The sequence below is a fragment of the Nocardioides sp. zg-1308 genome, assembly GCF_013155375.1.
Lineage (GTDB): Bacteria > Actinomycetota > Actinomycetes > Propionibacteriales > Nocardioidaceae > Nocardioides > Nocardioides renjunii.
The window spans coordinates 1,970,965-2,084,258 of sequence record NZ_JABJQY010000002.1 but is presented as its reverse complement, the minus strand read 5'-3'; the positions used below and the strand labels follow the sequence as shown (position 1 = coordinate 2,084,258).

The 113,294-nt window shown below is 73.2% G+C and carries 104 protein-coding genes (2 of these 104 only partly in view); 44 read left to right on the top strand and 60 right to left on the bottom strand.

The features are described from left to right. The 5 genes from HN031_RS11800 to HN031_RS11780 all read right to left on the bottom strand — a co-directional run. A protein-coding gene (locus HN031_RS11800) for a sugar ABC transporter permease (protein ID WP_172270095.1) crosses the window boundary here: on the bottom strand, positions 1-693 show its 5' portion. It extends 618 nt beyond the left edge of the window; the window shows 693 of its 1,311 coding nt (coding positions 1-693); it begins with the start codon at positions 691-693; its stop codon lies beyond the left edge, outside the window. Between the two features lie 20 nt (positions 694-713). Then, positions 714-1,490, bottom strand: a complete 777-nt coding sequence (locus tag HN031_RS11795; protein WP_172270093.1) for an ATP-binding cassette domain-containing protein — start codon at positions 1,488-1,490, stop codon at positions 714-716. A gap of 96 nt (positions 1,491-1,586) precedes the next feature. Beyond that, complete coding sequence (locus tag HN031_RS11790; protein ID WP_172270091.1) at positions 1,587-2,687, bottom strand: sugar ABC transporter substrate-binding protein; 1,101 nt, start codon at positions 2,685-2,687, stop codon at positions 1,587-1,589. A gap of 185 nt (positions 2,688-2,872) precedes the next feature. Continuing rightward, entirely contained in the window at positions 2,873-3,193 is a 321-nt protein-coding gene (locus tag HN031_RS11785) for a hypothetical protein (RefSeq protein WP_172270089.1), read from the bottom strand. Positions 3,194-3,206: 13 nt separating this feature from the next. Beyond that, the gene (locus HN031_RS11780) at positions 3,207-4,919 is read right to left on the bottom strand and encodes a sodium:solute symporter family protein (RefSeq protein ID WP_172270087.1); all 1,713 of its coding nucleotides are present in this window, start codon (positions 4,917-4,919) and stop codon (positions 3,207-3,209) included. A 110-nt stretch (positions 4,920-5,029) separates the two neighbouring features. On the opposite strand from HN031_RS11780, the gene HN031_RS11775 reads away from it, so the two are divergent. Beyond that, entirely contained in the window at positions 5,030-5,653 is a 624-nt protein-coding gene (locus tag HN031_RS11775) for a GrpB family protein (RefSeq protein ID WP_172270085.1), read from the top strand. Positions 5,654-5,660: 7 nt separating this feature from the next. Here HN031_RS11775 and guaA read toward each other — a convergent pair whose 3' ends face one another. The 4 genes from guaA to HN031_RS11755 form a co-directional block, all read right to left on the bottom strand. Beyond that, positions 5,661-7,238 carry a glutamine-hydrolyzing GMP synthase gene (gene guaA, locus HN031_RS11770; protein WP_172270083.1) on the bottom strand — a complete coding sequence of 526 codons (1,578 nt, stop codon included), beginning with the start codon at positions 7,236-7,238 and terminating at the stop codon, positions 5,661-5,663. Positions 7,239-7,449: 211 nt separating this feature from the next. Continuing rightward, positions 7,450-9,072: a succinic semialdehyde dehydrogenase gene (locus HN031_RS11765; RefSeq protein ID WP_172270081.1), complete on the bottom strand. Its 1,623-nt coding sequence runs from the start codon at positions 9,070-9,072 to the stop codon at positions 7,450-7,452. Between the two features lie 14 nt (positions 9,073-9,086). Then, positions 9,087-10,799, bottom strand: a complete 1,713-nt coding sequence (locus HN031_RS11760) for a glycerol-3-phosphate dehydrogenase/oxidase (RefSeq protein WP_172270079.1) — start codon at positions 10,797-10,799, stop codon at positions 9,087-9,089. A 32-nt stretch (positions 10,800-10,831) separates the two neighbouring features. Then, on the bottom strand, positions 10,832-11,941 hold the full coding sequence (locus HN031_RS11755) for a GuaB3 family IMP dehydrogenase-related protein (protein WP_172270077.1): 1,110 nt from the start codon (positions 11,939-11,941) through the stop codon (positions 10,832-10,834). A gap of 182 nt (positions 11,942-12,123) precedes the next feature. Between HN031_RS11755 and HN031_RS11750 the strand changes: the two genes are divergently transcribed. After that, the gene (locus HN031_RS11750) at positions 12,124-13,809 is read left to right on the top strand and encodes a CHAP domain-containing protein (RefSeq protein ID WP_172270075.1); all 1,686 of its coding nucleotides are present in this window, start codon (positions 12,124-12,126) and stop codon (positions 13,807-13,809) included. Between the two features lie 87 nt (positions 13,810-13,896). On the opposite strand, the gene HN031_RS11745 is transcribed toward HN031_RS11750, so the two are convergent. Together HN031_RS11745 and guaB are read right to left on the bottom strand one after the other, a co-directional pair. After that, positions 13,897-15,891, bottom strand: a complete 1,995-nt coding sequence (locus tag HN031_RS11745; RefSeq protein ID WP_172270073.1) for a pre-peptidase C-terminal domain-containing protein — start codon at positions 15,889-15,891, stop codon at positions 13,897-13,899. Between the two features lie 163 nt (positions 15,892-16,054). Next, on the bottom strand, positions 16,055-17,557 hold the full coding sequence (gene guaB, locus HN031_RS11740) for an IMP dehydrogenase (protein ID WP_172270071.1): 1,503 nt from the start codon (positions 17,555-17,557) through the stop codon (positions 16,055-16,057). Between the two features lie 47 nt (positions 17,558-17,604). On the opposite strand from guaB, the gene HN031_RS11735 reads away from it, so the two are divergent. Further along, the gene (locus HN031_RS11735; RefSeq protein ID WP_172270069.1) at positions 17,605-19,176 is read left to right on the top strand and encodes a hypothetical protein; all 1,572 of its coding nucleotides are present in this window, start codon (positions 17,605-17,607) and stop codon (positions 19,174-19,176) included. A 27-nt stretch (positions 19,177-19,203) separates the two neighbouring features. Here the strand turns inward: HN031_RS11735 and HN031_RS11730 are convergent, their stop codons facing one another. The 3 genes from HN031_RS11730 to groES form a co-directional block, all read right to left on the bottom strand. Then, positions 19,204-20,082: a GNAT family N-acetyltransferase gene (locus HN031_RS11730; RefSeq protein WP_253943059.1), complete on the bottom strand. Its 879-nt coding sequence runs from the start codon at positions 20,080-20,082 to the stop codon at positions 19,204-19,206. Between the two features lie 140 nt (positions 20,083-20,222). Continuing rightward, positions 20,223-21,842: a chaperonin GroEL gene (gene groL, locus HN031_RS11725; RefSeq protein WP_172270065.1), complete on the bottom strand. Its 1,620-nt coding sequence runs from the start codon at positions 21,840-21,842 to the stop codon at positions 20,223-20,225. Positions 21,843-21,916: 74 nt separating this feature from the next. Next, a complete protein-coding gene (groES, locus tag HN031_RS11720) occupies positions 21,917-22,210 on the bottom strand; it encodes a co-chaperone GroES (protein ID WP_172270063.1) in 294 nt (97 codons plus the stop codon). Between the two features lie 204 nt (positions 22,211-22,414). Here groES and HN031_RS11715 point away from each other — a divergent pair, with 204 nt between their 5' ends. After that, positions 22,415-23,590 carry an SAM-dependent methyltransferase gene (locus HN031_RS11715; protein ID WP_172270061.1) on the top strand — a complete coding sequence of 392 codons (1,176 nt, stop codon included), beginning with the start codon at positions 22,415-22,417 and terminating at the stop codon, positions 23,588-23,590. A 24-nt stretch (positions 23,591-23,614) separates the two neighbouring features. On the opposite strand, the gene HN031_RS11710 is transcribed toward HN031_RS11715, so the two are convergent. Together HN031_RS11710 and HN031_RS11705 are read right to left on the bottom strand one after the other, a co-directional pair. Then, entirely contained in the window at positions 23,615-25,420 is a 1,806-nt protein-coding gene (locus tag HN031_RS11710) for a glycoside hydrolase family 3 protein (protein ID WP_172270059.1), read from the bottom strand. An 87-nt stretch (positions 25,421-25,507) separates the two neighbouring features. Beyond that, positions 25,508-25,966, bottom strand: coding sequence for a GNAT family N-acetyltransferase (locus tag HN031_RS11705; RefSeq protein WP_172270057.1), 459 nt, complete (start codon positions 25,964-25,966; stop codon positions 25,508-25,510). 347 nt (positions 25,967-26,313) lie between these two features. Between HN031_RS11705 and HN031_RS11700 the strand changes: the two genes are divergently transcribed. Next, positions 26,314-26,937 carry a helix-turn-helix domain-containing protein gene (locus tag HN031_RS11700; protein ID WP_172270055.1) on the top strand — a complete coding sequence of 208 codons (624 nt, stop codon included), beginning with the start codon at positions 26,314-26,316 and terminating at the stop codon, positions 26,935-26,937. Positions 26,938-26,980: 43 nt separating this feature from the next. Here the strand turns inward: HN031_RS11700 and HN031_RS11695 are convergent, their stop codons facing one another. Next, positions 26,981-27,613, bottom strand: coding sequence for an MBL fold metallo-hydrolase (locus HN031_RS11695; protein WP_172270053.1), 633 nt, complete (start codon positions 27,611-27,613; stop codon positions 26,981-26,983). Next, complete coding sequence (locus HN031_RS11690) at positions 27,613-28,731, bottom strand: S-(hydroxymethyl)mycothiol dehydrogenase (protein WP_172270051.1); 1,119 nt, start codon at positions 28,729-28,731, stop codon at positions 27,613-27,615. The genes HN031_RS11695 and HN031_RS11690 overlap by 1 nt, the downstream gene beginning before the upstream one ends. A gap of 146 nt (positions 28,732-28,877) precedes the next feature. On the opposite strand from HN031_RS11690, the gene HN031_RS11685 reads away from it, so the two are divergent. Together HN031_RS11685 and HN031_RS11680 are read left to right on the top strand one after the other, a co-directional pair. Beyond that, positions 28,878-29,435: a SigE family RNA polymerase sigma factor gene (locus HN031_RS11685; protein ID WP_367650738.1), complete on the top strand. Its 558-nt coding sequence runs from the start codon at positions 28,878-28,880 to the stop codon at positions 29,433-29,435. Continuing rightward, positions 29,432-30,670, top strand: a complete 1,239-nt coding sequence (locus HN031_RS11680) for a hypothetical protein (RefSeq protein ID WP_172270049.1) — start codon at positions 29,432-29,434, stop codon at positions 30,668-30,670. Before HN031_RS11685 ends, HN031_RS11680 begins: the two co-directional genes overlap by 4 nt. On the opposite strand, the gene HN031_RS11675 is transcribed toward HN031_RS11680, so the two are convergent. Beyond that, a complete protein-coding gene (locus HN031_RS11675) occupies positions 30,667-31,281 on the bottom strand; it encodes a hypothetical protein (protein WP_172270047.1) in 615 nt (204 codons plus the stop codon). The genes HN031_RS11680 and HN031_RS11675 overlap by 4 nt on opposite strands. A 93-nt stretch (positions 31,282-31,374) precedes the next feature. Here HN031_RS11675 and HN031_RS11670 point away from each other — a divergent pair, with 93 nt between their 5' ends. Both HN031_RS11670 and HN031_RS11665 read left to right on the top strand, forming a co-directional pair. Beyond that, entirely contained in the window at positions 31,375-31,782 is a 408-nt protein-coding gene (locus tag HN031_RS11670; RefSeq protein ID WP_172270045.1) for a hypothetical protein, read from the top strand. 3 nt (positions 31,783-31,785) lie between these two features. Then, a complete protein-coding gene (locus tag HN031_RS11665; protein ID WP_172270043.1) occupies positions 31,786-33,327 on the top strand; it encodes a hypothetical protein in 1,542 nt (513 codons plus the stop codon). Positions 33,328-33,412: 85 nt separating this feature from the next. On the opposite strand, the gene tsaD is transcribed toward HN031_RS11665, so the two are convergent. The 9 genes from tsaD to glmS are packed head-to-tail and all read right to left on the bottom strand — an operon-like array spanning position 33,413 to position 42,301. Then, entirely contained in the window at positions 33,413-34,459 is a 1,047-nt protein-coding gene (gene tsaD / locus HN031_RS11660) for a tRNA (adenosine(37)-N6)-threonylcarbamoyltransferase complex transferase subunit TsaD (protein WP_172270041.1), read from the bottom strand. Beyond that, positions 34,452-34,907 carry a GNAT family N-acetyltransferase gene (locus tag HN031_RS11655; protein ID WP_172270039.1) on the bottom strand — a complete coding sequence of 152 codons (456 nt, stop codon included), beginning with the start codon at positions 34,905-34,907 and terminating at the stop codon, positions 34,452-34,454. Before HN031_RS11655 ends, tsaD begins: the two co-directional genes overlap by 8 nt. Continuing rightward, positions 34,904-35,542 (bottom strand): tRNA (adenosine(37)-N6)-threonylcarbamoyltransferase complex dimerization subunit type 1 TsaB, encoded by a 639-nt coding sequence (gene tsaB, locus HN031_RS11650; RefSeq protein WP_172270037.1) that lies wholly within the window; start codon positions 35,540-35,542, stop codon positions 34,904-34,906. The genes HN031_RS11655 and tsaB overlap by 4 nt, the downstream gene beginning before the upstream one ends. 10 nt (positions 35,543-35,552) lie before the next feature. Continuing rightward, positions 35,553-36,455 carry a tRNA (adenosine(37)-N6)-threonylcarbamoyltransferase complex ATPase subunit type 1 TsaE gene (gene tsaE / locus HN031_RS11645; protein WP_172270035.1) on the bottom strand — a complete coding sequence of 301 codons (903 nt, stop codon included), beginning with the start codon at positions 36,453-36,455 and terminating at the stop codon, positions 35,553-35,555. Beyond that, a complete protein-coding gene (locus HN031_RS11640; RefSeq protein WP_172270033.1) occupies positions 36,452-37,519 on the bottom strand; it encodes an alpha/beta fold hydrolase in 1,068 nt (355 codons plus the stop codon). Before HN031_RS11640 ends, tsaE begins: the two co-directional genes overlap by 4 nt. Further along, entirely contained in the window at positions 37,516-38,688 is a 1,173-nt protein-coding gene (alr, locus tag HN031_RS11635; RefSeq protein WP_253943058.1) for an alanine racemase, read from the bottom strand. Before alr ends, HN031_RS11640 begins: the two co-directional genes overlap by 4 nt. An 8-nt stretch (positions 38,689-38,696) precedes the next feature. Then, on the bottom strand, positions 38,697-40,097 hold the full coding sequence (locus HN031_RS11630) for an NAD(P)H-hydrate dehydratase (protein WP_172270029.1): 1,401 nt from the start codon (positions 40,095-40,097) through the stop codon (positions 38,697-38,699). Position 40,098: 1 nt separating this feature from the next. Further along, a complete protein-coding gene (locus HN031_RS11625) occupies positions 40,099-40,452 on the bottom strand; it encodes a holo-ACP synthase (RefSeq protein ID WP_172270027.1) in 354 nt (117 codons plus the stop codon). Between the two features lie 4 nt (positions 40,453-40,456). Beyond that, positions 40,457-42,301, bottom strand: a complete 1,845-nt coding sequence (gene glmS / locus HN031_RS11620; protein WP_172270025.1) for a glutamine--fructose-6-phosphate transaminase (isomerizing) — start codon at positions 42,299-42,301, stop codon at positions 40,457-40,459. Positions 42,302-42,366: 65 nt separating this feature from the next. Here glmS and coaA point away from each other — a divergent pair, with 65 nt between their 5' ends. Further along, the gene (gene coaA, locus HN031_RS11615) at positions 42,367-43,335 is read left to right on the top strand and encodes a type I pantothenate kinase (RefSeq protein ID WP_172270023.1); all 969 of its coding nucleotides are present in this window, start codon (positions 42,367-42,369) and stop codon (positions 43,333-43,335) included. 139 nt (positions 43,336-43,474) lie between these two features. Here the strand turns inward: coaA and HN031_RS11610 are convergent, their stop codons facing one another. After that, positions 43,475-44,428 carry a hypothetical protein gene (locus tag HN031_RS11610; protein WP_172270021.1) on the bottom strand — a complete coding sequence of 318 codons (954 nt, stop codon included), beginning with the start codon at positions 44,426-44,428 and terminating at the stop codon, positions 43,475-43,477. A gap of 265 nt (positions 44,429-44,693) precedes the next feature. Next, positions 44,694-45,278: an NAD(P)-dependent oxidoreductase gene (locus tag HN031_RS11605; protein ID WP_172270019.1), complete on the bottom strand. Its 585-nt coding sequence runs from the start codon at positions 45,276-45,278 to the stop codon at positions 44,694-44,696. A gap of 91 nt (positions 45,279-45,369) precedes the next feature. On the opposite strand from HN031_RS11605, the gene HN031_RS11600 reads away from it, so the two are divergent. Then, the gene (locus HN031_RS11600) at positions 45,370-45,753 is read left to right on the top strand and encodes a helix-turn-helix domain-containing protein (protein ID WP_172270017.1); all 384 of its coding nucleotides are present in this window, start codon (positions 45,370-45,372) and stop codon (positions 45,751-45,753) included. Here the strand turns inward: HN031_RS11600 and HN031_RS11595 are convergent, their stop codons facing one another. Next, entirely contained in the window at positions 45,754-46,746 is a 993-nt protein-coding gene (locus tag HN031_RS11595) for a GNAT family N-acetyltransferase (RefSeq protein ID WP_172270015.1), read from the bottom strand. It abuts the gene before it with no gap. Positions 46,747-46,828: 82 nt separating this feature from the next. Here HN031_RS11595 and HN031_RS11590 point away from each other — a divergent pair, with 82 nt between their 5' ends. Next, positions 46,829-47,188, top strand: a complete 360-nt coding sequence (locus HN031_RS11590; protein WP_172270013.1) for a hypothetical protein — start codon at positions 46,829-46,831, stop codon at positions 47,186-47,188. Here the strand turns inward: HN031_RS11590 and glmM are convergent. From glmM to rplM, 3 genes are read right to left on the bottom strand one after another with little or no spacing between them, the layout of a single operon-like run. Beyond that, positions 47,185-48,531, bottom strand: a complete 1,347-nt coding sequence (gene glmM, locus HN031_RS11585) for a phosphoglucosamine mutase (RefSeq protein WP_172270011.1) — start codon at positions 48,529-48,531, stop codon at positions 47,185-47,187. The genes HN031_RS11590 and glmM overlap by 4 nt on opposite strands. A 2-nt stretch (positions 48,532-48,533) precedes the next feature. Further along, positions 48,534-49,055 (bottom strand): 30S ribosomal protein S9, encoded by a 522-nt coding sequence (rpsI, locus tag HN031_RS11580; RefSeq protein WP_322424852.1) that lies wholly within the window; start codon positions 49,053-49,055, stop codon positions 48,534-48,536. Then, on the bottom strand, positions 49,052-49,495 hold the full coding sequence (rplM, locus tag HN031_RS11575) for a 50S ribosomal protein L13 (protein ID WP_172270007.1): 444 nt from the start codon (positions 49,493-49,495) through the stop codon (positions 49,052-49,054). The genes rpsI and rplM overlap by 4 nt, the downstream gene beginning before the upstream one ends. Before the next feature lie 271 nt (positions 49,496-49,766). On the opposite strand from rplM, the gene HN031_RS11570 reads away from it, so the two are divergent. The 3 genes from HN031_RS11570 (at position 49,767) to HN031_RS11560 (ending at position 53,246) form a co-directional block, all read left to right on the top strand. Then, on the top strand, positions 49,767-51,092 hold the full coding sequence (locus HN031_RS11570) for an FAD-binding oxidoreductase (protein ID WP_322424853.1): 1,326 nt from the start codon (positions 49,767-49,769) through the stop codon (positions 51,090-51,092). Between the two features lie 117 nt (positions 51,093-51,209). Further along, entirely contained in the window at positions 51,210-52,514 is a 1,305-nt protein-coding gene (locus HN031_RS11565) for a citrate synthase (RefSeq protein WP_172270003.1), read from the top strand. A gap of 111 nt (positions 52,515-52,625) precedes the next feature. Beyond that, positions 52,626-53,246, top strand: a complete 621-nt coding sequence (locus HN031_RS11560; protein ID WP_172270001.1) for a hypothetical protein — start codon at positions 52,626-52,628, stop codon at positions 53,244-53,246. An 11-nt stretch (positions 53,247-53,257) separates the two neighbouring features. On the opposite strand, the gene pulA is transcribed toward HN031_RS11560, so the two are convergent. Then, a complete protein-coding gene (gene pulA, locus HN031_RS11555; protein WP_367650737.1) occupies positions 53,258-55,888 on the bottom strand; it encodes a pullulanase-type alpha-1,6-glucosidase in 2,631 nt (876 codons plus the stop codon). Between the two features lie 120 nt (positions 55,889-56,008). Between pulA and HN031_RS11550 the strand changes: the two genes are divergently transcribed. The 9 genes from HN031_RS11550 (at position 56,009) to HN031_RS11510 (ending at position 66,514) form a co-directional block, all read left to right on the top strand. Further along, entirely contained in the window at positions 56,009-58,342 is a 2,334-nt protein-coding gene (locus HN031_RS11550; RefSeq protein WP_172269999.1) for a helix-turn-helix domain-containing protein, read from the top strand. Between the two features lie 153 nt (positions 58,343-58,495). Beyond that, positions 58,496-59,206: a hypothetical protein gene (locus HN031_RS11545; protein ID WP_172269997.1), complete on the top strand. Its 711-nt coding sequence runs from the start codon at positions 58,496-58,498 to the stop codon at positions 59,204-59,206. 1 nt (position 59,207) lies between these two features. Further along, on the top strand, positions 59,208-59,723 hold the full coding sequence (locus HN031_RS11540; protein WP_367650736.1) for a SigE family RNA polymerase sigma factor: 516 nt from the start codon (positions 59,208-59,210) through the stop codon (positions 59,721-59,723). Positions 59,724-59,743: 20 nt separating this feature from the next. Next, positions 59,744-60,259, top strand: a complete 516-nt coding sequence (locus HN031_RS11535; protein ID WP_172269995.1) for a GNAT family N-acetyltransferase — start codon at positions 59,744-59,746, stop codon at positions 60,257-60,259. A 65-nt stretch (positions 60,260-60,324) separates the two neighbouring features. Then, positions 60,325-61,542 (top strand): S1C family serine protease, encoded by a 1,218-nt coding sequence (locus HN031_RS11530; protein WP_172269993.1) that lies wholly within the window; start codon positions 60,325-60,327, stop codon positions 61,540-61,542. A 122-nt stretch (positions 61,543-61,664) separates the two neighbouring features. Further along, positions 61,665-62,816, top strand: coding sequence for an acyl-CoA dehydrogenase family protein (locus HN031_RS11525; protein ID WP_172269991.1), 1,152 nt, complete (start codon positions 61,665-61,667; stop codon positions 62,814-62,816). 11 nt (positions 62,817-62,827) lie between these two features. Continuing rightward, positions 62,828-63,967: an acyl-CoA dehydrogenase family protein gene (locus HN031_RS11520; RefSeq protein WP_172269989.1), complete on the top strand. Its 1,140-nt coding sequence runs from the start codon at positions 62,828-62,830 to the stop codon at positions 63,965-63,967. Continuing rightward, entirely contained in the window at positions 63,967-65,118 is a 1,152-nt protein-coding gene (locus tag HN031_RS11515) for an acyl-CoA dehydrogenase family protein (RefSeq protein WP_172269987.1), read from the top strand. The genes HN031_RS11520 and HN031_RS11515 overlap by 1 nt, the downstream gene beginning before the upstream one ends. Positions 65,119-65,197: 79 nt before the next feature. Beyond that, positions 65,198-66,514 carry a hypothetical protein gene (locus tag HN031_RS11510; RefSeq protein ID WP_172269985.1) on the top strand — a complete coding sequence of 439 codons (1,317 nt, stop codon included), beginning with the start codon at positions 65,198-65,200 and terminating at the stop codon, positions 66,512-66,514. Here HN031_RS11510 and HN031_RS11505 read toward each other — a convergent pair. Both HN031_RS11505 and HN031_RS11500 read right to left on the bottom strand, forming a co-directional pair. Further along, the gene (locus HN031_RS11505) at positions 66,495-67,280 is read right to left on the bottom strand and encodes an LLM class flavin-dependent oxidoreductase (protein ID WP_172269983.1); all 786 of its coding nucleotides are present in this window, start codon (positions 67,278-67,280) and stop codon (positions 66,495-66,497) included. The two genes, HN031_RS11510 and HN031_RS11505, sit on opposite strands and share 20 nt — an antisense overlap. 33 nt (positions 67,281-67,313) lie before the next feature. After that, entirely contained in the window at positions 67,314-67,910 is a 597-nt protein-coding gene (locus HN031_RS11500) for a dienelactone hydrolase family protein (protein WP_172269981.1), read from the bottom strand. 37 nt (positions 67,911-67,947) lie between these two features. On the opposite strand from HN031_RS11500, the gene HN031_RS11495 reads away from it, so the two are divergent. Continuing rightward, positions 67,948-68,511, top strand: a complete 564-nt coding sequence (locus HN031_RS11495) for a transcriptional regulator (protein ID WP_172269979.1) — start codon at positions 67,948-67,950, stop codon at positions 68,509-68,511. Positions 68,512-68,517: 6 nt separating this feature from the next. Here HN031_RS11495 and HN031_RS11490 read toward each other — a convergent pair whose 3' ends face one another. Continuing rightward, positions 68,518-68,910 (bottom strand): VOC family protein, encoded by a 393-nt coding sequence (locus HN031_RS11490; RefSeq protein ID WP_172269977.1) that lies wholly within the window; start codon positions 68,908-68,910, stop codon positions 68,518-68,520. Positions 68,911-69,045: 135 nt separating this feature from the next. On the opposite strand from HN031_RS11490, the gene HN031_RS11485 reads away from it, so the two are divergent. After that, positions 69,046-69,708, top strand: coding sequence for a Type 1 glutamine amidotransferase-like domain-containing protein (locus HN031_RS11485; RefSeq protein ID WP_172269975.1), 663 nt, complete (start codon positions 69,046-69,048; stop codon positions 69,706-69,708). 18 nt (positions 69,709-69,726) lie between these two features. Here HN031_RS11485 and HN031_RS11480 read toward each other — a convergent pair whose 3' ends face one another. After that, entirely contained in the window at positions 69,727-70,314 is a 588-nt protein-coding gene (locus tag HN031_RS11480; protein ID WP_253943056.1) for a TetR/AcrR family transcriptional regulator, read from the bottom strand. Positions 70,315-70,400: 86 nt separating this feature from the next. Here HN031_RS11480 and HN031_RS11475 point away from each other — a divergent pair, with 86 nt between their 5' ends. Next, entirely contained in the window at positions 70,401-71,117 is a 717-nt protein-coding gene (locus tag HN031_RS11475; protein WP_172269971.1) for an SDR family oxidoreductase, read from the top strand. 27 nt (positions 71,118-71,144) lie between these two features. Here the strand turns inward: HN031_RS11475 and HN031_RS11470 are convergent, their stop codons facing one another. Together HN031_RS11470 and HN031_RS22325 are read right to left on the bottom strand one after the other, a co-directional pair. Further along, positions 71,145-72,113, bottom strand: coding sequence for an FAD-dependent oxidoreductase (locus HN031_RS11470; protein WP_172269969.1), 969 nt, complete (start codon positions 72,111-72,113; stop codon positions 71,145-71,147). A gap of 293 nt (positions 72,114-72,406) precedes the next feature. Beyond that, a complete protein-coding gene (locus HN031_RS22325) occupies positions 72,407-73,606 on the bottom strand; it encodes a helix-turn-helix domain-containing protein (protein WP_172269967.1) in 1,200 nt (399 codons plus the stop codon). 148 nt (positions 73,607-73,754) lie between these two features. Here HN031_RS22325 and HN031_RS11460 point away from each other — a divergent pair, with 148 nt between their 5' ends. Genes HN031_RS11460 through HN031_RS11440 form a run of 5 tightly spaced genes read left to right on the top strand, consistent with a single transcriptional unit; the run spans position 73,755 to position 78,519 of the window. Continuing rightward, positions 73,755-74,516: an ABC transporter ATP-binding protein gene (locus HN031_RS11460; RefSeq protein ID WP_367650735.1), complete on the top strand. Its 762-nt coding sequence runs from the start codon at positions 73,755-73,757 to the stop codon at positions 74,514-74,516. Beyond that, positions 74,516-75,220, top strand: coding sequence for an ABC transporter ATP-binding protein (locus tag HN031_RS11455; protein ID WP_172269963.1), 705 nt, complete (start codon positions 74,516-74,518; stop codon positions 75,218-75,220). Before HN031_RS11460 ends, HN031_RS11455 begins: the two co-directional genes overlap by 1 nt. Before the next feature lie 13 nt (positions 75,221-75,233). Then, the gene (locus tag HN031_RS11450) at positions 75,234-76,112 is read left to right on the top strand and encodes a branched-chain amino acid ABC transporter permease (protein ID WP_172269961.1); all 879 of its coding nucleotides are present in this window, start codon (positions 75,234-75,236) and stop codon (positions 76,110-76,112) included. Further along, the gene (locus HN031_RS11445) at positions 76,112-77,185 is read left to right on the top strand and encodes a branched-chain amino acid ABC transporter permease (RefSeq protein WP_172269959.1); all 1,074 of its coding nucleotides are present in this window, start codon (positions 76,112-76,114) and stop codon (positions 77,183-77,185) included. Before HN031_RS11450 ends, HN031_RS11445 begins: the two co-directional genes overlap by 1 nt. Next, entirely contained in the window at positions 77,182-78,519 is a 1,338-nt protein-coding gene (locus HN031_RS11440) for an ABC transporter substrate-binding protein (protein ID WP_172269957.1), read from the top strand. Before HN031_RS11445 ends, HN031_RS11440 begins: the two co-directional genes overlap by 4 nt. A 21-nt stretch (positions 78,520-78,540) precedes the next feature. Here the strand turns inward: HN031_RS11440 and HN031_RS11435 are convergent, their stop codons facing one another. Beyond that, on the bottom strand, positions 78,541-79,578 hold the full coding sequence (locus tag HN031_RS11435) for a GNAT family N-acetyltransferase (protein WP_172269955.1): 1,038 nt from the start codon (positions 79,576-79,578) through the stop codon (positions 78,541-78,543). After that, entirely contained in the window at positions 79,575-81,263 is a 1,689-nt protein-coding gene (locus HN031_RS11430; protein ID WP_172269953.1) for an ABC-F family ATP-binding cassette domain-containing protein, read from the bottom strand. The genes HN031_RS11435 and HN031_RS11430 overlap by 4 nt, the downstream gene beginning before the upstream one ends. Positions 81,264-81,380: 117 nt before the next feature. On the opposite strand from HN031_RS11430, the gene HN031_RS11425 reads away from it, so the two are divergent. Together HN031_RS11425 and HN031_RS11420 are read left to right on the top strand one after the other, a co-directional pair. Further along, positions 81,381-81,602, top strand: coding sequence for a hypothetical protein (locus tag HN031_RS11425; RefSeq protein ID WP_172269951.1), 222 nt, complete (start codon positions 81,381-81,383; stop codon positions 81,600-81,602). A 54-nt stretch (positions 81,603-81,656) separates the two neighbouring features. Then, on the top strand, positions 81,657-82,916 hold the full coding sequence (locus tag HN031_RS11420; RefSeq protein WP_172269949.1) for an Nramp family divalent metal transporter: 1,260 nt from the start codon (positions 81,657-81,659) through the stop codon (positions 82,914-82,916). A gap of 75 nt (positions 82,917-82,991) precedes the next feature. Here the strand turns inward: HN031_RS11420 and HN031_RS11415 are convergent, their stop codons facing one another. The 4 genes from HN031_RS11415 to mgrA all read right to left on the bottom strand — a co-directional run bounded on the left by HN031_RS11415 (position 82,992) and on the right by mgrA (position 87,416). After that, complete coding sequence (locus HN031_RS11415; protein WP_172269947.1) at positions 82,992-84,095, bottom strand: hypothetical protein; 1,104 nt, start codon at positions 84,093-84,095, stop codon at positions 82,992-82,994. A gap of 132 nt (positions 84,096-84,227) precedes the next feature. After that, positions 84,228-84,962, bottom strand: a complete 735-nt coding sequence (locus HN031_RS11410) for an N-acetyltransferase (RefSeq protein WP_172269945.1) — start codon at positions 84,960-84,962, stop codon at positions 84,228-84,230. Between the two features lie 43 nt (positions 84,963-85,005). Then, positions 85,006-86,385, bottom strand: a complete 1,380-nt coding sequence (locus HN031_RS11405) for an FAD-dependent oxidoreductase (RefSeq protein ID WP_216652110.1) — start codon at positions 86,383-86,385, stop codon at positions 85,006-85,008. Beyond that, positions 86,382-87,416: an L-glyceraldehyde 3-phosphate reductase gene (gene mgrA, locus HN031_RS11400; protein ID WP_172269943.1), complete on the bottom strand. Its 1,035-nt coding sequence runs from the start codon at positions 87,414-87,416 to the stop codon at positions 86,382-86,384. Before mgrA ends, HN031_RS11405 begins: the two co-directional genes overlap by 4 nt. A 98-nt stretch (positions 87,417-87,514) precedes the next feature. Between mgrA and HN031_RS11395 the strand changes: the two genes are divergently transcribed. Genes HN031_RS11395 through HN031_RS11385 form a run of 3 tightly spaced genes read left to right on the top strand, consistent with a single transcriptional unit; the run spans position 87,515 to position 90,529 of the window. After that, positions 87,515-88,759 carry a cytochrome P450 gene (locus HN031_RS11395; RefSeq protein WP_253943055.1) on the top strand — a complete coding sequence of 415 codons (1,245 nt, stop codon included), beginning with the start codon at positions 87,515-87,517 and terminating at the stop codon, positions 88,757-88,759. A 48-nt stretch (positions 88,760-88,807) separates the two neighbouring features. Then, complete coding sequence (locus HN031_RS22320) at positions 88,808-89,554, top strand: sortase (protein WP_172269939.1); 747 nt, start codon at positions 88,808-88,810, stop codon at positions 89,552-89,554. A gap of 42 nt (positions 89,555-89,596) precedes the next feature. Beyond that, positions 89,597-90,529 carry a phosphotransferase family protein gene (locus HN031_RS11385; RefSeq protein ID WP_172269937.1) on the top strand — a complete coding sequence of 311 codons (933 nt, stop codon included), beginning with the start codon at positions 89,597-89,599 and terminating at the stop codon, positions 90,527-90,529. Here HN031_RS11385 and HN031_RS11380 read toward each other — a convergent pair. Beyond that, positions 90,526-91,122, bottom strand: coding sequence for a class I SAM-dependent methyltransferase (locus HN031_RS11380; RefSeq protein WP_172269935.1), 597 nt, complete (start codon positions 91,120-91,122; stop codon positions 90,526-90,528). The two genes, HN031_RS11385 and HN031_RS11380, sit on opposite strands and share 4 nt — an antisense overlap. Beyond that, positions 91,115-91,951: a tRNA pseudouridine(38-40) synthase TruA gene (gene truA / locus HN031_RS11375; RefSeq protein WP_172269933.1), complete on the bottom strand. Its 837-nt coding sequence runs from the start codon at positions 91,949-91,951 to the stop codon at positions 91,115-91,117. The genes HN031_RS11380 and truA overlap by 8 nt, the downstream gene beginning before the upstream one ends. Before the next feature lie 138 nt (positions 91,952-92,089). Between truA and HN031_RS11370 the strand changes: the two genes are divergently transcribed. Genes HN031_RS11370 through HN031_RS11350 form a run of 5 tightly spaced genes read left to right on the top strand, consistent with a single transcriptional unit; the run spans position 92,090 to position 95,159 of the window. Continuing rightward, on the top strand, positions 92,090-92,461 hold the full coding sequence (locus HN031_RS11370; RefSeq protein WP_172269931.1) for a metalloregulator ArsR/SmtB family transcription factor: 372 nt from the start codon (positions 92,090-92,092) through the stop codon (positions 92,459-92,461). Further along, complete coding sequence (locus tag HN031_RS11365) at positions 92,458-92,979, top strand: SRPBCC domain-containing protein (protein WP_253943054.1); 522 nt, start codon at positions 92,458-92,460, stop codon at positions 92,977-92,979. The genes HN031_RS11370 and HN031_RS11365 overlap by 4 nt, the downstream gene beginning before the upstream one ends. Further along, the gene (locus HN031_RS11360) at positions 92,979-93,557 is read left to right on the top strand and encodes a maleylpyruvate isomerase family mycothiol-dependent enzyme (RefSeq protein ID WP_172269929.1); all 579 of its coding nucleotides are present in this window, start codon (positions 92,979-92,981) and stop codon (positions 93,555-93,557) included. The genes HN031_RS11365 and HN031_RS11360 overlap by 1 nt, the downstream gene beginning before the upstream one ends. Next, positions 93,554-94,153, top strand: a complete 600-nt coding sequence (locus HN031_RS11355; protein WP_172269927.1) for a dihydrofolate reductase family protein — start codon at positions 93,554-93,556, stop codon at positions 94,151-94,153. The genes HN031_RS11360 and HN031_RS11355 overlap by 4 nt, the downstream gene beginning before the upstream one ends. A 49-nt stretch (positions 94,154-94,202) precedes the next feature. Next, on the top strand, positions 94,203-95,159 hold the full coding sequence (locus HN031_RS11350) for a ketopantoate reductase family protein (RefSeq protein ID WP_172269925.1): 957 nt from the start codon (positions 94,203-94,205) through the stop codon (positions 95,157-95,159). Between the two features lie 149 nt (positions 95,160-95,308). Here HN031_RS11350 and rplQ read toward each other — a convergent pair whose 3' ends face one another. The 11 genes from rplQ to HN031_RS11295 all read right to left on the bottom strand — a co-directional run bounded on the left by rplQ (position 95,309) and on the right by HN031_RS11295 (position 110,543). Then, a complete protein-coding gene (rplQ, locus tag HN031_RS11345; RefSeq protein ID WP_172269923.1) occupies positions 95,309-95,926 on the bottom strand; it encodes a 50S ribosomal protein L17 in 618 nt (205 codons plus the stop codon). 83 nt (positions 95,927-96,009) lie between these two features. Then, positions 96,010-97,026: a DNA-directed RNA polymerase subunit alpha gene (locus HN031_RS11340; protein WP_121141540.1), complete on the bottom strand. Its 1,017-nt coding sequence runs from the start codon at positions 97,024-97,026 to the stop codon at positions 96,010-96,012. A 128-nt stretch (positions 97,027-97,154) separates the two neighbouring features. Continuing rightward, positions 97,155-97,763: a 30S ribosomal protein S4 gene (gene rpsD / locus HN031_RS11335; RefSeq protein WP_172269921.1), complete on the bottom strand. Its 609-nt coding sequence runs from the start codon at positions 97,761-97,763 to the stop codon at positions 97,155-97,157. 28 nt (positions 97,764-97,791) lie between these two features. Next, positions 97,792-98,187 (bottom strand): 30S ribosomal protein S11, encoded by a 396-nt coding sequence (gene rpsK / locus HN031_RS11330; protein ID WP_056906616.1) that lies wholly within the window; start codon positions 98,185-98,187, stop codon positions 97,792-97,794. Between the two features lie 73 nt (positions 98,188-98,260). After that, positions 98,261-98,635 carry a 30S ribosomal protein S13 gene (gene rpsM / locus HN031_RS11325; RefSeq protein ID WP_172269919.1) on the bottom strand — a complete coding sequence of 125 codons (375 nt, stop codon included), beginning with the start codon at positions 98,633-98,635 and terminating at the stop codon, positions 98,261-98,263. Between the two features lie 244 nt (positions 98,636-98,879). Beyond that, the gene (gene rpmJ, locus HN031_RS11320) at positions 98,880-98,993 is read right to left on the bottom strand and encodes a 50S ribosomal protein L36 (RefSeq protein WP_004008316.1); all 114 of its coding nucleotides are present in this window, start codon (positions 98,991-98,993) and stop codon (positions 98,880-98,882) included. A gap of 63 nt (positions 98,994-99,056) precedes the next feature. Next, positions 99,057-99,278, bottom strand: a complete 222-nt coding sequence (gene infA, locus HN031_RS11315; RefSeq protein WP_056599768.1) for a translation initiation factor IF-1 — start codon at positions 99,276-99,278, stop codon at positions 99,057-99,059. 202 nt (positions 99,279-99,480) lie between these two features. Continuing rightward, positions 99,481-102,033 carry a transglutaminase-like domain-containing protein gene (locus HN031_RS11310; protein WP_172269917.1) on the bottom strand — a complete coding sequence of 851 codons (2,553 nt, stop codon included), beginning with the start codon at positions 102,031-102,033 and terminating at the stop codon, positions 99,481-99,483. Then, positions 102,030-103,211, bottom strand: a complete 1,182-nt coding sequence (locus HN031_RS11305) for a DUF58 domain-containing protein (RefSeq protein WP_172269915.1) — start codon at positions 103,209-103,211, stop codon at positions 102,030-102,032. Before HN031_RS11305 ends, HN031_RS11310 begins: the two co-directional genes overlap by 4 nt. An 8-nt stretch (positions 103,212-103,219) precedes the next feature. Continuing rightward, entirely contained in the window at positions 103,220-104,191 is a 972-nt protein-coding gene (locus HN031_RS11300; RefSeq protein ID WP_172269913.1) for a MoxR family ATPase, read from the bottom strand. Between the two features lie 85 nt (positions 104,192-104,276). After that, on the bottom strand, positions 104,277-110,543 hold the full coding sequence (locus HN031_RS11295; protein ID WP_172269911.1) for a fibronectin type III domain-containing protein: 6,267 nt from the start codon (positions 110,541-110,543) through the stop codon (positions 104,277-104,279). 193 nt (positions 110,544-110,736) lie between these two features. Between HN031_RS11295 and HN031_RS11290 the strand changes: the two genes are divergently transcribed. Further along, complete coding sequence (locus tag HN031_RS11290; protein ID WP_172269909.1) at positions 110,737-111,897, top strand: FHA domain-containing protein; 1,161 nt, start codon at positions 110,737-110,739, stop codon at positions 111,895-111,897. Beyond that, a protein-coding gene (locus HN031_RS11285) for a serine/threonine-protein kinase (protein WP_172269907.1) crosses the window boundary here: on the top strand, positions 111,894-113,294 show its 5' portion. The gene runs 6 nt beyond the window's last position; the window shows 1,401 of its 1,407 coding nt (coding positions 1-1,401); the start codon lies at positions 111,894-111,896; the stop codon falls past the right edge of the window. The genes HN031_RS11290 and HN031_RS11285 overlap by 4 nt, the downstream gene beginning before the upstream one ends.

Genomic DNA, 113,294 nt, shown 5'->3' with positions numbered 1-113,294 from the left:
CAGCGAGCGGTAGCGCCACAGCGAGAGCCCCGCGAAGACGGCCACGATGAGCACCGCCGCGATCCATCCGGCGGTGACCGGGACGTTCTTGATCGACAGCCCGCGCAGGACCTCGTCGTTGAAGCGCAGCGAGCCGCCGGAGCCGATGAGCCGGAGCGGGACCGCCTGCAGGGCGAGGAAGAAGGCGAGCGTCACGACGAAGGACGGGATCCCGAGGAACGAGACCAGGGCGCCGATCGCGAGGCCGATGACGGCTCCCGTGGCGAGCCCGGCGAGCGTGGCCAGCCACCAGGTCCAGTCGTAGTCGATGAGCATCAGCGCGATGATCGTCGCCGAGGCGCCGCCGGCGACGCCGGCCGACAGGTCGATCTCGCCGAGGAGCAGCACGAACACCAGGCCCATGGCCAGGACGATGATCGAGCTGGCCTGCACGACGAGGTTCGCCATGTTGTAGGTCGTCAGGAAGCGGTCGTTGAGCGAGGCGAAGACGATGACGAGGAAGACCAGGCCGAGGATGGCGGGCAGGGATCCCATGTCGCCGCCGCGCAGGCGGTTGACGTAGTCGCGGGCCGAGTCGGCGATCGAGGTGGCCTGGACGTTGTCGTTGTCGAAGCCGCCGTCGGCGGCCGAGGCACCACTCGAGGTGGGGTGCGTCGAGACGTCCGAGGAGACGTCGGGTGAGGCGTCGGTCATGGTGAGGTCTCCGGTCCTTCTCAGACGGTCGCGGTCGCGGGGTTCTCGGCGATGCCGAGGTTGCCGGATCGTCCGGCGGTGATGAGCTCGACGACCTGGCTGTGCGTGACGTCCTTGGTGGGGACGTCGGCCGCCACGCGGCCGAGGTAGAGCGCGGTGATCCGGTCGGCGACCTCGAAGACGTCGCCCATGTTGTGCGAGATCAGCACCACGCCGAGCCCGCGGTCGGCGAGGCGGCGCACGAGGTCGAGCACCTGGCGCGTCTGCGCGACACCGAGCGCCGCGGTGGGCTCGTCGAGCAGGACGACCTTGGAGTTCCACAGCACGGCCTTGGCGATGGCCACGGTCTGGCGCTGGCCGCCGGAGAGGCTGGCGACGCTCTGGCGCACCGACTTCACGGTGCGCACCGAGAGCGACGCCAGGGTCTCGCGCGCGCGCGACTCCATGGTGATCTCGTCGAGGCCGAGGCGGGTGGTCTCCTCGCGGCCGAGGAACATGTTCTCGACGATGTCGAGGTTGTCGCACAGCGCGAGGTCCTGGTAGACGACCTCGACGCCGAGGGCGGCGACGTCACGGGGACCGTGGACGTCGACCTTCTGGCCGTCGAAGTGGAAGTCGCCGCTGTCGCGGCCGTAGATGCCGGCGATGATCTTCACGAGCGTGGACTTGCCGGCGCCGTTGTCGCCGACCAGGGCGGTGACCTGCCCCGGGTAGACGGCGAAGTCGACGTCGTGCAGCACGTGCACCACGCCGAAGCTCTTGTTGACCCCGCGCAGCTCGAGCAGCGGTTGGACCATGTTCCTCACTCCGATCAGCAGAATTTGTTGTGCGAGCCAACGGAGTGACGCCCGGACCAGGTGCGGCCCGGGCGTCACTCCGTGCGGTTCAGGGGATCAGGAGATCCCGGCCTCGGCGCACAGGTCGGCGAAGTCCGCGGTGCAGACGTCCGCGGCCTTCTGGCCACCGTCCTCGATCACGTCGCCCACGTTGTCCTTGGTGATGGACTGCGGCTCGAGCAGGATCGAGGGCACCTCGCTGTCGTCCGAGGAGTCGACCGTCGTGCCGGTGGTCTCGGCCTCCCCGCCCGTGGCGAGCGCGATGGCGACGTCGGCGAGCGCGCCGGCCTCCTGCGTGGCGGACTTGTAGACCGTCATGCACTGCGTGCCGGCGAGGACGTTCTGCAGGCCCTCGACGGTGGCGTCCTGGCCGGTGACCGGGACCTTGCCGTCCTGGCCGTTGGCCTCGAGGATGCTGATCGCAGCGCCACCCAGGCCGTCGTTCGCGGCGAGCACGCCGTCGACCTTGCCGTCGGCAGCGGTGTAGAGCTGCTGGAAGATCGTGGCGGCCTCCTCGTTGTCCCAGTCCGGGACGGCCTGCTCACCGACGACGGTGTAGTTGCTCATCTCGTCGAGCACGCTGTGGGCGCCCTCGGCGAACAGCGTCGCGTTGTTGTCGGTGGGAGATCCGTTGAGGTAGACGATGTTGGCGTCCTTGTCGCCGAGGCAGTCCGCGAGGCCCTGGCCCTGCAGCTCGCCCACGACGGTGTTGTCGAAGGACACGTAGTACTCCGCCGAGCCACCGAGGGTGAGCCGGTCGTAGTCGATCGTCGCGACGCCCTGGGACTTGGCCTTCTCCTGGATGGCCGCGCCCGACTCGGAGTCGAGGTTGACGATCGCGAGGACGGTCACGCCGTCACCGATCATGGTGTCGGCGATCTGGGTCATCCGCTCGGCGTCGCCCTCGGCGTTCTGGATGTCGTACTCGACGCCGGCCTCCTCGAAGGCGCTCTCGAGCGCCGGGCGGTCCGCGCTCTCCCAGCGCACCGAGGACTCGGTGTCGGGGAGGATGACGCCGATCTTGCCCTCCGCGGCCTGGCTCTCGCCGCTGCTGCCGGTGTCCTCGCCCGAGCTGCCACCGTCGTCACTGCCACAGGCAGTGAGGGCCATGGCGGCACCGATCAGGGGTACGACGACCAAATTGTGCTTCCGCTTCACACGAACCGCCTCCTAGCGATCTCCAGCGCGTCGGCGCGCACCCTCTGCAGCCGCCGCACATATGTTGTCCGGGACAACATATGGAGTGAGGACCGTCACGTAAAGGCGGTTCCCCCAGCCGTTGCCGGTTCGTTACCGACCGGTTCAGACCACCTGGATCCGAGGGGTGGGCCGCGGTGCCGGCGTCAGTGTGCCGGCGGGCGCTTGCGCTGCGGAGCCGGTCGGGTGGGGTCGTCGTCGGGAGCGTGCACGTCGGCGGGCACGACGATGGGACGCACCTTCGCCCACAGCAGGAAGCCGGCACCGACGGCCAGCAGGGCCAGCCCCGTCCACAGGTTGGCGTTCACGCCGCCCGTCTTCTCGGGCTCGTGCTCGCCGAGGAGTCCCGCGAGCGCCAGGATCACGCCGTAGATGCCCAGCAGGGCACCGATGATGTTGCGGATGTCGAAGAGGCCGGCCTTGTGCGGCGTGCCGGTCGACTCGTCGGAGTCGGTCGCGTGGGACATGGTGGGACCTCTCTCAGAAGGCGAAGTTGAGGGCGATGACCATCGCGAGCGCGATGCCGGCGAGCGGGAGCGTGCGCTGGTACCACGGTCGGGCGGCCTCGGCCGGGTCGACGAGGTCCTCGCGCGGGGTCTCGGAGTAGACCAGGCCGCGCAGCTCGCTGGCCGGCTTGGGCTTGGTCACCAGCGACACCACGACGCTGAGCACGATGTCGACCACGAAGGCCACCGACGCGGCGAGGAACGCCACGCCCTGGCCGGACAGCTCGAAGACACCGGCCGCCGCCGTCCGGTCGACCGCGATCGCCGACAGGGTGCCGGCGACCAGCCCCACCCAGCCGGCGGTGGGCGTCATCCGCTTCCAGAACATGCCGAGGATGAACGTCGCGAACAGCGGCGCGTTGAAGAAGCCGAACAGCGTCTGGAGGTAGTTCATGACGTTGTCGTAGCCGAGCGCGATCTGGGCGGTGAAGATCGCGATGACCGTCGCGCCGACGGTGGCCAGCCGGCCGATCCGCAGGTAGTAGTCGTCGGAGTGGTTCTTGCGGATGTAGCGCTGCCACAGGTCGTAGGAGAAGACCGTGTTGAAGGCGGAGATGTTGGCCGCCATGCCCGCCATGAAGGCCGCCAGCAGTCCGGCGATCGCCAGCCCCAGGAGCCCGTTGGGCAGGACGTCGCGCATCAGGAGCAGCAGCGCGTCGTTGTAGGCGACGCCCTCCCCGGACGCGCCGCCCTCGGGGCTGCCGCCGTTCTTGAGCTCGATCATCTCCGCGACGAGGACGGCGGAGACCATGCCGGGCACGATCACGATGAACGGCACGAACATCTTGGGGAAGGCGCCGATGATCGGGGTCTTCCGGGCGGCGGAGATGGAGTCCGACGCCATCGCGCGCTGCACCTCGACGAAGTTGGTCGTCCAGTAGCCGAAGGACAGCACGAACCCGAGGCCGAAGACGATGCCGATGACGGACAGGAGTGGCGAGTCGAAGCCTGAGAGCGCCTCCCCCGGCCAGGCATTGAGCTGTTGCGACGCCGGTGGGGCGTCCGACGCGGACGACGCGCCGTCGGCGGCCGCGGTGATCTTCTCGGTCAGGCCGTCCCAGCCGCCGACCCGGTGCAGGCCGATCAGGGTCAGCGGGAGCAGGGAGGCGACGATCACGAAGAACTGCAGGACCTCGTTGTAGATCGCCGCGCTCAGGCCGCCCAGCGTGATGTAGGACAGCACGACGGCGCCCGCCACGATGAGCGAGACCCAGATCGGCCAGCCCAGCAGGGCGCGGACGATCCCGGCCAGCAGCGCGAGGTTGACGCCGGCGATGAGCAGCTGGGCCACGGCGAAGCTGATCGCGTTGACCAGGTGGGCCCCGGTGCCGAAGCGGCGGAACATGAACTCCGGCACGGAGCGCACCTTGGAGCCGTAGTAGAACGGCATCATCACGACACCGAGGAACAGCATCGCGGGGACCGCACCCACCCAGAAGTAGTGGAACGTCGGCAGGCCCAGCTCGGCGCCGTTCGCCGACATGCCCATGATCTCGACCGCACCGAGGTTGGCCGAGATGAACGCGAGGCCCGTGACCCAGGCGGGCAGCGAGCGGCCCGACAGGAAGAAGTCGATCGAGTCGGAGACGGAGCGGCGCGCCATCACCCCGATGCCCAGGACGAAGGCGAAGTAGATCGCGACCAGCAGGTAGTCCAGCCAGTTCGCGTCGATCAGGGTGTCGGACACGGAGTTACCTCCCGGGATCAGGTTGGGCCACCCAGCAACCTAGACCCGGGCGGTGCTCCGTGCGACCACCCCTCCGTGTGTCGGTCTCCGTCACCCCGGATCGTGGTCTGATGGGGCACGTGCCGACGCCGGAGCAGATCACCCGCCACCACGACGAGGGCGAGGTCGTCCACGTGGGGGCGCACCCGACGGCGTACGTCGTGCGGATCGAGGAGCCCGACCCGACCTGGCCCGAGCGCTACGCCGAGATCGAGCAGCAGATCACGACGGCGCTCGGCGAGCGGCTGCTCGCCATCCAGCACATCGGCTCCACGTCGGTGCCGGGGCTGCCGGCCAAGCCGATCATCGACGTCGACGTCGCCGTGGCGGACCCCGCCGACGAGGCAGCGTACGTCCCCGCGCTCGAGTCGCTGGGGCTGGTCCACTGGCTCACCGAGCCGTCCTGGCACCAGCACCGGCTGCTCAAGCTGCTCGGCGAGCCACGGGTCCACGTGCACGTCTTCGGGCCCGACTGCCCCGAGATCGTCCGGCACCGGATGTTCCGCGACTGGCTGACCGACCACCCCGAGGACCGCGAGCGCTACGCCGCAACGAAGCGCGCCGCGCTCGCCCAGGTGGACGCACCCGACGCCGACCACGGAGCGCTCGGCTTCGGGATGCGCTACAACGCCGTCAAGGAACCCGTGGTGCGGGAGATCTACGACCGGATGTTCCGCGCCCACGGCCTCCTGTGAGACCCGCCTACTCCCACTCGATGGTGCCCGGCGGCTTCGAGGTGATGTCGAGGGTGACCCGGTTGACCTCGGCCACCTCGTTGGTGATGCGGGTCGAGATCCGCTCCATGACCTCGTAGGGCAGCCGGGCCCAGTCGGCGGTCATCGCGTCCTCGGACGTCACCGGGCGGATGACGACGGGGTGGCCGTAGGTGCGGCCGTCGCCCTGCACGCCGACGGAGCGGACGTCGGCGAGGAGCACGACCGGCATCTGCCAGATGTCGCGGTCCAGGCCCGCGCGGGTGAGCTCCTGGCGGGCGATCGCGTCGGCGCGGCGCAGGATGTCGAGCCGGTCGGCGGTCACCTCGCCGATGATCCGGATGCCGAGGCCCGGGCCGGGGAACGGCTGGCGCCACACCATCTCCGCGGGCAGGCCGAGCTGCTCGCCGACGAGGCGGACCTCGTCCTTGAAGAGGGTGCGCAGCGGCTCGACGAGGGCGAACTCGAGGTCCTCGGGCAGCCCGCCGACGTTGTGGTGGGACTTGATGTTGGAGGTGCCGGCACCGCCGCCCGACTCGACGACGTCGGGGTAGAGCGTGCCCTGCACCAGGAAGCCGACCTTCTCGCCCTGCTCGGCGGCCTCGCCGAGCACCTGGACCTCGGCGGCCTCGAAGGCGCGGATGAACTCGCGGCCGATGATCTTGCGCTTCTCCTCCGGGTCGGTCACCCCGGCGAGCGCGGCGAGGAACGTCTCGCGCGCGTCGTGGACGTGGAGGTTGACGCCGGTCGCGGCCACGAAGTCGCGCTCGACCTGCTCGGCCTCGCCCTCGCGGAGCAGGCCGTGGTCGACGAAGACGCAGTGCAGCCGGTCGCCGATGGCGCGCTGCACGATGGCGGCGGCCACGGCCGAGTCGACGCCACCGGAGAGGCCGCAGATCGCGAGGCCGGTGTCGCCGACCTGCTCGCGCACCCGCTCGATCTGCTCCTCGGCGATGTTGAGCATCGTCCAGGTCTGGCGCGCCCCGGCGATGTGGTGCAGGAAGTGCTCGAGGACCTTCTGGCCGTGCTCGGAGTGGAGGACCTCCGGGTGCCACTGCACCCCCGCGAGCCCGCGACCCACGTCCTCGAAGGCCGCCACCGGCGTGCCCTCGGTGGAGGCGAGCACGGTGAACCCGTCGGGGGCTGCGGCGACCGAGTCGCCGTGGGACATCCACACCTTGTGCTCGACCGGGATCCCCTCGAGCAGGGTGCCCGGCTCGCTGACCGAGACGGGCGTACGTCCGTACTCCCGCACGCCGGTGTGCGCGACCTCGCCGCCGAGGCCCTGGGCCATCAGCTGGAAGCCGTAGCACATCCCGAAGACCGGCACCCCGGCCGTGAAGACGGTGTCGTCGATGCCCGGCGCCCCGTCGGCGTAGACGCTCGAGGGGCCGCCGGACAGGATGATCGCCTTGGGCTCGCGGGCGAGCATGTCGGCGACCGGCATCGTGTGCGGCACGATCTCGGAGTAGACCCGCGCCTCGCGGACCCGCCGCGCGATGAGCTGGGCGTACTGCGCCCCGAAGTCGACGACGAGGACCAGGTCGTGCTCTGCAGGCTGCGTCACGGACGGAGTCTATCGAGACGGCTCGTCCCAGGGCCCGATCGGGGAGGGAGGGTGACCGGACCCTGGGACTTGGTTTCCCAGTGCTGCAGCAGCGCCGAGAACCAGGGGCCCGACCCTTGGGAGGGAGCATGACTGCCGGACCCCTTACCCGCCCAACGACGCCTGCGGGAGGGGGTTACGGCCCGGGCGAGGAATTCGCCGACGCCGACGATCAGGCGCGGCCCAGCCTGTGGAGCAGCCGCAGCGCGGACGTCATCACCCTCGCGTTGACCTCCTCCGACATCCCCAGCACGGGCGCGATCGGCACCAGCCGCTGGGTGGCGACGGACTGCGCCTCGGTGTAGCGGTGGATGCCCTCCGCGCCCTGGCGCCGGCCGAGGCCGGACTCCCGCATGCCGCCCATCGGCGCCCCGAGCGAGCCGAACGTCGCGCCGTAGGCCTCGTTGACGTTGACCGTGCCGCACCTGATGCGGCGCGCGAGCGCCCGGCCGCGGACGGCGTCGCGCGTCCACACCGAGGCGTTGAGGCCGTAGAGCCCGTCGTTGGCGCGATCGACCGCCTCGTCCTCGCCGTGGAAGCGGTAGAGCGCGACGACCGGCCCGAAGGTCTCCTTGCCGAAGCACTCCATGTCGGCCGACACCCCCTCGAGGACGGTCGGCTCGAAGACGAAGGGGCCGAGGTCGGGCCGCGCACGACCGCCGGTCAGCACGCGCGCGCCCTTGGCGACGGCGTCCTCGACGTGGCGGGTCACCGTGTCGAGCTGCGCCTGCGAGATGAGCGACCCCATGTCGACCGACCAGTCCTGGCTGGCGCCGAGCGTCATCGCCTGCGTGCGCGACACGAACGCGTCGACGAAGCGGTCGTAGACCTGGTCGGCGACGAAGAGCCGCTCCATCGAGACGCAGAGCTGGCCCGCGTTGGAGAAGACCGCCCGGGTGGCGCCCTCCGCCGCGCGGTGCACGTCGGCGTCGCGCAGCACGAGCATCGGGTTCTTGCCGCCGAGCTCCAGCGAGCAGCCGACGAGCCGCTCGGCGCACTGCCGCGCGATGACCCGCCCGGTCGCGGTCGAGCCGGTGAAGCAGACGTAGTCGGCGGCCGCGACGACCGCACCGCCGACCTCGGGGCCGGGACCGGCCACGACCTGCCACAGCCCCGGCGGGAAGCCGGCCTCCTCGAGCAGCTCCGCGCCGAGCAGGGCGGTGAGCATCGTCTGCGCGTCCGGCTTCGAGACCACCGCGTTGCCGGCGAGCAGGGCCGGCAGCCCGTCGCAGAGCGCCATGGTGAGGGGGTAGTTCCAGGGGGAGATGTTGCCGACGACGCCCTTGGGCACGCGGTGGACCTCCGCGCGCGTGAGGACGGGGAACATGCCGCCGACGCGCCGGGTGTCGAGGTGCTGGTGCGCCGTGCGGGCGTAGTAGCGCGCGGTCAGCGCGACGTGGGCGACCTCGAGGTAGGCGTCCTTGCGGGCCTTGCCCGACTCCCACACGACGAGGTCGATCAGCTCCTCCTGGCGGTCGAGCACCAGGTCGTGGAGCCGGAGAAGCGCGGCGGCGCGCTCGTCGAGCGGGGTGTCCGCCCACGACGCCTGGGCCCGGCGGGCCCGGGCGAACGCCTCGGTGACGTCGGCGGCGCTCGACTGGGGCACGTGCGCGAGGGGGGTGCCGCCGATCGGCGAGAAGACGGCGTCGGTCGAGCCGGTGGTGCTCACGACGCGCCGCGTCAGGCGGTCGACGTACGAGCGGTCGAGGGCGTAGGTGGCGGTGCTGTCGTGCTCGGGGTCCGCGGGGCCGGCGCTGAGGTCGTCGGGGCTCGGGGCGGGGCTCTGCTCGGTCATCCGTGCAGCGTAGGTCAGACGATGTCGGGAGCCCGGACGCGCGCCTCGTCGGCCTCCTGGTCGGTCGGCATGAGCTGGCTCTGCCGCTCCGCCTCGACCCGGCGCAGGTAGTGGTCGACCTCGTCCTCGAGCTGCGTCCGGTCCCAGCCCAGCGCCTCGGCCATCAGCTCGGCGGCCGGGCGAGCGGCGGCGATCCCCCGGTCGAAGGTCTCGATGGACACGCGCGTGCGCCGCGCGAGCACGTCGTCGAGGTGGCGCGCCCCCTCGTGGGTGACGGCGTAGAGCACCTCGGCGCGCAGGTAGTGCTCGGCGCCGGGCAGCGGCTCGGCCAGCTCGGGCCGCCGGTGGATCAGCGCGAGCAGCTCGTCGACGAGGCCGCCGTAGCGGCCGAGCAGGTGGTCGACGACCCCGATGTCGAGGCCCGAGGAGCGGCTCAGCGCCACCCGCTGGTTGGTGCGCGCCTCGTGCCCCCACGCTCCCATCAGCGGCACCCGGTCGGTGATCGAGGCGGGCGTGGTGTCGAAGTCGCGGATGGCGTGGTCGACGGCGTCCTTGGCCATCACGCGGTACGTCGTGAGCTTGCCGCCGGCGACCAGCACGAGCCCGGGCACCGGGTTGGCGACGGTGTGCTCGCGGGAGAGCTTGGTGGTCTCCCCCATGTCGCCCTCCTTGCGCATCGGCTTGAGCAACGGGCGCAGCCCGGCGTAGACGCCGACCACGTCGCGCTGGTCGAGGGGGTCCTTGAGCAGCCGGTTGACCTGCTCCAGGACGTAGTCGATGTCGGCCTTGCTGGCCGCGGGGTGCGCGAGGTCGAGGTCCCAGGCGGTGTCGGTGGTGCCGATGATCCAGAACTGGTCCCACGGGATCACGAACAGGACCGACTTGGCGGTCTTGGTGATGAAGCCGCACTCCGAGCGGATCCGGTCCTTGGGGACGACGACGTGGATGCCCTTGCTGGCGTCGACGTCGAGCTGTGCGCGGCCGCCGACGAGGTCCTGCACCTCGTCGGTCCACACCCCCGCGGCGTTGATGACGACCCGGGCCCGGATCTCGAGGTCGCGCTGGCCCTCCAGGTCGCGGGCGGTGACCCCGACCACCGCCTCGCCCTCGCGGAGGAAGCCGGTGACCTGGGTGCGGGTGGCCACGTGGGCGCCGTTGTTGGCCGCGGTGCGGGCGATCGTCATGACCAGCCGGGCGTCGTCGACCTGGCAGTCGTAGTAGCGGATCGCGCCGTGGAGGTTGTCGGTCCTGATGTCGGGGGCCATCCGCGCGAGCTGCTTGCGGAACACGTGCTTGTGCTTGGGCACGCCCATGTCGTACCTGCCGGCCATCGCCATGCCGTCGTAGAGCGCGACGCCGGCGCCGACGTAGGGCCGCTCCCAGGCGTGCTCGAGCGGGTAGAGGAACGGCACGGGGCGCACCAGGTGGGGCGCGAGCCGGGTGAGCAGCAGGCCGCGCTCCTCCAGGGCCTCCTTGACCAGCGCGAAGTCGAGCATCTCGAGGTAGCGCAGGCCGCCGTGGACCAGCTTGGACGAGCGCGACGACGTGCCGGAGGCGAGGTCGCGCTGCTCGACGAGGCCGACCTTGAGCCCGCGGGTCACCGCGTCGAGCGCGGCCCCGACCCCGACGATCCCGCCGCCCACGACCAGCACGTCGAGCTCGCCCGACCCGAGCTGCTCGAGGGCGTCGGCCCGCTGGTCGGCGTCGAGGGCCTTCGCGAGGGTCATGGCCCCAGTCTCTCAGGCACCGCCTGACCGGCTCAGCGGTGGACGACGACCTCGATCCGCTGGAACTCCTTGAGCTCGGTGTAGCCGGTGGTGGCCATGGCGCGGCGTAGCGCGCCGATGAGGTTCATCGTCCCGTCGGCGGTGCGGGAGGGGCCGAACATGATCTCCTCCAGCGTCCCGACGGGGGCGAACTCGACCCGCTGGCCGCGGGGCAGGTCGGCGTGGGTGGCCTCGCTGCCCCAGTGGAAGCCCCGGCCGGGTGCCTCGGTCGCCCGGGCGAGCGGCGAGCCGATCATCACCGCGTCGGCACCGCAGGCGACCGCCTTGGCGATGTCGCCGGAGCTGCCGATCGAGCCGTCGGCGATGACGTGGACGTAGCGGCCGCCCGACTCGTCGAGGTAGTCGCGGCGGGCGGCGGCCACGTCGGCCAGCGCGCTGGCCATCGGCACCGCGACGCCCAGCACGGTGCGGGTGGTGTGGGCGGCACCGCCGCCGAAGCCGACGAGGACCCCCGCAGCGCCGGTGCGCATCAGGTGGAGGGCGGCCTGGTAGGTCGCGCAGCCGCCGACGATCACCGGGACGTCGAGCTCGTAGATGAACTCCTTGAGGTTCAGCGGCTCCGCGCGGCTGCTGACGTGCTCGGCGCTCACCGTGGTGCCGCGGATGACGAACATGTCGACACCGGCGTCGACGACCGCCTTGACGTGCTGCTTGGTGCGCTGCGGCGACAGGGACCCCGCCACGGTGACGCCGGCCGCGCGGACCTCGCGCAGCCGGGCGGTGATCAGCTCGGGCTTGATCGGCTCGGTGTAGATCTCCTGCATCCGCCGCGTCGCCTCGGGGCCCTGGAGCCCGGCGACCTCCTCGAGCAGGCCGGTCGGGTCGTCGTAGCGGGTCCACAGGCCCTCGAGGTCGAGCACGCCGAGCCCGCCCATCTGGCCGAGGGCGATGGCGGTGGACGGCGACATCACGGAGTCCATCGGGGCGGCGAGGACCGGGATGTCGAAGCGGTAGGCGTCGATCTGCCAGGCCGTGCTGACCTCCTCGGGGTCGCGCGTGCGCCGCGAGGGCACGATGGCGATGTCGTCGAAGGAGTAGGCACGGCGACCGCGCTTGGCACGGCCGATCTCGATCTCGGTCACGGCAGCAGCCTATCGGCGGCCCGGCGGCATGCCCGCCACGTCAACGGCTCGTGCACAACTCGGCCAAACGCCGACGGTGTCCGGCGCGCGTCCCTAGCGTCGACGACGTGGGGAACAAGGGGGAGCGACCCGTTCGCGGGCCGCGGCGAACAGTGGCACGCGCACTCGCAACAGCGTGCGCGGTGGGCGGGCTGCTGGGCGTCGCCCCGAGCGCCGAGGCGGCCGACGACTACCCGTGGGCCTGGCAGGGTCAGTGCCCGATCGCGCCGCAGGAGCCCATCGAGGACCCGGCGCCCACCCCGACCCCCACCCCGTCGCCGACGCCCGGCCAGCCCGGCCAGCCCGGCCAGCCCGGCCAGCCCAGGCCGTCACCCGCCGCGACCCCGACGCCTCCTCCCCCGCCACCTCCGCCGCCGGTCCTCGACCCGGTGTCCGGGCACCTCTACGACCCGCGCGGGCCGAAGCCGACCTGCACCCGGTGGGTGTGGTCGATCGACGGCTCGATCGGCGACCCCTGGGGCTTCGTCCTGCGCAACTGCACGAGCTTCGTGGCCTGGCGCCTCGACGAGACCAACGGCATGGCCGGGTTCGGCAACCACTTCGGTGGTGAGCACTGGGGCAACGCCGAGAACTGGGACGACGTCGCGCGGCGCCTCGGCCACCGCGTCGACTCCGTGCCCGCCATCGGCGCGGTCGCCCAGACCGACGCCGGCCGCGTCGGGCACGTCGCCTGGGTCAGCGCGATCGGGCCCGGCACCGTGACGGTCGAGGAGTACAACCACGCCCTCCCGGGTGGCTACGGCACCCGCACCGTCCCCGTCGGCGACTTCCGCTACCTCCACCTCGCCGACGTCGCGCCGTCGCCGCTCGTCGGCTCGGACCGTCCCGTCGTCTCGGTGCCCGACGGGCTCGGCGAGTCCTGGACGGCGCGCGTCGACAGCGGCGGCACCCTCCGCGTCGCCCGCCCCGGCCGGCCCGTCCGGGTCGTGGGCGCCCGGCACGGGTTCTCGCCGGTCGCCGCCCCCGCCCTCGTCCTCGACCGCGCGGACCGCCCGTGGCTGGCCGCCACCGCGCGCGACGGCCGGGTGCTGGCCGGGACGCTGCGCGGACCGCGCTTCGCGCTCCGCACGGTGGCCACCGCGGCCCCGACGTCCAGCCCCGCCCTCGCGATCTCCCGCACCGGCCGACCGGTGCTGGCCGCCACCTCGCCCGCCGGCACCCTGACGACCCGGCGCCTCACCGAGCAGCGCCGCTGGAGCCGGCCCGACCGCGTCGGTCGGAGCGGGTCCTGGGCGACGCACGTCGCGCCGGTGCTCGGCGCCGACGACGCCGGGCGTACGTGGCTGGTCGCGGTCACCGGGCGCGGCGCCACGTACGTCCAGTCCCTCGAGCACGGTCGGCTGACCCGCCTGCGCGGCGCCGCCGCCTCGACCACCTCGACGCCGGCGCTGACCGGCGCCGCGGACGGCACCACCTACCTCCACCAGGTGACGAGCGATGGGACGCTGCGCGTGCGCGCCCTCAGCGGGCGGCGCTGGGGCCCGGCGGAGACCATCACCGGCGACTGGTCCCCCTACGCCTCGCCCGCCGTCGGCGAGGTCGCGGGCCGCCTCCACGTCGCGGCGGTGGACGCGCGGGGCGACCTGCTCGTCCGGGCCGCGGTGCCCGGTGAGGGCTCGCGCGTGGTGGGCCGGGTGCCCTCCTCCGGCGACCCGACGCGGTCCCCCGGCCTGGTCACCCGCAGCAACTCCGGCGTGTTCGTCGTCGCGACCGGCCGCGACCGGGTGGCGCGGGCCCGGCTGCTCACCCGCCCGGCGTCCGCCGTGGTCCGGCGTACGGCGCCGACGCGGGCCGGCTTCACCCCCTGATCCCCAGCACCCCGCGCGCACGACGGCGCGGGCACCTCGGTGAAGGTGACCGCGCCGCGCGGCTCGTACGGGTGGTGCCGGGTCAGGTCAGCGGCCGGCGTAGGCCCACGACGTGACGTTCTCGGTGTCCTCGAGACCAGTGAAGCCCTCGACCGGCGAGTAGGTGTCGGTGCGGAACTCGATGTTCTCGTCGTCCGCCGTGCCACCGACGTTGTCCGGGCCGACCCCGTAGAGGTTGACGCCGAAGTTCGCGCCGCCGGAGTCCATCATGTTGTGGACCTCGTCGGCGTTGTCGGTGTGGTAGTTGCCGATCGTGTGGCCGACCTCGTGGGCCGTCACGTTGGCCACCGCCTGCGAGACGAACGCGAGCCGGTCGCTGGTGGCATTCAGGTAGGTGTTCAGCGACGACGCCGGGCCGGCGGGGGCGCTGAGCACGTCGAGCAGGACGATGGCCTCGTCCTCCTGGCCGAAGTTGCCCGGGTCGATGTACTGCGCGATCCCGATCGTGTTGATGCCGGTCTCGGCGATGGTCCCGGCGATGTAGATGCGCGAGACGTTCTCCTGACCGATCAGCTCGGGGTAGAGCCGGGCGTTGAGCACGTCCACGTTGACCGTCGGGTTGGTGCCGGCGATCTCGGCCTGCAGGTTGGCCCGCACCTGGTTGAGGATGCGGTTCTCCAGGGCGCGCGCGGAGGTGCGGGCGATGCCCCACTGGGGGACGAACGCCGCGAAGGGCGAGACCCGGCGGGTGCCCGGGCCGCCCCAGGTCGCGGTGTTGACGCGGCCGGGGGCGAAGTCGAGCAGGACGGTCTGGCGGCGACCGCGGTCGCCCTGCGTGCCGGGGCGGTAGCCCTCGACGGTCACGTCGTAGGAGCCGCTGCCCCCGCTGACCTCGACGGAGTACCAGCCGGCCTCCTCCGCGACGTAGGCGATGGCGGTGTTGCCGCCGCCGATCAGCGGCGAGGTGGGCGGGTAGAGCGAGGAGGCGTCGGTGCCGACCCCGCCGACGCGCTCCTCGCCGGACGGCGTACGCACGGTGAGGCCGGTGGCCGCACCCTCGGCGCTCGAGCCGACGGTGTCGCCCGGGCGCAGCCGGACGGAGTAGAAGTCGGCGTCGAGCTCCTGGCTGGCGATCGCCACCCGGTAGTCGCCGACGTCGGCGCCGCCGGCGCCGCTCCCGGAGTCGAACGGGTCCGCCGGCAGCGGGTCGAAGGCGTAGCCGCCGACCATGACGTAGTAGGTGCCGGGCGTCGCGGGCTTGTAGGACAGCGAGCTGGACGTGCCGGTGCCGCTGTCGTCGTCGGCGACGAGCGGCGTACCGTCGGCGGCGTAGACGACGAGGATGGTGTCGGTGGTGCTCGCGCTGCCCTCGGTGTTGGCGGTCAGGGTCTGGCCCGCGACGACGTCGACGGAGTAGAAGTCGAAGTCGTTGCTCGCGGTGCCGGCGGGGCCGTGCGGTCCGTCGCCGAGCACCGAGGTGGTCACCGACGACCCGGACCCGACGATGCCGGTGGGCGTGGCGAGCGGGATGGCTCCCTGGTCCTCGGTGGTGGTCACGGTGCGCGGGGCGCTCGTGGGCGGGGCGGCGAGGCCGCCGAGGATGCGCACGGCCGGGATCCGGGTGGCGCCGGTGCCGAAACCGGGGATCGGCTCGGCGTCGACGTGCGAGTCGTTGGACCCGGAGGTGCCGGCCGGCTCCTCCTCGTCGTGGACGAACGGGGTCGGCACGGCGCGGGCCGACGTGCCGCGCCTGCTCGTGCCGAACGCCTCGCGACGGTTGGCCGCCAGCCGCTGGGACACCGCGCGCTTCTCGGCCTCGGCGTGCATGTCCTTGTTCCAGGCGAAGTAGTTGGCGTCCGTCAGCGACGGGAGGTTGGCGAGGTAGGGGTTGGGGTTGGTGTCGGCCGTCAGCGCGGCCGCCCCGGACTCCTTCGGCGCGACCTGGATGCCCAGGTCGAGGGCCTGCTGCTGGCCGGGGGTGGGCTCCTCACCCGGTGCGGGGGCGGCCCCGGACAGGGCTGCTGGGGTGACGAGGCACGCGGCGGCTCCGAGGCCGACCGCGACAGACACGGTTCTGCGCATGAAGAATGTTCCTCCCGAGATGGAGATTCGGACGCAGGGCCGAGCTCACGATGAGAAGAACAGGTCGAACAGGGCCCCGAGTCCCTGAGGTCCTGACGCTAGGGGCCCGCCGGGCGCGCGGATAGATACCGAAGAACCGTTTTTCCGCGCGACGTGCGAGGTCTCAGCTGGCGGAGTAGTTGGGCGCCTCGACGGTCATCTGCACGCCGTGCGGGTGGCTCTCCTTGAGCGAGGCCGACGTGATCCGCACGAAGCGGCCCTTGTCCTGCAGCTCGGGGATGGTGCGCGCGCCGACGTAGAACATCGACTGCGTCAGCCCGCCGACGAGCTGGTGGGCGACGGCCGACAGCGGCCCGCGGTAGGCGACCTGGCCCTCGATGCCCTCCGGCACGATCTTGTCGTCGCTGGCGACCTCGGCCTGGAAGTAGCGGTCCTTGGAGTAGGACTTCTTGCCCCGGCTGCTCATCGCGGCGAGCGAGCCCATGCCGCGGTAGGACTTGAACTGCTTGCCGTTGACGAACACCACGTCGCCGGGCGACTCCTCGCAGCCGGCCAGCATCGAGCCGACCATCACCGAGTCGGCGCCGGCGACCAGCGCCTTGGCGATCTCGCCGGAGTACTTCATGCCGCCGTCGGCGATGAGCGGGACGCCGGCGGGCCTCGTGGCCAGCGACGCCTCGTAGACCGCGGTCACCTGCGGCACGCCGACGCCGGTCACGACGCGGGTGGTGCAGATCGAGCCGGGCCCGACGCCGACCTTGACCGCGTCGGCGCCGGCGTCGACGAACGCCTGGGCGCCCTCGCGGGTGGCGACGTTGCCGCCGATCACCTGCACGTGGCGGGTGGCGGGGTCGGACTTGAGCCGGCGCACCATGTCGAGCAGCAGGTGGACGTGGCCGTGCGCGGTGTCGGCGACGAGGACGTCGACCCCCGCCTCGACCAGCGTGGTGGCGCGTTCCCACGCGTCGCCGAAGTAGCCGATCGCCGCGCCGACGAGCAGGCGGCCGTCGCCGTCGTAGGACGCGTGCGGGAACTGCTCGCCCTTGACGAAGTCCTTGACCGTGATCAGCCCGCCGAGGCGGCCCTCGCCGTCGACCAGCGGCAGCCGCTCGCGCTTGTGGGCGCGCAGCAGGGAGGTCGCCTCCTCACGGGAGATGCCGACCGGGCCCGTGATCAGCCCCTCGCTGGTCATCACCTCGGTGACCTTGGTGGTGGCCCACTCCGCGACCGGCGTGAAGCGCAGGTCGCGGTTGGTGATGATGCCGAGCAGGTGGTCGTCCACGTCGACGACGGGCAGGCCGGAGACGCGGTACTCGCCGCACAGGCGGTCGAGCTCCTCCAGCGTCGCGTCGGGGCCGATCGTGACGGGGTTGGAGATGATGCCGGTCTGGGTGCGCTTGACGAGGTCGACCTGGCGGGCCTGGTCCTCGATCGACAGGTTGCGGTGGAGGACGCCGATGCCGCCCTCGCGCGCCATGGCGATCGCCATGCGCGACTCGGTGACGGTGTCCATGGCGGCGCTGATCAGTGGCACCCGGATCGAGATCTCGCGGGTCAGCCGCGTCGTGGTGTCGATGTCGCTCGGGGCGAGGTCGGACTCCCCCGGCAGCAGCAGCACGTCGTCGTAGGTGAGGCCCAGGGCGGCGAACTTCTCGGGGATCTCCACCCCCTCAGTCTACGGGCGTGTCGGGGGTGCTCTGCCACCATGTCGCCATGGGGGGGAGCCCGGCGAGGTGGGGGCGCGTGGTCTGGCTGGCCGCTGCGGCCGCGTTCGTGGCGCGCTTCCCCTCCCTGCTGTGGCCCCTGCGCCCCGACGAGGCCGGGTTCCTGCTGGTGGCACGCTCGTGGCGGCCCGAGCCCGACTCCCCCTACGGCCACTACTGGGTGGACCGGCCGCCGCCGATCATCTGGCTGGTGCGCGCCGCCGATGCGATCGGGGGCCCGTACGCCCACCGGCTGGTCGGAGCGCTCGGCTGCGCGCTGGTGGTGGTGGCCGCGGCGGCAGCGGCGCGGGAGGTCGCGCGCCGCGCCGGCGTCGTCGACCCGGCCGCGGTGCGGCGCCTCGCGGGATGGGTGGCGGTCGGCACCGCTGCCCTGGTCGCCAACGCCCAGATCGACCCGGTGGGGGCCAAGGGCGAGCTCTTCGGCATTTCGCTCGTCATGGCCTCCTGCTGGCTCTCGCTGCGCGCCGCGCGCCGGGCCTCGGCCGCCGACGCCTTCCTGGCGGGGCTGCTCGGCGTCCTCGCGCTCGGCATGAAGCAGAGCATCGTCGGCGGGCTGGTGCTCGGCGGCGTCGTGCTCGTCGGGTCCGTGGTGGCGCGTCAGCTCCCGTGGCGGGTCGGCGTGCGGTGCGCCGCCGCGGCCGTGGCCGGCGGGGCGGTGCCGGTCCTCGCGGTGGTCGCCTGGGCGCTGGCGGCGGGCGTCCGGCTGCCGGCGCTCTGGTATGCCGCAGTCTCGTTCCGCTCCGACGCCAGCCGCGTCCTCGCGGCGCAGAGCACGGTCGGGGAGAACAACCGGATCTCGGTCCTCCTGCTGATCTTCCTCGGCACGGGGATGGTGCTGGTGCTCGCGTGGTTCGTGCTCCGGCTGCCGGCCCTCGTGCGCCACGACGCGGTGCCCGCCGTCGGCGTCGCGGCGATGCTGCTCGTCGACGTGGTCGCCGTCGCGCTGAGCGGCAGCTACTGGACGCCGTACCTGTTCGTGCCGATCCCGTCGCTGGCGCTCGCGCTGGCCCTGCTCCTCGCCCACGGCCACCTGGGCGTGGTGCCGCACCGGGACCCACACCGGGTCTCGGACCGGGTCTCGCTGGCGACGGTGGGCCTGCTGGTCGCCTCGAGCGTCGTCGCGATGGCGTGGTGGACCGTGACGTGGACGGCCGGCCGGGTGCCGGTCGAGGTGCGGACCGGCGAGGCGATCGCCGCCGCGGGACGACCGGGCGACCGGGTGCTGGTCTACGGCGGCCGCGCCGACATCCAGTGGTCGAGCCGCGCCGCCTCCCCCTACCCCCACCTGTGGTCCCTGCCGATGCGCACGCTCGACCCGGGCCTGGAGGACCTCGAGTCGGTGCTGACCGGGACCAACCCGCCGACCTGGTTCGTCGAGGCGGTCTTCCTGACCACCTGGACCGAGCTCGGCACGCGACCCATCGAGCGCAACGTGATCCGCAAGTACGAGTTCGTGGGGACCGCCTGCGAGCGCTACCGGGTCTACCACCTCAACACGGTCGCGCCCGTGGACATCGACGTCGACTGCACGACGCCGTTCCGGGGGATCTGGGGCGACTGAGGGCTCGGCCCCCGCTCGTCCCTCCCGTCAGCCGCTGACGAGCTGCCGGACCGGGATCCGGACCGTGAGCTCGTCGGAGCCCATGCGGATGCGTCCGCGCAGGTGGGTGCCGAGGACCAGCGGCAGGACCGCGGGGTTGTCGGCGGCGGTGCGCACGACGATCTCGCTGGCCCCACCCGCGCGGGCCGCGCGGGCCGCCTCGAGGAGCAGCCGCGACCCGATGCCCTGCCGGCGCCACACCGGGTCGACGCGCAGGTCGAGGTGCCAGGCGGCCGCCTCGTCGACCTCCCAGGTGGCGGATCCGACGACCACCTCGCCGACCCGGGCGCGCACGGCACCCGGCGAGGCGTCGAAGGTCGGCGGGCCGTGCTGCACCGGGACGTCGGCGCTGCGGCTGGACGACCGTGCCGCCGCCAGCACGTCGGTCACCAGCTCGGCGAGCGCGGTCCCGCGGGCGTGCTCGGCGGCCGTGAACGGCGCCGTACGGCGCAGCTGCACCAGCACCTCGCCGATCTCGAGGTCCATCCCGCCGAGCGCCGGGTCGAGGTCGGACTCCGCGGGCTGCGCCTCGGCGTCGAACAGCTGCGCCACCACGTCGGGGAAGGTCGTCGGCTCGGCCAGGATGCTGCGGGCGGCCAGCACGTAGCGCGTGGGCTGGTCCGAGAGCGCCGCCTCAGTGCACGGCAGCACGCTCACGCGGGACCCGCCCGCGCGCTCGACCAGCCCGGCGAGGTCGGCGAGGTCCCAGTCCCCGGGGGTGCGGAGCACCAGCTCGTCGGTCACCCGGTCGACGCCCGGGAAGACGTGCAGGCCGAGGATGTTCACGCCGGCGTCCCCGCACGCCGCTGCCAGCTCGGCCAGCGCGCCGGGACGGCCGGCCAGCGTCGTCCGCACTCTCCACCACATGGCGCCGAGCATGCCGCGCCGATGTTTCGGGACAGGAAGCACCGGGTTTCGCGGGTGTCACATCTGCCCGGACACGAGCCAGGACGCCGAACGGCCCGCCCCGCCGTGAGGCGGAGCGGGCCGTGAGAGGCGGTGGCAGGTCAGTGACCGTGGCCGTGCCCGTGACCGCCGGCCGCGGGCTCCTCCTCCTCGGGCTTGTCGACGATCAGCGTCTCGGTCGTGAGCAGCATCGCGGCGATGGAGGTCGCGTTGACGAGCGCCGAGCGGGTGACCTTGACCGGGTCGAGGACGCCCTGGGCGACCAGGTCGCCGTACTCCTCGGTCGCGGCGTTGTAGCCGTTGCCGACGCCGAGCTCGCGCACCTTGGCGGTCACGACGTAGCCGTTGACGCCGCCGTTCTCGGCGATCCAGCGCAGCGGCTCGTCGGCCGCCTTGCGGACCACGCGGACACCGGCAGCCTCGTCACCGGTCAGGCCGAGGTCGTCCTCGAGCACCGACACGGCGTGGATGAGCGCGGAGCCACCGCCGGGGACGATGCCCTCCTCGATCGCGGCGCGCGTCGCGGAGACGGCGTCCTCGATGCGGTGCTTCTTCTCCTTCAGCTCCACCTCGGTGGCGGCGCCGACCTTGATCACGCAGACACCGCCGGCGAGCTTCGCGAGGCGCTCCTGGAGCTTCTCGCGGTCCCAGTCGGAGTCGGTGTTCTCGATCTCGGCCTTGATCTGGTTGACGCGGCCCTCGACAGCGCTGCTGTCGCCGGCGCCGTCGACGATCGTGGTCGTGTCCTTGGTGATGACGACGCGACGCGCCTGGCCGAGCACCTCGAGGCCGACCTGGTCGAGCTTGAGGCCCACCTCGGGGGCGACGACCTGACCACCGGTCAGGGTCGCGATGTCCTGCATCATCGCCTTGCGGCGGTCACCGAAGGCCGGGCTCTTCACCGCGGACACGTTGAAGGTGCCGCGGATCTTGTTGACGACCAGGGTCGAGAGCGCCTCGCCCTCCACGTCCTCGGCGAGGATGAAGAGCGGCTTGCCGGTCGCGATGACCTTCTCCAGCAGCGGCAGCAGCTCCTGGATCGAGGAGATCTTGCCCTGGTGCAGGAGGATGTAGGGGTCGTCGAGGACGGACTCCATCGACTCCGGGTCGGAGACGAAGTAGGCCGAGATGTAGCCCTTGTCGAACTGCATGCCCTCGGTGAACTCGAGCTCGGTGCCCATGGTGTTGGACTCCTCGACCGTGATCACGCCGTCCTTGCCGACCTTGTCGAAGGCCTCGGCGAGCAGGTCGCCGATGTGGCTGTCGCGGCTGGAGATCGTGGCGACGGACGCCATGTCCTCGCGGGACTCGACCTCGCGGGCGGCCTCGCGCAGCGCGTCGCCGACGGCCTCGGCCGCAGCGTCCATGCCGCGCTTGAGGCCCATCGGGTTGGCGCCGGCCGCGACGGCGCGCAGGCCCTCGTGGACCATGGCCTGGGCCAGCACGGTGGCGGTGGTGGTGCCGTCACCGGCGATGTCGTTGGTCTTGGTGGCCACCTCCTTGGTGAGCTGGGCACCGAGGTTCTCGAACGGGTCGTCGAGCTCGATCTCGCGAGCGACGGTCACCCCGTCGTTGGTGATCGTGGGGGCGCCCCACTTCTTGTCGAGGACGACGTAGCGGCCCTTGGGGCCGAGCGTCACCTTGACGGCGTTGGCGAGGGCGTCCACGCCGCGCTCGAGCGCGCGGCGGGCGCTCTCGTCGAACTCCAGGATCTTGGGCATCTGTGTGCTCCTAGGAAGGTTTCGGGACGTGCGGGATCCCGGCCGGCAGGCAGCCGGCCGGGATGCCTAGCTCGTCAGGAGACGACGGCGAGGACGTCGCGGGCGGAGAGGATCAGGTACTCCTCGCCGGAGTACTTGACCTCGGTGCCGCCGTACTTGCTGTAGATGACCTTGTCACCCACCGCGACGTCGATCGGGACGCGGTTGCCGTTGTCGTCGACGCGGCCGGGACCGATCGCCACGACCTCGCCCTCCTGGGGCTTCTCCTTGGCGGTGTCCGGGATGACCAGGCCGGAAGCAGTGGTCTGCTCGGCTTCGAGGGTCTGGACGACGATGCGGTCCTCGAGGGGCTTGATGTTGACCGACACTTCGGATCAACCTCCACTTTCTCTTCACGAGATTCTTCAGGAGCTTGCGCTCCCAGGACGTGGGCTCGCGGTCCGGGGCGGCACGCCGTCGCGGGGGTCGTGCCAGGCTCGCGAGCGTTGGCATTCTCAGGGTGAGAGTGCCAGAGGCGACGCTAGCACTCTCCCTGACCGAGTGCTAGCGGGGGTTGCTGTCAGGATGCCCCCGTGGAGATCGAGACGCTGGCATGGCTGCAGACGACCGAGGGCGGCCGCCTGCTCGTCCACGCCGCCCAGGCCTGGGCCGACCACCCCGGCGACCCGGTGCGGGTCGCGAGCGTCGTACGCCGCCTCGAGCCGGACGCGGAGAAGGCCGCCGCGGCCACCACGCAGGCGCAGCTGCGCGAGCGGGCGGCCGCGAAGTTCGGTGAGTCGGCGGCGCGGATGTTCTTCACCCCCGACGCGCTCGAGCAGGCGACCCGCTCGCGGGTCGCCGAGCACCGGGCCACGCGCCTCGCTGCGGCGATCCCGGGTGGCAGCGTCATCGACCTCGGCTGCGGCATCGGTGGCGACCTGCTGGCGTTCGCCCGCGCCGGGCTCATCGCGGCCGGGCTCGAGAGCGACCCGGTCCGCGCCGCGATGGCGCAGGCCAACCTCGCGGCCCTCGGGCTGGCCGGCGCCGTGCAGGTGGGCGACGCCACGACCGTCGACCTGAGCGGGTTCGACGCCGCCTTCGCCGACCCCGCCCGCCGGAGCGGACGCGGCCGGGTGTTCGACGTCGAGGGCTGGACCCCGCCGTGGTCGTGGGTTCTGGCGCTGCTGAGCCGGCGCTCGCTGGTCAAGGTGGCGCCCGGCATCGGCCACGACCTCGTGCCTCCCGGCGTGGAGGCCGAGTGGGTCAGCGACGGCGGCGACGTCAAGGAGGCCGTGCTGTGGTCGCCGAGCCTGTCGACGACGGACCGGCGCGCGACCGTGATCGGCGAGCGGGGCCTGGCCACGATCACCGAGGAGGACGACCCGGGGGCCGACGTGCGCGACGTCGGCGCCTACCTCTACGAGCCCGACGGCGCCGTCATCCGCGCCGGCCTGGTGACGGCGGTCGCCGCGGGGGTCGACGGCGGCCTGGTCGACCCGCACATCGCCTACGTCACCAGCGACGAGTCGTTCCGTACGCCGTTCGCGCGCGGCTACCGCGTCCTGGAGCACCTGCCCTACCGCGAGAAGCAGCTCCGCGCCGCCCTCCACGAGCGCGGGGTCGGCCGGCTCACCATCAAGAAGCGGGGCGTGCAGGTCGTGCCGGAGGAGCTGCGCAAGCGGCTCGCGCTCAAGGGCGAGAACGAGGCGACGGTCGTGCTGACGCGGGTCGCCGGGCAGGGCACCGCCCTGCTGGTGGAGCCCTTCTAGTCGAGACCTCCTAGTCGAGACCTTCTAGCAGCCGGGGCGGGCGACGCCGGCGACCTTGACGGGGAGCCGGCCGGGGGCCGTCGCCGCGCCGGTCAGCACGTCGACGAGTGCCGCCATGGCGCCCGGGGTGTCGCCGTAGGTCGCGATCCGTGTCGGGGCGCCCACCTGCCCGAGCACCCAGGGGCTGTCCGTCGCGACGGCGATCGTCCCGTCGACCGGGGCGTCGCGGTATCCCGTGAAGCCGATCGGGGTGCCGGCGGCGAGCCTGGCCTCCTCGCGCGCGGTCCACGCCTCGAGTCGGCGTACGCGCGCGGTGTCGGCCTTCTTCCAGGCCCGGAGGCGCTTCTCGAACTTCTTCCTGCGCTCGCCCTTGCGTCGCTGCGGCCGCGGATCGGCCTGGACCAGCGCCGCCGGCGGCGACCGGCGGAGCAGCACCGTGAGGCCGGCGCCCTGCGCGGCCGCGGTGAACGTGCTCACGGCCCCCGGGTCGCCGTAGGCGTGGAGCGTGTCACCGACCAGGCGCCCGGAGCACGCCCCGTCCGTGACGGTGACGGCGGCCGCCGACAGCGCGCGCGAGGCCGCCCGGGCGGAGCCGACCGGCTTGCCGCGGGGACCGGCGAGGTGGGTGAGCAGGGCGATCTGCCGCGCGGCGGCCTGCTCGAGCCGGCGGCGCGGCAGGGTACCCGACCTGACCGCCTCGACCAGCGCAGCGCGGGCGACGGCCGGCGCGGGGGGCATGAGCAGGACGTCGGACCCGGCGCGCACCGCCTGCACGGCGACCCGGCCCGGTGTGCGGCCGCGGGTGACCCCCGCCATCGCCAGCGAGTCGGTGACGACCAGCCCGTCGAAGCCGAGCTCGTCGCGCAGGAGGCCGGTGACCACGGGCCTCGACAGCGACGACGGAACCCGCGGGTCCACCGCGCGGACGTCGAGGTGGCCCACCATGACCGCCGGCAGCCCGGCCTCGACGGCGGCGCGGAACGGAACCAGGTCGGCGGCGTCCAGCTCCTCGACCGACCGCGTCTGCACCGGGAGCGTGAGGTGGCTGTCGACCGGCACCGACCCGTGCCCCGGGAAGTGCTTGATGACCGGCAGCACGCCCGCGCCGGCGAACCCCCGCGCCGCGGCGACGACGTGCTCCGCCACGTCCGCGGGGCGCGAGGAGGCGGCGCGGGACCCGATCGTGGGGTCCCCCGGCCCCGACGTGACGTCGGCGTCCGGCGCGAAGTCGACGGTGAAGCCGAGGCCGCGCAGCTCAGCGCCACTGGCGGCGTACGCCCGCTCCGTCAGCGCAGGGTCGTCCGCGGCACCGGCGCTCATGAAGGTCGGCAGCCGGGTGGCAGCACCGCGCAGGCGCTCGACCACCCCGCCCTCCTGGTCCACGCCGAGGAAGAGCGGCCACTTCCGCGGCACCTGCCGGGTCAGCGCCGCGTTCACGCCCCTGACCTGGGTGGCGGAGACGACGTTGGAGTCGAACGCGATGACGCCACCGAGGTGCAGGCTGCGGACCAGCTGCACGGGCGCGGCGGTCCCCCGCCACTCCGCGACGATCACCTGCCCCGCCAGGTCGGGGAGCCGCATGCGTCGAGCGACGGTCGCGGCGCGGTCGAGCTCGGCGCGATCGGGCCCCCACCCCTCGGTCAGGCCCAGCCGCTCGGACGGCGTCGGCGGCACGGTCGGGCTGCTGCTCGCCGGCGCCTCCTGCGACGCGGGGTCGCCGTCCTGCTCGTCGCTGCCGCTGTCGCACGCGGTCACGGCGGTCAGCATGGCGAGGGTCGCCAGCAGCGCCGTCGACCTCCCCGTCGACCGTGCTGTCCGCCGTCCGCGCATCAGGTCATGGTGGCACGCGGCGCGCAGGACCACGATCTCCGCTCGACCGCAGCGACCGGGCTCAGCGACCGGGCCCAGCGACCGGGCTCAGCGACCGCGGCGGTCGGGGCGCTCCCATGGCCAGTCCGAGGCCAGCCACTCGGCCACGGCGTCCGCGAGCGGCCCGTCCAGCTCCGCCCGGTCGGCGCGTACCCACGACTGCACCTGGACGTCGTGGTCCGGCGACCGCGTCGGGTAGACGTACACGCACCCGATCACCTCCGACCCGGCCGGATCCAGGACCGTGAAGGTGAACCCGCGCCGCGCGTCGAAGTCGGCCGCGTGCCTGGTCAGGTCGGCGAGGTTGTCCTCGGCGGACATGCCGTTCTCCGGCGGCCAGCCACCGTCGGGGTAGCCGGGCGTGGAACGGATGTGCTCGATGCTCGAGGTCCACGCCGCCAGGTCCGCCACGTTGTGCTGCGGCTCCAGCGGTTCCAGCCGGAACTGCTCCGTCACCAGAGTCGTCGGCGGACGGAAGTCCTCGGGCACGAACGCGTGGTCGGTCACCCACCCGACGCTAGCCCGCGCGACCGGCCCCGACGACCCCTTTCCGCCGGCGCCTGTCCCGCCTCCCTTTGTCCCTCGGCCGGTCCCCACCACCCGGCTCCCCACCACCCCGCCGCCGCACTACTCCTTGAGTCCCCGGGCGACTCAGGTGCCACTGCCCCGCGAGCGAGCCCGTGCTCCACCTCGCGAGGCCGCACTACTCCTTGAGTCCCCGGGCGACTCAGGTGCAACTGCCCAGAGAGGCAGGTCAGGTCTGCGCCGCCGCGAGGCTGTGGATGAGCACGCCGGGATGTCGGTGGGTCGCACTGCACTAGGAGGACGACCGACACCGACAGCAGGAGGAAGGCATGGACGCGCAGCCGCGGGGCGAGGGCATGAGCAAGGAGGAGCTGGAGTGGTTCCTGATGGGGCCGACGGACGGAGGGGTGCCGGGGCTCGTACGCCGGGTCCGGCGGATCCTCGACGTCTCCCAGCGGGGGCTGGCGGCGATCGTCGGCGTCTCGCAGTCCGTCGTGGCCCGCTGGGAGACCGGCCGGACGAGCCCACGGGTGAGTGCGCTGCAGGAGCTCCTGCGGCTGGCCCGCCTGCGCGTGCGCGTCGAGGACCCAGCGACGGAGGAGGAGGTGCTGCCGTTGCGGGGAGACGGGGCGCGGGACCGGGGTGGGCGTCGCTACCCGGCGCACGTCGACCTCACCGTGGCCGGCTGGTGGGTACCGCGGGGGTCGGGGTCCACGGCCGACTGGCTGCTGTGGCGGCGACGGTCGCGGGCCCGGCGCGACCCGGCGATCAGGTTCCACACGACGCTGCGGCACCTCCACCGGCTGCTCGACGGGACACCCGTCGACCACCCCTCACTCACCCAGTGCGTCGCCGAGGCCGTCCACCTCGACGAGCGCCGGGAGGAGCGGCGCCGGCGGATCCTGGCGGAGTCGCCGTGGCTGCGGCCGCCGGCCGGCTGGCTGACCGCCTGATGGCGCTCGCGCTGGGACGTCCCGCGCTCAGACGTTCCCGCCCTCACACGTTCGCGCGCTCGGCCCCGATCGTGGTGTCGGGACCGTGGCCCGTGTGCACCACCGTCTCGTCGGGCAGCTCGAGGAGCCGGCGACGGATGGAGTCCTTGATGAGGTCGGCGTCGCTGTAGGACCGGCCGGTCGCGCCCGGGCCGCCCTCGAAGAGGGTGTCGCCGGTGAAGACGCAGCCCAGGTCGTGGACGTAGAGGCAGACCGCTCCGGGCGCGTGGCCCGGAGTGTGGAGGACGGTGACCGCGGCGCCGCCGATGGTGAGGGTCTGACCGTCGGAGAGGTCGACGTCCCAGAGCTCGGCCCCCTCCTCGTCACCGCCGTGGGTCAGCTCCCACAGGGGGCGGTCGTCGGGGTGCAGCAGGATCGGGGCACCCGTGGCGACCCGCAGCGCGGGCGCGACGCGGACGTGGTCGTCGTGGGCGTGGGTGCACACGATCGCCTTCACCGCGCGACCCGCCACCACCTCGAGGATCGCCCCGACGTCGTGTGGCGCGTCGATGACGATGCACTGCTCGTCGTCGCCGACGACCCACACGTTGTTGTCGACGTCGAAGGTCTCCCCGTCGAGGGTGAAGGTGCCGGACACGACGGCGTGGTCGACGCGCACTCCACGAGGCCCGGCCATCAGAGCACCACCACCGAGCGCAGGACCGAGCCCTCGTGCATCTTGTCGAACGCGGCCTCGACGTCGCCGATGCCGATCTCCTCGGTGACGAAGGCGTCGAGGTCGAGGCGACCCTGCTGGTAGAGGTCGACGAGCATCGGGAAGTCGCGCGATGGCAGGCAGTCGCCGTACCACGACGACTTGAGCGAGCCGCCGCGACCGAAGACGTCGATGAGCGGGATGTCAGGGACCTTCATGTCCGGCGTCGGCACACCGACGAGCACGACGGTGCCGGCCAGGTCGCGGGCGTAGAACGCCTGCTTCCACGTCTCGGGCCGCCCGACCGCGTCGATGACCACGTCCGCGCCGCCCTCGTGGCCGGTGCCGTCCGGCGGCGGGGTCAGCTCGCGGATCGCGTCGACCGCGTCGACCTGCGACGAGTTCACCGTGTGGGTGGCGCCGAGCTTCTTCGCCGTCTCGAGCTTCCGGTCGTCGATGTCGACCGCGATGATCTTCGACGCACCGGCCAGAGCGGCGCCGGCGATCGCGGCGGCACCGACACCGCCGCAGCCGATCACCGCGACCGTCGAGCCGCGGCCGACGTTGCCGGTGTTGATCGCGGCACCCAGCCCGGCCATCACGCCGCACCCGAGCAGCCCGACCGCGGCCGCCCGCGCCGACGGGTCGACCTTGGTGCACTGTCCCGCCGCCACCAACGTCTTCTCCGCGAAGGCGCCGATGCCCAGCGCCGGGGAGAGCTCCGTGCCGGCGAGGTAGCCCTCGGCGAGCGTCATCCGCTGCGTCGCGTTGTGCGTCGCGAAGCAGTACCACGGCTCGCCGCGATTGCAGGCACGGCAGTCACCGCAGACGGCGCGCCAGTTGAGGACGACGAAGTCGCCCGGCTCGAGGCCCGTCACGTCGGGACCGACGGCCTCGACGACGCCCGCCGCCTCGTGCCCCAGCAGGAACGGGAACTCGTCGTTGATCCCGCCCTCGCGGTAGTGCAGGTCGGTGTGGCACACGCCGCACGCCTGCACCTGGACCACGGCCTCCCCCGGCCCCGGGTCGGGGACGTTGATCGTGGTGAGCTGCACCGGCTCGCCCTTGGCGAGCGCGACGACGGCCTTGACCTGCTGCATGGATTCCTCCTGCGCGACGGGGATCACGACGATGTTGCCTGCGTCTGTGGACGCCAGCCAACCAGATGCAACCCCACCGGCGTCGACCGCGTCCTCACCCCGACACGCCCTGCTCCCAGGGCGCGGAGTGAGGCAGGAGGTGGATGGTGACCGCGACACTCGTCGACATGGGTGTGCACCGGGGTGGGTCCGACAAGGACGCCGAGTTCTCGGCGTACATGTCCGCGCGCCAGCCGGCCCTCTACCGCACGGCGTACCTCCTCGCCGGCGACCACGCCTCGGCCGAGGACCTGCTGCAGGTCGCCTTCGCCAAGCTCTACCTGTCGTGGGACCGGGTCCGCGACCGGGAGGCGCTCGACGGCTACGTCCGCCGGATCATGGTCAACGAGAACAGCTCGCTGTGGCGCCGGGCGTGGAAGCGGCGCGAGCACACCACCGACACGCTGCCCGAGACCGGCACCCACGACGCGTACGACGACGGCATGGGCGGGGTGCTCTGGTCCTTCGTGCAGACCCTGCCGCCCAAGCAGCGGGCGGTGGTCGTGCTGCGCTACTACGAGCAGCTGAGCGAGGCGGAGATCGCCGACGCGCTCGGCATCTCCGTCGGCACGGTGAAGTCTCAGGCCAGCCGTGCCCTCGCCGGACTGCGCGCCCGCGCACCCCGGTCGCTCGACCCCTACGACTCCGGAGATGAAGCCCGATGAACGACGCTCCCCTCGAGGACCGGGTACACGACGGCCTGCACCGCCGCGTCGACACCCTGCAGCGCGCACCGCTCACGGTGACCGACGTCCGCACCCGGGCCCGCCGGATCCAGCGGGGTCGTCGGGCGGTTGCCGGTGCGGCCGTCGCCGCCGTCCTGGCGGTGGCCGTCCCGCTCGGCCTCGCCGCGACCGGCCCCACCCAGCGCAGCGACGTACCGCCGGCCACGGACCCGCCGGCCCCCGCGGTGGCGGGGACGGTGCGCATCGACCCGCGCAGCGCACCCGTCGGCGGCGCGTCTGCCGTCCCGCTCATCAACGTCGACGACCCGAGCCTCGTGGTCGACGGCGAGAAGACCCCGCTCCCCCGCGACTACCACCAGCTCACTCCCTACCTCGACGGCTGGGCGGGGCTCACGGTGAGCGACGAGCCGGCCGGCTGGATCCAGACCCTGCAGGTGCTCGACGCCGACTTCGGGGTCCTCGACGAGGCGACGTCGGCCAGCGTGCTGGCGGTCTCGTCGGACGCCTCGCGCCTGGCCTGGGCGGAGTACGACGGCGGTCGCTGGGTCCTGGTCGACCGGGCCGCCGACGGTGCGCGGGACGAACGGCGTACGCCGCTGCCGCTGGGCCCGGAGCAGGCAGACGTCCGCCCGGTCGGCTTCCTGCCGGGCGAGGCGATGGTCGTGTCCCGCACCGATCCCGCGACCGGCGACGAGTCCGCGCTCGTCGTCTCCCCGGACGGCGCGACGACGCCGGTGCCCGGCTTCATCCACCCCGGCTCCGCCGACCCCGTCGGCGGCCTGGTGAGCGGGCAGACCAGCTTCAGCGGGGACGGCTCGTGCTGGCAGGTCCGCGACGCCGTCACCGAGGGCGCCCCGGTGGTGTGGCGCACGTGCGACTACTCCGTGCTCGCCTTCAGCCCCGACGGCCGGCACGTCCTGGGCTTCACCGACTACCTGACGCCCGACGGCTCCCCGACCCTCGCGATCCTCGACGCGGCGAGCGGCGAGCGCGTGGTCGACTTCGAGCTCGCCGGCGCCCGCACCGGGGTCGTCGGGATCAACCCCGAGGTGGCCTGGGAGGACGACGACACGCTCGTCGCCGCCGTGGTCACCGGCGGCCGGCAGTACGCCGTCCGGCTTGGCCTCGACGGAACCGTCGAGCGCGTCGGCGGCGCCGGCGTCGAGGTGCGGCCCGGAGCCGTCGCCCTCAAGGTCGCCGCGGCCGCGGGCTAGTCGAGGTCGGTCTTGAAGGAGGCGAGCAGGCTGTCGATGACGCCCTGCTCCTCCTCCTCGGTCAGCGTCTCCGGTACGCCCTCGAGGTTGATCCGGATGATGATGAGCCAGGCGGAGTCGAGGAACATCGTGCCGAACGTGTGGACCCGCTGGGTGGGGTCCGACGTGGTGTCGACGACGTGCCACGCGGAGTACTTGCCGCCCGCGACGGCGTCGTCCTGGCGCACCTGGACCTGGCGTCCACCGTGCTCGCGGATCCACTCCCGGGCGTAGGCGTCCAGCGACGGGGCCATGGTGAGGCTCGGGGACAGCGTCAGCGAGCTCTGGCCGTCGCGGTATCCCTGAACGATCCCGAAGTCGCTGTTGCGCTCGTAGGTCGGCAGCGCCCGCATGCTGGCGCCGGGCACCTTGACCAGCTTGCCGTCGGCCGGCTCGACGACGGGCGTCGATGCGGGGGCGGGCGAGGAGGGCGACGGCGTCGACGGTGACGACGTGGCGCTGGTCGTGGGGTCCGAGGGCTCCTCCGCGGAGGACTGGCAGCCGGTGACGACCGCGAGCGCCAGGACGCCCACGCTCGCACCGACGAGACGACGGGATCCCCGAGCACGCATGGCGCGAGCCTACCGATCCCCGAAGATGCTGCCGGCGACAGATCGGCCACCTAAAGTGGTTTTGGTTCTGCGACCAGGGGGAAAGGACAGACCATGCTGCCGTTGGAAGACCGGGAACTGCTCAACCAGACCATGGTGGGGCTCAACATCGATCCCGAGACGATCTCCTCCCTGATGGCGTCCTTCGACAAGGCCGCCGAGGGTGTCGAGAGCAAGCCGATCACGCCGGTGCAGAGCTCGTCGTTCGGCGAGTCCTACACCGGGGGCTACCGCCTCGGGACCAATGCCGAGATGGCTCACAAGGCCGTCGCCGAGGAGCTCAAGAAGGTGGCCGCCGGGCTGCGCGGGATGGGCTCGTCGGTCGAGGCGTTCCGCAAGGACATGGAGACCACGACCGAGCAGACCACCGCCACGATGAACCTCATCCAGGCCTCCACGGACTGCGTGGCCGCGCCTGACTTCAGCTCCAACCAGTGCACCCTGCCGACCGAGGAGGACTGAGCCGTGACCAAGGGACCCAACCGCCTCGTCCTCGACCAGTACCTCGACTCCGCCGCCGAGGGCATGGTCCAGAACGCCGGCTCCGCCTGGAAGGACAAGGCCGACGACCTCCAGGTCCTCGGTGAGGCGCTCAGGCAGGCGGCCGGCCAGGCCGAGCTGCGCATCGGTGAGCAGACGATGACCGGCCCCGCGCTGCGTGCCGGCATGGAGGAGTCCTCCGCGTCGATCCTCACCAAGTCCGAGCAGCTCCGCGCCGCGGGCGAGGCGCTGCGCCAGGTCGGGCAGCAGCTCTCGGACGCCCGCGACGCCCGCGACGCCCTCAAGGACCTCGGCGAGAAGCCCGCGACCTACCAGGCCCCGGCCAACACCACCGGTGTGGAGCCGACCAAGGAGGAGCTCACCGCGCAGGCGGCGGCCTCGCAGGCGCGGCAGAACGAGCGCACCGCCTGGCAGAACGAGTACGACAAGCAGGAGGCGCGGGCGCTCGCCCTCACCAAGCAGATGGACGCGGCCTTCCTCGGGGCCATCCCGCCGATGAAGGACATCCACGGCGAGAAGGACCCGACCGAGCCGCCTCCCCACGTGCCCTCCGGTCCGCAGGGCCCCTACCTGCCCGGCACCCAGGCACCGCCGGTCACGGGCGGCGGCAAGGACGGCGACGGCGGCAACGACCCGACGCTGGTCGGCATGCCCGACCGCGACCCGGACAAGCCGGACCGCGATCCCGACCGCGATCCCGACCGGGACCCCGAGAAGGACCCGACCAAGGACCCGACCAAGGACCCGACCAAGGACCCGACGAGGGATCCCGTCATCGAGGGTCCGGGCCTCACCCCGACGACTCCCACCGGCCCGACCGGCCCCACTGGCCCGACCGGGCCCCTGACGCCGATCGGCCCCGAGGGCCCCACCACGACGGTCGGCGGCTCCTCGCAGACCGGTGTGACCTACCAGCCCGGCACCGGCGTCTCCGGGCCCGCGGCCTCCGTGGGCGCGGGCGGCGCGTCGGCCGCGTCCCTGGGGGCCGCGGGCGCAGCCGGTGCGGCGGGTGCCACGGCGGGTGGCATGTCCGGCGGGGCGGCCGGCTCCATCCGCCCGGGCCTCACGGCATCCAGCAGCAGCGCGAGCCCGGTCCGGGCCATCGGTGCCACGGGCCGCGCCGGCAGCGCAGGTGCGCTGTCGCGGCCCACGACGGCCGGCTCGGCGGGGAGCGCCTCCGCCCGCAGCGCGGGCGCCGCCGGCAGCGCGGCCTCCCGGGGCGCGGCAGGCTCGGCAGCCGGTCGCGGCGCGGCCTCGGGCAGCACCGCCGGTCGCGGCGGCGCGGGAGGTCGCGGAGCCGCCACCGGCTCCAGCGCGGGCTCCCGGTCGGGCGGTCGCGGCGCGAACGGCGCCGGCGGCGCCCGCAGCGCGGGTTCCGCCGGGTCCGGCGCGGGGGGTCGCGGCGGACGCAAGGGCGATCGCGACAAGACCGCCCAGCGCGACAGCCTCGTCTTCGACCAGGACTGGCTCGGCGACGAGGACGTCGCCCCCGGGGTGCTCGACTGAGACCGGTCGGCGCCACCGCCGGCACAGCTCCGTGACGCAGGTCCCCGCTCCCGGGCGGGGACCTTCGTCGTTCCCGGGGCGATGCCTAGGCGACGACGGTCGTGATCGGCTGCGAGGAGTCGGCCGGCAGGTCGAGCAGCGACGGCGTACGCCCCCGCGAGACCAGCTCGGCGCCGAGCGCGGCGACCATGGCCCCGTTGTCGGTGCACAGCCCCGGGCGCGGCACGCGGACCCGGATGCCCCGCGCGGTCGCGCGCTCCTGTGCCATCGCGCGGAGGCGGCTGTTGGCAGCGACCCCGCCACCGATGAGGATGTCCTCGATGCCGCGACTCGTGGCGGCGTCGATCGCCTTGCGGGTCAGCACGTCGCAGACCGCCTCCTGGAAGGAGGCGGCGACGTCGGCGACGTCGATGGTCGCGCCCGCGCGCTGCTGGGCCTCGACCCAGCGCGCCACCGCCGTCTTGAGCCCGGAGAAGGAGAAGTCGAAGCGGTGCCGCTCGAGGTCGCGACGGCTGGTGAGGCCGCGCGGGAAGTCGATGGCGACGCTGTTGCCGCTGCGCGCCTCCCGGTCGATGTGCGGGCCGCCGGGGAACGGCAGGCCGAGCAGGCGGGCGACCTTGTCGAACGCCTCCCCCGCGGCGTCGTCGATCGTGGACCCCATCGGCTCCACGCCGACCGTGACGTCGGAGACCTCCAGCAGGCTGGAGTGGCCGCCGGAGACGAGCATGGCCAGGCAGGGCTCCGGCAGCGGGCCGTGCTCGAGCTGGTCGACCGCGACGTGGGCGGCCAGGTGGTTGACGCCGTAGATCGGCTTGCCGAGACCGAGGGCGAGCGCCTTGGCGCTCGCGACGCCGACCAGCAGCGCGCCGGCGAGTCCGGGCCCGCTGGTGACCGCGACCGCGTCGATGTCGCTGAGCGCGATCCCGGCCGCGTCGGCGGCCCGCTCGAGGGTGGGCACCATGGCCTCGAGGTGTGCGCGGCTGGCGACCTCGGGCACGACGCCGCCGAAGCGGGCATGCTCCTCGACGCTGCTCGCGACGGTGTCGGCCAGCAGCGTGTGCCCGCGGACGATGCCGACGCCGGTCTCGTCGCAGGACGTCTCGATGCCCAGGACGAGGGGCTCGTCAGTCATGCGCCGTCGCCGTCTCCGCCCGGGCCGCGCCGGGGAGCCAGCGACACATCACCAGTGCCTCGGAGCCGTCGCGGTAGTAGTGGGGGCGTACGTCGATCACGCTGAACTGGCGCGCGACGTAGAACCCGAGCGCCGGCGCGTTGGACACGCTCACCTCGAGCAGCATCCGCGAGGCGCTCTCGGTGTCGACGAGCAGCTCCTCGAGCAGCCGCGAGGCGATCCCGGTGCGCCGCGCCGCGGGGCGTACGCCGATGCGCAGCAGGTCGACGATGTCGCCGGCCGTCATCGTCACGGCGTAGCCCGAGAGGTCGTCGGCCACGACGAACTTGCGCCCCGGGCCCTCGATCTCCTGGCGCACCAGCGCCTCGTTCCAGGCGTCGTCGCCGAAGAGCTCCTGCTCGAGCGCGACGAGGGCCGGCAGGTCGGCGAGGGTGGCGGGACGGATCACGAGACGGGCTTCCTTGGTGCGCCGGCGACCGCGTCGGGTCGCCGCAGGTAGAGGGGTTCGGGGTCGAGCAAGTCTACGAGCTCCGAGCTCACGCCCGCAGCCAACCAGCCGGCACCGGGCCGTGCCGGGGCGATCGCGTGCGGGAAGGCGTCGGGGTAGAGCCCGGGGCCCGCGCCGGCGACCGGGGCGTCGGTCGCCACCTCGGCGGGCCGGGTCACCACCGGGCCCTCGAGCCGGCGTCCGTCGGCGTCGTAGGAGGCGAGGTAGACCTCCTTGCGCCGGGCGTCCGTGGCGACGAGGAAGCTGCCGGTCGTCGCGCCGGTGCCGACCACCTCGAGCGCCACCGCGTCGAGCGAGCACACGCCGTAGACGGGGACCTCCAGCACGAGCCCGAGCGTGCGTGCGGTGACGACGCCGACCCGCAGGCCAGTGAACGGGCCCGGGCCCACGCCGACGGCGACGGCGGTGAGGTCCTGCCGCACGATGCCGGCGTCCTCCATGGCGCGGGCGATGAGGGGCGCGAGGTGCTCGCCGTGCTTCATCGGCTGCTCGGACGTGTGCTCCACGACGACCCGCTCGCCGTCGTGGAGGGCGACGGTCACCAGCGGCGTCGCGGTGTCGAAGGCGAGGAGCACGGCGTCGAGGTTACTGTCCGACGACCCAGCGGAGGGAAACGCGGCGGGGATCGAGCTCGTCGTCGGCCGGGCCGTCCCCGACGGCGCGCTCGATGAGCACCTCGAGGCGCGCCTCGGCCAGCGCCTCCGCGAGCCCGGCGCCCCACTCCACGACGGTCACCGCGTCCTCCAGGGAGGCGTCCAGGTCGAGGTCGTCGAGCTCGGCCAGGCCGCCGAGCCGGTAGGCGTCGACGTGGACGAGGTCCGGACCGCCCACCACGGACGGGTGCACCCGGGCGATCACGAACGTCGGAGAGGTGACGCCGCCCCGGACCCCGAGGCCCTCGCCGAGGCCCTGGGTGAACGTGGTCTTGCCCGCCCCGAGCTCGCCGGTCAGCACGACGAGGTCGCCGGCGGCGAGGCTGCGCCCGACCCGCTCCCCCAACGCCCGCATGGACTCCGCGTCGGGCGCCTCGAAGGAGGTCGTGAGGGCGAGCTCGAGCTCGACGTAGGGCGTCGACCGCGTCGCCTCGACGAAGCCGTGCCGCTGCCAGAAGGCGACGGTGTCGGGCAGCTCCTCGCGCGCGAGGACGACCACCCGCTCGCGTCCGACCGCGGCCGCGACCGCCTCCTGCACCAGCGCGGTCGCCACGCCCTTCCCCCGGGCGGCGGGCACCACGCCGAAGCGCCGCAGCCACAGGCTCTCCGCCCGCGGGTCAAGGACGACGCACCCCACCGGCCGGCCCTCGATCGTCGCCAGCAGGCCGCCGCGGGCGCGCAGCAGCCGCGCGACGGTGTCCACGTCCTCGCCGAGGGCGTCGGCCGGCGGGTCGAGCGCCGGGCGGGCGCCGAACGCCTCCCGGACCACGGCCAGGACGTCGGCCGCCGCCTCGGGACCGACACGTCGTACGACGACGTCCCTCGCGCCGCTCACGACGGGGTCCTCCCCTGGGCGAGCGAGATGAGGTCGTCGAGCTCCGCGGTCACCTGCTTGTGCCGCTCGAGCACGACCATGTGGCCCGCCCCGTCGCACTCCAGCAGGCTGGAGCCGGGGATCTTGCTGTGCAGCTTGCGGCTGTGACCGGTCGAGGTGATCTTGTCGGCGGTGCCGCAGATGATCGACGTGGGCACCCGGCTCAGCGGCTCGAGGTGGTCGAAGTGGTCGAGGGTCGCGAACGCCGGGTAGAAGTCGGCCACGACGGCGAACGGCGTTGCGTTGAGCATCGACATGACGAACTCGACGTAGGCGACGGGCACGTCGTCGTCGCCGAACGCGTAGCGGTCGGTCACCACGTCGGCCACCGCGCGGCCCCACGAGCGGGCCACGTCGACCACCCGGTGGCCGCGGTCGAGGGTGCGCACGGCGCGACCGACGAACCGCCCGCCGATGCCCAGCGGCAGCATCGGGAAGAGGATGCGGCCCGGGTCGAGACCGCCGGCGGTGGTGGCGATGAGCGCCGCTCCGACGACCTTGTCGCCGAACAGCTCGGGGTAGTGCTGGGCCAGCGAGACGACGCTCATCCCGCCCATGGAGTGGCCGACGACCACGCAGCGCCCGGGGACGGTGTCCTCGATGACCCGGTGCAGGTCGTGGCCGAGCTGCTCGAGCGTGCAGTTCTCCTCGCTCGAACGCCCCGACCGCCCGTGGCTGCGCTGGTCGTAGAACACCGTGCGGACCTGGCCGCGGTAGGCGGCGCGCTGGAAGTGCCAGCAGTCGAGGTCGAGGCAGTAGCCGTGCGCGAAGACGACGGTCAGGTCCTCGTCGGTGGGCTCGTGCCCCCCGAAGTCCTGCGGCTCGTCGATCTCCACGTGCAGGTCGAGGGCGTCGTCGGCGACCACCACCCGGGCCGGGCTGCGCAGCTCGCCGAAGGCGACGCGCTCCCCGGCGGCACGGTTGCCGATGATGCGGTTCTGCCGGGCGATGCCCACCGCACCCGCCGCCGCGGCCAGGCCGGCCGCTCCGACGACGGTGCCGAAGATGCGGCCCTTGATGCTCAACGCGTGGTCTCCTCGGTCTGGTGCTCGGTCAGGTGCTCGGTCACGTCGGTGTCGACGTGGCGGCGGGTGAGTCGGCCGCCGACCCGCGTCACGATCTCGTAGCTGATCGTGCCGACGGCCTCGGCCCAGTCCTGCGCGGTGGGCTCGCCCCGGTCGCCGGGACCGAACAGCACCACCTCGGTGCCGCTGGGCGGCAGCTCGCCGTGCAGGTCGACGACGAGCTGGTCCATGCACACGCGCCCGCGGATCGGGCGCCGGGAGTCCCCGACCCACACCGAGGCGGTGTTGCCCGCGGCCCGCGGGATCCCCTCGCCGTAGCCGGCGGGCACGACGCCCACGCTGGTGGCGCGATCGGCCACCCACGTGTGGCCGTAGGACACCCCGTCGCCCGCATCGATCGGCTTGCTCATGAGCAGCCGCGCCCGCACGGTCATCGCCGGCCGGAGCCCCAGCCGCGGGGTGACGCCCGGGGCCGGGTCGAGGCCGTAGGACGCGATGCCGCAGCGGACCAGGTCGAAGTGGGAGGACGGGCGCAGGACCGCCGCGGCGGAGTTGGCGAGGTGGGTCACCTCGGGGTCGAGGCCCGCGCGGTCCGCCGCCGCCAGCGCGTCGCGGAAGGCCGCCTCCTGGCGGTCGTTGGCCGGGTGCTCCGGCTCGTCGCTGGCCGCGAAGTGCGACCAGACCCCGGTGACGCTGATCCGCCCGGCGGACTCGTGGGCGGCCGCGGCGGTGAAGATGCGGTCCCACTCCGCGCGCGGGGCCCCGCCGCGGGACAGGCCGGTGTCGACCTTGAGCTGGACGCGCGCCGGCCCGGCGGCGGCGATCTCGTCGAGCTCGGCGACGGTGTAGGCGGTGACCTCCACGCCGGCCGCGACGGCGGCGGCGAAGTCGTCGCCGGGGGCGCTGAGCCAGCACAGCAGCGGGCCGGCGTCGCCGGCGGCGCGGAGGGCGAGGGCCTCGTCGATCGTCGCGACGCCGAGCCAGTCGGCGCCGCCGTCGCGGGCGGCCGCCGCGACCTCGACCATCCCGTGGCCGTAGCCGTCGGCCTTCACCACCGTCATCAGCTGCACCGGCCCGTCGACCGACACGAGGTCCTTGAGGACGCGGACGTTGTGCCGCACGGCAGCGAGGTCCACCACGATCTCGGCACGAGGCGCGGGACCGGTCATGGGAGCGATCATCCCCGATCCGCCAGCGTCTCGCGCACCACCTGCGGGATCTGGACGGCCACCCGGCTCGCCGTCAGCGGGCCGCCGTCGGCGGCCTCCGTGGCGGCGGCGCCGTGCAGCCAGGAGCCCACGGACGCGGCGTCGTACGGCTCGAGGCCCGCGGCGAGCAGCGCACCGATGAGGCCGGCGAGCACGTCACCGGCGCCGGCCGTGGCCAGCCACGGCACGCCGGTCGTCGTCACCCGGACCCGACCGGCGGGGTCCGCGACGAGGGTGTGGTGACCCTTGAGCAGCACGACGCACCGCCAGCGGTCGGCGGCGTCGCGGGCGTGCTGCAGCGGCGCTGCCTCGACGTCCTCGCGCGGCACGTCGAGCATGCGGGCGAGCTCGCCGGCGTGCGGCGTCAGCACGCAGCCCGGCAGCGGGCCGTCGACGTGTCGCAGGGCGTCGGCGTCCACGACCACGGGTACGCCGTCCGCGCGGGCGTCCCGGAGCATCCCTCCGGCGTCGTCCCCTCCGCCCGGGCCGACCACCCAGGCCTGGACCCGGCCGGCGCCGACGACCTCGGGGTGGAGGGTGCGCACGGTGTCGGCGACGTGCTCCGGGCCGACGTAGCGGACCATGCCGGCCAGCCCCGACGCGGCGCCGGACACCGCGAGCAGGGCCGCGCCCGGGTAGGTGCCCGACCCGGCGCGGACGCCGACCACGCCGCGGGTGTACTTGTGGGCGACCTGGCCGGGTCGCGGCAGCAGCCGACGCACGTCGTCGGGCTGCAGCGCCTCGACCGCCGGGGTGCCGAGCTCGCGGGGGTCCAGGCCGAGGTCGACGAGGTGCACCGCGCCGCTGGCGAGGGAGGCCGGGTCAGCGAGGTGGGCGACCTTGTGGGTGCCGAAGGTGACCGTCACGTCCGCGCGGACGTGCGGACCGTCGAGGCGACCGGTGTCGACGTCGACGCCGGACGGCACGTCGACCGCCACCACGGGAGTCCCGGCGACGTGCTCGAGGGCCGCGACCGCCTCCGGCCGCAGCCCGGGCCGGCCGCCGATGCCGACGATGCCGTCCACCACCACGTCCGGTGAGGCGTCGACCTCGCCGAGGTCGCGGGTCGCCCGGCCGCCGGCGGCGCGCAGGGCGGCCAGTCCCTCGCGGTGCACGCGGTCCGCGAGCAGCAGCGCCTCGACCCGCGCGCCGCGTCCGGCGAGCCGGGCGCCGGCCCAGAGCGCGTCGCCGCCGTTGTCGCCAGGGCCGACCAGCAGCAGCACGCGGCGGCCGTAGCCCCCGCCCAGCAGGTCGAGCACCGCCGCGGCCAGGCCGGCGGCGGCACGCTGCATCAGGGCTCCGTCGGGCAGCCGGGCCATCGCGGCGGCCTCCGCGCGGCGTACGTCCTCGACCAGGTGGGCGCGCAGCACGTCAGGACTCCAGCACCACGACCGCCGAGGCGATGCCGGCGTCGTGGGACAGGGACACGTGCACGTGGGCGACGCCCAGCGCCTCCGCGCGGGCCGCGACGGTGCCGCGGATCTCGAAGCGCGGGCGGCCGGTGTCCTCCGAGACGATCTCGGCGTCGTGCCACGCCATCCCGACCGGCGCGCCGAGCGCCTTGGCGATGGCCTCCTTGGCAGCGAACCGAGCCGCCAGCGAGGCGGGCGGTCGTACGGACTCGGCCTCGGTGAACAGGCGCCCGCGCAGGCCCGGGGTGCGCTCGAGGGACCGGACGAAGCGGTCGATGTCGACCACGTCGATGCCCACGCCGATGACCGGCACAGTCCTACTCGACCGTGACGGACTTGGCGAGGTTGCGCGGCTGGTCGACGTCGTGGCCGAGCTGGGTGGCCAGCTCGCACGCGAAGAGCTGGAGCGGCACGACGGCGACGATGGGCTGCAGGAGCACCGGCACCTGCGGCAGCGTGAACAGCACGTCGGCGTAGGGCTCGATCGTGGTGTCGCCCTCCTCGGCCAGGCACAGCGTGCGCGCCCCGCGGGCCCGCACCTCCTGGATGCCGCTGATCATCTTGTCGTGCAGCTGGTCGCGGCCGCGCGGGGGCACCACGCAGAGGATGGGGAGCCCTTCCTCGACCAGCGCGATCGGGCCGTGCTTGAGCTCGCCCGCCGCGAAGCCCTCCGCGTGGAGGTAGGCGATCTCCTTGAGCTTGAGCGCCCCCTCGAGCGCGACGGGGTAGCCCGCGTGGCGGCCGAGGAACAACACCGAGCGGCTGTCGACGTGGTCGCGGGCGAGGGCGTAGATCTCCTCCGCCTTGGCCAGGACGGTCTCGACGTGGCCCGGCATCTCCTCGAGCTGGTCGACCACCTGCGAGATCTCGTCGCCGAAGCGGGTGCCCTTGACCTGCGCGAGGTAGAGGGCGAGGAGGTAGCAGGCGACCAGCTGGGTGAGGAACCCCTTGGTGGAGGCGACGCCGATCTCGGGGCCGGCGTGGGTGTAGATCACGCCGTCGGACTCGCGCGGGATGGTGGAGCCGTTGGTGTTGCAGATCGCCAGCACCTTGGAGCGCTGGACCCGCGCGTGCCGGATCGCCTGGAGGGTGTCGGCCGTCTCGCCGGACTGGCTGATCGCGACGACGAGGGTGGCGCTGGTGAGGATCGGGTCGCGGTAGCGGAACTCGCTGGCGAGCTCCACCTCGACGGGGATGCGGCACCAGTGCTCGATGGCGTACTTGGCCACCATGCCGGCGTAGAACGACGTACCGGCGGCGATGATGATGATCTTGTCGATGTCGCGCAGGTCCTGGTCGGACAGGCGCATCTCGTCGAGCTGAAGCAGGCCGTCGGCGCCGCGGCGGCCGAGGAGCGAGTCGGCCAGGGCGCGCGGCTGCTCGAAGATCTCCTTGCGCATGAACCAGTCGTGGCCGTCCTTCTCGGCGGCCGAGAGGTCCCAGTCGACGTGGTAGCGGCGGCCCTCGGCGGGCGTGCCGTCGAAGCCGGAGACGCTCACGCCCTCGCGGGTGATGGTGACGACCTGGTCCTGGTCGAGCTCCATCGCCTCGCGGGTGTGCTCGATGAACGCGGCGACGTCGGAGCCGAGGAAGTTCTCCCCCTCGCCGATCCCGACGACGAGCGGGCTGTTGCGGCGGGCGGCCACCACGCGGTCGGGGTCCTGCGCGTCGACGGCGACGAGGGTGAACGCGCCCTCGAGGCCGCGGCAGACGGCCTGCATGGCGACGGTGAGGTCGACGCCCGTCTCGAGCTGCTCCTCGAGCAGGTGCGCGGCGACCTCGGTGTCGGTGTCGGAGGCCATCTCGACGCCCTCGGACTCGAGGCGGCCACGGAGCTCGGCGAAGTTCTCGATGATGCCGTTGTGGACCAGCGCCACCCGGCGGGCGCGGCCGAGGTGGGGGTGGGCGTTGCGGTCGGTCGGCGGTCCGTGGGTGGCCCAGCGGGTGTGCCCGATGCCGGTCGTGACGGCGGGCAGCGGCGACTCGGCGATGGCCTTCTCGAGGTTGGCGAGCTTGCCGGCGCGCTTGTCCGCGACGAGCGATCCGCCGTCGACGAGGGCGATCCCGGCGGAGTCGTAGCCGCGGTACTCCAGTCGCCGGAGGCCCTCGACGATGACTGCCTCGGCCGGCTGGTGGCCCACGTACCCGACGATTCCGCACATGGGCCGAGAGTCTATCGGCAGGGCGCCGCACAGCCGTGCCCCGGCGCGGTGCCACAATCGCACCCATGTCCGAGGTCCCGGAGCCGCACCACGGCGGTGAGGCCTCTCCCTACGTCGAGCTCGAGCGGGCGGCCTGGGCGCAGCTGGCCGGCACGGCGGAGACCGTGCTCACCCCTGACGAGGTGGTCCGCCTCCGCGGCCTCGGCGACCAGCTCGACCTGCGCGAGATCGAGCAGGTCTACCTGCCCCTCTCGCGGCTGCTCAGCCTCTACGTCGCCGCCAACTCCCGGCTGCACCGCGAGCAGGAGGAGTTCCTCCACCGTGTCACCCCGCCGCGCACGCCGTTCGTCATCGGCCTCGCCGGGTCGGTGGCGGTCGGCAAGTCCACCACCGCCCGCGTGCTGCAGCAGATGCTCGCCCACTGGCCCGAGCACCCCAACGTCGCGCTGGTGACGACCGACGGCTTCCTGCTGCCCAACGCCGAGCTCGAGCGCCGCGGGCTGCTGCACCGGAAGGGGTTCCCGGAGTCCTACGACCGCAAGGCGCTGCTCAAGTTCGTCATCGACATCAAGTCCGGCAAGGACGAGGTCGAGGCCCCGATCTACTCCCACCTCGTCTACGACGTCGTCCCCGACGAGAAGGTCGTCGTCAAGCGGCCCGACATCGTCATCGTCGAGGGCCTCAACGTGCTCCAGCCGGCGCGGGTGCGCGACGACGGCCGCACCGGCCTGGCCGTCAGCGACTTCTTCGACTTCTCCGTCTACGTCGACGCGGCGCTGACCGACATCAAGCGCTGGTACGTCGACCGGTTCCTGCGCCTGCGCGAGACCGCGTTCCGCGACCCGGCGTCCTACTTCCGCAAGTACGCCGCCCTCTCCCACGACGAGGCCGTCGGCCAGGCCACGCGCATCTGGGACTCCATCAACGAGCCCAACCTCGTGCAGAACGTCGCCCCGACCCGGTCGCGCGCGAACCTGGTGCTCCGCAAGGACACCGACCACTCGGTGCGCTACGTGCGGCTGCGCAAGCTCTGACGCGCTCCCGGTCGGGGCTCCCGGACGGACGTCATGGCCGCTGGTCGACCCGGCAGCCGCCCGCCATGACGCCGTCGTACGACGTCATGGCCGCTGGCCGCCCCGACGACCGCCCGCCATGACGTCCGCCGAGGCGGCCTCACGCCGCCCGCCCCCATCCACCCGCCCGGAGCCCCCGCTCGACCTGGGCGAAGAAGTCGTCGGCCGCCACACGCAGGCCCAGGAGCGGGAGCCGGAGCACGGTGGACCGCCCGAGGGCGATCTCGTTCTGGCGCAGGGCGTCGGGCACGACGCTCGACGCCCAGGTGTGGTGGATGCCGTCGACCTCGACGACGAGCTGGAAGTCGTCCCAGCAGACGTCGAGGTAGTAGCGGCCGTCCTTGCCGCGACGCACGACCTGCCGATCCGGCTCGGGCAGCCCACGGCGGCGACACTGCCGGGCGACGTCGAGCTCGCCGAGCGAACGGACGCCGCCCAGGAGGTCGGTGACCACCGCGTGCATCAGCTCGCGCCGGCGGTCACGCCGGACGGCGAGGAGCGCTCGCCCCACGTCGGCGGCGGTGGTGAGCCCCTGCTGGACGGGCAGGGTGAGCAGGAGGGCTGCCTGCTTGTCGCTCCGCGCCCACATCGCTGCCCTGACGGCGGCCACCGGGACCCTCGTCCGCGGCACGCCGGTCGCGACGCGGTCCTCGGCCGACCACCGCCGGGTGCGGCGTACGTCGAGCCCGGCGCCCCGGAGCGGCTTCACGCCCCGTGGCACCGACACCCGCCACGCGTCCGAGCGGTAGTGCTCGAGCCCAGAGGCGATGAGCGACGACTCCCCGTCCAGCATCGCCCGGTCCCCGCCCTCGAACACCGCGGCCCACTGCGCGCCCCTGGTCGCGAGCGGGCCCGTGTGCAGGCAGATCGAGCGCGACCACACCCGCTGCCACCGCCTCGCTCGCAGCTGCGCGCGCAGCTCGCCTCGAGTCAGCCCCGCGGCGTACGCCTGTGCGCGGGAGACCACGCCACCCTGCTGCGCGGCGGTCGTCGTCAGCTCGTCGATGATCCGTTGCCGATCGGTGGCGCTGTGCCGCGTGCCCTGGTGGTCCATGCGACGAGGCTCGGGCCCGCCTCGGACAGTCCGGGAGCGACGGGGAGACTTCTGTGGACGACACGGTTCGACGCGTTCCTGTGGACACTCCTCGGCCACCGACCACCATGTCGGCTCCGGCCCCTGAGCTCGCCGGACGTCATGGGCGGTGGCTGTCCTGACCGCCGCCCGCCATGACATCGGCGTACGACGTCATGGGCGGCGGTCGCCGGAGCAACCGCCGGCCATGACGTCCGGGCCGAACGGCCCGGTCGAGCCGCGACCCTCAGGCCGACGCGACGGTGAACCGCCGGCGGCGGTGCTGGCCCTGCTCGACCTCGTCGACGAGCGCGACGGCGTAGTCCTCGGCGCTGACGAAGTCGCCGGCCGGGGTGTCGAGGGCGGTGGCGTAGGTGCCGGTGCGCTCGCCGGGCGCGATGACCGGCGCCGGGCTGAGGTAGGTCCAGTCGACCGACTCCGGGGCGGCGCGGAAGAGCTCGAGGGAGGCGGCGCCCGTCGTGGCCTCGGGGAGGTACTCCGGCGGGAAGCCATCGGTGTCGAGGAGGCGGTCGCCGTCCGGGGTGAGGAGCGAGCCGGCGCCGCCGACGAAGAGCACGCGGGTGCCACCGGCGTGGGCGATGAGGTTCTCCACCGCGTCCAGCCAGGGCTGGTGGGGCTCGCCGGTGCGGCTCGGCCCGGTCGCGGAGACCAGCACGTCGTGCGTCTCGGCGGCCCCGCGCACGGTCTCGGGGTCGGCGACGTCGCCGCCGGTGGAGCGGCTCAGGCCGGTGACGTCGTGGCCGCGCGCCGTGGCCTCGGCGGCGATGCGGGAGCCGATCATGCCGGTGGCGCCGAACAGGGCGATCTTCATGGTGCAGTCCTTCGGGTCGGTCGTGCGGGTGGTATGTGGCGCCGACGGTAACCACTGGTAACCGTTGACTTCAACGTGCTATAAGTACCTTGTGGTAACCAACCGACCCGCGCGTGGCGACGCCTTCGACCCCGACTGCCCGACCCGCGTGGTCCTCGACCGCATCGGCGACAAGTGGACGGCGTTGGTGATCGGCGCGCTCGTCGGCGGCCCGCTCCGCTTCAGCGTGCTCCGTGCGCGGATCGGCGGCGTCGCGCCCAAGGTCCTCACCCAGACGCTGCGCGCGATGGAGCGCGACGGCCTGCTGACTCGCACGGTCCACGCCCAGGTGCCGCCCCGCGTCGACTACGAGCTCACCGAGCTCGGCGCCTCGCTGACCGGGCCGATCGCGGCGCTCACCGACTGGGCCGAGACCCACCTGTCCCGCATCCTCGCCTCCCGCGACGACTACGACGCCGCCGCCGAGGCGCGCTGATCAGCGCTTCTTCTGCAGCTCCAGCAGCGTCTCGATGGTGCGGTAGCCCAGCGCCTCGTTGACGGCGTTCATCCAGGTGTTCACCTCGGCGTTGGAGGTGTCCAGCGAGACCAGGTCGGGGTACGTCGCCACCGCCAGGTCGTGCGTGGCGAGCTTGAGCGCGAGCCCGAGCCGGTGGCCGCGGTGGGCGGGGTCCACGATCGTGATGCCGACCTGCCCGTACGCCGGGTCGCTGTCGTCGACGCGTACGTCGGACACGCCCGCCACGGAGCCGTCCGGGGCGATCGCCATGGCGGTCTGCACGTGTCGGCCGACGTCGACCTGGCGCTGCTCGGCGTCGCGGATGCGCTCCGGGGTCCACTCCGAGGCCGCGAGGTCGAGCTCGCCCAGCGGCACCTCCGACATGAGCATGCCGAGCAGTCGGCCGAACGAGTCGAGGTGCTCCTCGGGGCAGACGGTGTCGAACGTGATGACCCGGTAGGCGTCGGCGGCGGACGCCTCGACCGCGAGGGCGTCGCGGCGGGCGAGGTAGTCGGTGAGCGTCAGCTCCTTGATCGCCTCGCGGCTCGCGACGTCGTACCCCATGGCTCTCGCGAACGCCTCGGATGCGCCGGTCCCGCCCGGCGGGAGGTAGGCCTCGCTCTGGATCGTCGTGCGCCCGTCGCCGGCGGCCACGACCTCGAGCTCCTCCACCAGCCGACGGCCGATGCCCTTGCGGGTCCGGTCGGGCCGGACGTAGGCGAACGCCATGGCGGTGTGCAGGTTCTCGCGCAGGGGGCGGGTGAGCAGGCCCGCGCCCACCATCTCGCGGCCGTCGATCGCCCCGATGAGCGTCACGGCACGCTCGGGGTTGTCGGCGGGCAGCGCGACGCGGCTCTGGTCCCACAGCGGCCACGGCTTGCCGGGGCGCTCGGCGGTCGCCGCGGCGCCGACCTCCCACCAGGCCCGGAGCGCTGCCTGGTTGCGGGGGTTGATCTGCTCGATGTCGACCACGCCGCGACCGTAGCCGCGCCGCCGCCGCCCGTCACCCGGATAACCCCGTGCGCGCCGGGCCGCTCGTGGGCAGGCTCGACCCGTGACCACCGACTCCCCGCTCCGCTCCCGGCTGCGCGCCGCCCTGCTCGAGGCCCGCCGGGCCCGGGACGCCGGGACCGTGTCCGCGCTCCGCACCACGCTCGCCGCGCTGGAGAACGCCGAGGCGGTGCCGACGGCGGTGCGGGCCGGGGCGATCGAGGAGGCGCCGGTCGGCGTCGGCTCGACCGAGGCGGCCCGGCGTGTGCTGGACGACGCGGACGAGCTGGCCCTCCTCGAGAGCGAGATCGCCGCGCTCCGGGAGGCCGCGCTGGCGTACGACGACGCGGCCCCCGAGCGTGCGGCGGCGGCCCGTCGGGCCGCGGACCGGCTGGTGGCGCTGCGGCCGGGGTCGAGCGGCTAGAGCGCCAGCTGGCGCTTGACCACGTCGGCCAGGCGGACGGCGACGCCGTGCGCCTCGTCGTGGGTGGGGGCCTCGACCATGACGCGCACGATCGGCTCGGTGCCCGAGGGGCGCAACAGGATCCGCCCGCGCTCGCCGAGCACCGCCTCCTCCTCGGCGACGGCGGCCGCCAGGACGGCGTCCTCGTCGGCGCGCGACTTGTCGACGCCGGCGACGTTGAGCAGCACCTGCGGCAGCCGGGTCATGACCGAGGCGAGCTCGGCCAGCGACTTGCCGGTGGTGGCCATCCGCTCCATGACGTGCAGCGTGGTGAGGATGCCGTCACCGGTGGTGGCGTGGTCGCGGAGGATGACGTGGCCGGACTGCTCCCCACCCAGGGAGTAGCCGGAGACCTTCATCGCCTCGAGGACGTAGCGGTCGCCGACCTTGGTCTGGCGCACGCCGACGCCGCCGGCACGCATGGCCTGCACGAAGCCGAGGTTGCTCATCACGGTGGCGACCACGGTGTCCTTGGCGAGCCGCCCCTGCTCGAGGAGCGAGAGCGACAGGATCGCCAGGATCTGGTCGCCGTCGACGACGTTGCCCTCGGCATCGACGGCCAGGCAGCGGTCGGCGTCGCCGTCGAGGGCGAAGCCGGCGTGGGCGCCGTGCTCGACCACGGCGGCCTGGAGCGACCCGAGGTGGGTCGAGCCGCAGTTGTCGTTGATGTTGAGGCCGTCGGGGTCGGCGTGGATCGCGATGACCGTCGCGCCGGCGTCCTCGAGGGCCCGCGGCCCGGCGGCGTGGGCTGCGCCCTCGGCGCAGTCGAGGACGACCTTGAGCCCCACCAGCGGGTGGGTGATCGTGCTCTCGAGGTGCGCGGCGTACTCCTCGACGGCCGTGTCGTAGGCCTGCACCCGGCCGACGTCGCCGCCGGTGGGACGCGCCCAGGGCTCGCCCATCCGGCGCTCGATGGCGATCTCGATGGCGTCGTCGAGCTTGTGGCCGCCGCGCGCGAGGAACTTGATGCCGTTGTCGGGCATCGGGTTGTGCGAGGCCGACAGCATCACGCCGAGGTCCGCGCCGAGGCGCTCGGTCATGTAGGCCACGCCGGGCGTGGGCAGCACCCCGAGCAGGAGCACGTCGACGCCCGCCGAGGCGAGGCCCGCGACGACCGCGGCCTCGAGGAACTGGCCGGAGATGCGCGTGTCCCGGCCCACCACGGCGAGGGGACGGTGCCCCTCGAACTCGCCGCGGTCGGCCAGGACGTGTGCGGCACAGACGGAGAGGTCCAGGGCCAGCTCTGCCGTGAGATCGGCGTTCGCCAGGCCCCGGACCCCGTCCGTGCCGAAGAGTCGCGCCAAGGTCAGCGCTTGGAGAACTGGCTGGCCTTGCGGGCCTTCTTGAGACCGGCCTTCTTGCGCTCCACGACGCGGGCGTCGCGGGTCAGCAGACCGGCCTTCTTGAGCGCCGGGCGGTTGGCCTCGACGTCGACGGAGTTGAGCGCGCGGGCCACACCGAGGCGCAGGGCGCCGGCCTGGCCGGCGATGCCGCCGCCGTGGATGCGGGCGATCACGTCGAAGCGGCCCTCGAGCTGCAGCTCGGCGAACGGCTCGTTGGCGATCTGCTGGTGCAGCTTGTTGGGGAAGTAGTTGTCGAGCGTGCGGCCGTTGATGGTCCACTCGCCGGTGCCCGGGACGATGCGGACGCGGGCGACGGCCTCCTTGCGGCGGCCGGTCGCGCCGGCGGGCGCGATGGTGGCCGGGCGGGCGGGGGTGTCGGCCGAGGCGTCGCTCTCGGACGTGTAGGCAACGCCCTCGGCGTCGGTCTCGAAGGTCTCCTCGACCTCGGTGGTGTTCTCAGTCATCTGTGAGTCCTCAGTCGTCACTGGGAGATCTGCGAGATCTCGAAGGGAACGGCCTTCTGGGCCGCGTGCGGGTGGTCGGGGCCGGGGTAGACCTTGAGCTTCTTCAGCATCTGGCGACCGAGCTTGTTCTTCGGGAGCATGCCCCACACGGCCTTCTCGATGGCCTTGCGGGCGTCCTTCTCGAGGAGCTCACCGAACGGGGTGGCCGAGAGGCCGCCCGGGTAGCCGGAGTGGCGGTAGGCCATCTTGGTCGTCTTCTTGCTCCCCGACAGCGACACCTTCGACGCGTTGACGATGATCACGAAGTCGCCCACGTCCATGTGGGGGGCGAAGGTCGGCTTGTGCTTGCCTCGGAGGAGGTTGGCGGTCTGGACGGCGAGGCGTCCGAGGACCACGTCGGTGGCGTCGATGACGAGCCACTCACGCTGGATGTCAGCGGGCTTGGGGCTGTACGTGCGCACGGCATGTCCCGTTCTGGTTCGTGGGTCCCGCGCCTCGGACGAGGAGCGGGTGGTGGTGCTGCGGCCTCTGACGAACACGGCCCGGATCGCTCCCCCGCTCCGCTCGGCGGAGACTGGGGATGACGTCCGGATCTGCACCCGCTCCGGGTCTCCGTGGGGAGGGAGCGGACGCGGCAGGAGTCGCGACCAGCAAGAGTACGGCGCCCCCGCGCGGGGGGTCAAAACGACGGGGCGGGCGTCCGGGAGCCACGGATGCCCCCAGAATGGCGGCGTGCGCAACGGCGGCGTCTCCTTCTGGTGGCAGCAGGTCGGGCTGCCCACCCCCACCGACCTGCTGGACGGCGACGTGACGTGCGACGTCGCGATCGTCGGCGGTGGCCTCACCGGCCTCTGGACGGCCCTCTACCTCCACGAGGCCGACCCGGGCCTTGACGTCCGCGTCGTCGAGGCCGAGTTCGCCGGCTTCGGCGCTTCCGGGCGCAACGGCGGCTGGCTCTCCAGCGAGCTGGCCGGCAGTGCGGCGACGTACGCCGAGGTGGCGGGCGAGGCCGGCGTGCAGCGGCTGCGCGACGCCCTGCGGGCCACGGTCGACGAGGTCATCGGCGTCGCGGCCCGCGAGGGCATCGAGGCCGACATCGTGCGCAGCGGCGTGCTGGTGGTCGCCCGCTCCGAGGCCCAGCGCCGGCGCCTCGGCGGCGAGCTCACCGCCGACCAGGTCGCGGCCCGCGTCCGCGTGGCCGGCGCCGTCTCGGGCCACCACGACCCCGACTGCGCGCGGGTGCACCCGGCCCGGCTGGTCGCCGGCGTCGCGCGGGTCGTGCGCGAGCGCGGCGTCCGCATCCACGAGGGCACCCGGGCGCTGGCCGTCGAGCCGGGCGTCGTGCGCACCGACCGCGGGACCGTGCGTGCCCCGGTCGTGCTGCGCTGCCTGGAGGGCTTCACCGCCGGGCTCGCCGGCCACCGCCGCGACTGGCTGCCGATGAACTCCGCGATCGTCGTGACCGAGCCGCTGAGCGACGCCCAGTGGGCGCGGATCGGCTGGGACGGCGCCGAGCTGCTCGGCGACGAGGCGCACGCCTACTGCTACGCGCAGCGCACCGCCGACGGCCGGATCGCGATGGGCGGGCGCGGGGTGCCCTACCGCTTCGGCTCGCGCACCGACGTCGACGGGCGCACCCAGCCGGCCACCGTCGAGTCGCTGCGATCGACCCTCACCGACCTGTTCCCGTCGCTCGCCGGCATCGGCCTCGACCACGCCTGGTGCGGGGTGCTGGGCGTGCCGCGGGACTGGAGCGCCAGCGTCTGCTTCGACCCCGGCACGGGACTCGGCCACGCCGGCGGCTACGTCGGGTCCGGACTCACCGCGACCAACCTCGCCGCTCGCACGCTGCGCGACCTGGTGCTCGGCCACGACACCGACCTCGTCCGGCTGCCGTGGACCGGTCACCGCGTCCGCCGGTGGGAGCCCGAGCCGCTGCGCTGGCTCGGCGTGCACGCGCTCTACCGGCTCTACCGGGCCGCCGACCGCCGCGAGGACGCCGGGCTGCCGCGCACCAGCCGGATCGCGCTCGCCGCCCACCGCGTGGCCGGCCGCTGACGCCGCTCGGCCCGGGCGCGACCCGGGTAGTGGACACCTGGTTCGCGCTCCCCCGACAGCCGCGGCTAGGTTGAGGGGACACCAGAAGACGTACACACGTATGGGACAGGAGCCGACGTGACCGACGTTGCGGCCAAGGATTCCCTGACGGTCCGGGACAACCGGACCGGTCAGGAGTACGACATCGCGATCACCGACAACACGATCGCGGCCAAGGACCTGGGGCAGATCCGCCTCACCGACGACGAGCCCGGCCTCGCCACCTACGACCCCGGCTTCGTCAACACGGCCTCGTGCCGTTCGGCGGTCACCTACATCGACGGCGACAAGGGCATCCTCGAGTACCGCGGGTACCCGATCGAGCAGCTGGCCGAGAAGTCCAACTTCCTCGAGGTGGCCTACCTGCTCATCCACGGCGACCTGCCCACCAAGGAGCAGTACGACGCCTGGGTGCACGAGATCACCTACCACACCTTCGTGCACGAGAACGTCAAGAACTTCATGCACGGCTTCCGCTACGACGCCCACCCGATGGGCATGCTGATGGCCTCGGTCGGCGCGCTGTCGACGTTCTACCCCGACGCCCGCAACATCAGCGACGCGGACAACCGGCACATGCAGATCGTGCGCATGATCGCCAAGATGCCGACGCTCGGCGCCTGGTCGTTCCGGCACGCGCAGGGCAAGCCCTACGTCTACCCCGACAACGACCTCGGCTACACCGCCAACTTCCTCTCGATGCTGTTCAAGATGAGCGAGCAGAAGTTCGAGGCCGACGAGCGGCTGGTCAAGGCCCTCGACGTGCTGTTCATCCTGCACGCCGACCACGAGCAGAACTGCTCGACCAACGCGGTCCGCTCCGTCGGCTCCTCCCAGGTCGACCCCTACTCGGCCGTCGCGGCCGGTGTGGGTGCGCTCTACGGGCCGCTGCACGGCGGCGCCAACGAGGCGGTGCTGCGCATGCTGCGCCGCATCGGCTCGACCGAGAACATCCCGGCCTTCATCTCCGGGGTCAAGGACGGCAACGAACGGCTGATGGGCTTCGGCCACCGGGTCTACAAGAACTACGACCCGCGCGCGAAGATCATCAAGAAGTCCGCCGAGGACGTCTTCGAGGTCACCGGCACCAACCCGCTCCTCGACATCGCGCTCGAGCTGGAGAAGATCGCGCTCGAGGACGAGTACTTCGTCAAGCGCAAGCTCTACCCCAACGTCGACTTCTACTCCGGCCTCATCTACGAGGCGTTCCAGTTCCCGCCCGAGATGTTCACGGTGCTCTTCGCCATCGGCCGTACGCCGGGCTGGCTGGCGCAGTGGTCGGAGCTGGTGCAGGACAAGGACCAGAAGATCGCCCGGCCCAAGCAGATCTACACCGGCGACCGCGAGCTCACCTTCACCTCGGCCTCCGAGCGCTGGGCCTGACGCCCACCACCTCGCACCACCTCACCAGGCCCGCACGACACCGACGCCCCCGTCTCCCGGCCGGGGGCGTCGGTGCGTCCGCCTCGTGGCCGCGGGTGGGAGCATCGCGGCGTGAGGACACGTGTGCTCGTCGCGGCCGCGCTCGTCTGCGCCGCGGTGGCGGGAGGGTGGGGGCTCAGCCGCTATGCCGGGGCGGCCCCCTTCGAGCTGCCCGTGGGCCCGACCGAGTGGGACGTCAGCGAGCGGTCGTGGTTGTCGAACGGCGTGCTGCACGTGGGCGACCGTCGGGTGACGATCGGCGAGGACCCGGCCGCCCACGTCGTGGGCCCGTCAGGTGCGTACTGGATCGACGGCCAGGTGCTGTGGTTCACCAGCGCCGAGGGCGGCACCGAGGAGGTGAGCGACCTGCAGTGGAGCAGCATGGTGATCTCTCCCGACCGGTCGACACTGGCCCTGCTGGACGGCTCGCGCGGCCCCACCGACGAGTACGGCACGCACGCCCTGCAGGTCGTGGTGTTCGACACCCGCACGGGCGAGCAGCTCTACCGCACCCCGGACACCGAGCCCGGGGACTGGGACCTGGCCGACCTCTACGAGGAGACGGTCCCCTCGCTCGACCGGGTGAGCACCGAGCACGTCGGGATCGACGGCGTCACCATCGACATCGCCAGCGGCACCGTGACGGTGGACGATCCCGGCAGCCTCGGCGAGATGCTGTTCGGGGACCGCTGAGCGGGCTCCCGTCACCGCTCGAACACCGCGGTGGTGCGCGCCGGCACGGTCACCGCGTCGTCAGCCACCGTGCTGCTCCGGACGACCGCGTCGCCGCCCGCCGCCTGCACCGGGTGCAGCGACCACCCCGCGCCCGTCCGCGAGACGGTCTGCGGCTGCGGCGTGGCGTTGACGACGACGAGGATCGCGTCGCGGTCCGGATCGGCGTCCGCTCCGACCGTGTCGTCCAGCAGCATCGCGACGACCCCGGGCACGGCGTCGAGGAACGACACCTTCTCCTGCACGGCGCGCGCGCTGCCGAGCCGGAAGAGCCGCGAGGACGACCGGATCCGGAGCAGGTCCAGCGCCCGCTGGTGCGCCTCGTCCATCGCGGCAGCATCCGGACGCAGCGCGGGGTCGCCCAGGAGCGGCCGCATGAACACCCACTTGTCCTCGTTGTCGGCGCGCGGCGGCAGCCCCGAGCCGAAGGTGTTCTCCCGCCGCTGCCAGTCGACGCGGTTGAACCAGTCGCCGGAGTCGTAGGAGTTGCGGTCCAGGCTCTTCGAGCGCAGCAGGTCGGTGCCGGCGTGCCAGAACACCACGCCCTGACCGAGGGCGACCGTCGACAGCGACACGGTGTTCATCCGGACCCGGTCGGCCATCGGCGTCGCACGCGGGAGCTTGAGGGCGAGGGAGTCCCACAGCGTCTCGTTGTCGTGCGCGTCGACGTACGCCACGGTCTCGGACGGCTCGGCGGCGTAGCCCGCCGGCCGGCCGTCGTGGTCGACGTCCGCGCCCCGCACCTCCTGCCCGGTCCGGGAGGAGGTGAACCGGAAGTCGGCGAGGTTGCCGGCCATGCCGAGCTTGACGAGGTCCTGCTGGTGCAGCAGCTGCGCGCGCTGCTCCTCGGGGGTGCCGTTGACCTCGGCGCCGTTGGGGTCGGTGAGGAGCCCCGAGCCAAAGCCCTGGACGCGCGGGTCCTCGTCGAAGGGTCCGCCGCCGCGCACGGCGTCGCGCAGCCGGTCGTTGAACGAGCCGATCCCGGTGCCGGCCAGGTGGCGCTGGGTCGCCTGCGCGAAGCGGGCGTCGTCGGCGACCTCGCCGAAGTTCCAGCCCTCGCCGTAGAGGTAGACCGTGCGTCCGTCGACGCCGTCGCGGCTCACGGTGAGGCCGTCGAGGGCCGCCCGCAGCCTCGTCATGTTCTCCAGCGAGTGGTGGCCCATCAGGTCGAAGCGGAAGCCGTCGACCCTGTAGTCCCGTGCCCAGGTGAGCACGGAGTCGATCATCAGCTTCTCCATCATCCGGTGCTCGGTGGCCGTGTTGGAGCAGCACGTGGAGCTCTCGACGCGACCCGCGGCGTCGAGACGGTGGTAGTAGCCGGGCACGACCTTGTCGAGCACGGACCTCTCGGCCTGGCCGTCGGCGGCGGTGTGGTTGTAGACCACGTCCAGGACGACCTGCAGCCCCGCCCGGTGCAGGCCCTGCACCATCCGGCGCAGCTCGAGGGTCCGGCGGGTGCCCTCCGGGTCGGTGGCGTACGACCCCTCCGGTGCCGTGTAGTGCAGGGGGTCGTAGCCCCAGTTGAAGCCGTCGCCGGTCCGGACCGCCTCCACGCACTCCTGCTGGCGCTCGGAGTCCGGCGGCAGTGACGCGAGGTCGCAGTCGGGCACCAGCTGGGCGGCGCGACGCTCCTCGATGGTCGCGATGTCGAACACCGGGAGCAGGTGCACCGTGTTGAGCCCCGCCTCGGCCAGGTGGCGCAGGTGCCGCATCCCGGCGGTGTCGTCCTGGTCGAAGGCCAGGTAGGTCCCCCGCTCGCCCTCCGGCACGGTCTCGTCGTCGATCGAGAAGTCGCGCACGTGCAGCTCGTAGATCGTGCGGTCCACCGGCCGGGCGATCACTGGGGGCGGCGTGTCCGCCCAGCCCGCCGGCGCGAGCGCCGGGTCGCTCAGGTCGACGACGAGTGACTGCGCGGAGTTGGTGGTGAGGGCCACCGACCAGGGGTCCGTCACCCGGTTCGTGACGACCGCTCGGGCGCTCGGCGCCCACACGCGCACCTCGTAGGTGTAGGCCGCGTCCTTCCAGGAAGGAGACCCGGTGACCGTCCACGTGCCGTCGCGCTGTCGCTCCATCGGCACGCCCTTGCCGCCGACGACGGCGGTCACGTCCTGCGCGGTCGGCGCCCACACCGCCAGCGTCGGCGTGCCGCCGCGCCAGGTGACGCCGAGCCCGCGGTCCGCGGCGTCGGCGTACAGGTGGTCGAGGACCCCGGGCACCTGCACGCCGGTGGCGTCGCGCAGCGTCCCGTCCGGGGCGTACGACGCCACGGCGAGCTGGCCGGTAAGGATCTCGCCCGCCCGCGCGGCCGCCGACGGGTCGAGCCGGAACGCCTGGAAACCCCCGAGGTGGGGGAACTGCGCCAGCACGTCGGCGGGGAGGCCCGCGGGGTCGTGGGTGAGCCGGACGCCCGAGCCCCCGGTGACGGCCTCCGCGTCGACGGCGAGGTCGCCCTGGTGCGACCAGTGCAGGCGGTGGGTCCCGTTCCCCCCGTCGGGCACGTCCCACGCGACCAGGTCGGCGCGCAGCCAGTGGGCCCGCGCCTGCGTGAGGTCGGCCGCGGGGTCGGTGGAGCGGGCGCTGGCGGTCGAGGGGCGTGAGGACACCTCGCCAGTGAAGTCCACCCGACCCAGACGTGGGAAGCGGGCCCGCCCCGCGGTCCGGGGGGCGACGTGACGGCTCCGTGCTCACTACACTCCGGCGACGAGGTCGACCGTGGAGGTGTCGTGGGGACACGTGGGGCGAGCACGCTGGGTCCCCTGCTGCGCGCGCTCCGCGAGGACGCGGGGCTCTCGCAGGAGGAGCTCGCCGAGCGCGCGGGGCTCAGCCCGCACGCCATCAGCGCCCTCGAGCGAGGCACCCGCACGCGCCCGTACCCGCACACGCTCCGCTCGCTGGCCGCGGCGCTCGGGCTCAGCGAGGAGGGCCGGGCCGGCCTCCTCGCCGCGGTCCCGGCGAGGTCGCCGCGAGCGGCGGCCTCCACGCCCGGGCCGGGGCCGCGTGACCTGCCGGTCCCCGCGACCCCGCTCATCGGCCGCGACGACGACGTCCGCCGGGTGACGGACCTCGTGCGGACCAGCCGGCTGGTCACCCTGAGCGGCCCCGGCGGCGTCGGCAAGACGCGGTTGTCCCTGGCGGTCGGGACCGCGGTGCGCGCGCGGTACGTCGACGGCGTACGCCTCGTCGAGCTCGCGCCGCTGAGGGAGCCCGCGCAGCTGCTCCAGGCCGTCGCCGACACCGTCGACGTGGCGCGCGACCCGAGCCGCCCGGTCCTCGACGACGTCGTCGAGCGCCTGCGCGGGCAGCAGCTGCTGCTGGTGCTGGACAACGTCGAGCACCTCCTCGACGCTGCCCCCGACGTGGCCGCGCTGCTCGCGGCGGTGCCGGACCTCACGGTGCTGGCGACCAGCCGCGCACCGCTGCGCGTGCGGGGCGAGACCGAGTACGCCGTGGAGCCGCTGGAGGTCGAGGACCTGCCGGACGGGTCGCCCTCCCCCGCGGCGCGCCTGCTGCTCGACCGGGCACAGCGGGTCAAGCCCGGGTGGGGTGCGGACCCCGGGGACGCGGACGCGGTGACCGCGACCTGCGAGCGGCTCGCCGGCCTGCCACTGGCCCTGGAGCTCGCTGCGGCCCGCGCCCGGCTCCTCGACCCCGCCTCCCTCCTCGACCGCCTCGACTCGGCCCTCGAGGCCGGACCGCGCGACCTGCCGCCGCGGCAGCGCACCATGCGCGCCACCCTCGACTGGAGCCACGGCCTGCTCGACGAGCCCGGGCGACGGTTGCTCCGGCTGATGGGCGTCTTCGTGGGGGGCACCACCCTGGCCGACCTCGAGGCGGTCGCCCAGCGCGCCGGGACCGACCGCTCGGAGGTGGCCACGAGCCTCGAGGAGCTGGTCGAGCACTCGCTGGTCCTGGCCGACGGTCCGGGTCGGCTGCGACTGCTCGAGCCGGTCGCGCAGTACGCCCGCGACCTGCTGCAGGAGTCCGGCGAGTGGGAGCGGGCCACCGCCGCCCACGCCGCCCACTACCTGGCCGTCGCGACCGAGCACAGCGCGAGCTACCGCGACGGTGGCCAGGTGGAAGCCCTCGCCCGCATCGACCTCGAGCACGCCAACATGACCGCGGCCGCCGAGCGGGCCCTCGCCGCCGGCGACGTCGAGACGCCGGCCCGGATGGCGTGGGAGCTGTGGCTCTACTGGTGGCTGCGCGGGCACCACGAGCACGGCCGCCGCTTCGCGGAGGGCGCCCTCGAGCACGCCGACTCGCTCGAGGCGCAGGTCCGTGCTCGGGCGGCCCTCGGCGCCGCCACGATGGCCTTCGCGATGGACGACGTGCCGACCGCTGCCGGGTGGTGGGGCGTCGCGCACCAGCACGCCGGCGGCAGTCCGGACATCCTGTCCAACGCCGTGGCGGGCGAGGGCCTCGTCGCACTGATGGCGGGCGACCTCCCGCGGGCGCAGCGCCTCTTCGACGAGGCGATCGTCCACGCGGAGGCCGGCGGGCCGCCGGTCGAGTGGACCTGGGCGCTGGGGCACATCTGGCTGGGCACCGTGGCGCTGCTGCGGGAGGACCCCGACGAGGCCGTGCGGCTCATCGGCGAGGGGCTCGCCTCGGCGCGGCGGCGCGAGGACCGGCTGACGTCCTATATCGCGCTCTACAACCTCTTCCAGGTCGAGCTCGCCCGCGGCGACCACGCGGCCGCCCGCCGGCACCTCGAGGAGGGCACGGCGCTGTCACTCGAGACGGGCGACCAGGCCAATCTCGCCTACCTGCTCGACGCCGGCGCGGTCCTGGCCGCGGCCTCGGGCCAGCACGCGCGCGTCCCGCTGCTGCTCGGCGCGGCCCAGGCCATCCGGGAGGCGCAGGGCTCGCACGGCTACGGCTACTACCGCCCCGACCCGGCGACCATCACCGCCGCCGCGGACGACGCGCGCGCCCACCTGGGTCCGGACCGCTACGACGACGCGCTCGACACCGGCCGCGGGCTGGCGCCGGCCACCGCCGCCGCGATGCTGCGCGACCCCGCCGCCGGAGCCCGGCTGCCCGACCGGGCCGGCTGACCCGCCTGCCTGTCCGCCCGCCTGCCCGCTGCCTGACCCGGCCGGCACCCGTACACCTCTCGTACAGCTGCCGCTGTCCGTGGTCCCGACCGTCCCGCGCGGCGCAGGGTGCTGCCACGGCACACCACCGTGCCGCCTCACCCAGGAGCCGCCATGAGCACCACCCTCGACCCGTCCGCCCGGTCCGGATCGCGCCACGATCCCGGCACCGGCTCACCCACCCGGCCGCGCGGCAGGGGGTGGGTGCTCGCCGGGGTCGGCGCCGGAGCCGCGGGCATCGTCTCGATGGTCGCCAGCAGCCTCGTCGACGCCGTCTACGACCCCGCGACCAGCGGTGACGCCGACGCGATCGCCGAGGCCATGTCGAACCAGGTGGCGCAGGTCCTGGTCTTCCACACCGCGACGATGCTGTCCTGCGCGCTGCTCGTGGTCTTCACCGCGGGGCTCCACCGCCAGCTCCGCCACCGCACCGGCCCCGACAGCCTGGTGCCGGGCGTGGCCGCCATCGGCCTGGTCCTCGTCGCGGTCGCACAGCTGATGGGCGCGGGCCTGACGACGGAGTTCGCCTTCGCGTTCGCCGCTCCGGACGACGCGTTCGTGCCCGAGACCGTCGCCTTCTTCGGGCACTGGGTCGGCACCGTGCCGTGGCTGTGGGGAGCCGCCGGCCTCACCGGGCTCGCCGTGGCGGCCGCGACGTTCCGGCAGGGCGCGTACCCGCGCTGGATCGGGTGGGTCAGCGTCGTGCTCGGCGGGCTCACCGCCGTCTTCCTGGTGAGCCCCGCCCAGTACATGGCGGGCATGACGGGGCCGGTCTGGCTGCTCGTGGTCTCGCTCGGCCTGCTCCGCACCGCCCGCGAGGCCTGACGTGCCCGCGGAGGAGCAGGTGGGGGCCGGCGCGGACGCGGACACGTGGGCCGACTTCGCGGCGTACGTCGCCGAGCGCAGGCCGGTGCTCCTCCGCTGGGCCCGGGCCGTGGCCGGGGACCCGCACAGCGCCGAGGACCTGCTGCAGGAGTCGCTGCTCAGGGTCCTGCCGCACTGGGCGGGGCTCCGCGACCGCGCAGCGGCCGACGCCTACGTCCGCCGCACCATCACCCGCCAGCACGTCTCGGCGCTGCGCCGGCCGTGCCGCCGCGAGGTCACGACCGCTTCGGTACCCGAGACCTGGCGGCCCGACGAGCGCCGCACACCGGAGGTCTGGGGTCTCGTCCTCGCCCTCCCCGGCCGGCAGCGCTCCGCGGTGGCGCTGCGCTTCTACGAGGAGCTCAGCATCGCCGAGACCGCCGCCGTCCTCGGCTGCTCCACCGGCACCGTGAAGTCCAACACCAGCCGCGGCCTAGCCGCGCTCCGCCGCGTCGCCGACCAGGCGCTCGCCGGCTGACCACCCTGAGAGGATCGACCATGACCAGCCCCGACCCCGCACCCTGGCTGCCCGACGACTTCGTGCACCCGACCCGGGTGGAGGTGCCCTTCGGGCATCACCTGCGCCCGATCCGGGCGGAGGACACCGACCTCGACATGGTGGCGGTGATGGGCTCGCGCGAGCGGCTGTGGAGCATCTACGGCGCGGCGTGGGGGTGGCCGCCGGCCGACATGTCGCACGAGGCCGACCGGGCCGACCTGGCCCGCCACGCCGCGGAGATGGAGACTCACGAGTCCTTCAACTACGCCCTGCTCGACACCGACGAGACGGCGCTGCTCGGCTGCGTCTACATCGACCCGCCCGAGAAGCCGGGAGCCGACGCGGAGATCTCCTGGTGGGTCGTGGACGAGTGCGTCGGCACCGAGCTCGAGCACGCCCTCGACGAGCTCGTCCCACGCTGGATCGCCGAGGACTGGCCCCTCGAGCGCCCCCGCTACGTCGGCCGCGACCTGTCGTGGGCGGAGTGGATGGCGCTGCCCGACCTGCCCCGCTGACAGGTCTCGGCGCCTTCCCAGCGGTCTCTCAGCATGGCCACAGGGACGCGGGGCACAGTGGACGCATGAGCTCGACACCACCCCCCTACGCCTCCGACGACCCGTACCAGCCCCGCGGGACGGAGCAGCCCGCACCCGGGTCCGCCTACCGGCCCGAGCAGCCCCCGCGCCGCCGGCGTACGGGCCTGGCTGCCGCGGTCCTCGCGACCTCGCTCCTCGTCGGCGGTGGCGCCGGCATCGGCGGTGCCGCCCTGTGGGACGCGACCCAGGACGAGACGTCCACCCCGGCCCGGGACGACCAGGTGTCCACCTCGCCCGTCGCGGACCAGTCGCAGGCCCCGGCCGCGGACGGCTCGGTCGAGTCGGTCGCGCAGAAGGTGCTGCCGAGCGTGGTGAAGATCGACGTCGCCACCGCCGAGGGCGGCGCGTCCGGCTCCGGCATCGTCCTCACCGCCGACGGCACGATCCTCACCAACAACCACGTGGTCGAGGGTGCCGAGGAGGGCGGCTCGCTGCGGGTCTCCTTCGACGACGGCACGAGCGCGGACGCCGAGATCCTCGGCACCGACCCGCTCACCGACACCGCCGTCATCAAGGCCTCGGGCGTCACCGACCTGACCCCCGCGACCATCGGCAGGTCGGCCGACCTCGGGGTCGGCGAGGGCGTCGTCGCGATCGGCTCGCCCTTCGGCCTCGACGCCACCGTGACGAGCGGCATCGTCAGCGCGCTCGACCGTCCGGTCAACGTCGGCTCCGACGACCAGGGCAACTCCACGACCTACCCCGCCGTCCAGACCGACGCGGCGATCAACCCGGGCAACTCCGGCGGCCCGCTCGTCGACATGACCGGCGCGGTCGTGGGCATCAACTCCTCCATCCGCACCGCCGCGTCGGGCTCGCCCTACGGCGAGGCCCAGTCCGGCTCGATCGGCCTCGGCTTCGCCATCCCCATCGACGAGGTCATGCCGATCGTCGACCAGATGGCCGCCGGCGAGACCCCGACCCACGCCCGCCTCGGCATCCAGGTCGGCGACGCGGAGACCGGCGACGAGGCCGGCGCGGTCATCCGCGAGGTCAGCGCCGGCTCGACGGCCGAGGAGGCCGGGATCGAGGCCGGCGACGTGATCACCTCGATCGACGGCCAGCGCATCACCGGCGCCGACTCCCTCGTCGCGACCATCCGGTCCTACCGCCCCGGTGACGAGGTGGAGGTCACCTGGACCCGTGACGGCGAGTCGCAGGACGCCACCGTGACCCTCGACAGCGACGCGACGGGTGGCTGAGCGCCCAAACCTTCGACACCACCGTCGCCTCGTCAGGCCGGCCGCGCCATGATGGTGCGGCCGGCCTTCGGCGTCCCTCCGCCGTCGTCGTCCCCGTCGTCGTCCCCGTCCCGAGGAGTCACATGCAGCTCGAGCTGAGCCCCACCGACGCGGAGTTCCGCGACCGGATGCGGGAGTTCTTCACCACGAAGGTCCCGCAGGAGATCCGCGACACCGTCCTGGAGGGGCGCCACCTCACGCGGGACCAGATCGTGGAGACCCAGCAGGTGCTCAACGCGGAGGGGCTCGCGGTGCCGCACTGGCCGGTGGAGTGGGGCGGGCAGGACTGGACGGACCTCCAGCGCCACCTGTGGCACGAGGAGATGCAGCGCGCCGGCGTGCCGATCCCGTTGGCCTTCAACGCCTCGATGATCGGCCCGGTCATCGCACACTTCGGCACCGAGGAGCAGAAGCAGCGCTTCCTGCCCCCCACCGCCAACCTCGACATCTGGTGGTCGCAGGGCTTCTCGGAGCCCGACGCGGGCTCCGACCTGGCCAGCCTGCGCACGACCGCCGTGCGCGACGGCGACGACTGGGTCGTCAACGGCCAGAAGACCTGGACCACGCTCGGCCAGTTCGGCGACTGGATCTTCACCCTCGTGCGCACCGACCCCGAGGTGAAGAAGCAGGCCGGCATCTCCATGCTGCTCATCGACATGACCACCCCCGGCGTCGAGGTCCGGCCCATCGAGCTGATCGACGGCGGCCACGAGGTCAACGAGGTGTGGTTCACCGACGTCCGCGTCCCGGGCGACCTCCTCGTGGGCGACCTCAACGGCGGCTGGACGATCGCGAAGTTCCTCCTCGGCAACGAGCGCGTCGGCGTCGCGCCGGTGGGCGCGACGAAGCGGGCGCTGGCGACGCTCAAGGCCACCGCCGCCGACCAGCTGCGCGACCCGCTGGTGCGGGCCCGCGTCGCCGACCTCGAGAACGAGCTGCTCGCCCTCGAGCTCACCGCCCTGCGGGTCGTCGCCCACTCGGCGGGCGGTGAGCCGCACCCCGCCTCCTCCGTCCTCAAGCTGCGCGGCACCGAGCTGCAGCAGGCCGTCAGCGAGCTCGCCCTCGACCTCGCCGGCCCGGCCTCGCTCGCCGCTCGAGCCGGCGAGGACTCGCCGCAGGAGGGCTGGGCCCGACGCACGGCACCGACCTACCTCAACCTCCGCAAGGCGTCGATCTACGGCGGGTCCAACGAGATCCAGCGCCAGATCATCAGCCGCACGATCCTGGGACTGTGAGGGGAACCGACATGGACTTCACCTACGACGACGAGCAGCTCGCCCTCCGCGACGCCGTCCGCGGCCTGCTCGCGACGGCGTACGCCGACCACGAGGCGCGGCGTCGCGCCGTGGCCGAGGACCCCGGGTTCGACCGCGCGCTCTGGGACCGGCTCGCCGAGATGGGCGTCCTCGGGCTGCCCTTCAGCGAGGACGACGGCGGTGTCGGCGCAGGCCCGGTCGAGATCGGGGTCGTGTGCCGGGAGCTCGGGCGGGTGCTGGCACCCCAGCCCTACCTCTCCGGCGTGGTGCACGCCGGAGGGCTCGTCGCGGCCGTCGGCTCCCCCGAGCAGAAGGCCGACCTGCTGGGCCGGCTGAGCGCCGGCGAGCTCGTCCTCGCCGCCGCCGACACCTCGCCCGGCGCGCGCTGGACCTCGCGGGCGGACGGCGTACGAGCCACCGTCTCCGGCGACGTCTGGGCCCTCGACGGCGTGGCCGACCCGGTGATGGGCGGCGAGGCGGCCGACGTCCTCGTGGTGACCGCCGCGCTGCCCGACGACGGGGGCACGGGCGTGTTCCTCGTGGATGCCGCAGCCGTCACGCGGACCGGCTACGCAGCCGCCGACCTCACCCGGGCGGCGAGCATCACCTTCGACGGCAGCGCCGCGACCCCGCTCGGCGAGCCGGGCCGCGACCTCTCCCCCAGCGTCGCCACGATCAGCGACCTCACCCGGATCATGGGGGCCAACCAGGCGCTCGGCGTGATGCAGAGCCAGGTGCGCGCGACGACCGACTACCTGAGGTCGCGCAAGCAGTTCGGGGTCACCCTCAACACGTTCCAGGCGCTCACCTTCCGCGCCGCCGACATGTACGTCTCGCTCGAGCTGGCGCACAGCATGGTCGACTGGGCGACGATGACCATCGCCGGCGGCGACCCGGCCGCGGTGGCGGTCGCCGCCGACCGCGTCGGCCTCCACGTCTCGCGCGCGGCCCGCCACATCGGCCAGGAGGCGATCCAGCTCCACGGCGGGATCGGCATGACGGCGGAGTACGCCGTCGGGGTCGGCACCGCGCACCTGACCGTCCTCGAGCAGTGGCTGGGCAACCACACCCACCACCTGTCCCGGCTCGCCGGGCGGGTCGACGACCACGAGCTGGTCGAAGCCGTCTGATGGACCTCTCCCTCACCGAGGACCAGCGGGCGTTCCGCGACCTGGCCCGCGACTTCCTCGAGCGGGAGGCGGTCCCGCACCGCATGCAGTGGGACCGCGACGAGTCCGTCGACCTGGCCATCGTCGCGAAGATGGCCGAGCTCGGCTTCTTCGGCCTGACCATCCCCGAGGAGCACGGCGGCGTGGGCGGCGACTACGTCACCTACGCGCTGGCCATGGAGGAGCTGGGCCGCGCCGACTCCGCCCTGCGCGGCATCGTGTCGGTGAGCAGCGGGCTGGTCGGCAAGTCGATCCTCGCCCACGGCACCGAGGAGCAGAAGCAGGAGTGGCTGCCGCAGCTCGCCGCCGCGACCCGGCTCGGCTGCTTCGGCCTCACCGAGCCCGGCACCGGCTCGGACGCCGGCAACCTCACCTCGCGCGCGACCCGCGACGGGTCCGACTGGGTCATCCACGGGCAGAAGCTGTTCATCACCAACGGCACCTGGGCCGACCTGGCTCTCGTCTTCGCGCGCACCAGCGACGACGGTCCGCGCGGCGTGACCGCCTTCCTCGTGCCGACCGACACCCCGGGCTTCACCGCCCGCGAGATCACCGGCAAGCTCGGCCTGCGCGGCCAGGCGACCGCCGAGCTGTTCCTCGACGACGTACGCGTCCCCGGCTCGGCCGTCCTGGGCGAGGTCGGGCAGGGCTTCAGGATCGCGATGGGCACCCTCGACAAGGGCCGGCTCGCCGTGGCGTCCGGCTGCGTCGGGATCGTGCAGGGCTGCCTCGAGGCCTCGGTCGCCTACGCGACGGAGCGCACGCAGTTCGGAAAGCCGATCGCGTCGTTCCAGCTCGTGCAGGACCTCATCGCCGACATGTCGGTCGACGCCGACGCCGCGCGGCTGCTCGCCTGGCGCTGCGCCGACCTCATCGACCGGGGCGAGCCCCACGGCACGGCCGCGTCCAAGGCCAAGCTCTTCGCCTCGGAGGCCGCCGTCCGCGCAGCCAACAACGCCATCCAGGTGCACGGCGGCGCCGGGTACGTCGACGACTTCCCCGTCGCGAAGTACCTCCGTGACGCCCGGGTGATGACCCTCTACGAGGGCACGTCGCAGATCCAGAAGCTCCTCATCGGGCGGGCCGAGACCGGGATCAGCGCCTTCACGTGACGGCCGGCTGAGGGACGGCTGACCGACGGCTGGGTGGAGGCTGGGTGACGGCGCGCCCGACCCGCCCTAGAGTCGGCGCATGCGCATCGTGGGTGGGGCGGCCGCGGTCATCGGCCTCGGCTCCGCCGCCCTCGTCCTCGCCCTCACCGGCCGGTCCGGACCGGCCACCACCGACCCCGGCGCGGTCGCGGTCCCCGCGGAGCTCGCGGGCTACTCGCACCTCACGGGTCGGGTGTCGGACTCCGCGCCCGGAGCGGCCGTGGCGCTCTACCAGCACGGCTTCGGCGTCGAGCTCCTCGACTCGCCGCAGGCAGTGGTGCTGGGAGCGGGCGGCGACACCTACCGTCGCGTCGACGTCGCCGAGCGCCGTGCGGGCGCCGAGACGCAGGGCGACCCGGCACCGATGCTCCTGTCCCCCGACGGCACCAAGGTCGCCGTGGGTGACCACGACACCGACCGTCCCGACGTGGTCGTCGTCGACCTGGTCACCGGCGAGACCACCGAGCACGCGCTGCCGGCCGGCCGCAGCGTCGTACCGGTCGCGTGGTCGAGCGACGGCCGCACGGTGGCGCACCTGCTGTCCCCGGAGCCGACGAGCCCCTACTCCGGCGGACGGATCACCGGCGACGTCGGGCTGCTCGACCTCACGGACGACAGCACCACGGTGCTGGAGGAGCGGACGGCCGTCGCAGCCGCCTTCTCCCCCGACGGCTCGGAGCTGGCGGTCGAGCGGACCGGCACCGCGGCTCGCATCTCCGTGGTCGACCTCGGCACCAGGGCGCGACGCGACGTCGAGGCGGACGGCGTGCTGGCCGGGCCTGCCGCCTGGTCGCCCGACGGACGGCTGCTCGCCACCACGACCACGCGACCCGACCCCGGGGCACCGGGCGAGTCCCCCGGCCGGCCCACGGGGCTGACGTTCGTGGACGTCGCGGACGCGGGCGCCGAGGTCCCCGCACCGCTGCCGCTGTCCCTCGCCGGCCCGGGACGCGTCCTCGGCTGGAGCGGGCCCGAGGAGGTGGTGGTGCTCCTCGACACGGAGAACGACGACCCCTGCTGCGGCTCGGACACGCTGACGCTGTCGGGCGTCCCGCTCGACGGGTCCGCACCCGCTCCGCTGATGCGCCTCACCGACCTCGGGAGCTTCGGCGTCGGCCGGTTCCAGCTGGCGTCGGCCACCGTGGACGACCTGCGCGTGGTGCGCCCGACGGAGGTCGACCGCGGTCCGTGGCCCCTCGCGCTGCGCGGCTGCCTGGTGCTCCTGGTCGGCCTGGTCGCCTGGCTCGTGGCCCGGTCCGCCCTGCGCCGGCGGTCCCGACGCGGGTCGACCCGGCACCCGTCCCCGTCGCCGCGTCCGGCGACGGACGTCCGGCAGCTCACGGACCAGCGTCGATGACCCGGCGTGCCTCGTCGAGGTCGAGGTCGTAGGGCCCGATCCGGGTGAGCACCCACGACGCGCCCCGGTCGAGCCAGGGCGCGACGTCCTGCTCCGGTCGCAGGTCGACCACCACCTCGAAGCCGGGCGGCGGGTCGTGCACGGCGAGACCGGAGGTGACCGCGTCGAGGTCGTCCGGACCCTCGAGGCCGATGACGAAGAAGCCGTCGTGCCGCGCGGCCCGCCGCACCGGCGCGCGGTTGCCGAACCGCCCGGCGAGCCAGATCGGCACGGACGGTGCCGGACGGAACCGCACGTCCCGGGCGACGTAGTGCTCGCCGTCGTGGTCGACCGGCTCGCCCGCGAGCAGCCCCGTCAGGACCTCGAGCCCCTCGTCGAGCATCCGCCCCCGCCGCTTGGGATCCGGCTCGTCGCCGAAGGCGCTGAACTCCCCGACCCAGTCGTCGCCGAGCCCGAGGCCCAGCACGAACCGGCCACCCGAGAGCACCGCCAGGCTGGCCGCCTGCCGGGCGAGGACCTGCGGCCGACGCCTGGCGAGCGGGGTCACCATCGGCCCGAGGACCAGCCGCTCGGTCCGCAGGGCGACGGCGGCGCAGCAGGTCCACGGATCCGCGACGGCGGCGACCCGCTCGCCGTACTGCAGGTGGTCCCAGACGAAGAAGCCGTCCCAGCCGGCCTCCTCCGCGGCAGCAGCCAGGTCGCCGACCACCCGCGGGTCGGCGAGCGCGTCGAACGGGGCGACGAAGAGTCCGCGGCGCGTGGTCATGGACCGATCATGCCTGCACCCTCGCCGGCCCGGTCAGACGGACGCGAGGAACGCGAGCACGCGCTGCACCAGCAGCGCCGACGCCTCGGGGTCGTACGCGTCGAGCGAGGAGTCGGCGAACAGGTGCTGGTCGCCGGGGTAGACGAACAGCTCCGCGGCGGGGGTGGAGGCGACGAGCTCGCGCGCCGCCGGCAGGTCCTCGTCGAAGAACTCGTCGTCCTCCTTGCCGTGGACCTGCACCGGCACGCCCTCCGGCCACGCATCGCCGAACTCGGAGACCGGGAGGCACGAGTAGACGAGCAGGGCGCCACGCGCACCGGGACGGGTCTGCGCGAGCCGCTGGGCGATGGTCACCCCGAAGGAGAACCCGGCGTGGACGAGGTCGGGACCGAGGTCGTCCGCAGCGGCTGCACCGCGCTCGCGGATGGCGTCGAGACCGGCGGAGCGGGCGTACGCGAAGCCGTCCTCGATGCTGTCGAACGTCCGGCCGTCGAACAGGTCCGGGGTGTGCACGGTGTGACCGGCGGCCCGCAGCTCGTCGGCGAACGCCCTGACCCCGTCGGTCAGGCCCTGGATGTGGTGGTGCAGCAGTACCTCGACCATGCGCTGTCTCCTCGGTGAATGATCCATGATTCCGGAACGTTCGACGATGCTAGTCTGATATGCCATGGTCGACAACCCGCCCGGCCACGAGCTCGCCGACCGGATGGCGCTGACCACGCCGGCTCAGGTGCGGGCCATCGGGCACCCGCTCCGCACCACGATCCTGCAGCTGCTCCACGAGCGGGCGGCGACCGTCACCGAGCTGGCCTCGGCGCTCGAGCGGCCGAAGAGCACCGTCGCCCACCACGTCGAGGTGCTCACCCGCGAGGGGCTGCTCCGGGTGGTGCGGACCCGCCGGGTGCGGGCGATCGAGGAGCGCTTCTACGGACGCACCGCGCGGATGTTCTACGTGTCGGCCGAGCCCTCGGCCGCGGGCGAGCAGGCGCCGACGGACTTCAACGACTTCGAGGTGGCCGCACGCGAGTCCGCGACGGCGTTCGAGCAGGGCAGACTGTGGGGCTTCATCCGTCACGCCCGCATCTCCGAGGACCAGGCCTCCGCCTTCTGGGAGAGGATGGCCGAGCTGGTCGCCGAGTTCGACCAGGCACCGAGGTCCGGCGACACCGTCTACGGGTTCGCGGTCGGCATCTATCCCACGGACCACCCGGCGCTGCCGGTCGAGGACTGAGCGCCCCTAGCTCGAGAACACCGTCAGGACCGACCCGTCGGGGTCTCGCATCCACGCCACCGCCAGGCCGTCCTGGCCGACCGAGACGAGGTCGTCGTCGAGGTCGAACGGCAGGTCGTCGGGACCGAGGAACGACACGCCGCGCTCGCGCAGGGTGCGGACGGTCGCGTGGACGTCGTCGACGCGGATGGTGGCGACCGGCCAGCTCGCCGATCCGGCGTCCGCGACGTCGGGCAGCAGGTTCAGCACCGTGCCGTGGTCGCCCGCGAGCACCCAGCCCCCTCCCGGCGCGGGGCTGCCCTCCAGCCCCAGCTGGTCCTCGTAGAAGGACCGGGCGCGGTCGAGGTCGGTCACGGCGATGACCGGGGCGATGTGGAAGGGCGCGGGACGCGAGGCCATCCCGGCACCGTACGCCCTGATGCCGCCCTGATGCCGCCCTGATGCTGTCGACCGAGCGTGCGTCCGGCGTAGCCTCCTCGCACGAAGCGGCGCTCCGTCCCGCCCGGCGGGACACCGACTGACCGGGGAGGCTCCATGAAGCTGTTGCTCACGTCCGGCGGGGTGACCAACCCCAGCATCCACGCGGCGCTGGTCGGGCTGCTGGGCGGGCCGACGACCGAGGCCACCGCGCTCTGCATCCCGACGGCGCAGTGGGGACATCCGATGTGCGGGCCGGTCTCGGCCCGGAACTCCGTGACGGGCGAGCCGCCGCACGGTGGCCTGGCGGCGCTCGGGTGGAAGGCGCTGGGGCTGCTCGAGCTGTCGGCGCTGCCCACGGTCGGCGCTGATCGGTGGGTGCCGTGGGTGCGGGAGGCCGACGTGCTGCTGGTCGACGGCGGCGACGCCACCTACCTGTGCCACTGGATGCGTGAGTCCGGCCTGGCCGACCTCCTCCCGGAGCTCACCGACACGGTCTGGGTGGGCGTCAGCGCCGGCAGCATGGTGCTGACCCCTCGCATCGGCACCGACTTCGTCGAGTGGGCGTCGGCGCCGGACGACCGCACCCTCGGGGTCGTCGACTTCTCGATCTTCCCGCACCTCGACGTCTTCCCGGAGAACACGATGGCCGACGCCGAGCGCTGGGCCGACGGGATCGACGGCCCGGCCTACGTCATCGACGACCAGACGGCGATCAGCGTCGACGGCGAGGCCGTGGAGGTCGTCTCCGAGGGCAGCTGGCGCCTCCTGGCGCCGTAGGCCCACCGGAGGTCTGCCTCACTCCCCCGCGGACGCTCCGGCGTCGTGTGGGCCGACCGGTGCCGGCAGCGCCGCCAGTGCCGTCTCGGCGATGCCGAGCAGGTCCTCGGTGGTGCCGCCGTCGCGGGCGCAGCCGGACATGCCGCGGAGGACGGCCACGACGAACGACGCGAGGTGCCCGGCGTCGGTCCCGGGGGGAAGGTCCCCGTCCCGCACTCCCTGCTCCAGGCGGTCCTCGAGTCGCTGGCGGAGGACCTCGCGCTGCGCGTCGAGACGCGGCTCGGTCAGCATGAGGCACCCGGGAGGCGTCGCGGCACCGGTGTGGGCGCGGGCGGTGTCCCGCAGGACCTGGGCGACCGCGTCGTGCGCGGACGGCAGCGCGAGGGCGCGCTCGACCGCCTCGCGGGTGCGCTCGAAGTAGACCGTCGACGCCTCGTCGAACAGGCGGACCTTGTCGCCGAAGGCGGCGTAGAGGCTCGGAGGCGTCACGCCCATCGCCGCGGTCAGCGTGGCCACGGACGTCCGGTCGAAGCCCGCTCGCCAGAACTCCCGGACGGCGACCGCCAACGCTGCCTCGCGATCGAAGCTCCGTGGACGGCCGGCCATGGGAACCATCGTAACGTATCGATCACTACGGAATGTGCTACGGTCGCGGTCGGCAATCAATAGTGACCACTACGGAATGGATCTCCATGGACATCAACGGCGCAGTCGTGCTCGTCACCGGCGCGAACCGCGGCATCGGCGCGGAGTTCGTCGAGCAGCTCAAGGCACGCGGAGCGGCCAAGATCTACGCGGCCAGCCGCAACGCCAGCGCCATCGACGCCGGAGGCGTCCACGCGCTCGAGCTCGACGTCACCGACGCGGCCCAGGTCGACGCGGCGGCGGCGGTCGCGACCGACGTCGACGTGCTCGTCAACAACGCGGGCGTCTCGACCGGCACCCCGCTCGTGAGCGGGGACGAGTCGACGATCCGGCGCGAGATGGACACCAACTTCTACGGTCCGCTGCTGATGACGCGCGCGTTCGCCCCGATCCTCGCGACGAACGGAGGAGGGGCGATCGTCAACGTGGTGTCGGCGCTGTCGTGGTTCACCCTGCCCGGCGCGGGTGCGTACGCCGCCTCGAAGGCTGCGGCGTGGGCCCTGACCGACAGCACCCGGCTCGAGCTCGCCGGGCAGGGGACGCACGTCGTCGGCGTCCACATGGGGCTCGTGGACACCGACATGGCCAAGGGCGTCGACGCCCCGAAGATCTCGCCCGCGGACCTGGCGAACGCCGGCCTCGATGCCGTCGAGTCGGGCGTGCAGGAGGTGCTGGCCGACGACTGGGCGCGGTTCGTGAAGTCCGGACTGGCCCTGGACCCGCAGGCGCGCTACGAGCGGATCCTTGCTGCCCTGGGGTCGTGAGCGACGTCTCCTGACAGGGCTGGGGGGCTAGTCCCCGGCAACCTCCGCCACCAGTGCGGCCACCTCGCGCGCACAGCCCCACCCGATCGTGATCCCCGAGCCGCCGTGGCCGTAGTTGTGCACGACCGGCACCTCCATCGAGTCCTCGACCAGCTCGACCCGGACCTCCGGTCGCCCAGGTCGCAGGCCCACGACTGTGTCGATGACCTCTGCGCCCGCCAGTCCGGGGGCGATGTCGGTGCACCGTCGGAGGATCGCCGCGGTCTCGGCAGGGTCCGGCTCGGTGCTCCAGCTGCCGACGTCCAGCGTCCCACCGAGGATGCAGTCCGCGGACCGGGGGTGCACGTACGCCCGACCGCCGGGGTGCTGCTCGTCGCGGACGGAGAGCGTCAGGCCGGGATTGGTGACCCGGACGATCTGCCCGCGGACGGGGTAGACGGTGTCGTCGTGCACGAGCGCGCCGGCACCCATGCCGGCCGCGTTCACGATGACGTCCGGGGCGAGGTCCAGCACGTCGTCCAGTCGTGCCACCCGCCGCATGACCCGGCTGGCTCCTGCTGCCAGCACCTGCTCGTGCAGGTGCGGCAGGTAGTCCGGCATCTCCACCAGGGGAACGGCGAACCGCAGCCCCCGCGCATAGCCGGGAGGCAGCTCGTCCGGGTCCGCCTCGCGCACCTCGCCGACCGCTGCCGCCCACGCAGGCTCGGGACGCGCGGGGTCGCGCGCATCGCGGTAGAGGACGAGCGACTCGCGCATCACCACGCCGGGGACGAGGGCCCTCGCCTCCGCCGACAGGATGTCGTACGTCGTCGCGCTCCAGCGCGCGACGGCGTCCGCCGGTCCCGCTGCGGTGGGGAACCACACCGCCGCTGCGAGGTAGGAGGTCGTGCGGTCGAGCGGGTCGCCGCTCACGACGGCGACGTCGTGGCCGTCCTGGAGCAGCAGGCGGGCACAGCTCAGACCGCTGACCCCGGCTCCGACCACCACCACGCGCACCTCTGGATGATGGCACGCAACCTCTCCACGTCCGCCCGTTGATCCGGGTGAGCTCCACCCGCCTCTCGGGCGTGAGCGTGTGCCGGTGGCCCGGGTCATGGATCCGGTGGTGGTAGGAGCAGAGCAGGATGCCGCGCCCGGGAATGGTGCGGCATCCCCTGTCCCGGATCGCCAGGGCGACCCGCTGGGACGGGGTGACGACGCGGCGCTTGCGGCCGACGCCGAGGACCTCGCTCCGGTCGCGGACGGTGGAGCGCGCCCGGCTCGACACAGCCGGCTCGCGACGAGGTCCCTCAGGTCTGGGCCGTCAGTGCCAGCCAGAGCAGCATCTTGTCGCGTGGGTCGGTGAGGTCGCGACCGGTGAGCCGCTCGATCTGCTTGATGCGGTACATGACGGTGTTGCGGTGGCAGTAGAGCTCCTCCGCGGCGTGGGTCGGCGAGCCGTCGTGGGCGAGCAGCGAGCGCAGAGTCTTGAGCAGGGTGTCGGCCTGCGGGTGGTCCAGCAGCGCACCGAACGCCTCGTGGATGAGCAGCGGCGTCACGTGCGAGTCGCCGGCCAGCAGCACCTCGGGCAGCCGGTCGGTGACCCCGACGACACCGCCGCCGACCGGGACCGTCCGTGCCGAGCGCATCGCCAGCTGGAACGCCGTGCCGAAGCCGTGGACGCCGTTGCTCGACGCGACGGCGATCCGCCCCTCGGCCGCCGGCTCGATGAGGGCGACGAGGCCGGGCTCGTCCGGCAGGCGACCGGAGAGGAGGCCGTAGGCCACGCCGGAGCGCACGTGCCAGTGCGAGCTGATGCCCTGGCGCTGCAGCTGGTCCTCGAGCCGGCCGACGGGGTCGCAGTCCCCCGGCTCGGCGATGACCACCACGCAGGCGACGGCGTCGCCGGGGCCGAGGCCGAGAGCCGCGCGTGCCGCCTCGGCGAAGGTGGGGTCGCCGCCCCGCCCGTCGGCGAGCCCGTCCATGACCGTCTGCTGGCGCTGCTGGTCCCGGCGGTGCACCCGGTCGCGCTCGCGGTGGTAGGCCTCGATCAGCACGGCACTCTGCACGTCGAGGTTCGACCACACCGCACGCGCCGCCACGAGGAGGTCGGTGTCCGGGACGTCGTCGGCACCGGCGCGACCGGCCGCCTCGGTGAGCGCCTCCCAGAGCACCCGCGCCCCCATCGTGTAGGCGTTGAGGACGAGCTCGAGGGGCACGCCCTGGCGCGCGCGCCGCCGTCCGGTCTCGCGCCACAGCTCGACGGCCGACGCCTTGGCGGAGTCGATCCCGGACAGCACCTGCAGTCCGCGGCGGATGTGCTCGCGGCAGGAGTGCCGGATGTCGTCGGGCAGGTGCTCGCTCATCTCGGCGTAGGCGTCGAGATCACGGGCCAGCAAGCGGGCCGAGATCATGTCGGCCACCTCGTCGGAGCGGTGCAGGATCGAGCGCCACGCCCGCTCGACGCGCTCGGCGGCCACCGTCGGCTCGTCGATCGCCCGGGTGTCCACGAGCCCACCGTGGCACCCGGTGCACACACATAGCCACCACCGGGCCCGAAATCGCCTCCGGTTCTGTGCTGCCCGCCCAATGTGCTGGCAGCCCGATCCGGTGACAGTGGTCCACGTCAGGTCCCGGACCGGGGAGGGTCGGCTGCACGTGGACGAGCTCGAGATGGACGCCATCACCGTGACCTTCGGCGGGCTCACCGCGCTCGACGACGTCGGCCTGCAGGTCGGTCCGCGGCAGGTGCACGGGGTGATCGGGCCCAACGGCGCCGGCAAGACGACGCTGTTCAACGTGGCGTGCGGCTTCGTCCAGCCCGACAGCGGCGAGGTCCGCCGCCGTGGCGAGCGCATCGACCCTCTGCGTCCCCGCGACCTGCCCGCGCTCGGCATGGCCCGGACGCTGCAGGGGCTCGGGCTGTTCGACCGGATGTCGGTGCTGGACAACGTGATGGTGGGGGCCGACCACCACGCCCGCTCCGGCTTCCTCGGCTCGCTGCTCGCCCTGCCACGGGCCGGCCGGGACGAGCGGGCGCTGCGCGACCGGGCCCGGGCGGTGCTCGGCGACCTCGGCGTCGCGGCGTACGCCGACCGCTACCCGCCGAGCCTGCCCTACCCCGTCCGCAAGCGGGTCGCCCTGGCCCGCGCGCTGGTCTCCGCGCCCGACGTCCTGCTCCTCGACGAGCCGGCGAGCGGGCTGTCGGCCGCCGAGATGGACGAGCTCGGCGAGCTGGTGACGGCGCTCGCGGCGACGACCTCGGTGCTCCTCGTCGAGCACCACATGGACCTCGTCATGCAGGTCTGCACGCAGATCACCGTGCTCGACTTCGGCCGCGTCATCGCGCAGGGAGTGCCCGAGCAGGTGCGCGAGGACCCGGCCGTGCTGGCGGCCTACCTCGGGGAGGAGGTCGGCTGATGCTCGCCATCACCGGCCTCTGTGCGGGCTACGGCCCCATCACCGCCCTCGACGACGTCACCCTCACCGCCCGCGAGGGCGAGATCACCGCCGTGCTCGGCGCCAACGGCGCCGGCAAGACCACGCTCCTGCGCACCGTCTCGGGGCTGCACCGCGCCCGCTCCGGGACGGTCGAGCTGGCCGGGCGCTCCCTCCATCGCGTGCCGGCCGAGCGGATGCCCGGGCTCGGGATGGCGCACGTGCCCGAGGGCCGCGGGGTCATCACGGAGCTGACCGTCGAGGAGAACCTGCGCCTGGGCGGCCTCGGGCGCGGCGGCAAGGTCGGCGGTGACGACCTCGACCGGGTCTACGACCTCTTCCCGGTGCTGGGCGACCGCCGGTCGGCGCTGGCCACGACGCTGTCCGGCGGCGAGCGGCAGATGCTCGTGGTCGGGCGCGCGCTCATGGCGCGGCCCACGATGCTGCTCCTCGACGAGCCCTCCTTGGGACTCGCGCCGCGGATCGTCGCGCAGATCTTCGGGCTGGTCCGCGACCTCGTCCGCGCCGACGGCCTCACCGTCCTGCTCGTGGAGCAGAACGCCCGCAGCGCCCTGTCCGTGGCCGATCGGGGCGTCGTGCTGAGCCTCGGTCGCGTGGTCGCCGACGCGCCGGCCGACGAGCTCGCCGGCGACGAGAAGCTCCGCCACGCCTACCTCGGATTCTGAGTCGGGAGACCCTGTGCAGCAGCTGCTCAACACCGCCCTCACCGGCCTGACGCTCGGCATGGTCTACGCGGCCTTCGCCCTGGCGCTGGTGCTGATCTGGCGCTCCACCCGCATCGTCAACTTCGCGCAGGCGCCGATGGCGATGGCCACCACCTTCGTGGCACTCGTGGTCATCGACGCCGGGTACGGCTACTGGCTGGGGTTCGCGGCCGCGCTGCTGTCCGGGCTCGTGCTCGGCGCCGTCCTCGAGCGCCTGGTCATCCGCCCGGCGGAGGGCGGCCCCGAGATCAACGCGGTGATCCTCACGCTGGGCCTGTTCATCGTGCTGCACGGCGTCGCGGCCGTCGTCTTCGGCAACCGCTACCGGTCGTTCCCCGCGCCGTTCGGGCTGCGCGGGTTCGAGGTCGGCGGCACGACCATCGCGCTCAACGGCTTCGGCGTCTTCACCATCGTCTCGGTGCTGGTCGTGATGGGCGCGCTCGTCGCTCTCTTCCGGTTCACCGACGTGGGCCTGCGGATGCGGGCGGCCGCCCTTGACCAGGAGGTCGCGCGACTGCTCGGCGTACGCGTGGGGCACATGCTCACGCTCGGCTGGGCGCTGGCGGCGCTGGTCGGCTCGCTCGCCGGCCTGCTCATCGCGGGCGGGAGCCTGGTCCACCCCTCCTACATGGACTCCGTCGTGGTCTTCGGCTTCGTCGCCGCCGTCCTGGGCGGGCTGGACAGCCCCCTCGGATCGGTGATCGGCGGGCTGGTGCTGGGCGTCTCGCTGAGCTTCGTCAGCGGCTACGTCGGCTCCCAGCTCGTGCCGCTGGCGGCGCTGGCCATCCTGATGCTCGTCCTGACGCTGCGCCCCGGCGGCCTGTTCGCCCACGCGCCGGAGCGGCGGGTCTGATGCGCGCCCGGCTCGGAGGGCTCTGGCGCTCCACCCTCGGCAGGCACCTGGTGGTGGCGCTGGCCGCACTCGTGGTGCTGGTCGTCGTGCTCGAGAGCGTCTCGGACTACCGCAACACGCAGCTCGCCGCCATGGCCTACCTCGGCATCGCGGCCGGCGGCCTGACCGTCCTCACCGGCACCAACGGCCAGCTGTCGCTGGGCCACGGCGCGCTGATGGCGGTCGGCGCCTACACCGCGGCCCTGCTCCTGCCCGACAGGGACACGTCGGTGCCGCTGAGCGTGGTCATCGTCGCCGCCGTCCTGACCACGCTGCTCGTCGGCACCGTGGTCGGGCTGGCCGCCGCACGCCTGCACGGGCCCTACCTCGCCGGCGCGACCCTGGCGCTGGCCGTCGCCGTCCCGGGCATCGCGCTCTACTTCAAGGAGACCCTCGGCGGCGAGCAGGGGCTGCCGGTGGTGATGCCCGAGATCCCCGTCTGGGTGCTCGACCTGGCCTTCTTCGTCACCGGTCAGGACCTCACCCGCTCGCGCTTCACGGCGTACGTCGCATGGCTGACGCTCGTCGTCGTCTACATGCTGCTCGCCAACCTGGGCGCCGGGCGCACCGGACGCCGGTGGCGCGCCGTGCGCGACGACGAGGTCGCCGCCGAGCTCGCCGGCATCGACCTGGGCCGGGCCCGGGTCTCCGCGTTCGTGGTCAGCGCCGCCGCGGCGGGAGCCGCGGGCGCGATCCTGGCGTTCACCGTCAAGCTCGCCGCGCCGAGCGCGTTCACGCTCACCCTGAGCCTCACGCTGCTCGCCGCGATCGTGCTCGGCGGCCTCGGCAGCCTGACCGGAGCGCTGATCGGGGCGGCGCTCCTGACCTTCCTCCCCGGCGTGGTCACCGACCTCGGCCGCTCGGCCGGGCTCGGGGACATCCGCGCGGCCGAGCTCGCGCCACTGGTCTACGGGCTGGTGATGGTCGCGGTCGTCCTCCTCGCCCCCGCCGGCATCGTCGGCTCCCTCCGGGGAGCGCTCGCGCATCGACGCAGCACCCACCGCAGCACCTCATCGAAGGGAACAGCAGCATGAGCAGACACAACCGGGTCGCAGGACCCCTGGCGGTCGCCCTGGCGGCCTCGCTCGTACTCGGGGCGTGCGGCGCCGGCGGGCGCGACGACTCCGAGGACGGGGACGGCAGCACCGGCGCCCCCGATCCGGGCGTCACCGACGACTCGGTCACCATCGGCGGGACCTTCCCGCTGACCGGCGTGGCAGCCCCGGGCTACTCGGAGATCCCCACCGGCGCCCAGGCGTACTTCGACTACGTCAACGAGGCCGGCGGCGTGCACGGCCGCACGATCGACTACATCGTCAAGGACGACGCCTACAACCCCACCAACACCAGCACGGTGACCAACGAGCTGGTGCTGCAGGACGAGGTCTTCGCCACCGTCGGCTCGCTCGGGACGCCGACCCAGGCCTCCGTCGCCGACTACCTCAACGACGAGGGCGTGCCGCAGCTGATGGTCTCCTCGGGCTCGCTCCAGTGGGGCGACGACGTCGAGGCACGGCCGCTGACGTTCGGGTGGCAGCCCGACTACGAGTCGGAGGGCAAGATCATCGGCCAGTGGGTCGCGGAGAACATGCCCGACGCGAGGGTCGGCCTCTTCCTCCAGGACGACGACCTCGGCGAGGACGCCGAGAAGGGCGTGCGCCAGTTCGTCGACGACCAGATCGTCGCCGTGGAGCGCTACACCTCCGGCAACACCGACGTCGCCCCCCAGGTCACCGGCCTGCAGGCCGAGAAGGTCGATCTCGTGCTCGCCTTCAACACGCCCTCCTACACCGCGCTGAGCCAGCTCGTGGCGCTCAAGACGGGCTTCACGCCGACGTGGTTCTACGCCAACATCGGCTCCGACCCGGCCCTGGTCGGCTCGCTGCTCGAGCGGTTCTCCGAGGGCGCGGTCGCCGGCGACTCGGCCGCGCTCGACGGGGTGATGACGAGTGAGTACATCCCCGGCATCGACAGCGCCGACGACCCGTGGGTCCAGCTCTGGCAGGAGGTGTGGGACGCCCACGGCGGCGAGGGCGAGCTCACCAACTACCGGATCTACGGCATGTCCCAGGCGTACGCCTTCGTGCAGGCGCTCGAGGCGGCCGGCGAGGACCTGACCCGCGAGGGACTCGTGGCGGCGATCGAGGAGGGTGGCGCCGACTGGGAGGGACCGCAGCTCGCGCCCTTCCGCTACAGCGCCGACAGCCACATGGGCATCGCCGGGATGCGCCTGGTGGAGCTGAAGGGCGGTGTGGGCGAGCCGCTCACGGACGTGCTGGTGACCGACATCGGTGACGCGGAGATCACCACCGACGACTCGGGGCAGGCCGACGACGCACCGCCGGAGGGCGGGGTGCCAACCAGCTGAGCACGGCCGGCTCGGGGACCCTCAGCCCAGCTTCTTCTGGAAGTCCCCGAGCCGCGCCACCGGGCGGAAGCCCAGGGCCTCGTTGACGCCGACCATGTGGGTGTTGACCTCGGCGTTGTAGGTCGTCACCCGCACGATGTCGGGACGCTCGCGCTGCAGGAGCCGGAGGTTCGCGACCTTGGTCGCCACCCCCAGGCGGTGCCCGCGGTGCGCCGGCCGCACCAGCGTCCCCCACTGGTAGGCCCGACCCGGCTCGTGGACGGTGGTCGCGAGGTCGGAGTAGGCGACGACCGCTCCGGAGGCGTCGAGCGCGACGGTGTTGTACTTCGTGCGGCCCTGCCGGCGCACGGTCTCCTCCCGGTCCCGCACGGCGTCGGTGCTCACGGCCTCCCGCTCCACCTCGAGCGCGCCGGTCGGCGCCTCGGTGACGAGCATGGACGTGATCTCGGCCCAGCCCTGGAGCAGCTCGTCGGGCACCGGCCCGGCCCAGGAGCGGAGCGTGTACGCCGTGTGGCGCGCCGCGGCCTCGTCGGCCAACCGTCGGAGCAGCGCGTCGTCCACGGGCAGGGCCAGCTCGCGCTGCACCTCCGACAGCGCCAGCTCGAAGCCCCGCGCCGCCGCGAAGCCCGGCCCGGAGCCGCCGGCGCCGTCCGAGCCCGCGTCGTGGGCCCAGGAGGCGAGGCCGGTGAGGATCCGCCGACCGCGCTGCCGGGCCACTTCCTCGAGCCGGGCGAGCAGGGCCGACCCCACGCCGCGCCGGCGGTGCACCGGGAGCACGTGGACGGCGACCTCGGCGAGCTCGAGGTTGTCGAGCAGCGGCGTCCGCATCCAGCCGGCGCCGACCACCTCGCCGTCGAGGACGGCCGACCAGCCCCCCAGCCACGCCTGGGTGGTCGTGCGCTGCATCATCGCGCGCACCTCCTCCAGCTGCCATGCCGTCGCGGCCGCTCCGAGCTCGAAGGTCTCGGCCACCGCGTAGACACCGTGCCAGGCGTCGAGCGCGGCGTCGTCGAACGGGTCGAGCTCGTGGATCTCGGGCGCGGCCGGTGAGGTGCTCATCGCGCGCGCGCCACCCGGCCCTCGTCCCACACGGGCCCGTCGGACTCGTAGACCTCGCCGTCCGCGCCGTAGACGAGGAACCGGTCGAAGCCGCGGGCGAACCACCGGTCGTGGGTCACCGCGAGCACGGTGCCGTCGAAGGCCTCGAGCCCCGCCTCGAGGGCCTCGGCCGACTGCACGTCGAGGTTGTCGGTCGGCTCGTCGAGCAGCAGCAGGGTGGCTCCGGACAGCTCGAGCAGCAGGATCTGGAAGCGCGCCTGCTGTCCGCCGCTGAGCGAGTCGAAGGTCTGCTCGCCGGCGTGGGCCAGCTCGTAGCGGTCCAGGACCCGGCTGGCCTGCTCACGCCCCATGCCGGCACGCCCGTCGGGCGAGCCGTCCCCGCGGTGCAGGATCTCCAGCAGCGTGCGCCCGCGCAGCTCCGGGTGCTCGTGGGTCTGCACGAACCAGCCCGGGCGGACCCGGGCACCCAGCTTGGCGGTGCCCGCGTGCGGCACCGGCTTGGGGGGATCCGTCACGGGCCGGTGCTCCACGTCCGGGTCGGACCCACCGGCCGCCAGCAGGCGCAGGAAGTGCGACTTGCCCGAGCCGTTGGAGCCGAGCACGGCCACCCGCTCGCCGTACCAGACCTCGAGGTCGAACGGCTTCATCAGCCCGGTGAGCTCCAGGTCGGTGCACACGACCGCGCGCTTGCCGGTGCGACCGCCCTTGAGGCGCATCGTCACCTGCTGCTCGCGGGGCTGCTCGATCGGCGGCCCGGCCTCCTCGAACTTGCGCAGCCGGGTCTGCGCGGCCCGGTACTGCGACGACATCCCGTCGTTGTACTCCGACTTGATCTTGAGCCGCAGCACGAGCGCCTTGATCTTCTCGTGCTCCTCGTCCCAGCGCCGGCGCAGCTCCTCGAAGCGCGCGAACCGGTCGGTCCGGGCCTCGTGGTAGGACGCGAAGTCGCCCGGGTGCGTCCACACGCGGTTGCCGGCGCTGCCGAGCTCGACGGTGACGATGCGGGTCGCGGTGTTGTTGAGCAGCTCGCGGTCGTGGCTGATGAACAGGATCGTCTTGGCCGACTCGCGGATGCGCTGCTCGAGCCAGATCTTGCCGGGCACGTCGAGGTAGTTGTCCGGCTCGTCGAGGAGCAGCACCTGGTCCGGTCCCTGGAGGAGGTACTCCAGCACCAGCCGCTTCTGCTCGCCGCCGGACAGGGTGGTCAGGGACCGGTGGCGGGCGCGGTCGAAGGGCAGCCCCATCGCCGCCGTGGTGACCTTGTCCCACACCACCTCGAGGTCGTAGCCACCGACGTCGCCGTAGTGGCCCAGCGCCTCGGCGTAGGCCATCTGCACCGGCTCGCTGTCGTCGTCCATCAGCCGCAGCTCCTGCGCCGCGACCTCCTCCGACCAGCGACGTACGTCGGCCGGCGCGACGGAGAGCAGGAGGTCGGCGACCGTCTCGTCGGCACCCCCGTGACCCACGAACTGACGCATCACCCCCAGCCCTCCGGAGCGCGTCACGACCCCCGCGTGCGGCTTGAGGTCGCCGGTGACGATGCGCAGCAGCGTCGTCTTGCCGGCGCCGTTGGCGCCGACCAGGGCGACCTTCTGCCCGTCGCCGACGCGGAAGCTGACGTCGTCGAGCAGCACCCGCCCGTCCGGCAGCTCGTAGCGCACTCCAGCGACGTCGACGTGTCCCACGTCGCAGGATTCTCCCCTGCCGGGTGGGACCGCGTCATCCGGTTTCCGCCGACCGTCGGCATGGGAGCGAGGGGCGCGGGTACTTCCCGGCCACACCCCACGACAGGAGCAGGGCACATGGGCGAGGGATCCGGGCAGGGCGCTGCCCCCGAGCAGCGCGACGGCACGACCGACCAGCACGCCGACGAGGGCGGGCGCCCGGAGGACGTCGGCGCCCTCGACGGCGCCGCGGCAGCAGGTAGCGCCGGCGCCGTGGGCTCCGGCGGCTCCGGCGGGCAGTCCGCCGACGACGGCGCCATCCCCACCGAGGGCCCGGACCCGACCATCGGTCCGGACTAGGTCCCGGGAGCGGGGCGCTGACAACTGGTCTGGACCGGTCCTAGGGTGAAGCGCATGGCTACCCAGACCCCCGAAGAGCAGGCCACCGTCCCGCGGTGGAAGGTGATCGGCCCCGGCCTCGTCGTCGCGGCCACCGGCGTCGGTGCCGCCGACCTCGTCGCGACCCTCATCGCCGGGCAGAAGTTCGGCTACGCGCTGCTGTGGTGCGTCGTGGTCGGCTGCGTCATGAAGATCGTGCTCGTCGAGGGCGCCGGGCGCTACTCGCTGGCGACCGGGCGCACGATCTTCCAGGGCTGGCGCTCCCTCGGCGCTTGGACGACGTGGTACTTCGCGCCCTACATCGTGCTGTGGGGCTTCGTCTACGGCGCTGCGGCCATGGCGGGCACCGGGCTCGCGCTCGCCGGGCTCCTCGGCGGGCTCTCGGTGACCTGGTGGGGCATCCTGTCCGGCCTGCTCGGCCTCGCGCTCGTGTGGACCGGCCGCTACAACGTCTTCGAGAAGGTGCTCGCCGCCCTCGTCGGCATCATGTTCGTCACGATGGTGGGCGCCGCGCTGCTCACCCTGCCCAACCTCGCCGACCTGCTGGCCGGCCTCGCACCGCGCATCCCGGACGGCGGCCTGGTCAACACCCTCGCGCTCGCCGGCGGCGTCGGTGGCACCATCACGCTGGCCGCCTACGGCTACTGGCTGCGGGAGAAGGGGTGGGTCACCCCGACGCACATGCGGGTGATGCGCATCGACAACACCGTCGCCTACGTCGTCACGGGGTTGTTCGTCCTGGCCACCCTGGTCGTCGGCGCCGAGCTGCTCTACTCCACCAGCGTCGCGATCGAGGAGGGCGACGCGGGCCTGCTCGACCTCGGCGTCGTCCTGCAGGACCGCTACGGCGAGTGGGCCGGCAAGCTGTTCCTGCTGGGCTTCTGGGCGGCCGCGATGTCGTCGCTCGTCGGGGTGTGGAACGGCGTGAGCCTGATGTTCGCCGACTTCATGACCAATGTGACCGGCGGCGACAGCGACGACCCGGACGCCCGCGCCGGCGGCAAGTGGTACCGCCTCTACATCCTGTGGCTCACGTTCCCGCCGATGACCATGATGTTCCTCGGCAAGCCGGTGTGGCTGATCCTCGCCTACGGCGTGCTCGGCGCGTTCTTCATGCCGTTCCTCGCCGTCACGCTGCTGTGGCTGCTCAACACCGACCGGACCCCGGCACAGTGGCGCAACAAGCTGCACTCCAACGTGCTGATGGTGATCATCGCGCTGGCCTTCGTCGCGCTGTGCGTCAACGAGGTGCGCAAGGCGGTCAGCGCTGCATGACACTGCCCCCGACCGGTGACGGTCGGGGGCAGCGCGGTGGGTGTTCGGCGACGGTGCTGCGGGTGGTGCTGCGGATCAGCCGGCGATGATCTCCGCGAGGTCCTCCTCGAAGAGCTCGATGACGCGCTCCGCGGAGAGCACGAGGCTCCTCGGCTTCGCAGCGGCCGCCAGGTCGGCGCCCCAGTCCGCGGCGCGCTCACGCTGCAGCGGGGTGCCGTGGTGGCCCGGGCTGGCGAAGGAGCAGTCGCCGACGCTGTAGAAGCTGAGCAGCGCGTCGGTGACCCGCTTGCTGTTGAGCGCCAGCCCCTTCTTGTGGGTGGCGTAGTAGGACGCCATGGCGTCGGCCATCAGCTCGGTGCGACGCGTCGCCTCGGCGGGGTCGGTCGGGCCGGTGTCGAACGTGCCGAGCTCGAACTGCACGTGGTGGGCGAACTCGTGGGCCATGATCACGCGCGGCCCCACGTCGCCGAGGCCGATGGCGTCGTACGCCTCGAGGATGCCGTCGCCGAAGACCAGCTTGTCGGGCAGGGCGGCGATGACCGGGTCGGTCTCGCCCTCGGCGGAGAAGGCGTACGCGTTGAGCGTCCAGAGCGGGTTGTCCTGGAACGCCTCGTCCTGCGCCTGCATGAAGGTGGCGACGGTCTGGGCCTCCTGAGCGATCGCCGCATCGGTCATCGGCGGCAGCTCGCCGGCGTCGACCATCGCCTCGAGGGTCCGCGCGATGCGGACGGGGTCGAGCAACGAGTCGCTGTGCATCGCCATCAGCTGGATGTCGTCGGACTCGATGTCCCAGAACCGCTGCAGGTCGCGGTAGGTGTTGCGCAGCTGCGCGGCGTGGGAGTCGAGCGCGTAGTCCGGGTCGCCGGCGGTGCCGAAGAACAGGGCGTCGTAGGTCGGCACCGACAGCAGGACGTCCTGGTGGGCGACGAGGAAGGCGAACTGTGCGTCCGACATCTCGGCGAAGAGCTGGTCGATGTAGCCGTCGAGGAGCGTCGGTGCGCACTCGCTGGGCGCGACGGCCTGCTCGAGGGCGTCCTTCGCCGGGAGGTCGACGAGGCGGTGCTGGGAGTGTGCGGCGCTGCTCGGCGCGGGGGCAGCGGTGGCGGTGGTCGCGACCATGCCGAGCGGCAGGAGGGTCCCGGCGGCGAGCGCCGCGGACCACTGGAGGGTTCTCTTCACAGGGGGTCTCCTCGAGATGTTCCCGGTCGCCGGGAGCGGCCGGGCGGAACGGGTGGTCGACCCAACGTAGGTCGGGCCCGGCGGGGTGGCGAGACCCCCTAGGGAGGGGGTGCGTCCTTTCCCGGAGGCAGGTCAGGCGCCGGTCGGGTGCCGGACCCAGACGTTCGGCTCGACGTACGTCGCCGTGCCGTGCTCGGCGTCGCACAGCACCGGCGCCAGCGCGCCCGGCACCTCCACCGGCCCCGTCCGGTCGAAGGGCAGGCCGGTCCACGCGCGCCACTCCGCGACCGTGCCCGGGATGACCATCGAGCGGGGCGCCACGCGGTCGATGCGACCGCCCGCGCGCACGTGGACGCGCAGCCAGGGGTCGACCGGCAGCCCGTCGTCGCGGGTGCGGGCGGCGTACGCCGCCATCGGCTCGCGAACGTCGGTCTTGCCGTTGGGTCGCACCGGCGCCACCAGCTCGCGGAAGCCCAGCCGGCCAGCGTTGTCGCGCAGCGCGGCGACGATGCGCCCGGAGAGGCCCGCGCCCTGGAGGGCCGGCTCGACGGCGATCTCGACGGCCGACACGACGTCCGGCTCCTCCCCGCGGAGCCGGGTCAGCAACGCGTCCTGGATGGCGCCGTCCCAGCCGGCGTCCGGGAGCTCGCCGTCACCGAGCCGGAAGGGCACCGAGTGCGCCTTCGCGACCTGCCGGCCCGTCTCGTCGAGGCAGACCAGCACGAACTCGTCGAACGCGTCGAGGGCGTCGTAGTAGGCGTTGCCGATCGGGTCGTGCTTCATGAGCTCCGGCCACGACGTCTCCATGTCCCAGAAGGTGTCCCTGAGGTCCGGGCGCGCGGCGAGGGTGACGATCTCGAGGTGCATGGCGCCATCCTCGCCGAGCCGGGCGCCGCGGCGCCCCTCGATCTCAGAGCCGCTCGGCGACCCGGCGCGCCGCGATCTGCAGGACCTCCCAGGCCGTCGCGAAGGGGGGTGCGTAGGCCAGGTCCATCCAGGCCAGGTCGTCCACGGTGCCACCGGCCCAGAGCACGGCGGCCGCCGCGTCGACCCGCTTGCCGGCGCCGTGGCCCCCGACGACCTGCACGCCGAGCAGCCGTCGCGACGACCGGTCGGCCATCACCCAGATGGCGATCGGCTCGGCCTCGGGCATGTAGCCGCTCGCGGTCGTGCCCTCGGTGAGCAGCGCCACCGGGTCGAGCCCGGCCGCCTCGGCGTCGCGTCGTGACAGCCCGGTCCGGGCGATCTCGAGGTAGACCTCGCCGAGGGCGAAGCGGGTGATGGAGGAGTCGACCATGCCGTCGAAGGAGAGGGTGCCCCCGGCGAGGCTGTCGCCGAGCGCCCGGCCGTGCTTGGCGGCATGGGTCCCGAGCGGGCGGAACACCCACGTGTCGTCGATGCGGCGGCGCACCTCGCAGCAGTCGCCCGCCGCCCAGAGGTGCTCGGCCACCCGACCGTGGGGGTCGGGTCGCAGCGCGCCGTTGTCGGCCATCTCGACGCCGCTGCCCGCGAGGAAGCCCGTCGCGGGGCGCACGCCGATCGCCACCACCACCAGGTCGGCCTCCCGGCTGCCGCCCTCCCACTGCACCCCGGTCACCCGGCCGTCGACGACGTCGACACCGGTCACCTCGACGCCGAGCACCACCTCCGCGCCCGCCTCGCACAGGGCCAGGTCCACGCGCTCGGCCAGCTCGTCCTCGAGCATCGACATGCCGCGGCCGCGGGTGAGGACGGTGACGCCGAAGCCGTGCCGCATGGCCGCCTCGGCGACCTCCACGCCGACGTAGCCGGCACCGACCACGACGACGTGCGCGCCGTCGCCGGCAGCGGCGAACCGCTCCCGCCACGCCGCCCCGTCGTCCAGCGTCTTGACGACGCCGATGCCGTCCCAGCACGCGCCGTCGGGTCCGAGCGCCCAGTCGGGCACGGAGGCCGGGGCCCCCGTGGCGACGACGAGCTCGTCGTAGGCCACCCGCTCGCCGTCGGCGGTGGTGACCGTCCGTGCGGCCAGGTCGGCGGCGACCACCTCGACGCCGAGGCGCAGGTCGATCCCCGCCTCACGGTGCTCGTCCGCGGTGCGGGCCACCAGGTCGTCGCCGCTGCCGACGTCCCCGGCCATCCAGTAGGGGATCCCGCAGGCGCTGTAGGACGTGTGGGTGCCCTTGTCGAGCACGGTGACGGCGAGCTCGCGCCCCGTCCTGCGCGCAGTGCGCAGCGCCTGGTGGGCCGCCGACATGCCGGCCGCGTCGGCACCCAGCACGAGCACCCGGGTGGGAGCGCTCGCGCTCACTGCTCCGTCTGCTTCGCCCAGAGGTTGATCCCCGACTCGACGGCGTAGCGGTCGATCTCGGCGCGGTCCACGCCGGTGAGCGGCGGCCCGGAGAGCGCGTTGAGGTTGGTGTCGAGCTGCTCCACGCTGGAGGCGCCGATCACCGCGCTGGTGACGCGCTCGTCGCGCAGCACCCACTGCAGCGCGAGCTGGGCGAGCTCCTGGCCGCGGCTCCGGGCGATGCCGTCGAGCGCGCGCACCCGCTCGAGCACGTCGTCGTCCAGACCGGTCATGGTCGAGTCGGCGCGCGCGGCGCGCGAGTCCTCGGGGACGCCGTCGAGGTAGCGGTCGGTGAGCAGGCCCTGCGCCAGCGCGCTGAACACGATGCAGCCCATGCCCTGCTGCTCGAGCTCGTCGAGCAGGCCACCCTCGATCCACCGGTTGAGCAGCGAGTAGGACGGCTGGTGGATCAGCAGCGGCGTGCCGAGGTCGCGGGCGATGGCGGCCGCCTCGCGCGTGCGCACCGCGGAGTAGGAGGAGATGCCGACGTAGAGCGCCCGCCCCGACCGGACCGCGGCGTCGAGCGCCATCATCGTCTCCTCGACGGGCGTCTCCGGGTCGAAGCGGTGGCTGTAGAAGATGTCGACGTAGTCGAGGCCGAGCCTCTCGAGCGACTGGTCGAGAGAGGCGAGGACGTACTTCCGCGACCCGCCGCCCTGGCCGTAGGGGCCGGGCCACATGTCCCAGCCGGCCTTCGTCGAGATGACCAGCTCGTCGCGGTAGGGCTTGAAGTCGTCCTTGAGGTAGCGGCCGAAGTTCTCCTCGGCGCGGCCGTAGGGCGGTCCGTAGTTGTTGGCCAGGTCGAAGTGGGTCACCCCGCGGTCGAAGGCGCGCCGCAGGATCGCCCGCTGCGTCTCCTCGGACCGGTCCGTGCCGAAGTTCTGCCACAGCCCCAGCGAGATGGCCGGCAGCTTGAGGCCGCTCCTCCCGGAGGCGCGGTAGTGCATGCCCGTGGCGTCGTCGTACCTGTTCTCCGCTGCTTCGTAGGCCATGGCCCCATCCTGCCGGGTCCGGGGTCGGGGGTCTCCCCGAGCGCGACTCGGGGTCATGCCTGATGGCACGAGGCGCCGCGACACGGTTGACTTGCCCCATGCCAGTCTCCCTGCGCCGTGCGGCCCTCCGGGTGGCCGTGTCGTCGGCCCGCCGGGTGCCGGCGAGCATCCGCTACCCGCTGCAGCGCGACGGCGTGGATCCGGTGCCGCGGCTGGAGGAGAGCCGGCGCGAGGGCGACGTGGTCCAGCTCGCGCGGCTGCTCGGCACCCGCGTCTGGCTCGTCACCGGCTACGACGTCGCCCGGTCCGTGCTCGCGGACTCCGACGCCTTCGCCAACGACGTGCGTGCCCTCATCGGCCGGCAGGACCGCGCACCCGCCGAGCGGATCGGCGGTCTCGGGATGACCGACCAGCCCGACCACGGTCGGCTGCGCCAGGTCCTCACCCCCTACTTCACCCGTCGGCGGCTGGCCGAGCTGCAGGACGACATCGACCGGGTGGTCGGCGCCGCGCTCGACGACATGGCCGCCCACGGCCCCGAGGTCGACCTGGTCGAGCGCTTCGGCTTCCAGGTGCCCTTCGGCGTGATCTGCGACCTGCTCGGCATGCCCGACGTCGACCGGCAGGCCTTCCGACGCCGGGGCGCGGCACGCTTCGACCTCCGCGACGCCGGCGCCGGCATCTTCGACACCGCCGCCGGGACCCGGCAGTTCCTCATCGACCTCGTCGCCACCGAGCGCCGCGACCCCTACCTCCCCGACGGGATCATGTCGCGGATGGTCGCCGACCACGGGGCGGACTTCGACGACGTGGAGCTCGGCGGCCTCGCCGACGGCGTCTTCCTGGGCGGCTACGAGACCAGCGCCAGCATGCTCTCCCTCGGCACGTGGGTGCTGCTGCAGCACCCCGAGTCGTGGCAGGTGCTCCGCCGCGGCGACCCGCGCGAGGTCGACCTCGTCGTCGAGGAGCTGCTGCGCTTCGTGTGCCCGGTGCAGGTCGCCTTCCCCCGCGTGGCCCGCCGCGAGCTGCGCGTCGGGGACCGCACGGTGCGCGAGGGCGACATCGTCGTCGTCTCCCTCACCGGCGCGGGGCGCGACCCGGCCCGCCACGTCGACCCCGCCCGCTTCGACCCGACGACCGCCGCCGCGGGCACCCTCGCCTTCGGGCACGGCCTGCACCGCTGCGTCGGCGCCGAGCTCGCCCGGATGGAGCTGCGGACGGCGCTGGTCGCGCTCGCGCGGCGGTTCCCCGACCTCGCGCTGGCCTGCGACCCCGCCGACCTCGCCTTCACCGAGCTCGCCGTGGTCCACGGCGTCGAGCGGCTGCCCGTGCACCTCGGCTGACCGGCCACCCGCGCGCGCGCTGCCCACCCGCTCCGTACCGTGGAGCGGGTGGCAGGCAGGTTCGGCGTCCTCCTCGCCGCGGTCGTGGCAGTGGTCGTGGCCGCGGCCGCGACGTCCTGCGCGGCGGACGTGACCCGCGAGTCGTCGCCGTCGCCCGCCGAGCGGCGTACGACGAGCGCACCCCCGGCTGCCCCGGCGTCCCCGGAGGCCCCGGCTCCCGCCAGCACCCCCACCGCCGGTCCCAGCACGAGCCCGACCGCCGATCCCGAGCCCGAGCGTCCCGAGCCACGGCGCTCCTTCGTCACCATCCCGGCCATCGGTCTGCGCGACTTCCCGGTCGTCCGCTACCGGGGCTCCCCCGACGACGCGCCCGGCACCGCGCTGCAGAACGCGGGCGAGATGGCCTCGCCGCGCGGGCCGCGCGGCGGCACGGGACCCGGCGAGGTCGGCAACTTCATCGTCACCGGCCACCGGCTCACCGGGACCGCTCCCCTGCGCCAGTCCCCCTCGCTGCGCCCCGGTGACCGGATCCTGGTCCGCACCGGCGACACGGTCCACGTCTACGAGGTCCGGCGCACCCGCTGGACGTCGTTCCGTGAGCCGGCGTCGCTGCGCGCGCAGCGGGCACCGGTCCCCGGTCGGCCGGGGCAGGCCGCCAGCCGGCCGATGATCACCGTGTCGACCTGCGCCACCCTCGAGGACCACGCCAACGGCAACTACTGGTCCGACCGGTTCGACAACCCCGAGCACCGCATCGACAAGATCGGCGTCCTCGTCGCGACCCGGCCCGCCTGAAATCCCGTTGTCCGGCGCTCCGCCCGCGCGGTTGGATGCGGCATGGACGCCCTCGAGCAGCGCTGGCGGGACCCCGCCTTCCTCGCCGCCGCGCACACCTGGATCGACGCGAGGCTGCGCGAGCTGGGCCGGTCCCGCACCGGGGAGGTCTCGCAGCCGCACGTCACCGGGTGGTCGACCGCGATGCGCGTCCCGACCGGCGACGACGTGGTGTGGTTCAAGGCCAACGACGAGGCCATGGTCCACGAGGCCGCGGTCCTCGACCTGGTCGCCTCCCGCTCGCACGGTCGTGTGCCGGCGCCGCTCGCGTACGACCCCGCCTCCGGGTGGATGCTCCTCGCCGACGCCGGGACGCGGCTGCGCGACGTCATCCCCGAGGAGCGCAGCCTCGAGCGCTGGCACGACGTGCTCGAGGCCTGTGCGCGCATCCAGATCGCCTGCGAGGGCGACGTCGACGCGCTGCTCGACCTCGGCCTGCCGGACCGTCGCCTCCCCACGCTGCCGGGGGCGTACGCCGACCTGCTCGCGGCCGTCGACGACACCGACCCCCGGCTGCCGGGCCCCGACGCGATCGAGGACCTCTGCGACCGCCTCGCCGCCTTCGGCATCCGCGAGACCGTGCAGCACGACGACCTGCACGACGGGCAGGTCTTCCTCGGCACCGGCACGCACCTGCTGCTCGACTGGGGCGACGCGTGCGTCTCGCACCCGCTCTTCACCCTCGCCGTCACGCTCGAGGGCGTCATCGCCTGGGGCGTGGACGACGAGGAGGACTCCGAGGACCTCGGGCCGCACCTCGACGCCTACCTGCGCCCCTACGAGGCGGCGTACGACCTGGCTCCCGCCGACCTGCATGAGGCCGCCCGGATCGGGACGAGGCTGGGTTGGGTGTGCCGCGCGATCAACGGCGCGCTGCCGCAGGACCCCGGCAGCACCCGCACCCGGCTGCGGATGTTCCTCGACGGCAAGCCCTAGCCGCGGCGCGTCTCCAGCACGCGGAAGCCCTTGCTGCTGGCCAGCCGCTCGGTCGGCCAGCCCTGCTCGGTGAGCCAGCGCTGGAGCGAGTCGCCCCCGAGGTTCTTGCCGACCACCATCACCATCCGGCCACCCGGCGCCAGGCGCGGCAGCCAGGTGAGGAGCAGCTCGTGCAGCGCCTCCTTGCCGATGCGGATCGGCGGGTTCGACCAGATCTCGTCGAACACCTGGTTGCCGGGCACCTGCGCGGGCAGGCAGGCCACGAAGCGGGGGTCGAGCCCCGCCGCGCGGGCGTTGTCGTTGGCCAGGAGCAGCGCCCGCTCGTTGACGTCGACGCCGATGACCGACGACAGGGGCACCGCGGCGGCGATGGCCAGGCCGATCACGCCGTAGCCGCACCCGAGGTCGAGGAACTGCCCCTGCACCGGGGGCTCCAGCTCGCGGAACAGCACCGCGGTCGCGTGGTCGAGGTGGCCCCTGCTGAACACGCCCGAGCCGGTGTCGAACGTCAGCTCGTGGCCCCACAGCTCGGCGGTGAAGGACTCCCGCTCGAACGGGACGCTCGGGTCGGCGGAGAAGTAGTGCTCAGGCATCAATCGCCTCTCGTCGGGCGCGGGCCCGGTCGGCCTGCGCGGACAGCTCGTCGTCGTCGGGGTAGCCGACCTCCTCCAGCGTGAGGCCGTGGGCGTGCAGCACGCGTACGCCGGCGTCGCGCCGACGGCCGGCCATCACCTCGGCCGGCCAGGTGGCCGGCTGTCGTCCCTCGCCGACCGCGACGAGGCTGCCGACCAGTGCCCGCACCATGTTGTGGCAGAAGGCGTCGGCACGCACCGCTCCGACCACCAGCCCCGACGCGTCGCGGCTCCAGCCCAGCTCGAGCAGGGTCCGCACGGTGGTGGCGCCCTCGCGCTGCTTGCAGAATGCGGCGAAGTCGCGCAGCCCGACGAGCGGGGCGGACGCCTCGTTCATCGCGGCGACGTCGAGCCGGCGCCCCCACTCCAGCACGTGGCCGCGCACGAGCGGGTCGGCGAGCTCGCGGTCGTCGGCGATCCGGTAGGCGTAGCGGCGCCAGGTCGCGGAGAAGCGGGCGTCGAACCCGACCGGCGCCTCGCGCACCCGGCGTACGCGCAGGTCGGGCGGCAGGATCCCGTCGACCCGGCGGGCCAGGGCCTCCAGCGGCGGATCGGTCGACCGGCCGGCGGACGCCTCGACGACCTCCCGGTCCACGTCGACGTGCGTCACCTGCCCGCGGGCGTGCACCCCTGCGTCCGTCCGCCCCGCCACGGTGACCCGCAGCTCCGGCAGCCGCAGGGCGGTGGCGAGGGCCGCCTCCAGGGTCGCCTGCACGGTCCTCCGCCCCGGCTGGGCGGCCCAGCCGGAGAAGTCGGTGCCGTCGTAGGCACAGTCGATCCGCAGGCGCACGCAGCGATCCTAGGCGGGGGCGCCGGCGGGCCCCACGGCGCCCGGCCGCCGTCGGAACCCGTATTCAATCCGAGGGTTGACAACCCGCGGACTAGCGGCCTACCGTCTATTCAACCAATCAGTTGAAGAAGGTGCTCCGTGACCGACCAGCTCTCCCGTGTCTTCGCCGCTCTCGCCGACCCGACCCGCCGCGACATGGTGGCCCGCCTCACCGAGGCCGACCACACCGTCAACGACCTGGCGGCGCCCTACGACGTGAGCCTCCAGGCGGTCTCCAAGCACCTCAAGGTGCTCGAGGACGCCGGCCTGGTGAGCAGGACCCGGGAGGCGCAACGGCGGCCGGTGCACCTGGAAGCCGAGGTGTTCGACCTCATGACCAGATGGATCGAGCGCTACCGCCGACGGGCCGAGGAGCGCTTCTCGCGCCTCGACGCCGTGCTCGCGCGGATGCAGGACGACGACGACCCCGCCCACGAGGGCGACAACCCGACGGAAGGAACCGCATCATGACCACCATGCAGACCCCCGACACGACCACCCGCTTCCCGGAGGCGCAGATCCTGGCCGACGAGCACGTGCCCGCGATCCACATCTGGCGCGACTTCGACGCCACTCCGGCGCAGCTGTTCCGGGCGCACACCGAGGCCGAGATCTTCGCGCAGTGGGTCGGCCCTCAGGACGTCGGCACCGACGTCACCCACTGGGATGCTCGCGACGGCGGCAGCTGGAGCTACTCCGTGCGCGGCACCGACGGGCGCCAGGAGTTCGAGACCTCCTTCCGCGGCTGCTTCCACACCGTGCGCGAGGACCGCCTCGTCCAGACCTTCACCTGGGACGGCATGCCCGACGCGGTCTCGCTGGAGACCATGACCTTCGAGGACCTCGGTGACGGCCGCACCCGGCTGCACGCGTTCAGCCTCTGCGACTCCTTCGAGGGTCGGGACGCCTGGCTGCGCAGCGGCATGGAGACCGGCGTCAACGACGGCTACGCCGCGATCGACCGGATGCTGGCGGAGGGCTCGCTCTGATGTCGCTGCCCGAGTCCCCGGCCGCCCGGCACGAGGCGGTGGCCGGGGAGTTCTCCCGGCTGGTGGATCGGACGACCGACTGGGCGGCGCCCGCGCCGGTCGACGGCTGGACGGCCCTCGACGTCGTCGAGCACCTCGTCACGTGGTTCCCCGGGTTCCTGGCCGGAGGTGGTGTGGAGCTGCCGTCCGGCCCGCCGGTCGCCGACGACCCCGCTGCCGCCTGGCACCACCAGGCCGGCGCCGTCCAGGCGCTCGTCGAGGAGCGCGGCGAGGAGGCGTTCAGCCACCCCCGCGCCGGCACGCACCCGCTCGGGCAGGCGGTCGACCGGTTCTACACCGCCGACGTCTTCATGCACTCGTGGGACCTCGCCCGCGCGACCGACCAGGAGCCGCGGCTCGACCAGGACGTCGCCGGGCAGATGCTGGAGGGGATGCGGCCCATCGAGGCGATGCTCCGCGACTCGGGGCAGTACGGCCCCGCGGTGCCCGTGCCCGACGACGCGGCCCCCGTCGAGCAGCTGATGGGCTTCGTCGGCCGCGACCCGGCATGGCGCCCGCCCGCGGGAGGCACGTCGTGAGCAGAGTGGTGCTGCACGCGGTCGTCTCGGTGGACGGCTTCGTCGCCGACCCCCACGACGATCCCGGCCCCCTGTTCGACTGGTACTTCAATGGCGACCAGCCCCTGACCGCGCAGGACATGGCCGATCCCGCGCCGGGCGGTCTGCGGGTGTCCCGGACGTCGTACGACTACGTCAGGCCCGAGTGGGACGCCACCGGGTGCATGGTGATCGGCCGACGGCTCTTCGACATCACCGACGGGTGGGAGGGCCGCCCACCGACCGGCGACCACGTGGTCGTGGTCTCCCACCGCTCCAGGCCCGACGGCTGGCACCCGGAGGCGTCCTACCACTTCGTCGACGACGTGACGGCCGCCCTCCGCACCGCGCAGGAGCTCGCGGGCGACGGGACGATCGCGGTGGCAGCGGGCGACGTGGGTGGGCAGGCACTCGCCCTCGGTCTGGTCGACGAGGTGGCGATGGACGTCGCACCCGTCGTGCTGGGCACGGGCAAGCGGTTCTTCGGCTCGCTCGAGGCCCAGCAGCTGCTCGAGGACCCGCACGTCGTCATCCAGGGCGACCGGGTGCTGCACCTGCGGTTCCGCGTCCGCCGCTGAGCGTCGCCCTCCGGCTGACGGGCCGAGCCGTCCTCGTAGGGTCGAGGACATGGAGTACGTCGTCTACGGAGCCGGTGCCGTCGGTGGGGTCATCGGCGGGCACCTCCGCCTCGCGGGCCGCGGGGTCACGCTGGTCGCCCTCGGTGAGCACCTCGCCGCCATCCGTGCAGGCGGACTGGTGCTCGACGCCGGCGACGGCCGGCACCGCATCGACGCGCCGGCCACTGACACCGCCGCCGAGGTCGCGTGGACCGACGACACCGTGGTGCTCCTGGCGGTGAAGTCCCACCAGGCCGCCGCGGCGCTCGCCGACCTGCGCGCGCACGCGCACGCGGACACAGCCGTCGTCTGCGCCACCAACGGCATCGCCACCGAGCTCGCCGCGCTCCGGCTCTTCGCGCGGACGTACGCCGTGTGCGTGATGCTCCCCGCCACGCACCTCGAGCCGGGCGTCGTGGTGGCGGGCTGCCACCCGACGCCGGCCATCCTCGACATCGGCCGCATCCCGCACGGCACGGACGCCACCACCGCGGCCGTGGCGGCCGACCTCCACGCCGCCGGCATTGCCTCGGAGGAGCGCGCCGACATCATGGCGTGGAAGCGGCGCAAGCTCCTGCTCAACCTCGGCAACGGTGTCGACGCCTCCTTCGCCCAGGACGAGGCCGCCGACGAGCTCGCCGAGCGGGCGGTCGCCGAGGGCGAGCGCGTGCTCGCCGCCGCCGGCGTCAGCCTGGTCACCGCCGAGGAGGACCGGGAGCGGCGCGGGTCGGTCCTGCAGCGACGCACCGACCTCGAGCGCCGCGGGGGGTCCACGTGGCAGAGCCTCACCCGCGGCACCGGTGACTCCGAGATCGACTACCTCGGCGGCGAGATCGTCCTGCAGGGCCGCCTGCTCGGCCTCCCCACCCCGGTCAACGAGGCCGTCGTCGCCGCCACCCGCCACCTCGCCCGCACCGGCGGCGAGCCCCGCAGCCTGCAGGCCTCGGACGTCCTCGCCCGCCTCTGAACCCCCGGCGGGCGGTGAGTGAGGCACCTTCTGCAGCCCCGAGATCCTGCCTCACCCACCGCTCGGGCCGCGCCGCGGTGTCGTCGTACGCACGAAGGCCCGCCACCCCGTGGGGGTGGCGGGCCTCGCGATGGTGCAGGTGACCCGGATCAGGCCTTGGTCTCGTCCTCGGCGTCGGCCTCGGCGGCCGGCTCCTCGGTCGACTCCTCGGTGGACTCGGACGCGGTGTCCGCGGTCTCGACCTCGGCGGCGTCGCCCTCGGCCTGCGGCTCGACGGCCACGACCTCGGTCTCGCCGTCGACGTTCTCCGCCTCGACCTCGGTCGGGGCGGCCTCGGCCGGGGCAGGCTCAGCAGCAACCGGAGCGGCGGCGGCCTGGGTCTTCCTGTCCGACGGGGCCTTCGGGCTGTAGGCCTCGGTCACCAGCTCGATGACCGCCATGGGGGCGTTGTCGCCCTTGCGGGGGCCGATCTTCGTGATGCGGGTGTAGCCACCGGGACGCTCGGCGAACGTCGGCGCGATCTCGGTGAACAGCGTGTGGACGACCGACTTGTCGCGGATGGTCTTGAGGACCTCGCGACGGTTGTGCAGGTCGCCCCGCTTGGCCTTGGTGATCAGCTTCTCCGCGACCGGGCGCAGCAGGCGCGCCCGGGTCTCGGTGGTGGTGATCCGGCCGTGCTCGAACAGGGCGGTGGCCAGGTTCGAGAGCATCAGGCGCTGGTGGGCCGGGCTACCGCCGAGGCGGGGACCCTTCTTGGGCTTGGGCATGGTGGTGGTTCCTTCTCTCGGGCCGTGTCAGGTACCCGGGTAGACGACCCCGGTCAGGGCCGATTTGGGTGGTGGAGCCGAGGTCAGAGCTGCTCGTCCTCGATGAACGCGTCGTCGTCGTCGTCGCCGTAGGCGGCGAGGGCGGCGTGCGGGTCGAAGCCGGGCGCGCTGTCCTTGAGCGAGAGGCCCATCTCGACGAGCTTGGCCTTCACCTCGTCGATGGACTTGGCGCCGAAGTTGCGGATGTCGAGCAGGTCCTGCTCCGAGCGGGAGATGAGCTCGCCCACGGTGTGGATGCCCTCGCGCTTGAGGCAGTTGTAGCTGCGGACCGTGAGCTGCAGGTCCTCGACCGGCAGGGCCAGGTCGGCGGCGAGCTGCTCGTCGACCGGCGACGGGCCGATGTCGATGCCCTCGGCCTCGACGTTGAGCTCACGGGCCAGGCCGAACAGCTCGACGAGCGTCTTGCCGGCCGAGGCGATCGCGTCGCGGGGACGGATCGACGGCTTGGTCTCGACGTCGATGACGAGCTTGTCGAAGTCGGTGCGCTGCTCGACACGCGTCGCCTCGACCTTGTAGGTCACCTTCAGCACGGGGCTGTAGATCGAGTCGACCGGCATGCGGCCGATCTCGTTGTCGGCGCCCTTGTTCTGCACCGAGGAGACGTAGCCGCGGCCGCGCTCGACGACGAGCTCCATCTCCAGCTTGCCCTTGTCGGACAGCGTGGCGATCTTCAGCTCGGGGTTGTGCACCTCGACACCGGCGGGCGGGGTGATGTCGGCGGCGGTGACGTCACCGGCACCGGACTTGCGCAGGTACATCACGACCGGCTCGTCGTGCTCGGAGGACACCACGATGCCCTTGAGGTTGAGGATGATCTCGGTCATGTCCTCGGTGACGCCCTCGATGGTCGAGAACTCGTGGAGGACGGAGTCGACCTTGATGCTCGTGACGGAGGCACCCGGGATCGAGCTGAGGAGCGTACGCCGCAGGGAGTTGCCGAGCGTGTAGCCGAAGCCCGGCTCAAGCGGCTCGATGACGAACCGCGAGCGGAACTCGTCGACGGTCTCTTCCGTGAGGGTCGGGCGCTGAGCAATAAGCACGGAGGTTTTCCTTTCCGGATCCACCCACTATTTGACGGATCCGAACCTGATGGAGTTGGCGGAGAAGAGGACTTGGAAGAGCGGGCGCCGGTGGCCGTCCGATGTCTCGGACGACCACCGGCCGTGAGTCACTTCTTGGAGTAGTACTCCACGATGAGCTGCTCCTGGACCGGCACGTCGATCTGCGCGCGGACCGGGACCTGGTGCACGAGGACGCGCATCCGCGACGGGATGACCTCCATCCACGCGGGGACGACGCGCTCGCCGTGGGTCTCGCGAGCCACGATCAGCGGCGTCAGCTCGAGCGACTTCTCGCGCACGTCGATGATGTCGTGGTCGGTGACCTGGAAGGACGGGATGTCGACCTTCTTGCCGTTGACCAGGAAGTGGCCGTGCACGACGAGCTGGCGGGCCTGGCGACGCGTACGGGCGAAGCCGGCGCGGTAGACCACGTTGTCGAGGCGGCACTCGAGCAGCTGCAGCAGGTTGTCGCCGGTCTTGCCCTGGCGGCGGCTGGCTTCCTTGTAGTAGCGGACGAACTGCTTCTCCATCACGCCGTAGGTGAAGCGAGCCTTCTGCTTCTCACGGAGTTGCAGCAGGTACTCGGACTCCTTGATGCGACCGCGGCCGTGCTGGCCGGGGGCGTACGGACGCTTCTCGAAGGCAGCGTCGCCACCGACGAGGTCGACACCGAGACGGCGCGACTTGCGGGTCATGGGACCGGTGTAGCGGGCCATGTGTCAGTCTCTCTTTCTCAGTCTCGGGTCAGACGCGGCGGCGCTTGGGCGGCCGGCATCCGTTGTGGGGAGTGGGCGTGACGTCCTGGATGGTGCCGACCTCGAGGCCGATGGCACCCAGCGACCGGATGGCGGTCTCGCGGCCCGAGCCCGGGCCCTTGACGAAGACGTCGATCTTCTTCATGCCGTGGTCCATCGCCCGACGGCCGGCGGCCTCGGCGGCCATCTGCGCGGCGAACGGGGTCGACTTGCGCGAGCCCTTGAAGCCGACGGTGCCGGCGGAGGCCCACGAGATGACGGCGCCGGTCGGGTCGGTGATGGTGACGATCGTGTTGTTGAACGTGCTCTTGATGTGGGCTTCGCCCTGAGCGACGTTCTTCTTCTCCTTGCGGCGGACCTTCGTCGCGCGGCTCTTGGGAGGCATTCACTAACTCCTGATGAGGTCTGGTCGAAAAGCTTCTGGGAAGAGTGCGGTGATCACTGCGCCGGGGCGCAGGTCACTTCGCCTTCTTCTTGCCGGCGACGGTGCGCTTGGGGCCCTTGCGGGTGCGCGCGTTGGTCTTGGTGCGCTGGCCGCGGACCGGGAGGCCCATGCGGTGGCGGCGACCCTGGTAGCTGCCGATCTCGATCTTGCGGCGGATGTCCGCCTGGACCTCACGTCGGAGGTCACCCTCGATCTTGAAGCTGGCTTCGATCTCGTCGCGAAGCTTGACCAGCTCCTCGTCACCGAGCGTGTGGACCCGGGCGTTCGGGTCGACGCCGGTGGCAGCCAGGAGCTGCTGGGCGCGGGTACGGCCGATGCCGTAGATGTAGGTGAGCGCGATCTCGATGCGCTTGTCGCGCGGGAGGTCGACACCAACGAGGCGTGCCATGTGGCGTTTCCTTGTCTGTTCGTCGCTTTGGTTTCTGGTCGTGTCGCGTCTCATCCCGCCTCGGGTGAGCTCCGGCCAAAGCGCCGGAGGTGGATTCGGTCAGGCGGTGCCTGGCCTAGCGATCACGTTGTGGGTTTCAGTTGGTGCTGTGGTCCTGCTGGGGTTCAGGCCCGCTTGCCGCAAGCGGCTGCGCGGCTTGCTCGGTCGCTGTGCCCGGGCTGCGCCCGGTCTCAGCGACCTCACATCACCCTTGCCGCTGCTTGTGGCGGGGGTTCTCGCAGATGACCATGACCCGGCCGTGACGGCGGATGACCTTGCACTTGTCACAGATGGGCTTGACGCTGGGGTTGACCTTCATGTCAACGAATCCTTGCTACTCGGCTGGCTGGACGCTGACCGACGAGTCCCTCGCGGGGATCGGTCACTTGTAGCGGTAGACGATCCGACCCCTGGTGAGGTCGTAGGGCGAGAGCTCCACCACCACGCGGTCCTCGGGGAGGATCCGGATGTAGTGCTGGCGCATCTTGCCGCTGATGTGGGCGAGCACCTTGTGTCCGTTGGCGAGCTCCACACGGAACATGGCGTTGGGAAGGGCCTCCACGACGGTGCCCTCGATCTCGATCACGCCTTCTTTCTTCGGCATGTCCTCCACAATCTGTTGTCTGGTTGTCTACCGTGGCCCGGGAACCGCCCGGCTCCTGCGAGCAGGAGACCGGTGGACCTCGGGGGCGGATCCGGGAGCCTCTTCCCGGGCACGCTCCTCACCGTCTGGGACGAGTCGGAGGCGTTTGCGGGCAGCCGCGAGGCACCACGAAACACAGCCCACGTTGGGCCGACGCACCAGTTTAGTCAGGCGTCCCTCGAGAACGCCAATCTGCGAGCCCGCGCAGCCGGGCGGCACGGCCGGGCGTGTGCCGCGGCTCCCCCGCGCCGTCCGCCTGGCCCCCAGCAGCGGCGTCCGCAGCCCCGTCCGCAGCGGTGTCAGTGGCGGACGGGGCGGCCGCGGCGGCCTGCCCCCGGCCGCCCGGGCGCAGCGAGCGGAGGCTGACCGCGGCGCGCACGCGCTGCCACCGCCCGACCTCGCGCGACATGGCGCGGCGCTCGGCGTCGACCGACTCCCAGTAGGTCGTCGCGGAGGCCACCTCGGGCGTGCGGGGCCCGAACACGAAGCTGTCCGCGCGACGGGCCAGCGCGCCGGCCTGGCCGGAGACGATGCCGGCGGACTGCTCGCGACGGGTGACGCTCGGTCCCAGCGGCACGACCTGGCCGAGGTCGCGGGCGTGGTCCACCAGCTCGCGCCACGCGCCCACGAAGCGCGCCGAGGCGGAGTCGGCGCTGCGGCGGCGGTGCCGGCGCCACGCCTTGATGCCGACCACGGCACCGAGGAGCAGCGCGACCACCAGCAGCGGCACGCCGACGTAGGTCAGCACGACCCCGAACCACCCCGGCACGTCCGGGATCAGCCCGTCCTCCTCGTCCTGCTCGGACTTCTTGCGGGTGGCCCTGCGCTCCTTGAGGTCGGCGTCGCTCTGCTCCCCCGCGTCCGACGGCGGCGGGATGGGGTTGGGCGGGGGGATGACGGTGCCGGACATCGGGGTGTTGGTCTCGGGGACCTGGTCCGCGGGCGGTGTGGTCGGCGTGAACGACTCGGTCGGCAGGGTGCGCCACGAGCCGTCTGCGGCGCGGAGCTCGACCCACGCCGCGACCTCCTTGCCGGTGACGCGGCCGCCCTCGGGCACGACCGCACCGAGGACGACGCGAGCCGGTACGCCGATCTCGTTGGCGATCAGCGCCATCGTGGCGGCGTACTGCTCGTCGTTGCCGACGATCTGCGGGGCGTTGACGAACTCGTCGGAGAGCCGCCAGGAGCTGTGCCCGGCGACGTAGACGCGCTCGGTGCGTCCGACGCCGTCGGAGTACTTGCCCTCGCTCCGCAGGTGCTCGGCGGCGGCCAGCACCCGGGCCATCGGGTCGGTGCCGGCGCCCTCGGTCCACTTCTCCGTCGGCTGCTGGATGAAGGCGGCCGCCGGGGACAGGACGGTCGGCTCGGCCGAGCCGACCGTCTCCTCGGTCAGCTCGTCGTCGGGCTCGACCGCGGTGAAGGTGTAGCGGTCGCCGGGCTGCAGCCCGGTGGGGACCACCGCCGTGGAGGTGGCCAGGTTGTAGCGGAAGACCTCCGCCTTGGCGCGCGCGTCGGCGGTCTCGAAGGACATCGACCGCAGCGCCCCGACCGTGGGCAGCCAGACACCGCTCCAGCCCTCGCCGAGGGTGATCGTGACATCGACCTCCTCACCGCCGACGGGGTTGTCGATGGTCGAGGAGACGCGCTGGAAGGAGTCGTCGGCCGGGCCCGGGAGGGCGTTGTCGGTCGCGCCCCACACCATGCCGTCGTAGCGGTCCATGGCCGCGAAGCGGACCAGGGTGCCGGCCGGCACGCCGTCGACGTCGAGCAGCGTCTTGTCGTAGACGTTGGTCGGGTCGGTGCGGCCCTTGAGGTCGACGTACTTGCGGAACCCGGCCAGCGGCGAGGGGTAGCGGCCGATGTCGAAGGGCGGCTCGACCCAGTTGCGGGCCACCGCCCGGCGGTCCTCGTCACCGGCGATGACACCGCTGGCGGGCAGGGCGACGCCGGCGGCCAGCGCCAGCATCGCCATGGCGCCGGCGCCGCGGAGCCAGGAGGTGCTGCCGCCCTGCACCGACGCGCTGGCGCGACGCGCCCGCAGCGCGAGCCAGGCCAGCGACAGCGCGGCGAACACGGCCCCCTGCACCACCAGTGACTGGGGACGGCGCACACCCAGCACGATCGCGCCGGACAGGACGACCGTCATGCCGATGACCGGGAGCGCGGCGGCGAGCCAGGCGCGGCGCACCGGCAGCCCGGCGAGCGCGAGGCCGACGAGCCCGGCGAGCATCCCGGCCATCCACGGGAGCACGAGGAGCGGGCCCTCGCCGTCGATCGGGGGCAGCGTCGTGAGCAGGTCCTTCCACCCGAACACCGCTTGGTCGGCCACCCGGCCCAGCGTGGACGCGCCGGGGAGGAACGACGTGTCGCCCAGCGAGCGCAGGCACAGCGGCCCGCCGAGCAGGAAGAAGAGGAGGAGGCAGATGACCACGGCCGAGACGATCGGCCAGCCGGCCGCACGGGTGAGGTGGGTGACGACGACCGCGAGGACCGCGCCGAGCATGCCGACGACGAGGTAGGTCGAGCCGGTGAACGAGGTGCCGAACGAGCTCAGCACCACCGCGGCCAGCACGAGCGTGAAGCCGATGTCGGTCCAGGTGTGCCGGTCGGGCAGCAGCGCGTGGGGGCGTACGCGGGTGCGGGTGCCGGTGCTGCCGGAGCCGGGACCGCGCTCCCGGGCGGCGTGGCGGGAGGCCGCGCGGGTCGACGGGCTCATCGCACGCTCCAGCGCAGGAGGCCGCCCAGGTCCTCCTTGGCGGCCAGGTGCAGGACCGGCAGACCGCCGGTCTCGGTGACCCGGCTGTTGCCCGCCGGGTCGACGACGATGGCGAAGCGGCGCACCTCGGGCGGGAACGCCGCGGCCGAGCGGAGCAGGTCGGTGAACGGCGCCTCGCTGCCGCTGACGAAGAAGGCGAGGCTGGTGTCGGGCGCGAGCATGCTGGCCTGCCGGCCCGACTCGACCAGCCCGCGCTCGCCCGTCTCGGCACGGCAGACCGCGTCGAGCGCGAGGTGGCCGTCGGAGCCCGACGAGGCGGAGGCGCCGCAGACGAACGAGACGTCGAACTCGTCGAGCACGGCGCGGACGGCGATGGAGGCGGCGACCGCCATCGCGGTCTCGAAGTCCTCGGGGTCGGCCCAGGCGGAGAGCCGGTCGTCGACCACGATCGTGGCGTGGCTGCGCCGGGTGTCGAGGTACTGGCGCACCAGCAACGACGACTCACCCGTCGAGGCCATCACCTTGGCCGAGGAGCGCCAGTGGATGTGGCGCAGGTCGTCGCCGGGGACGTACTCGCGCAGCGCGTGGAAGGCGAGGTCGCTCTGGCTGACGGCGTCGGTCGAGACGCCCTCGAGGTCGCGCAGCAGGCCGGCGCCCAGCGACTCCATCGGCACGAGGTGCGGGCGCACCAGCACCTCGCGCACCGGCGTCCACACCACGTCGCGGGAGAAGATCCCGACGGGGTCGCCGCGCCGGGTCATCGCCGGGCCGACCGGGATGACACCGCGCCGCTCCGTGCGGATGGTGAACGACTCCTCGTGGGTGGCGCTCGGCGCCAGGGAGCTGATGCCGTAGCGGTGGATCGCGGAGCCGACCGGCACCTCGAGCGTGGTGGGGACCAGGCGGGAGGAGGCGCGGTTGACGACGATGACGCCGGCGGCCACGGACTCCCCCGCCGCGACCCGCTCGGGCTGGAGCCGCAGGTCGACGGAGACGGAGGTGCGGCCGACGAGGAAGGGCAGGGCGAGGACGAGCAGGGCCAGGCAGGCGCAGCCGAGGACGGCCAGCTCACGCCACAGCGTGACGCTGGCGACCAGGAGCGCACCCAGGCCGAGCCCGAGGATCAACCAGCCGATCGGCTTGATCACCTCGAGCGCATCGTTCAACCGCTGCCTCATGGCCTGGGTCAGACCCCCACGCGGTCGGTCGGGGGTGCCACGGCGTCGAGCAGGCGCGAGATGACCGTCTGCACGTCCACGCCGCTGAACTGCGCCTCGGCGTCGAGCAGCAGGCGGTGCGAGAGCACCGGCTCGGCCAGGTCCTTGATGTCGTCGGGGACGACGTGGTCGCGCCCGTCGGCAGCGGCCCACGTCTTGGCGACGCGGACGAGGGCCAGGCAGCCGCGCGGCGACAGGCCGAGCTTCACGTGGGGCTGGCGGCGCGACTCCTCGGCCAGCTCGGCGACGTAGCCGATGACGGCCGGGTCGACGTAGACCTGGTCGGCCAGGCCGCTCATCTGGGCGATGGTCGCGGCGGTGATCACGGGGGTCACCAGCGCGGCGCGGTCGCGCACGGCGGCGTTGTTGAGCAGCTCGACGGTGGCCTGCCGGTCGGGGTAGCCGACCGACGTCTTCATGAGGAAGCGGTCGAGCTGCGCCTCGGGGAGGCGGTAGGTGCCGGCCTGCTCGATGGGGTTCTGGGTGGCGATGACCAGGAACGGCTTGCCGACCGGGTGGGCGACGCCGTCGACGGTGACGCGGCCCTCCTCCATCACCTCGAGCAGCGCGGACTGCGTCTTGGGCGAGGCCCGGTTGATCTCGTCGGCGAGGACGATGGTGTGGAAGATCGGGCCCGGGTGGAACTCGAACGTGCCCTTGTGCTGGTCGTAGACGGTCACGCCGGTGACGTCGGAGGGCAGCAGGTCGGGGGTGAACTGGATGCGGGCGTGGCTGCCCTGCACGGTGTTGGCGAGGGCCCGCGCGAGCATCGTCTTGCCGGTCCCGGGGAAGTCCTCGAGCAGGACGTGGCCCTCCGAGAGCAGGCAGGTCAGCGCCAGGCGTACGACGTGACGCTTGCCGAGGACCGCCTTCTCCATGTTGTCGGTGAGCTGGTCGAAGGTGGACCTGAACCACTCGGCCTGTTCGGGGCTGATCGTCATGTCGTGTTCCTGTCGCGGGGTGGGGCAGGGCGGGGCGGTGAGGGGGGATCGAGGGCGGGATGGGGCGGCCGTGCCGGCGCCGGGTCTACCAGGTCTGGGAGCCGCTCGACGTGCGCTGCCAGAAGCCGTTGCCCTGGCAGGTGACGGTCGCTCCGCCGCCGCTGGGGGCGTACCAGTCGGTGTCCTGGGTGTTGGTGTTCTGCCCGTTGGCGCCGAAGGAGTAGGTGCGCCAGCCGGTGTAGCCGTTCCAGGTCATGCTCACCCGGCAGGTGAAGCCCTCGTAGAAGCCGTTGACGTTGAACCGGATGAACCCGCAGGACTCGACCTCGCACGGCGGCGGCTTGCCCGAGCCGTTGCCCTGCCAGCAGTTGTCGTCGGGGCTGTCGTTGTCGTCGCGGCAGGCCGAGAGCTTCTCCACGCTGACACCCGGCTGCGGCACGCCGCTCCGGGCGCGGTCGTCCTGGTAGGTCTCGCCGCGCCCTCCGGGCGAGGAGTCGCGCAGGCGCACCTCGAGCCGGGTCTCCTGGCCGAAGTCGGCCGTCGTGGTCGAGATCGACTGGCTGAAGGCACCGACCCCGCCGAGCTGGATCGTCGGCTGCTGGGCGCCGTCGATCCAGTAGGCCAGCTCGGCCGGGTCGCCGTTGCTGGAGCCGGTCACCGTCCAGGTCACGGTCTTGCCGTTGACCACGGGGTCGCCGATGTCGCTGAGCATCCCCTCGAGGCGGCCGTAGGTCTGCACGTTCTGCACGCCGCTGAGCGTGCAGCCCGTGGGCGCGCGCTCGTTGCACACCCGGAGCTGGACGGGGTAGGGCTGCTCGTTGCCGGGCGTCGGGATCCGGGTGGTGAAGGAGCCGGTCTGCTGCCCGAACTGCTTGACGACCCCGCCATTGACGAGGACCTCGACCTTGCTGACGTTGCCGCGCGAGTCGGGGACCGTGTAGCGGACCTCGGCCTCCTGGCTGGCGCCGGTCGCGAACACGTCGAAGCTGCCCCACGGCGCGGGCCGGCCCACGGCCTGGATCGCGGTGCCCTCGCTCGGCTGGGAGCGCTTGCCCGGCTCGTTGGCGGCCACCACCCGGTAGGTGTAGGTGGTGCCGTCGTAGGGGATGCCGGAGTGGGTGCAGGACAGCGCCACCAGCTTCTGGCAGCCGGGCACCGTGCCGGACGACGTGCCGTTGGAGTAGCTGACGGTGTAGGAGGTGGGTCCCGGTCCCTCGGGGAGCACGGCCTGCCACGCGATGCGGACGGAGGTCTGGTTGGCCCCCGACTCGAGGTCGGCGACGGCCGGCGCCGCCGGAGCCGGAGGCGTGCCGAGCGGCTGCATCTCGACCGACGTGCGGGGCGCGGAGTAGTCGACGACGTTCTGGGCCTTGACCGTGAACGCGTACTGGGTGTTGTTGTCGAGGCCGGTGGCGGTGTAGCGGGGGTTGTCCCCGGCGACGACACCGACCGGGCCACCGGGCCACGTGATGGTGTAGTCGAGGATCCGCGAGGTGTTGGTGGTCGGCTTGTCCCAGGCGATGGTGATGTAGCCGTCGCCCCGGTCGACCATCCGGATGTTCTCGACGCGCCCCGGCGCCGTGTCGGCCCGGGCCGTCTTCGAGAGCCCGCTCCACTCGCTCTTGCCGACCCGGTTCACGGCCTGCACGCGGAAGCTGTAGTTGCCGCCGTTCTTGAGCTTGCGGAAGACGCAGACGTTGGTGTCGCACCGCTGCGTGGCGCCGGTCTTCTCCTCGCGCACCAGGTAGTGCAGGATCGGCGCGCCGCCGTCGTCGCGCGGCGGCGCCCACGACATCTCCACGGCGCCGATCTGGTCGGTGCGCGGGAACGGACGCGGCTCGCCGGGCGCCTCGGGGGTCCCGACGACCTGGAACTCGATGCGACCCTCGGCGGTCCGCGAGGCGGGCGGGGCGTCGGACGAGACGTCGCTGACCACCAGCCGGAAGCTGGCACGGGCGCCGCGGGCGTCGTCGGTCGCCGTCAACGTCAGCCTGCCCCCGTCGGCCGACGCACGGACGCCGGGGTTGCCGGTGCTCTGCACGGAGACGATCGTGGGGTCCGGGTCGGACACGCCGGCCTCGAGGTAGGAGCCGACGTCGTAGCTGCGGCTCTGCCCGGCCTCCATGGTCTCGACCCGGATGGGCAGCAGCCTCGGGGACGGCGCCTGGGCCAGCTGGAAGCGCACCAGCTGGGTGTTGCTGTCCCCCGCCTGCACCGTGAGGGCCGCCTGGCCGCCCTCGGTCGCGGTCTCCGCGGCGGTCACCGACACGACGGAGCCCTCGGGGCTGCCGACGGCGAGCCCGTCGAGGGGCTGGCTCCAGTCGGCGGTGTAGGAGAGCCCGGCCGCGTCCCGGGGGTCGAGGGTGAAGACCTTGCAGAACGTGGCGATGTCGAGGGCGTAGTTCTGCCCGGCCGAGATGGGGACGACCGTGGAGGGGCACGTGAGCTCCGGCTTGTCGTCACCCACCTGGACCGGGATGGAGAGCAGGACCGTCGCACCGTCGTCGGTGGTGGAGGTGTCCTCGTTGCCGCTGGCGTCGGTCGCCGAGGTGACCTCCACGAGCACGGCACCCGGTCCGCGGAACGCGGCAGGGGCCGACAGGGTGAAGCGGTTGTCGCCGTCGGGACCGACCGCGAGGGACGTCGGCGAGGCGGACCACGAGCGCCGACCCGACGCCAGGCGCACCTCGGCGTCCCCGGGTGCCGCGACGTAGTCGGAGAGCTTGCCCGTCGTGGTGGCACCGGGCTCGAGCTCGATCAGGGCGTCGTCGACGACGTAGGGCAGGCCGTTGCCGGTGGGCGGGATGTAGACGGACGCGACGGCCACGGCGCCGTCGGCGTCACGGACCTCGAAGGGCAGCACCTTGGGCGCCGCCCCGCGGTTGGCGCGGACCTCGACGCCGTCGACGACCCGCGCCGAGTCGTCGCCGCTCACGTCGGTCACCTCGAGGCCCTTGGCGGGCCCGTCGGGGTCGTAGGCGCCCTCGAGGACGTCGACCACGACGCTGCCGCTGTCGTCGGCGCGGCCGAAGGCGTCGTAGACGATCGGGGGGTTGTTGAAGCCCTCGGCCGTCTGCAGGGTCATCGTGGCGCGGGACTCCTGGAGGCCGTTGGTCACGCGGTAGACGACCACCACCGGCGGGGCCGTGAGCTCCCCGGGGGCGGGCACCGACACCAGGTTGGTCCGGGGGTCCAGCTCGACGCCCGCCGGGGCGTCGACCAGCTCGACCTCCACCGAGTCGCCGGCGGCGATGAAGTCGTTGGCCAGCGGGTCGAAGATCGCCGTCCTTCCGGGCTCGACCGTGAGCCGGTCCGCGACCGCCAGCGGCGGCTGGGGCTGGCCCACCTCGACGACCGCGATGCGGACGGTGCCGGTGGCGAAGGCGCCCTGCGAGTCGACGAGGGAGTAGGTGAACTCGTCGGTGCCGACCGTGCGGGGGTAGGCCTGGTACTCGAGGAAGTTGCCGCCGTAGGAGACGATCCGGCCCAGCCGGGGCGCCGAGGTGATGCCGGTGACGGTGACCGGGTCGCCGTTGCGGTCGACGCCGACGCCCGGGACGCGGACCTTGATCGCGTCGCCGGCGACCACGCGACCCTCCAGGGTCGGTGGCTCGGGCGGGTCGTTGGGGTCGTCGGCCGGCACGACGGTCACCGAGAGGACCCCCTGGGCTCGCTTTCCCTCGAGGTTCTGCGCGACGTAGGTGACGGTGTAGGTGTCGCGCTCCTCGACCTGCTCGGGGGCGACGTAGCGCACCACGCGACCCGAGACGAACGCGCGGCCCACGTCACCCGTGACGTCGATCGGGGGGACGACCTCGAGCTGGCCGGGCGTCTCGCTGTCGACCAGGTCGTTGAGCAGCGTCAGGCGGTCGCCGGCCGGGGACACGTCGTTGTCGAGGACCGGGGCGGCCACGGCGCCACCCGCGCGCACGACCACCTTGTCGGCCGCCGTGATCGGGGTGTTGTCCGCGGGCTGGGGGCGCTGGGTGACGACGACCTCGCCGCGGACGCCGGAGCTGGCCCCGTTGCTGATCGTGTAGGAGATGGTCTGCGTGCGGGGCGACAGCGCCGGCTGCACGGCGGAGATCCGCAGCCACCGACCGTCGATGATCGCGACGTCGAGCTGCCCCTCGCGGTCCGCGGCGGCACGCTGGACCACCAGCAGGCCACCGGCCGGGTCGAGGTCGTTGGCCAGCACGTCGACGATCCCGGGCGCCTGGCCGAAGACGGTCAGCGTGTCGGGCATCGCCACCGGCTCGGCGGCACGCTTGGGCTTGGGCTTCACGTCCACGCGGACCGTGCCCTGGTCGAGCGGGGCGTTGCCGTAGGCCGCGTCGTAGCTGAGGAAGTAGGTGCCGGCGCGCTCCCCGGTGAAGGTGAGCTGTCCCCCGTCGAGGTCGGAGACGATCCTGGCGTTGGGCTGCTGGGGCACCTTGCCCCCGAGCGCGAGCTCCGCGTTGGGCGTGTTGGGGTCCGAGCCGGGCAGGTCGTTGAGCAGGGGGCGGATCTTGATCGGCTTGCCGACCTCACCGCGTACGACGTCGGGCTCGGCGCTCGGGGCGAACGCCTTCTGGTCCTTGGGGGCCTGCACCTGGAAGCTCAGCGACTTCCGCACCGGCGTCGAGCCGTCGGTCACGGCGAAGTCGACCCGGACCAGCTGCGGGCCGGACGCGGCGGTGGTCGGCGCGGTGAAGCGGATCCGGCCGTCCGAGGTGGTCCGCGCACCAGCGCCGTTCTGCGCTCCGTCGACCGCGACGGCGGAGTCCAGGAGCAGGGTGTCGCCGTCACGGTCGTCGCGCCAGTCGGCCAGGACCGGGACCGACAGCGCGCCGCCGTGGGGCACGCGGTAGGTCGGCTTGCGGTAGCCCTCGCGCAGGTCCGGCGGCTCGTTCTCCTCCTGGCCGCGCACCTCCACGTCGACCGTGGCGCTGGCCGACAGGCCGTTGCGGCCGTCGTCGATGACGTAGTCGAACGTCGCGGGGCGCGCCTCCTCCGGCATCTGCAGCACGAGGGTCTGCCCGTCCGGGCTGATCTCCACGCGGGCGCCGCCGGAGGGCTGCACGACGTCGACGATGCTCAGCAGCCGGCCCTCGGGCGCGGAGTCGTTGTCGAGCGGGTGCAGGACCGTGGTGCGACCGGCGCGCACCCCGTAGGAGTCGGGCTTGGCGCGGGGCGGTCGACGGTCGGCGTCGGTCTCGTTGTCGTTCTGGTCGTCGTCGTCGTCCTTCTGCTTCTTCGACGTGAAGGCGTCCCAGTTGTCGATGCGGGCCGGCTTCTCCTGCTCGACGTCCCACACCGCCCCGCTGTTGGCGTCGTTGAGGACGATCTCGCCGCGGTTGACCCGGAACGCCAGGCTCGCCGCGTCGCCACCGAGGGACCTCTCGTTGACCTCCTGGGCGCCGCACTGCACCGCGAGCGCGCCGACCCCTCCCGACCAGGCCCCGAAGACGCACGCGCCGAGCCGGACCGGCTCGACCGGCTCGCCGGACTGGGTGGACACGGTCGTCGTCTCCCCCGTGTCGAGGTCCACGCTGAGCAGCCCGTCGGCCGCCGCGACCAGCACGGCGTCGTAGGCGGGTCCGGGCTGCTGGAGGACGCTGCCGGGCGGGACCGTGGCCTCGGCGCCGTCGAGGACCCGCAGCACCCCGGCGTCCTCGTCGAGGGTGACCACGCGCTCGCCGACCGTGGTCACCGACGAGACCTGGCCGGCGGCACGCGGGAGGTCGCGCGTCACGGGCTCGCCGAGGACGGTGTCGTCGGGGGCGAGCGTGGTCACCGTGCCGTCGACGGCCGACGTGGCCACGACGGTGCCGGTGGTGCTGACCGCCAGGGCGGCCTGCTCGCCGACCTCGGCGAGCGGGTCGGCCTGCCGGTCGACGGCGCTCACCACGGGCTTGCCGAGCTGGTCGTCGTAGCGGACCGCCCAGATCGCACCGGTCTCGGCGTCGACGCTGGCGAGGGTGCCGCCGGCCATCTGCACGTCACCGAGCGTGGGGACCGCGGCCGCGCCGCCGTCCTGCAGCTCGAGGCGACTGGTCTCCAGCGCCTGGCCGCGGGCGGCGTCGGTGTTGAGCGTGACGACTGCCGCGCCGTCCTGGACGACGTCGAGGCGGGCCTTGCCGTCCGGGTTGGGCACGACGCCGTCGAGCTGGTTGACGGGCTTGTTGAGCCGGCCGGACCAGCCCTTCTTGCCGTTGACGACCCACACGCCGCCGTCGTTGAGCTCGGCCTCGTGGGCCTTGTAGCCGCTGGCGGTGACGGCGTAGGCGACGACGGCTCCGGCAGCGACGCTCAGCGCGAGGCTCGAGGCGATGCCCGCCCGGTGTCGACGCACGAACGTCGCACGTGCCACGCCAGCCCCCCTTGGCCCCCGCGGATGACGCGCGCCCGCCGCACTCACCCAGAGGAGGGTAAGTATGGAGCGACGTTACGACAAGTCGGGACTGCCTGCGCCGGAACGGCGCGATGGGTGATGATGGAGCGGTGGGCGCGTACGAGGGGAGCCGACGTTGATCGTGGAGGCGAGGTACGCCGGGGGGACCGGTGTGCTTCTGGGCAGCGGGGCCCACTGGGTGCTGCTGACCGACCCCGGTGACGAGCAGGTCGTCCAAGAGATCTGGGACGTCCTGGCCATGACCGCACCCTCCGGATCCTCCGTCGTGGAGCGGGTGATGGCCATCGTCGAGAAGTCCTTCGCCGGCGATCCCCCCGGGCTCGCCCTCGTCGACTTCACCTCTGGGGCCTCCACCGCGCTGTCACGCGGCGCCGGGCACGTACGCCTCGCCGGTCCGTCGCGCATCCTCAGCCTCGACGGCGGCGACGACCCCGACCGCCTGGTCCCGACCCGGCGCCTCGTCGGCGGGGTGGTCGCCGCGGACCGCGTCGAGCTCGTGCCGATCTCCACCCGCACCGCCCCACCTGCCCAGCCGACGGTGCAGGCGACCGCACCCGCCCCGCCGGGAGGTGCGCTCATCGACGGCATCCCGGCCGCGATCCTCGCCGCCAAGGGCCCCGACGGCCCTCCCCCGCGCACCCGCACGCGCCGCCCGGTCGAGGACACCGGGTCGCTGATGGACACCTCGGAGCCCGACCCGCTGGCCATCCAGCGCATCGAGGAGGGCTCCCACACGACCATCCGGCCGGCGTCCGCGCCGCACCGCGCCCCCGAGCCCGGTCCCGCCCCCGACGACCACGACGGCTCGACCTCGATGCGCCCGGCGCACCTGTCCCACAGCACCGCGCCGACCGTGCTGGCGGTGAGCTGCCCGCTGGGCCACCTCACGCCGCCCGTCTCGCCGCAGTGCCGGGTCTGTCACCAGCGGGTCGCCCCGCAGGAGCCGCGTCGCGTCGAGCGACCGTCGCTGGGCGGGCTGCGCCTGCCGACCGGCGAGGTCGTGCCGCTCGACCGCGGCGTGATCCTCGGCCGCAAGCCCGCGCCCGCCGAGGGCAGCACCGACTGGCCCCACCTCGTCCACCTGCCCGCCGACCACTCCTTCGTGTCCCGGAGGCACCTGCAGATCGAGCTCGACGGCTGGGACGTCGTGGCGCGTGACCTCGACAGCCGCGGTGGCACCACCGTGGCCCCGCCCGGTCGCGACCCGCAGCGGATGCGGCCCGGGGACGCCTACGTCCTCGAGCCGGGCACCGTCCTCGACATGGCGCACGTCTACGCCGTGCGGTTCGAGACCGGGGCGGTCGCCCGGTGAGCGCCCCGGACATCCCCGGGTTCGCGTTCGTCGAGCACCTGGGCAGCGGCGGGTTCGCCGACGTCTTCCTCTACGAGCAGCAGTGGCCGCGCCAGCGCGTCGCGGTCAAGGTCGTCCGGCCCGACGTGCCGCTCACCGACCGGGAGAAGTACCTCTTCACCGCCGAGGCCAACGCGATGGCGCGACTGGCCGACCACCCCTACATCGTCTCGGTGATCACCGCCGGCGTGACCGCCGAGGGCGGCCGCCCGTTCCTGGTGATGCGCTACTGCCCGCCGCCGGACCTCGGCATCCGGGTGCGCTCCAACCCGATGGCGCCCGTCGACGCGGTGGCGACCGGCATCAAGCTCGCGAGCGCCATCGAGACCGCGCACCGCTCGGGCATCCTGCACCGCGACATCAAGCCCAGCAACGTCCTCGTGACGACCTACCACGAGCCGGCCCTGACCGACTTCGGCATCGCCGGCCACATCGCCGACATCGAGGGCGACAACGACGTCCGCATCTCCTACCCGTGGTCACCACCCGAGCTGCTCGACGGCCGCAGCAACGGCTCGGTCGCCTCCGACGTCTACTCCCTCGGCGCGACGATCTGGCACCTGCTCGTGGGCCGCTCGCCGTTCTCCATCCCCTCCGGCGACAACTCCACGCGGGCGCTGAGCGCGCGCATCCTGCACGCCGCTCCCCCGGCGACCCAGCGGCCCGACGTCCCACCGGCGCTCGACCGGCTCCTCCAGCAGTGCCTGGCCAAGCGCCCCGAGCACCGGCCGGCGAGCGCCCTGGAGCTGGCCCGCGCCCTGCAGCGGATCGAGTCGGCCGCCGGCTGGGCCCGCACCTCCGTGGCGGTGGAGGGCGACCGCCCCGACGCCTCCGTCATGGCGCCGGAGGTCCCGGAGGCGCCCGAGGACGCCACCGCGATGAAGCCGGTGACCGTGATCTCGGCCAGCGGCCCGCGGCGGATCGCCGCGCAGGTCGCCGAGCCGACCACCGACGAGGACGACGACACCGGCCGCACCTCCACGCTGGTGTGGGCCGGCATCGGGGCCGCGGTGGTGGCGCTGGTCATCGGCTTCCTGCTGGTCCGCGGTGACGGGCGCGGCGAGGACCCCGGCGTGGTCGTCCCGACCGAGTCGCAGACGCCGGCCGACGTCGTGCCCGACGTGCTCACCGAGGCGCCCACGCTCACCGGCAGCCGCACGGCCCGCGGCGTGCTGTTCGAGTGGCGACCGCCCGTGCCCCTCGAGCCGGGCGACTCCTTCAGCTACTACCGCGACGACACCCGGACCTACGGCAGCACCCGGCAGCGACAGCTGCTGGTGCGCACCGACGAGCCGGTGTGCCTCGACCTGCGGATGACGCGGGGGTCCGACAACTCCCCCAGCGACAGCCAGTGCGTG

Excerpts from the sequence above, each read along its gene's own strand:
- HN031_RS11795 (WP_172270093.1), bottom strand. The coding sequence starts at position 1,490 with ATGGTCCAACCGCTGCTCGAGCTGCGCGGGGTCAACAAGAGCTTCGGC.
- HN031_RS11785 (WP_172270089.1), bottom strand. The coding sequence starts at position 3,193 with ATGTCCCACGCGACCGACTCCGACGAGTCGACCGGCACGCCGCACAAG.
- HN031_RS11775 (WP_172270085.1), top strand. The coding sequence starts at position 5,030 with ATGGGGCACGTGCCGACGCCGGAGCAGATCACCCGCCACCACGACGAG.
- HN031_RS11765 (WP_172270081.1), bottom strand. The coding sequence starts at position 9,072 with ATGACCGAGCAGAGCCCCGCCCCGAGCCCCGACGACCTCAGCGCCGGC.
- HN031_RS11760 (WP_172270079.1), bottom strand. The coding sequence starts at position 10,799 with ATGACCCTCGCGAAGGCCCTCGACGCCGACCAGCGGGCCGACGCCCTC.
- HN031_RS11745 (WP_172270073.1), bottom strand. The coding sequence starts at position 15,891 with ATGCGCAGAACCGTGTCTGTCGCGGTCGGCCTCGGAGCCGCCGCGTGC.
- HN031_RS11735 (WP_172270069.1), top strand. The coding sequence starts at position 17,605 with ATGGGGGGGAGCCCGGCGAGGTGGGGGCGCGTGGTCTGGCTGGCCGCT.
- HN031_RS11730 (WP_253943059.1), bottom strand. The coding sequence starts at position 20,082 with ATGTGGTGGAGAGTGCGGACGACGCTGGCCGGCCGTCCCGGCGCGCTG.
- groL (WP_172270065.1), bottom strand. The coding sequence starts at position 21,842 with ATGCCCAAGATCCTGGAGTTCGACGAGAGCGCCCGCCGCGCGCTCGAG.
- HN031_RS11710 (WP_172270059.1), bottom strand. The coding sequence starts at position 25,420 with ATGCGCGGACGGCGGACAGCACGGTCGACGGGGAGGTCGACGGCGCTG.
- HN031_RS11700 (WP_172270055.1), top strand. The coding sequence starts at position 26,314 with ATGGACGCGCAGCCGCGGGGCGAGGGCATGAGCAAGGAGGAGCTGGAG.
- HN031_RS11695 (WP_172270053.1), bottom strand. The coding sequence starts at position 27,613 with ATGGCCGGGCCTCGTGGAGTGCGCGTCGACCACGCCGTCGTGTCCGGC.
- HN031_RS11690 (WP_172270051.1), bottom strand. The coding sequence starts at position 28,731 with ATGCAGCAGGTCAAGGCCGTCGTCGCGCTCGCCAAGGGCGAGCCGGTG.
- HN031_RS11680 (WP_172270049.1), top strand. The coding sequence starts at position 29,432 with ATGAACGACGCTCCCCTCGAGGACCGGGTACACGACGGCCTGCACCGC.
- HN031_RS11675 (WP_172270047.1), bottom strand. The coding sequence starts at position 31,281 with ATGCGTGCTCGGGGATCCCGTCGTCTCGTCGGTGCGAGCGTGGGCGTC.
- HN031_RS11670 (WP_172270045.1), top strand. The coding sequence starts at position 31,375 with ATGCTGCCGTTGGAAGACCGGGAACTGCTCAACCAGACCATGGTGGGG.
- tsaD (WP_172270041.1), bottom strand. The coding sequence starts at position 34,459 with ATGACTGACGAGCCCCTCGTCCTGGGCATCGAGACGTCCTGCGACGAG.
- alr (WP_253943058.1), bottom strand. The coding sequence starts at position 38,688 with ATGACCGGTCCCGCGCCTCGTGCCGAGATCGTGGTGGACCTCGCTGCC.
- glmS (WP_172270025.1), bottom strand. The coding sequence starts at position 42,301 with ATGTGCGGAATCGTCGGGTACGTGGGCCACCAGCCGGCCGAGGCAGTC.
- coaA (WP_172270023.1), top strand. The coding sequence starts at position 42,367 with ATGTCCGAGGTCCCGGAGCCGCACCACGGCGGTGAGGCCTCTCCCTAC.
- HN031_RS11610 (WP_172270021.1), bottom strand. The coding sequence starts at position 44,428 with ATGGACCACCAGGGCACGCGGCACAGCGCCACCGATCGGCAACGGATC.
- HN031_RS11605 (WP_172270019.1), bottom strand. The coding sequence starts at position 45,278 with ATGAAGATCGCCCTGTTCGGCGCCACCGGCATGATCGGCTCCCGCATC.
- HN031_RS11545 (WP_172269997.1), top strand. The coding sequence starts at position 58,496 with ATGAGCACCACCCTCGACCCGTCCGCCCGGTCCGGATCGCGCCACGAT.
- HN031_RS11535 (WP_172269995.1), top strand. The coding sequence starts at position 59,744 with ATGACCAGCCCCGACCCCGCACCCTGGCTGCCCGACGACTTCGTGCAC.
- HN031_RS11530 (WP_172269993.1), top strand. The coding sequence starts at position 60,325 with ATGAGCTCGACACCACCCCCCTACGCCTCCGACGACCCGTACCAGCCC.
- HN031_RS11525 (WP_172269991.1), top strand. The coding sequence starts at position 61,665 with ATGCAGCTCGAGCTGAGCCCCACCGACGCGGAGTTCCGCGACCGGATG.
- HN031_RS11520 (WP_172269989.1), top strand. The coding sequence starts at position 62,828 with ATGGACTTCACCTACGACGACGAGCAGCTCGCCCTCCGCGACGCCGTC.
- HN031_RS11515 (WP_172269987.1), top strand. The coding sequence starts at position 63,967 with ATGGACCTCTCCCTCACCGAGGACCAGCGGGCGTTCCGCGACCTGGCC.
- HN031_RS11510 (WP_172269985.1), top strand. The coding sequence starts at position 65,198 with ATGCGCATCGTGGGTGGGGCGGCCGCGGTCATCGGCCTCGGCTCCGCC.
- HN031_RS11505 (WP_172269983.1), bottom strand. The coding sequence starts at position 67,280 with ATGACCACGCGCCGCGGACTCTTCGTCGCCCCGTTCGACGCGCTCGCC.
- HN031_RS11500 (WP_172269981.1), bottom strand. The coding sequence starts at position 67,910 with ATGGATCATTCACCGAGGAGACAGCGCATGGTCGAGGTACTGCTGCAC.
- HN031_RS11495 (WP_172269979.1), top strand. The coding sequence starts at position 67,948 with ATGGTCGACAACCCGCCCGGCCACGAGCTCGCCGACCGGATGGCGCTG.
- HN031_RS11490 (WP_172269977.1), bottom strand. The coding sequence starts at position 68,910 with ATGGCCTCGCGTCCCGCGCCCTTCCACATCGCCCCGGTCATCGCCGTG.
- HN031_RS11485 (WP_172269975.1), top strand. The coding sequence starts at position 69,046 with ATGAAGCTGTTGCTCACGTCCGGCGGGGTGACCAACCCCAGCATCCAC.
- HN031_RS11480 (WP_253943056.1), bottom strand. The coding sequence starts at position 70,314 with ATGGCCGGCCGTCCACGGAGCTTCGATCGCGAGGCAGCGTTGGCGGTC.
- HN031_RS11475 (WP_172269971.1), top strand. The coding sequence starts at position 70,401 with ATGGACATCAACGGCGCAGTCGTGCTCGTCACCGGCGCGAACCGCGGC.
- HN031_RS11455 (WP_172269963.1), top strand. The coding sequence starts at position 74,516 with ATGCTCGCCATCACCGGCCTCTGTGCGGGCTACGGCCCCATCACCGCC.
- HN031_RS11445 (WP_172269959.1), top strand. The coding sequence starts at position 76,112 with ATGCGCGCCCGGCTCGGAGGGCTCTGGCGCTCCACCCTCGGCAGGCAC.
- HN031_RS11440 (WP_172269957.1), top strand. The coding sequence starts at position 77,182 with ATGAGCAGACACAACCGGGTCGCAGGACCCCTGGCGGTCGCCCTGGCG.
- HN031_RS11435 (WP_172269955.1), bottom strand. The coding sequence starts at position 79,578 with ATGAGCACCTCACCGGCCGCGCCCGAGATCCACGAGCTCGACCCGTTC.
- HN031_RS11425 (WP_172269951.1), top strand. The coding sequence starts at position 81,381 with ATGGGCGAGGGATCCGGGCAGGGCGCTGCCCCCGAGCAGCGCGACGGC.
- HN031_RS11420 (WP_172269949.1), top strand. The coding sequence starts at position 81,657 with ATGGCTACCCAGACCCCCGAAGAGCAGGCCACCGTCCCGCGGTGGAAG.
- HN031_RS11410 (WP_172269945.1), bottom strand. The coding sequence starts at position 84,962 with ATGCACCTCGAGATCGTCACCCTCGCCGCGCGCCCGGACCTCAGGGAC.
- mgrA (WP_172269943.1), bottom strand. The coding sequence starts at position 87,416 with ATGGCCTACGAAGCAGCGGAGAACAGGTACGACGACGCCACGGGCATG.
- HN031_RS11395 (WP_253943055.1), top strand. The coding sequence starts at position 87,515 with ATGCCAGTCTCCCTGCGCCGTGCGGCCCTCCGGGTGGCCGTGTCGTCG.
- HN031_RS11385 (WP_172269937.1), top strand. The coding sequence starts at position 89,597 with ATGGACGCCCTCGAGCAGCGCTGGCGGGACCCCGCCTTCCTCGCCGCC.
- HN031_RS11380 (WP_172269935.1), bottom strand. The coding sequence starts at position 91,122 with ATGCCTGAGCACTACTTCTCCGCCGACCCGAGCGTCCCGTTCGAGCGG.
- HN031_RS11365 (WP_253943054.1), top strand. The coding sequence starts at position 92,458 with ATGACCACCATGCAGACCCCCGACACGACCACCCGCTTCCCGGAGGCG.
- HN031_RS11360 (WP_172269929.1), top strand. The coding sequence starts at position 92,979 with ATGTCGCTGCCCGAGTCCCCGGCCGCCCGGCACGAGGCGGTGGCCGGG.
- HN031_RS11350 (WP_172269925.1), top strand. The coding sequence starts at position 94,203 with ATGGAGTACGTCGTCTACGGAGCCGGTGCCGTCGGTGGGGTCATCGGC.
- rplQ (WP_172269923.1), bottom strand. The coding sequence starts at position 95,926 with ATGCCCAAGCCCAAGAAGGGTCCCCGCCTCGGCGGTAGCCCGGCCCAC.
- rpsD (WP_172269921.1), bottom strand. The coding sequence starts at position 97,763 with ATGGCCCGCTACACCGGTCCCATGACCCGCAAGTCGCGCCGTCTCGGT.
- rpsK (WP_056906616.1), bottom strand. The coding sequence starts at position 98,187 with ATGCCTCCCAAGAGCCGCGCGACGAAGGTCCGCCGCAAGGAGAAGAAG.
- rpsM (WP_172269919.1), bottom strand. The coding sequence starts at position 98,635 with ATGGCACGCCTCGTTGGTGTCGACCTCCCGCGCGACAAGCGCATCGAG.
- rpmJ (WP_004008316.1), bottom strand. The coding sequence starts at position 98,993 with ATGAAGGTCAACCCCAGCGTCAAGCCCATCTGTGACAAGTGCAAGGTC.
- infA (WP_056599768.1), bottom strand. The coding sequence starts at position 99,278 with ATGCCGAAGAAAGAAGGCGTGATCGAGATCGAGGGCACCGTCGTGGAG.
- HN031_RS11310 (WP_172269917.1), bottom strand. The coding sequence starts at position 102,033 with ATGAGCCCGTCGACCCGCGCGGCCTCCCGCCACGCCGCCCGGGAGCGC.
- HN031_RS11305 (WP_172269915.1), bottom strand. The coding sequence starts at position 103,211 with ATGAGGCAGCGGTTGAACGATGCGCTCGAGGTGATCAAGCCGATCGGC.
- HN031_RS11300 (WP_172269913.1), bottom strand. The coding sequence starts at position 104,191 with ATGACGATCAGCCCCGAACAGGCCGAGTGGTTCAGGTCCACCTTCGAC.